Raw genomic sequence first — 112,107 nt, 5'->3', positions numbered from 1 at the left:
CTGGCGGGCCTGGTGGCGGGCGCGGGCGCCCCGGGCCGGGGGCCACGGCTCCCGGGGCTGGCGATCGGGGTGGTGACGGACGTGCGGGAGCCGGGCGGCTCGCAGCGGGGCGCGGTGCGGCTGCGCTTCCCGTGGCTGGACGACACCTATGTGACCGACTGGGTGCGCACGGTCCAGTGGGGCGGGCGGGGCGGCGGCGGGGTGGTGAGCCCGGAGGTGAACGACGAGGTGCTGGTCGGCTTCGAGCAGGGGCTGCTGGACAGCCCGTACGTCATCGGCGGGCTGTACAACGGCGTGGACGCGCCGTCGCCGCACGACGTACCGCTGGTCGACGCGACGAGCGGCCGGGTCAACCGGCGCTCCTTCGTGTCCCGTTCGGGCCATCGTGTGGAGCTGCTGGACGCCCCGGCGCCGGGCCCTTCGGGGCTGCGCCTGGTGACGGGGGACGAGCGGCTGGAGGTCCGGCTGGACGACCGCCGGGACCGGATCGAGCTGACCGTGTACGCGGGCCGGAACCGCCCGGTGAGCTCGGTGCTGCTGGACCGGGACGGCATCACGCTGGACGCCCGTCAGGGGACGGTGAAGGTGTCGGGCCGGGAGGTGGACATCGACGCGACGGCGGGGCTGCGGGTCGGCGGGCGGACGGTCCGGGTGGCCGGCACCGCGGACGTGACCGTGGACGGCGGCCTGCTGGCGGTCCTGAAGGCCCGCCTGATCCGCATCAACTGACGCAGAACCCCGGCCCCTGATCCCCCTTCACCGAGTTCCCGAGGAGTGCCCGATGCCAGCCGCGGCCCGTACCGGCGACCCCACCGACCACGGCGGGCGGATCGCCACGCCGCCGCCCGGCGCCGCCCTGAGCGTGGCGACGGTGCTGATCGGCGGGCTGCCCGCCGCCGTGGTGGGCAGCCTGCACGTCTGCGTGGTCCCTCCGCACGTCGCGCTGGGCCCGGCGAACGTGGTGCTGCCGGACCCGTCCGCACTGGCCACGGGGATGGTCCTGATCGGCGGGCTCCCGGCGGCACGGGCCCGGGACCGCACGGCGTGCGGGGCGATGATCCTGACCGGCGCCATGGACGTGCTGATCGGGGGCGTGTGATGGGCGAGCGGTTCATCGGGCGCGGCTGGGGCTTCCCGATGCGGGTCGGGCCCACCGGCGGGATCGTGATGGTCGAGCGGGAGCGGGAGCTGGAGGAGGCGATCCGGCTGATCCTGGGCACCGCGCCCGGAGAGCGCCCGATGCGGCCGGAATTCGGCTGCGGCATCCACGAGTACGTGTTCGCGCCCGGCGACGGCGACACCGCGGGGCGGGTCGCGCAGCGGGTGCGCGAGGCGCTGGAGCGGTGGGAGCCGCGGATCGTGGTGGACGAGGTGGTCGTGGTCTTCGACTCCGTCGACGCGGGCACCCTGTACATCGACGTGCGCTACACCGTCCGGAGCACCAACGACCCGCGCAATCTGGTCTTTCCCTTCTACACGATCCCCTCCGAGGAGGGGACCGGGAATACGGTCGGCGACTGATGGCCCTGCCTTCCCCCAATCTGGACGACCGCCGTTTCCAGCAGCTCGTCGACGAGGCGAAGCGGTACGTGCAGCAGCGTGCGCCGGAGTGGACGGACCACAACGTGTCCGATCCCGGCGTGACCCTGATCGAGACGTTCGCCTATCTCGTGGACCAGCTCCTGTACCGGCTGAACCGGGTCCCGGACAAGAACTACCTGGCCTTTCTGGACCTGTTGGGCATCCGGCTGTTCCCGCCGTCGGCGGCCGTCGCGGAGGTGGACTTCTGGCTGTCGGCGCCGCAGCCCGACACGGTGACGCTGCCGGCGGGCACCGAGGTGACGACGGTGGCGGGCGGCGCGGACGAGACGGGCGACGAGGGGGTGGTGTTCGCGACGGTCGAGCGGCTGCGGATCGTGCCGGCGGAGCTGACGCGGCTGGTGACCGCGCCCCGGGGAGGCGCGCAGACGGACGTGACCGGGGCGCTCGCGGAGGGGCGGGACGTGCCGTGCTTCCAGGCGGCGCCGGAGCCGGGCGACGCGCTGCTGTTCGGGCTGCCGACGGCGGTGCCGCGCTGCGTCGTGGCGGTGCGCCTGGACAGCCGGGTGCGGGGCGTCGGCGTCGATCCGCGCCAGCCGCCGCTGGTGTGGGAGGCGTGGGACGGGGCGGGCTGGCGGCGCTGCGAGACGGGCGCGGACGGCACGGGCGGGCTGAACCGGCCGGGCGAGGTGATCGTGTACGTACCGGCCGGGCACACGGCGTCGGTGGTCGCGGGCACCCGCGCGGGCTGGCTGCGCTGCCGGGTGACGGAGGCGGAGCCGGGCCAGCCGTTCTACTCGGAGTCGCCGACCGTGCGGGAGGCGGCCGTGTTCACCGTCGGGGGCACGATGACGGTGGAGCACGCGGAGACGGTGACCGACGTGCCGCTGGGCACCTCGGAGGGGGTGGCGGGGCAGAGCTTCCGGCTGGGCCGGCCGCCGGTGCTGCTCGACGGGGAGCCGCCGGTGGTGGAGGTGTCCTCGCCGGAGGGCTGGGAGCGGTGGGAGCCGGTGGAGCACTTCGGGCGCTCGGGTCCGGCGGACCGGCATGTGCGGATCGACGCGACGCTGGGCGAGTTCACGTTCCCGCCGGTGCTGCGCGAGCCGGACGGCACGTTACGGGCCCGGGGAGCCGTGCCGCCGAAGGGCGCGCGGATCCGGGTGGCCCGCTACCGGACCGGCGGCGGTCCGGCGGGCAACGTGGCGCGGGGCGCGATCTCGGTGCTGCGCAGCTCGGTGCCGTACGTGACACGGGTGGTGAACCGGGAGGCGGCGCGCGGCGGGGTGGCCGGGGAGACGCTGGACAACGCGCGGCTGCGCGCCCCGGAGGCGCTGCGGACGCAGGAGCGGGCGGTGACCGCGGAGGACCACGAGATCGTCGCGCGGCAGGCGGCGCCCTCGGTGCGGCGGGTGCGCTGCCTGCCGGCGGGGGGCGGGCCGGGCGCGGTCCGGGTGCTGGTGGTGCCGGACGCGGTGCCGGACGAGGAGGACCGGCTGCGGTTCGAGCAGCTGATCCCGTCGGAGCAGACGCTGCGCACGATCACCGCCGCGCTCGACGAGCGTCGCCTGATCGGCACGCGGCTGGTCGTGGAGCCGCCGTTCTACCAGGGCGTGACGGTCGTGGCGCGGCTGTCGGCGCCGCCGGACGCGGTGGACCGGGTGCGGGAGGCGGCGCTCGCCGCGCTGTTCCGGCACCTGGATCCGCTGGGCGGCGGCCCGGACGGCACGGGGTGGCCGTTCGGGCGGCCGGTGCAGTACGGGGAGGTGTTCGGCGTGCTGCAACGGGCGGTCGGGGACGTGCTGGTGGAGGAGATCCGGCTGTTCGCCGCCGACCCGGTGACCGGGCGGCGCGGCGCCCCGGTGGACCGGATCGACCTGGACGCGGGCGCGCTGGTGTTCTCGTACCGGCACCAGGTCGTCGTGACGGCACGGACCGAGGAGGGGTCCGCGTGAGCCGGGCGGCGGTCCCGGGGCTGCCGAGCCGCTACCCGATCGGGGGCCGGCTGCCCGCGCTGTACGCGGAGGACGACTTCGCGCAGCGGTTCACGGCGGGCCTGGACACGGTGCTGGCGCCGGTGTTCGCGACCCTGGACAACCTGCCCGCCTACTTCGACCCGAGGCTGGCCCCGGAGGACTTCCTGGCCTGGCTGGCGACCTGGGTGGGCGGCGCGGACGACCCGCGCCGGCCACGGGAGCGGCGGCGCGAGGCGGTGGCGCGCGCGGTGGAGCTGCACCGCCGCCGCGGCACCCGGCGGGGCCTGGTGGACGCGCTGCGGCTGGTCCTCGGCGTCGGTGCGGAGGTCCACGGCGACGGCGGGGCGGCCTGGTCCACCACCCCGGGCGCCGAACTGCCGCCGCCCCCGGCGGACGAGGTCCTGGTCCGGGTGTGGCCGCTGCGCGAGCCGGCGGTGGACGCGGAGGTGGTCCGGGCGCTGGTCCGCACCCTGTGCCCGGTGCACACGGTCTGCCGGGTGGAGGTCCTGCCGGGCCCGCCGTCCGGCGAAGGGGGCGGGGACGGTGCGTGAATGCCCGGCGTGCGGAACGCCGAACGGGGAGACGGACGACTTCTGCGGCAACTGCGGCGCGTACCTGGACTGGCCGGACCGCACGCCCGCGCCCGGGCCCACGCCCCGGTCCGGGCCCCGCCAGGAGCCCGCGTCCGAACCCGGCACGAGCCCCGAGGAACCCACCGCACCCCAGCAGGCACCGGCACCAAGCCCGCCCACCCTCACACCCCCGCTCCCTCCCCCTCCCCCTCCTGCCTCTCCCTCCCCCTCCCCTTCCCCCGTGCAGCCGGCGAGGGCGGCGGTGGCGCGCCCGCGGGTGCGGGCGGTCCCGGCGGAGGAGGAGACGCCCGGGTCGCCCTGCCCGGCGTGCGGCACCCGCAACGCACCGGACCGCCGCTTCTGCCGCCGTTGCGCGGCCCGTCTGGACCCGCCCGTCGCGGCGCCGCCGCTGCCGTGGTGGCGTACGGTCTGGCCGTTCCGGCGCCGGGTCCGGGCGGGCTCGGGGCGGGCCGTGCGGCTCCTGGTGGTCCTGGCCGTGCTGCTGGCCCTGTGCGCGGCGGCGCTGTTCCTCCTCCCGGCGGGCCGCCGGGTGGTGGAGGACACGCGGGACAAGCTGAGCAAGGCGAAGGCGGTGACACCGTCGCTCGTACGGGCGAGCGGCGAGCTGGCCGGGCACCCGGCGGGCGACACGACGGACGGCCTCAGCAACCGCTACTGGGGCGCGCCGGGCGCGGGCGCCTCGGTGACGTACACGTTCGCCAGGCCCTTCCGGCTGGTGGACGTGATCATCACCAACGGGGCCTCGCAGGACCCGGAGGCGTACGCGGCGCAGGGGCGGGCCCTGCGGATCACGATGGAGGTGACGACGAAGGAGAACACCACGACGCGCACCACCCTCTCCCTCAGCGACAAGCCGGGATCGCAGACCTTCGCGACGGGCATCAGCGACGTGACGAAGGTCCGGCTGGTCCTGGGCGAGCCGGCGGGGCTGTCCCGGGGCCGCCATCTGGCCCTGGCGGAGGTGGAGTTCTTCCAGCGAAGCTCCTGAGAAGACCCGCGCCCGCGCGGCCGAGCTGCGAGGATCGTGATCAGCGACTTGTCTGTTCACGAGGAGGCGTCAGTGAGGATGTTGATCAACGTTCCGGAGACCGTGGTCGCGGACGCGCTGCGCGGGATCGCGGCGGCGCACCCCGATCTGAACGTCGACGTGGAGAACCGGGTGGTGGTGCGCCGGGACGCGCCGGTGGCCGGGAAGGTGGCGCTGGTCTCGGGCGGGGGCTCGGGACACGAGCCCCTGCACGCCGGGTTCGTGGGGCCGGGGATGCTCGCGGCGGCGTGCCCCGGGGAGGTGTTCACCTCGCCGGTGCCGGACCAGATGGTGCGGGCGGCGGCCGCGGTGGACAGCGGCGCGGGGGTGCTGTTCGTCGTGAAGAACTACACCGGGGACGTGCTGAACTTCGAGATGGCCGCCGAGCTGGCCGAGGACGAGGGCGTGCGGGTCGGGAAGGTCCTCGTCGACGACGACGTGGCCGTGACCGACAGCCTGTACACGGCGGGGCGGCGGGGCACGGGGGCGACGCTCTTCGTGGAGAAGATCGCCGGCGCGGCGGCCGAGGAGGGCGCGCCGCTGGAGCGGGTCGAGGCGATCGGGCGGCGGGTGAACGACCGGTCCCGGAGCTTCGGGGTGGCGCTCAGCGCGTGTACGACCCCGGCGAAGGGCTCGCCGACCTTCGACCTGCCGGACGGCGAGCTGGAGCTCGGCGTCGGCATCCACGGGGAGCCGGGACGCGAGCGGCGCCCCATGATGACCTCGGGGGAGATCGCGGACTACGCCGTGAACGCGGTCCTGGACGACCTCCGCCCCAAGGGCCCGGTGCTGGCGCTGGTGAACGGGATGGGCGCGACGCCGCTCCTGGAGCTGTACGGGTTCAACGCGGAGGTGCGGCGGGTGCTCGGGGAGCGCGGTGTGGCGGTGGCCCGCACGCTCGTCGGCAACTACGTGACGTCGCTGGACATGGCGGGCTGTTCGGTGACGCTGTGCGAGGCGGACGAGGAGCTGCTGCGCCTGTGGGACGCGCCGGTGCAGACGCCCGCGCTGCGCTGGGGCCGGTGAGCGGCGTGGGCGAACCGACGTACGACGCCGCGTTCTTCCGCTCCTGGCTGGAGCGGACGGCGGCGGCGGTGGACGAGCAGGCCGACCGCCTGACCGAACTGGACTCGGCGATCGGCGACGCGGACCACGGGGCCAATCTCAAGCGGGGCTTCACGGCGGTGGCGGCGGCCCTGGGTGCGGAGGAGGCGCCGACCCCCGGCTCGCTCCTCGGCTCGGCGGGGCGCCGCCTCATCTCGACGGTGGGCGGCGCGTCGGGCCCCCTCTACGGCACCCTGCTGCGCCGGACGGGCAAGGCGCTCGGCGAGGCTCCCGAGGTCTCCCGGAAGGAGCTGGCCGAGGCGCTGGCGACGGGCGTGGCCGCGGTGGCGCAGCTGGGCGGGGCGCGGGTGGGCGACAAGACGATGCTGGACGCGCTGGTCCCGGCGGCCGAGGCGCTGGGCACCTCGTTCGAGGCGGCGCGGGAGGCGGCGGAGGCGGGCGCGCTGGCGACCGTACCGCTCCAGGCGCGCAAGGGCAGGGCCAGTTACCTGGGCGAACGCTCGATCGGCCACCAGGACCCGGGGGCGACCTCGGCGGCACTCCTCATCACGGCACTCGCGGAGGCGGCGGCATGACGGACAAGCGCGTGGGCATCGTCCTGGTCTCGCACAGCGCGGCCGTGGCCACGGCCGTGGCGGACCTCGCGCGGGGCCTGGCGGGCGGCGGGGACACGTCGCCGGTCCTGCCGGCGGGCGGCACCCCGGACGGCGGCCTGGGCACCAGCGCGGACCTGGTCACGCAGGCCGCGAGGGCGGCGGACGCCGGCGCCGGGGTGGCCGTACTGGTGGACCTGGGCAGCGCGGTCCTCACCGTGAAGGCCCTGCTGGCCGAGGGCGACGAGCTCCCGGAGGGCACCCGGCTGGTGGACGCCCCGTTCGTCGAGGGCGCCGTCGCCGCCCTGGTGACGGCGAGCGCGGGGGGCGACCTGGACGCGGTGACGTCGGCGGCGCGGGAGGCGTACACGTACCGCAAGGACTGAGCGGGCCGGAGAGGACGGCCCCCGCCCCACCCACGAGCACCCACCCACCTGTGGTGTGCCCCACATCCCCCGCCCACCCTTATGCAACTAGTTGCACAAGCCTCCGCGGGTCGTCTACAACAGTCCGTGACGACCCCGCGCGAGGAGGCGCCCCCATGGCCCCGACCACCCCGTACCCGCACCTGCTGAGCCCGCTGGACCTCGGTTTCACCACGCTCCCCAACCGGGTGCTCATGGGCTCCATGCACGTGGGCCTGGAAGAGGCCGAGCACGGCTTCGAGCGGATGGCCGCGTTCTACGCGGAGCGCGCCCGGGGCGGTGTGGGCCTCATCGTCACCGGCGGCATCGCCCCGAACGACGCCGGCCGCCCCTGGGACGGCGGCGCCAAGCTGACGACCGCCGAGGAGGTGACCGAGCACCGCCTGATCACCGAGGCGGTGCACGAGGCCGGCGGCCGGATCGCGATGCAGATCCTCCACTTCGGCCGCTACGCCTACCACCCCGCCCTCGTCGCCCCGAGCCCGGTCAAGGCCCCGATCAGCCCCTTCGCGCCGAACGAGCTGTCGGACGCCGAGGTCGAGCAGACCGTCGAGGACTACGTGCGCTGCGCGGAGCTCGCCAAGGAGGCCGGCTACGACGGCGTCGAGGTCATGGGCTCCGAGGGCTATCTGATCAACGAGTTCATCGCGAGCGCGACCAACCACCGCACCGACCGCTGGGGCGGCTCGTACGAGAACCGGGTCCGCTTCCCGCTGGAGATCGTGCGCCGCATCCGCGAGCGCGTGGGCACGGACTTCATCCTGATCTACCGCCTGTCCATGCTGGACCTGGTCCCCGGCGGCTCGACCCTCGACGAGGTGACGGCCCTCGCGAAGGAGATCGAGGCGGCCGGCGCCACGATCATCAACACCGGCATCGGCTGGCACGAGGCCCGGATCCCCACGATCGCGACCTCCGTCCCGCGCGGCGCGTACACGTGGGTGACGAAGCGGCTCATGGGCTCGGTGTCGATCCCGCTCGTCACCAGCAACCGCATCAACACGCCCGAGGTCGCCGAACGTCTCCTCGCCGAGGGCCGGGCCGACATGGTGTCGATGGCGCGCCCGTTCCTGGCCGACCCGGACTTCGTGGCGAAGGCCGCGGCGGACCGTGCCGAGACGATCAACACCTGCATCGGCTGCAACCAGGCCTGCCTGGACCACACCTTCAGCCTGAAGATCACCTCGTGTCTGGTGAACCCGCGCGCCTGCCACGAGACGGAGCTGGTCCTCTCCCCCACCCGCCGCGCCAAGAGCGTCGCGGTCGTCGGCGCGGGCCCGGCGGGCCTGGCCTGCGCGGTGTCGGCGGCGGAGCGCGGGCACGCGGTCACGCTGTTCGACGCGGCGGCGGAGATCGGCGGCCAGCTGAACGTCGCCAAGCGCGTCCCCGGCAAGGAGGAGTTCGAGGAGACCCTCCGCTACTTCCGCGTCCAGCTCGCCGAGCGGGGCGTGGAGGTGCGCCTGGACACGCTGGTGTCGGCGGACGACCTGGCGGAGTACGACGAGGTCGTCGTGGCCACCGGCGTGACCCCCCGCACCCCGGAGATCGAGGGCGTCGACCACCCGAGCGTGGTCGGCTACCTGGACGTCCTGCGGCACGGCGCGCCGGTCGGCGAGCGGGTGGCGATCCTGGGCGCCGGCGGCATCGGCTTCGACGTGGCGGAGTTCCTGACCGACGGCGGCGAGGGCGCGAGCCAGGACCCGGAGACGTACTTCCGGCAGTGGGGCGTGGACACGGCGTACGCGTCGCGGGGCGGCCTGCGCGCCCCCGAGCGCCCCCGGCCGCCGCGCCAGGTGCACCTGCTCCAGCGCAAGACGACGAAGGTCGGGGCGGGCCTCGGCAAGACGACGGGCTGGATCCACCGCACAGAGCTGAAGCACCGCGGCGTGACGATGGTGGCGGGCGTGTCGTACGAGCGGATCGACGACGCGGGCCTGCACGTGACGATCGACGGCGAGGCGAAGGTGCTGCCCGTCGACACGGTGGTCCTGTGCACGGGCCAGGAGCCTCGGCGCGGTCTGTACGAGGAGCTGGTCGCGGCGGGCCGTACGGCGCACCTGATCGGCGGGGCGGACGTGGCGGCGGAGCTGGACGCCAAGCAGGCGATCGACCAGGGCACGAGGCTCGCCGCCACCCTGTGAGCGGGGCCCGGCGGCCCGGTGGCCGGCGGCCCTCGCGCGGGCGGCGACCGGCAGTCGGGCGGCCGGGCGGGCGCCTGCCCGGCCGCCGGGCCGAATCTAGGATGCGGGGCATGTCCCTCCCGCACGCGATCCTGACGGCGCTGCTCGAAAAGCCCTCCTCGGGCCTCGAACTGACGCGCCGCTTCGACCGGTCGATCGGCTACTTCTGGTCGGCCACCCACCAGCAGATCTACCGCGAACTGGGCAGGCTGGAGCAGGCGGGGCACATCCGCGCCCTGCCCGCCGAGGTCCCCGCGCGGGGCCAGAAGAAGGAGTACGAGGTGCTGCCGGCGGGCCGTGAGGAGCTCGCCGGCTGGGTGGACACACCGGAGGACCCGAAGCCGACGCGCTCGGCGCTGCTGCTGCGGATGCGGGCGGCGGCCGTGGTCGGCGGCCGGGACCTGCGGGCGGAGCTGGAACGCCATCTCGCCCTGCACCGAGGACAGTTGGCGGAGTATCTGGAGATCGAGGCCCGGGACTTCCCGCCGGAGCGGAGGGCGGCGGAGCCGGACCGGCTGCGGCACCTGGTGCTGCGGGGCGGGATCGACCTGGAACGCTTCTGGATCCAGTGGCTGAACGAGGCACTGACGGAACTCCCGCGCTGAAGGACCGCCACCCACCCCCTCCCCCGCTCCCGCTCCCCACCTCAGCTCACCTCATCCCACCCCACCCCACCCCCGCACGGTGGATACTGGTCCCTCCCGGACGGGACCGGCACATCCACTCACGCGAAAGGGCGAGAATGGCAAAGGAGTTGGGGCGCCGCGGGACACGTCACGCGGTCGTCATCGGGGGAAGTCTCGCGGGCCTGCTCGCCGCGAGGGTGCTGAGCGAACACGCCGAGCGGGTCACGGTGGTCGAGCGCGACCGCTACCCGGAGGGCCAGGAGGCACGGCCCGGCGTCCCGCAGGGCCGGCACCTCCACGTGCTGATCGAGGGCGGCCAGCGGGCGCTCGACGAACTGTTGCCGGGCTTCATGCGCGAACTGGCGGATCTGGGCGCGCCCAAGGTGGGCGTGCCGCAGGACATGATCCAGTGGCAGAACGGGCAGTGGTACCGCCGCACGGACGCGACGGCGCACTTCTACACCGGCCCGCGCCCGCAGTTGGAGTGGCTGGTGCGGCAGCGGGTCGCCGCCGACCCTCGGATCGAGATCGTCGAGGGCACCGAGACGGTCGGCCTCCTCGGGGACGCCGCGCGGGTGCGGGGCGTCCTGGTGCGGGAGCGCGGCGCTGGCGCGGACCGGGAGCAGCGGGCGCTGGAGGCGGATCTCGTGGTGGACGCCTCGGGCCGTTCGACGCGGGCGCCGGCCTGGCTCGAAGCCCTCGGCGCGGAGGCTCCGGTGGAGGAGAGGCTGGACACGGGCCTGGCGTACGGCACCAGGCTCTACCGCTCGCCGGCCGCGGACCCGTCCACGGACGCCCTGGGCTACTACATGGTGCCGGGCCCGCGTCAGGTGCACGGCGGAGTGGTGCTGCCGCTGGGCGACGGCCGGCACGTGGTGACGCTGTCGGGGCTGCGGGACGACGTGCCGTCGACGGAGGAGGGCCTGTTCGAGAAGTTCGCGGCGAAGCTGCCGCATCCGGTGGTGAGCGAGTGGCTGGCGAAGGCGGAGCCGCTGACGCCGGTGTTCGGTGCCCGCAAGACGGACAACGTGCGGCGCCGCTACGACCGTCCGGGGCGCCGCCCGGCCGGTTTCCTGTCGACGGGTGACGCGCTGTGCGCCTTCAATCCGATCTACGGGCAGGGCATGGCGGTCGCGGCGCTGTCGGCGCTGGCGCTGCGCGCGGCTCTCGGCGATCCGCGGCGCACGCCGACGACGCTGCGGGTGCAGCGGGCGCTGTTCGAGGCGTCCCGGCAGGCGTGGGACATCTCGGCGGGGGCCGACAAGAAGATGCCGGGGGCGACGGGCGACGCGCTGCGCCCGAAGGCGGCGGACCGGCTGACCGGCTGGTACCTGCGCCGGGTGCAGGAGCGGGCGGCGGGCGACCCGGTGGTGGGCACCCCGTTCCGGGAGGCGCTGACACTGACGGCTCCGCTGACGGTCCTGTTCAAGCCGTCGGTGGCACGCGCGGTGCTGTTCCGCCCGGTGCCGGAGACCCCCCAGGGCCCGCCGCTGCTGCGCGGGGAGCCTTAGGGAGCCCTGAGGAGTCCGTCGTCTCCGGCGAGCCCGCCCTACGCGGCCGGGCCCGCCGTAGTCGGTTGACGGCGCGGGGGGGCGACCACGATCGCCTCCCCGCGCCCTCACATCACGCCGCGAACGTCAGACGCAGCGTCCTTCCATCCAGTTGGTGAGGCCCGGCGTCCAGGAGGTGGCCAGACGGGTCACGTCGGCGTCCAGCGCCCGCTGCCACGAGGCGTAGTTGCCGGAGGCCGGCGGGGGCGGCTCCTGCCAGTCGACGACGTCGTACCAGTCGGGGAGGTCGTTGAGGGCCGCGGAGAGGCCCGCCGCGGTGACCCGGCTCCGGAGCACCGGATCCAGCTCCGCGTCATGCGTGTAGATCATGATCTCCTGGGACCCGATGCGCTTGGCGATCGGGGCGAGCACCTCGTTCCACGCCGCCTCCCGGATCGACGTGTCACCGCTGAGGAGCAGGTCTCTCGTCTCCTTCTTCACCTCCACCAGCACGGCCATGTCCAGGGCCTTGGCGCTGCCGAGCCACTCGTCGAACGTGTACACGGTCTCCCCGGCGTAGGGGCCGTGCTCGATGGTGCGTCCCTTGAGCGGATTCGGCCCGCTCGCCCACGTGAGGTCCGCGATGGAATCGGACGCCCCGGTCAGCCCGTAGGTGGTTCTGTTGTGCCACATGACGGCCTGCGTGCCGTTCTTGGTCAGCCGCAGATCGGCCTCGACGCCGCGCGCGCCCCAGCTTTTCTCCTGGGCGAGGCCCCGGGGGTGGTTCGCCGCGCGGATCTGGTCCTCTCGCCACCGCGTCACGTCCGCGGGCCACCCGCCGTGCCCGAACACCGTGGGGCAGTAGGGCAGCAGGGTGGGGCTGGTGTATCCCTCCATCATGTGGACCTGGCCGAAGGTCCAGTTGCCGGGCTCGGACTCCCAGCTGTGCAAGGGACCATTGAGGTGGCCGTCGGACTTGGCGGTGAAGGTGATCGTCTTCACCCGTCCGTCGGTGTAGCCGTAGAGGGTCGCCAGGTCGTCGCGGCCGTCCCCGTTGAAGTCACCGGTGACGATCTTCATGCGCGAGCGATCGTACGAGCCCGCCGCGAGGTTCAGCATCTCCCGCTGGGTGCCGGGCGGGGCGAACGCGCCGTCCGTCCCGAGACGGAAGCGGACCACGGCGTCGTGCCCGTCCGCGTAGTCGTACCAGGCGCCCAGTTCGTCACGCCCGTCACCGTCGAAGTCACCCGCGTGCAGACTCGTCTGCCGGAACGCCCAGCCCGTGGACTCCCAGCCGTGTACGGGCTCGGCGAAGCCGCCGTCGGTCCGCCCGGCCCAGTACATCAGCTTCACGCGGCCGTCCCGGTACCCGTACAGCGCCGCGAGGTCGTCGCGGCCGTCACCGTTGAAGTCGCCGGTGGCGAACTTCATGCGGTTGACGTACCAGCCGTCTGCGGCGGCCCGTTGGAAGGAGGAGAAGTGCGCGCCGAATCCGCCGTCCGGGCGGGCGAGCATCGTGAAGAGCTTGTCGCTGCCGTCTCCGTAGGCGTACCAGACGGCGACGTCGTCACGGCCGTCCCCGTTGAAGTCGCCGGACTGGGCGGTCATCGCGTCGAAGTTCCAGTTGCCCGGCGCCGCGGTCCAGGAGTGGAGCGGGGTCTGGAACGTGCCGTCGCCTCGGCCGAGCCAGGTCAGCAGGGTGACCCGGCCGTCCTCGTAGCCGTAGAAGGCCGCGAGGTCACCCACCCCGTCACCGTTGAAGTCGCCGGTGAGGCGCTTCATGTTCTCGACCCAGTAGTGGCCGGCGGGGGCCTCCCAGCCCACGCCGGGCGCGGCGAAGGCTCCGTCGGAACCGGCGAGGAAGGTCCGTACGGCGTCCTTCCCGTTCGCGTAGTCGTACCAGGCGGTCAGATCGCTGCGGCCGTCACCGTTGTAGTCGTGACGGGCTCCGCGGCCGGCGGCCCGGACAGCGGCGCCCGGTGCGGCTGCCTGGAGGGCCGGGGCGGCCGCAGTGCTGCCGGATGCCGGCGGCGTCCCCGCCTCGACCGACTCCGCCGGTCGCACAGGTGCCGCGGTGGCGGTGCCGGCGCCCGCCGACAGACCGAGCAGAGCGAAGCACAGCGCGGCAGAGCCCACCGCTATGGAAGGTCTCCTCATCCAGCTCTTCACATCCCTTGCCGTGGTGACGAGAAAAACGCACCCTCGGCGGGGTGCCTGGGGAGCGGACCACACACCGGCCGAATCACCCATCTCGCCACAGGCATGACAAAGGGATGATCGACGCCCTCGCGGCCGTCGATCATTAGATCACTGAAGATCGTTGGAGCTGCCGGAATTCTTCGCGGCCCCGAGGGCTTCAGCACTGCTCCGACGCGCTCCACTCCGTCTTGTGGCCGAATCCCCGGCTGTTGTCGATGAGCCGGAGCCAGCTCGGCCGGATCACCCAGTGGTCGGCGCGGGACAGGGCGCGGGCGAGGCGGCCGGCCGTGGCGACGAAGGGGTAGCGGCGCGCGTACGCGGCGCGCGCCTCCGCCAGGTCCTCGCCGCTCGCCCGCTCGCACAGGCCGCGGCCCTGGACGCCGGCGAGCGAGGGCCACGCCTGTCCGTCCTGGTGCGCGGTGAAGGCGACCCGCGCCTCCGGCGCCTGCCCGGCGAGGGCGACGCCGTGGCGGGTGGAGCGGGCGGTGAGGAAGACGAGGCCGCCCCGGTCGGTGACGGCGTAGAGCACGGCGCAGGCTCCCGGCCCGTCCTCGTCGGTGTAGGCGAGCGACAGGGTCGTGTGGGCGGCCAGCGCCTCGCGCAGCCGGTCGGAATGGCGCATGGGAAAGCTCCCGGATCAGACGCGTACGGTTCGGGAATCCCACCGTACGACGAATTCGGCACCGCGCGATCCACCTCCCCCACGGACCAACGTCCCACCGATACCGGGACCTTTGTCGTTTGACATTCCCCCCGGCCCGACCGGAGAGTGGGAGCAGGACATGTGACTGGTCAGGCAGGCAGGATCCGAGCACTTCACACGAAGGCAATTCGTGTGCGGAGCCCGGGTCCTTTTTTGTTGCCCGAAAAGGAGGTACGACATGGACGCGAACAGGAGCGCGGAGGCGATCCTCGAAGCGGTCGGCGGCGCCGGGAACGTCGCCGGGCTGCAGCATTGCTCGACGCGGCTGCGCTTCGCCCTGGTCGACGACGGGGCGGCGGACAAGGAGAGGCTGCGGGCGGCTCCGGGCGTGCTGGAGGTCGTGATGGGCCCGCCGCAGACCCAGGCGATCATCGGCAGCCAGGTGATCGAGGTCTACAACGCGCTGAACCGGCTGCTCGGCGGCGCCCCGTCCGGCGAGACGGCGGCACCGCAGGTCAAGCAGGCGTGGACGTGGAAGCGGGCCGGCAACACGCTGATGGACTTCGTGGTCAGCGTCTTCACCCCGGTGGTGCCCGCGATCGCCGGCGCCGGTGTGCTGAAGTCGCTGCTGATCCTCGTCTCGACGCTGGGCTGGGTCTCCGAGACCAGCCCGAGCTATCTGGTGCTGCTGGCGATCCCGAACGCGGTCTTCGCCTTCCTCCCCCTCTTCGTCGCCTACACCACGGCGAAGAAGCTGAGCGTGAATATTCCGCTGGCGGTCGCGGTCGTCGGAGTCCTGCTCTATCCGGGATTCACGGCACTTCTCCAGCAGGAGGGCGGAATATCCCTCTTCGGAATGACCGTGAAGAGCATCAGCTATGACTCGCAGGTGTTCTCGGCCATTCTCTCGGTCCTCTTCCTCGCGGTGGTCGAGCGTTTCTTCAACAGGATCACCCCGGGACCGATCCGGGTGTTCTTCGTCCCGATGATGTGCTTCTTCATCGTCGTCCCGGCGACCGTCCTCTTCCTGGGCCCGCTCGGCTACAACATGGGCACCGTGCTGACGTCCGGGATGCTGTGGCTGCACTCCACGCTCGGCTGGGTCGCGGTCGCGCTGCTCGCCGCCGCGCTGCCGTTCGTGATCGCGGTGGGGATGCACAAGGCGTTCCTTCCGCCGACGCTGAACACGATGGGCGCCACCGGCGCCGAGCTGCTCTACCTGCCCGCCTCGCTCGCCCACAACATGGCCGAGGCCGGCGCCACCTTCGCCGTCGCCCTGCGGACGAAGCGGACGGACCTGCGCGCCACGTCCTTCTCGTCCGGTGTCTCGGCCCTGTTCGGCATCACCGAGCCGGCGCTCTACGGCGTGACGCTGCAGAACCGGCGGGCGCTCCTCTCGGTCGTCGCCGGCGCCTTCGCCGGAGGCACGTACGTGGGCATCACCCACGTGTCCGCGCACGCCGTCGTCGGTCCGGGCCTCGCCTCGATGTCGATGTTCGTGAACAGCGCGACCCCGCACAACATCCTGCACGCCGTCATCGGCCTGCTGGTCGCCTTCGCCGCCGCGTTCCTCGTCGCCGCCGTGACCTGGAAGGACGCGGGCGGCACGCCCGCCGGCGACGAAGGGAAGGCCCCGGACACCGCCGGGACCACGGAGGCCGAGGAGGCCACGGAGGCCGCAGAGGCCGGCGCCGGGGCCGCCGACACCGTCCCGGCCCGCGGCGCCCTCCTCATCGCCCCCGTCACCGGCACCGCGATCGCGCTGAGCGAGGTCCCCGACCCCGTGTTCAGCGGCGGCGTCCTCGGCGAGGGACTCGCCGTCGAGCCCTCCTCGGGCCGCTTCCTCGCCCCGGTCGGCGGCACCGTCACCTCCCTGCTCCCCTCGAAGCACGCGGTCGGCATCACCACCGAGGACGGGGCCGAGGTCCTGATCCACGTCGGGATCGACACCGTGAAGCTGAACGGCGAGCACTTCACCGCGCACATCGCCCAGGGCGACCGCGTCACGGCCGGCCAGCCGCTCCTGGACGTGGACCTGGACGGCGTCCGCGCCGCCGGGTACGCGCTCACCACCCCCGTCATCGTCCTCAACACCGGGGCGTACACGGTCGCCGACCTGGCCACCGGGCCGGTCGAGGCCGGTGCCCCCCTCGCCCTCATCCGTGAGAAGGAGCTCGCTCATGTCACTGCCTGACGGTTTCCTCTGGGGCGGCGCACTCGCCGCCAACCAGGTCGAAGGCGCCTGGAAGGAAGGCGGTCGCGGCCCCGCCGTCTCCGACGTCGCCGCCTACAAGCCCCACCTCGACCCCACCGAGTACGCCGCGTTCCACACCTGGACCAAGGAGGGCGTGGAGAAGGCGATCGCCGACCCCGACGACGCGGCCTACCCCAAGCGGCGCGGGATCGACTTCTACCACCGCTACCCCGAGGACCTGGCGCTCTTCGCGGAGATGGGCTTCAAGACCCTGCGGGTGTCGATCGCCTGGACCCGGCTCTTCCCGACCGGCGAGGAACAGGAGCCGAACGAGGAGGGCGTCGCCCACTACACGGCGATGTTCCGGGAGATGCGCCGCCTGGGCATCGAGCCGCTGGTCACGCTCTCGCACTACGACCCGCCGCTGCACCTGGCGCTGAAGAACAACTGCTGGGTCGAGCGCTCGACGATCGCGCTGTTCGAGCGGTTCGCGAAGGTGTGCTTCGAGCGCTTCGGGCCGTACGTGAAGCTGTGGCTGACGTTCAACGAGATCGACGGCATCCTCCGCCACCCGTTCACGTCCGGCGGCATCATCCCGGAGACGCTCACCGGCATGAGCGAGGAGCAGGCCTGCTACACGGCGCTGCACCACCAGTTCGTGGCGGGCGCCTCCGTGACCCGGATGCTGCGCGAGCTGGTCCCCGACGCGCGCATGGGCTGCATGCTGACGATGCTGACGACGTACCCGAACACCTGTCACCCCGAGGACGTGGCCGCCACCCAGCTCAAGGAGCGGATGCTGTACCTGTGCACGGACGTGCAGGCCGGCGGCGGCTATCCGCGCCTCGCGCTCAAGGCCCTCGAACGGCGGGGCGTCACGATCCCCTTCGAGGACGGCGACACGGAGCTGCTGGCCGCGCACCCTGCGGACTTCGTCTCCTTCTCGTACTACATGTCGATGACGGAGTCCGTACGGCCCGACGCCGAGCGCACGCCCGGCAACACGGTCCTCGGCGTGAAGAACCCGTTCCTCCCGTCCAGCGAGTGGGGCTGGCAGATCGACCCGGTGGGGCTGCGGATCTCCCTCATCGACCTGTACGACCGGTACGGCAAGCCGCTGTTCATCGTCGAGAACGGGCTCGGGATGCGGGACGAGCTCACCGAGGACGGCCGGGTCCACGACTCCTACCGGATCGACTACTTCCGGGCGCACTTCGCGGAGATGATCCGGGCCGTCGACGAGGGCGTGGAGCTGATGGGCTACACGAGCTGGGCCCCGATCGACCTGATCAGCGCGTCCACCTCGCAGATGTCGAAGCGGTACGGATTCGTCTACGTCGACCAGAATGACCTCGGCGAGGGCACCGGCCGCCGCATCCGCAAGGATTCCTTCGACTGGTACCGGAAGGTCATCGCCACCAACGGCGCCGACCTCAGCTGACCCGACGCCCCACACCGTCCGCTCGCCGACGGCCAGAACCACGAGGGAGTGCACCGTGCCACCCGACCCGGTCTACACGATCAAGAAGGTGCTCAACTCCAGCGTGGTCCTGGCCGTCGACGCGCTGGGCGTGGAGCGCGTCCTGCTCGGCAAGGGCATCGGCTACGGGCACAAGCCGGGCGAGGCCGTCCCGCCGGACGCCGCCGACCAGGTCTTCGTCGGGCTCGGCGACGCCGACCGGCAGGGGCTGCTGGAGCTCCTGTCGGCGATCCCGGCCGACTATCTGGAACTGACCCGTGAGGTCGTGGCGCTCGCCGCCGACGCCGGACTCGACCTCGACCCGCACGTCTACCTCGCCCTGACCGACCACCTCCACTTCGCCGTCGTCCGGTCCCGGCAGGGGATGCGGGTGGTGAACCGCTTCTCCTGGGAGATGCGGACGCTCTATCCGCGCCAGTGGGCGATCGGCCTGCGCACGGTGGCGCTGCTGCGTGAGCGCCTGGGCGCCGAGCTGCCCGAGGACGAGGCGGCGAACGTGGCCTTCCACCTGGTGAACGCGGACTCGTCCGCCGGGCACGCCGACCCGATGCAGGTCGTCTCCTTCATCAGCTCCGTGCTCCAGATCGTCACCCACACCACCGCCGCCCACTTCGAGCAGGACGACCTCAACCGCTCCCGTTTCGTCTCGCACCTCCAGTACTTCGCCGAGCGCCTCTTCTCCGGGCGGCTCCTGACCAGCCCCGACGACTTCCTCCACCAGCAGCTCGCCGCGCGCTACCCGCGCGCGATGGGCGCGGCGGACCGGGTGGCGAAGTACGTGGAACAGACGTACGGGGTGACGCTGCCGAAGGAGGAGGTCGCGTACGTCGCCCTGCACGTGGCCCGGGTCGCCCCGGAGTAGCCGGAGCGGCCCCGCACCGGCCCCCGGCCCTCACACCCCCGGGGCCGCCGTGACCACCCCGGCCGCGATGCCGGCGCTGAGCGCCGCGTAGTCGTCGGCGTTCTGGGCCGCGTAGCGCAGGGCGAAGTCGGCGATGCCCCGGTCGAAGACGTCGGAGGAGCCGAGGTACGCGGCGATGGCGACGCGGTCGCCGGAGCGGGCGTGGGCGCGGGCGAGGGCCCGCCCGCACAGCCGCGCGTACTGGCGGAGCACGGCCGGGGACATGGTCTCGACCTCGGCGGAGCCCTTCATGTCGCGCAACTGGCGCCAGTAGAAGTGACGTTGCTCGGGCCCGGTCATCCAGCCGAGGAAGATGTCGCTGGCGGCCTGGGTGAGGCGCTGTCCGCAGACGACCCGGCGGCCCTGGTGGGTGAAGACGCTGGGGACGAGGTACTGCTCCAGGACCGAGGGCCCGGCCTCCTTGATCTGGAGGAAGAGCGGGTCGGTGTCGTCGCGGCCCTCCAGGAGGAGGATGAAGCAGCGGGTGCCGACGCTGCCGACGCCGACGACCTTGCGGGCGGTGTCGACGTAGCGGAAGCGGTCGAGGAGCATCCGGCGCTCCTCGGAGAGCGAGCTGCGGTAGTCGCTGAAGATCTTCCCGATGGTGACCCGGTCGACGTCGGTGACGCGTTCGAGCAGCGGCGGGTCCTCGACGATGTGCCGCCCGGTCTCGTCCTTCCGGGTGAGTTTGCCGAAGGCCTGGAGGCTGGTGCGGCGGCGGGCGTGGGCGAGCCGCTGCTCCAGGCGCTTGCGGTCGGCGGCACGGCTGACGAGGGAGGCGACGTCCTCGGCGGAGATCCGCTCGTACCAGACGTCGAGTTCGCCGAGCCCGGCGAGGCGGCGCATGGCGGCGCGGTAACCCTCGGCGGAGACCTGGGCGGCGCGGTGGGCCTTGGCCTTGGTGGTGCCGTTCTGGAGGGCGGCGACGGCGATGGAGGCGGCGAGCCGCTTCACGTCCCACTCGAAGGGGCCGGGCAGCGTCTCGTCGAAGTCGTTCACGTCGAAGAGGAGCGTCCGTTCGGGTGAGGCGAACACGCCGAAGTTCAGCAGGTGGGCGTCGCCGCAGAGCTGGACGGTGAGTCCGGTGTGGCGCTGGGCGGCGAGGTCGGCGGCCATGACGGCGGCGGCGCCGCGCAGGAAGGCGAAGGGGGAGACGGCCATGCGGCCGTAGCGGATCGGGACGAGTTCGGGGACCCGGTCGAGGGACTGGCGTTCCAGGACGCCCAGCGGGTCGGGACGCTGCGAGGAGGGTATCCAGCGGCCGTGCGAGGAGCGGGGGACGCGCTTGCGCGCGGCCCGGCCTCTCTCGGCCCGTTCGGAGGGTGTCGTCATCCGGCCTCACCCGCTTCTTCCAGCGTCGCTGCCTCCGCTGTTCCGTTGCGATCCATTACAAATCGGGACACCCGATTCGGCCACTCTCGGCGAACGGACTTCCAGAATGGTTTAGACCAATGATAGGAATTGCTCACCCACGCGGTTCGCACGCTCACGCCGAGCAATCGTCGAACCATGCATGACAGAGAGGGTCCGTGACATGGCCGAGCCCGTTTCCGAGCCCGGAGCGAGGGCGGCGCTGCCGCTCTACCTCCGGGTCGCCGCAGTACTTCGGGACGACCTCATCCAGCGCCGCATCGCCCCCGGCAGCCGGCTGCCGTCCGAACGCCACCTCGCCCACCGCTTCCACGTCAACCGGCAGACGGTGCGCGGCGCGCTCCAGCTGCTGCGGGACGAGCGGCTCGTGGTCACCGACCGGCGGGGCACCTTCGCCGCCTCGGCGGACCACGAGCAGCGGGGGCCGGGCCCGACGGCCCCGCGGCGCTCCTTCCCCGGGGGCCCCCGGGCGGCCGACGCGCTGGTGCGCGCCGCGCTGTCCTGGGAGGCACCGCCGGGGGCGCTCGCCGCGCGGCTTTCGCTGGCGCCCGGGGAGCCGACGCTGGTGCACCGGCACGCGGTGCTGACCCCTTCGGGGGTCTCGCTCCAGCGGTCGGTGTCCTGGTTCTCCCGCCCCGCGCTCCTGGAGATCCCGCAGCTGGCCCGCTACCGGCGCGGCGCCGAGCACTCTCGGCAGCGGCCCGACCTGCGGCTGCTCTACCACTGGATGCACCACGCGGGGCTGCGCACCACGCACCGGGAGTCGGTCGGGGTGCCGCAGGACACCGCCGGCCACCCGGCGGACCGCATGTCCGCCGGGGCGGCACGGCTGAGCGTCCACCGGGTGGTGAGCGACCAGCACGGGCACGCGCTGGAGGTCACCGACATCGACGTGGCGGCCCGGACGGGCTCCTGGACCTACGAGTTCAGCGGCTGACACCCGGCCGGCGGGGCCCGTCCACCCCGCCCGCCCGGCAGCCCGGCCGCACCCGTCCGTGGCCCGTCCCGCCAGGCCCCGTCAGACGATGCCCTCCGCGATCTCCGCCTCCTCGCGGGCGTTGCCGTAGGCCGCGGGGGTCCCGTACGAGCGGCGGGCGACGTACCACCAGACGCTGGCGAGCACGAGCACCACGGCCAGCGCGATGACCGCGTAGTTCATGCTGTCGACGGTCACCGGCGACTTCTGCGGCAGGCAGAAGAGCACGGTCACGCCGGCCACCCAGACCACCGCGATCCAGCCGATCGGCTTGCTCCACCGGCCCAGGTTCCACGGGCCGGGGACGAAGTCGCGCCCCTTGCGCAGCCGCAGGTAGATCGGGATGGCGTAGGCGGGCGTGATGCCGATGACGTTGATGGCGGTGACCGCCCCGTACGCGGTGGCGGAGTACAGCGACGGCAGGGCGAGGACCGCCGCGACCGCGACGGACAGCCAGACGGCCGGCACCGGGGTCTGGGTGCGGCTGCTGACCCGGCGCCAGAGCGCGGAGCCCGGCAGCGCGTTGTCGCGGCTGAAGGCGAAGACCATGCGGCTGGCGGCGGCGACCTCCGCGTTGCCGCAGAAGAGCTGGGCGACGATCACCACGAGCAGCAGCGCCTTGGCGCCGCCTTCGCCGAGCGCGTCAAGCAGAATCTGGGCGGGCGGCACGCCGGTCGCGCTGTTCTGGGTGCCCACGTAGTCCTGGATGGCGAAGGTCAGCCCGGCGAGCAGGGCGAAACCGGCGATCCAGGAGGCCCAGATGGCGCGGACGATTCCCTTGGCGGCGGTCACCGAGGCGTTCGCGGTCTCCTCCGAGAGGTGGGCGGAGGCGTCGTAGCCGGAGAAGGTGTACTGCGCGAGGAGCAGCCCGATCGCGGCGACGTAGAGCGGGTTGGCCCAGCCGGTGTCGTTCACGAACTCGGTGAAGACGAAGGTGGCGGACTGGTGGTGGTCGGGCACGATCGCCAGCGCGCCGACGATGAGGGCGACGCCGCCGAGGTGCCACCAGACGCTGATCGAGTTGAGCACGCTGACCAGGCGGACGCCGTAGAGGTTGAGCACGGCGTGGACCAGCAGGATCACCAGGAAGATCAGGAAGGTGGAGCCGGCGGTGGGGGCGATGCCCCACTGGAGGTTCAGGAAGGCGCCGGTGAACAGGGCGGCGCCGTAGTCGATGCCCGCGATGGCGCCGAGCAGACCGAGCAGATTCAGCCAGCCGGTGTACCAGCCCCAGCGGCGTCCGCCGAGCCGGTCCGCCATGTAGTAGAGCGCCCCGGAGGTGGGGTAGGCGCTGGTGACCTCGGCGAGGGCGAGACCGACGCACAGCACGAAGAGCCCGACACCAGCCCAGCCCCACAGCATGACGGCGGGGCCGCCGGTGCCGAGGCCGAAGCCGTACAGGGTCATGCAGCCGGAGAGCACGGAGATGACCGAGAAGCTGATGGCGAAGTTGCCGAAGCCGCCCATCCGGCGGGCGAGGACCGGCTGGTAGCCGAGCTCTCTGAGCCTCGCCTCCTCGGCGTCCTGCGCCGGTGGCGGCTTGCGTATCGCGTCGGTGGGGGCGGTGCGGGACATGCGTTCCTCCGGGGACGGGACGTACGGGGGTGTTGGTGGGGGGGGAGACGCGCGGCGGCCGGTCAGGCGCCCGGCCGGGACTCCGGGGCGCCGAGGCAGCGGGCCCTGGCCCGCAGGAAGACCTCCTCGGCGGGCCCGCGTTCGTCGGGGACGGGCGTGCGGTACGCCCAGGGCTGCGGGGTCCAGTACGGGCCGAGCGCCTCGAACACCCGGGCCCCGTCGGCGAACTTGAGCGCGCCGTACAGGGCATGGGCCAGGTGGTTGAGGTCGAGCAGGCTGGCCTCCTCGGTGGCGCTGAAGAGGAACCAGGTGTCCATGGCCCGGCGGGCGTCGCGGACCGCGTCCTCGGCGACCCAGTGCAGGTCGAGGGCGCGCTCGTGGCCGCGGTCGCGCCGGTAGCGCTCGACGCGCACGTACAGCGGGAGGGCGTGCAGCGCGGAGCCGACGGGGGCGGAGGAGGAGGCCCACTGGGCGTAGTTGACGGCCTCGGAGAGCGGTCCGGGCCGCCGGGCGTAGACGAACTGGAGCATCCGGTGGTGCGCCTCCCGGTTGTACGGGTCGCGCTTCTCGGCCTCGGCGAGCAGTCCCCAGGGGCCGGGCGGCAGCATGGGCGCGGGCGGCGGGAGCCGGTGCTCGGCCATGCTCTGCCGGGTGTCGAGCAGGGAGAGGGCGAGCCGGCCGACCCAGGGCACCGGGTCGGCGGGGGCCCGCTCGACGGCCTCCCGGCAGGCGGTCCAGGCCTCCTGCCAGAGCTCGCGGGTCCGGGCGTGGGCGGCGCGGTGGGCGCGGACGGCGCGCTCGACGGCGACGCGGGAGTGCATGACGGCGGCGGCGATGGAGTCGGGCTGCTCGGCGCGCCAGGCGGCGACGACGTCGGTGCCGGCGGCGACGGCGGCGAGGACCTGGGTGCGGCGGGTCCAGCCCGGCCAGCCGGCGGTCTCGTCGAGGAGCCGGGCCATGGCCACCCAGCGGCCGGTGCGCAGGTCCTGGACGGCACCCCGTAAGGCGTGGTCGTGGCCCGCCGGGTGGTAGACGGGCCGGAAGCCCTGTGCGGCCATCAGGGGGCCGTACGGGGGGTGGGGGACGCCGGGTGGCGGGTGGGAGACATCATTCCTCGGTGAGGTGGGTGGAGGGGCTGGTCGGTCCCCTTGGCCATCCCGGCCGTTGATCGGCGATCACTATAGAGGTCGCTGGACGTGACCGGTCCACTTTCATCTGTGACCGTAACTATCAAGCCAGCGACTGAATTTGACTTTATGTCAGTGGTGTTTCGGAAACTGACGGGCTCTCCCCGTACGTCTTGACGGGGCGTCCCCGCTGCATCAGGCTGACCGGTTCCACGATCAAGGATCCCCACCCACCGCACAGCAGCAGGGAGTCGCGCGCATGACGGGCCCGGTACTCGCCGTCGACCAGGGCACGTCGGGCACCAAGGCGCTCGTCGTCTGCCCCGAACGCGGGGTGATCGGGACCGGCTTCGCCCCCGTGCACCCCCGCGCCCTGCCCGGCGGCCTGGTCGAGGTGGACCCCCGTGAGCTGTACGCCTCCGTCGTCGCGGCCGGCCGCACGGCGCTCGCCGAGGCCGGCGCGCCCGTCGTCGCGGTGGGCCTCGCCAACCAGGGCGAGACCGTCCTCGCCTGGGACCCGGCCACCGGGGAACCGCTCACCGACGCCCTCGTCTGGCAGGACCGCAGAGCCGCCGCACTCTGCTCCGAACTCGCCGCGCACGAACCGGAGTTGAAACGTATCACCGGCCTGCCGCTCGATCCCTACTTCGCCGCGCCCAAGATGGCCTGGATCCGCCGCAGCCTCACCGGGGCCGGAGTGGTCACCACGAGCGACTCCTGGCTCGCGCACCGGCTCACGGGCGCCTTCGTCACCGACACGGCCACCGCGGGGCGCACCGGGCTGCTCGACCTGGACACCGCCGCCTGGTCCGGGGCCGCGCTCGACACCTACGGCCTCGGCGGGGAACGTCTGCCGCGCGTGGTGGACTGCGACACGCCGGTCGGCACCACCACCGCCTTCGGACCACCGCTCCCGCTGACCGGGCTCCTCGTCGACCAGCAGGCGGCCCTGCTCGCCCAGCACGTCACCGAGCCCGGCACCGCCAAATGCACGTACGGCACGGGGGCGTTCCTGCTCGCCCAGACCGGCGGCGCGCCGCGCCGGGGCGACTCCGGCCTGGTGTCCTGCGTCGCCTGGCGGCTGCGCGGGCGCACCAGCTACTGCCTGGACGGGCAGGTCTTCACGGCCGCCTCCGCCGTCCGCTGGCTCACCGGGCTCGGCGTGATCACGGGAGCCGCCGACCTCGACCCCGTCGGCGGCTCGGTGCCCGACACGGGCGGCGTCACCTTCGTCCCCGCGCTCGCCGGACTCGCCGCCCCCTGGTGGCGCGGCGAGGTGCGCGGCTCGCTCACCGGACTCGGCCTCGACACCGGCCCCGGGCACCTGGTCCGGGCGCTGTGCGAGGGGATCGCGGCGCAGGTGGTGGAGCTCGCCGGGGCCGCGGCGGCCGACCTCGGCGCCCCGCTGACCGCGCTGCGGGTGGACGGCGGGCTGACCCGCTCGGCGCTGCTGATGCAGACGCAGGCCGACCTGCTCCAGCGGCCCGTCGAGGTCTCCGCGCTCCCCGACGCCACGGCGCTCGGCGTGGCGGCGGTCGCCCGCCTCGGCCACTCCCCCGGACTCGCCGTCCACGAGGCCGTACCGGAATGGAAGCCGTCCGCCGTGTACGAGCCCCGCATCCCGCCCGCCGAGGCGGCGGAGCGCCTGGCCCGCTTCCGCACCGCCGTGGACGGGCTGCTCGCGGGCGGGGCCGCGCGGGGCACGGCCCCCGGAGCGCCCCTCGGGGTGACCGCCCCGTGAGCGTCACCCGTCGCGGGGCCCTGCCGGACAGCGCGGCGCCGGGCGGCGCGTACGACGTCGCCGTCGTCGGCGCGGGGGTGGTCGGCTGCGCGATCGCGCGGGAGCTGGCCAGGTACCCCTCCCTGCGGGTCGCGCTCGTGGAGGCCGCCGGGGACGTCGGCGAGGGCAGCTCCAAGGCGAACACGGCCATCCTGCACACCGGCTTCGACGCCGTCCCGGGCTCCCTGGAGGCCCGGCTGGTCCGCGAGGGCTCCCGTCTCCTGGCCGCGTACGCCCGGGAGACCGGCATCCCGGTCGAGCCCGTCGGCGCGCTGCTGGTCGCCTGGGACGAGGAGCAGTCCGCCGCGCTCCCCGGGCTCGCCGCCAAGGCCGCGCGCAACGGGCACCACGGCACCCGGCTCGTCGGCGCCGCCGAACTCCGCGCGCTCGAACCCCACCTGGGCCCCGGGGCGCTCGGCGCGCTCGCGGTGCCCGGCGAGTCGGTCGTCTGCCCCTGGACCACGCCGCTCGCCTACGCCACCCAGGCCGTGCGCTCCGGGGCCGACCTGCACCTGGACTGCCCGGTCGAGAAGGTGCGGCCCGGCGGCCCCGGGGCGCCGCACCGGCTGATCACCCGGCGCGGCGTCCTGCGCGCCCGCTACCTGGTCAACGCCTGCGGCCTGTACGCCGACGCGTTCGACGCGCTGGTCGGGCGGTACGACTTCACCGTCACCCCTCGGCGCGGACAGCTCCTCGTCTTCGACAAGTTCGCGCGCGGGCTCCTCCGGCACATCCTGCTGCCGGTGCCCGGCGCCCTCGGCAAGGGCGTGCTCATCGCCCCGACCGTGTACGGCAACGTGATGCTCGGCCCGACCGCCGAGGACCTGGACGACAAGACCGCGACCGGCTCCACGGCGGAGGGCCTCGCCGGACTGCGCGCCCAGGGGCGGCGGATCCTGCCCGCGCTGCTGGACGAGGAGGTCACCGCCGTCTACGCGGGGCTGCGGGCCGCCACCGGCGCCGAGGACTACCGGATCGCCGCCCACCCGGAGCTGCGCTACGTCACCGTGGGCGGGATCCGCTCCACCGGGCTCACCGCCTCCCTCGCCCTCGGCCGGCACACCGTGGAGCTCCTCGCCGGCGCGGGCCTGGACCTCGGGCCCGAACGGCCCCTCGCCCCGGTGGCGATGCCGAACCTGGGCGAGGCGTTCCCCCGCCCGTACCGGGACGCCGCGCGCATCGCCCGCGACCCCGCGTACGGCGAGATCGTCTGCCACTGCGAGCGGGTCACCCGGGGCGAGATCCGCGACGCGCTCGCCTCGCCCGTGCCGCCCGCCTCGCTCGACGGACTGCGGCGCAGGACCCGTGCGCGCGGCGGCCGCTGCCAGGGCTTCTCGTGCGGGGCCGCCGTACGGGCGCTGTTCGAGGAGGGCACGGCGTGACGGACGCGGCATCGGCATCGGCATCGGCATCGGCATCGGCATCGGCATCGGCATCGGCGGCACTGGACCGTACGGTGGACGTCCTCGTCGTGGGCGGCGGCCCGGCCGGACTGGCCGCGGCGGCCCGGCTCGCCGCCGGGGGCGCGGGCCGCGTCGAGGTCCTGGAGCGGGAACCGGTCGCGGGCGGCGTGCCGCGCCACTGCGCGCGCGGCGGCTTCGGGCCGTTCACCGGCCCCGGGTACGCCCGGCGGGCGGTGCGCGCCGCCGTACGGGCCGGGGCCGCCGTCAGGACCGGGGTGAGCGCGACGGACTGGGCCGGTCCGCTGACCCTGGAGGTCACGGCGCCGACCGGCCTCGAACGGATCACCGCGCGGGCGGTGGTCCTCGCCACCGGCGCGCGCGAACGCCCGCGCAGCGCCCGCCTGGTGCCGGGCAGCCGGCCGGCGGGGGTGTTCAGCACCGGCGAGCTCCAGCAGTCCGTCGAGCTGTTCGGGCTGCGCCGGGAGCGGATCGGACGGCGGGCCGTCGTCGTCGGCTCCGAGCCGGTCGCCCGGCACGCCGTGCGGACCCTGCGGCGGGCCGGGGTGAGCGTGGTGGCCGTCGTCGCGGACCGCCCGCGCGGGCCGCGCCTGCCGCCGCCGGTGCTGCGCGGGGCGACCGTGGTCGAACTGGTGGGCCGGGGGCGCCTCTCGGGCGTCGTGGTGCGGGCCGCCGACGGGCGCACCGCGCTGCTGCGCTGCGACACGGTCGTCTTCACCGGCGACTGGCTCCCCGACCACGAACTGGCCCGTTCCGGCGGTGTCCCGCTCGACCCGGCCACCCGGGGCCCGGCCGTCGACGCCGCCTTCCGCACGCCGGTGCCGGACGTCTTCGCGGTGGGCAACCTGCTGCGCGGGGTGGAACCGGCGGTGGTGGCGGCCGCCGAGGGCCGCGCGGTCGCCGCCGCCGTCCTCGACCGGCTCGCGGGCGCGCCCTGGCCGGGCCCCGGGGTCGCGCTCGTCCCGGCGGGCGGCGTGCGCTGGGCCTCCCCCGGCCGCCTCACCGGAGCCCCGGCCCCCGCCGTCGCCGTGCCGCTGCTGCTGCGCCCGGCCGAGCGCCTGTTCCGGCCGCTGCTGACGGTGGTCCAGGACGACCGGGTGCTGTACGAGGGGCGGCTGGCGGGGCCGGTGGACCCGCACCGTTCGGTGCGCCCGCCCACCGGCTGGACGGCGGACGTGGACCCGGCCGGCGGCCCGGTGCTGCTGCGGCTCGACAGGCCGTAGCCCCGCGCGGGACGCCGCCGTCACCCCGCGCGGGATACCGCCGGGGCGCCGAATCCGCCACACTGGGCGCTATGTCCGACAAGCGCAGTGCCGGTCTCCTCCTCTACCGCAGGACCCCCGACGGCGGTACGGAGGTGCTCATCGGCCATATGGGCGGCCCGTTCTGGGCCGGGCGGTCCACGGGCGCGTGGTCGATCCCGAAGGGCGAGTACGGGCCCGAGGAACCGCCCCTGGACGCCGCGCACCGCGAGTTCGAGGAGGAGCTGGGGCTCCGGGCGCCGGACGGGGAGCGGGTGCCGCTCGGCGAGTCCCGGCAGGCGAACGGAAAGACCGTCGTGGCGTGGGCCGTCGAGGCCGACCTGGACCCGGAGCGCGTGGTGCCGGGCACGTTCACCATGGAGTGGCCGCGCGGCTCGGGCACGGTGCGGGAGTTCCCCGAGATCGACCGGGTCGGCTGGTTCGCCCCCGAGGCGGCGGCGCCGCTGCTGGTGACCGGTCAGCAGGCCTTCCTGGAGCGGCTGGCGGAGCACCTCGGCGGGCCAGGGGCCTGATTGTCAGACCCGTGAGAGAGGGTGGTGGGACGACCGCCGCATCTCGAGAGGGAGCCCGACATGACGACGATCACCGGCCGTGAGCGCGCCGCCGCCCAGGCGTACCTGCGCCTGCTCGAATCCACCCAGGCGGTCCTCGCCGATCCGCGCCTCGAACCGTTCGCGGCGGCGATGCTGACGCATCCGATGGCCGAGGCGGACGAGGCGCTGCGCGCGGCGGGCTTCACGGGGAACGAGGCGGAGCTGCTCCATCTGGTGGCGGCCCTGCGGGCGTCCCCCGCCGTGGAGCGGGGCAGGCCCGTGTGACCCGGCGGGGCCGGGGCCCCGTCCGGGCCCCGGCCCCGCCGGGTCTCAGCGTCCGCGCGCGTCGCCCCGCCGCTCGGTCCGGCCCTGCGGCTCCGGTGCGTCACCGGGGGCGGCGGACGCGGGGGCGTCCGCCGGGTCCTGACGGCCGGGGCGGCGGCCGAGGAGCTCGGCGAGGCCTCGGCGGGTGGCGGCGACCACCACGCGGTCGCCGGGGCCGAGGAGGTCGCCGGGCGGGAGCTGCCAGACCAGACCGTAGCCGGAGCGGTGCGCGGGCACGCCCGCCGCGCCGCGCGCGATGACCCGCCAGGACCCGGGCCGGAAGGCCTCGGCGACCGTGCGGCCCTCCAGGAGGGGGTGGTCGGTGACGTCGAGCGCGGCGAAGAGCAGCACCCGGCGCTCCACGGGGATCGCACCCAGGACCTGGCGCCCCATCATCGCCCCGGCGAAGGCCGGCGCCGACAGGTGGGAGACGCTGCGGCTGCGGGTGAGGGCGTCGGGGTGGGCGGCGCGCAGGGTGCGGTAGACGGCGGTGGCGAAGTCGTCGTCGTAGAGGCGCAGCGCGACCCGGAGTCCGGGGCTGATCGAGCGGGCGTGCAGGGCCGCCTCCAGGTTGGTGATGTCCACGCTGGTCAGGGCGAGCAGGGCGCGGGCCCGGTGGATGCGGGCGGCCTCCAGGACGCCCTCCTCGGTGACGTCGCCGATGACGGTCGGGACCCGCAGCCGGCGGGCCAGCGCGAGGCCGCGGGCCTCCGGGTCGGCCTCCACGCAGACCACCGGGATGTCCATCCGGCGCAGCCGGGCGAGGACCCGGGTGCCGACCTTGCCGAGGCCGAGCAGGACCACATGGCCGGAGAGGCCGCGGGGCGGGCGGCGCAGGGCGGTGGCGGAGCGGAAGGTACCGAGGGCTTCGAGGAGGGCGGCGACGAGGACGGGCAGCAGGAGCAGGCCGACGAATCCGGCGAGGATCTGGAGCAGCTGACGGCTGGTCGGCTCGCCGACGGCGGGGTCGCCGATGGCGAAGACGTCGAGCAGGGTGAGATAGGCGGCGTGCAGGGGGTGGTCGCCGGTGGCGAAGGTGGAGGCGAGGGCGAGGGCGAGGACGGCGGCGGCGACCCCCGCGAGGGACCAGCGCAGCCGCCGGGAGAAGAGCGAGCCGACCGGCAGGGTGGAGCCGCCGAACCAGCCGGTGGCCTGGGCGGGGCCCTCGTAGCTGACGGCCTCCAGGGCGACGATGCCGCGCCCGGTGGCGGCGGCGACGGCGGCGGCGTCGGGCAGCAGCCTCGGTCCCTGGTCGCCGCTGCACTCGGAGCCCTCGCTGCCGGCCGGGTCGCTGGCCGTCGCGGACAGCAGCGCCAGGGTGCACAGGCCGGGGTCGGCGACCTCGCCGGGCGCGGGCGGCGGGCGGTCCACGGCGTGCAGCAGCAGTCCGCCGGCCTGGACGACCTTCTTGCTCCCGGCGATGGCGGTGGCCGCCAGGGCGGGGGCGGCGGTGTCGGCGTCGGAGAGCACGGTGGTCGCCGCGTCGAGCTTCTCGGGGTCGAGGCCGGGTTCGGAGACGGCGGCGGCCTGGTCGAGGAGGGTGGCGAGGTGCTGTCCGAACTTGCGGTTGTAGAGCCGGATGACCAGGCGGAGCCTCGGGTTGAGGCGGCGGGCGGCGAGGGCGGCGCGAATGTTGCGCTCGTCGTCCTCGTGGACGAGGGCGAGCGCGGCGGCGCGCCGGACGCCCGCGTCAAGCAGGGCCTGGTCGTCGGCCTCGGCGGTCTCCACGACCCGGATCGGCCGGGGCGCCCCGGCGCCGCGCTGGTCACCGGCGGAGCCGGGGCCGCCCGAGCCGGGGCCGCCGGAGCCCCCGGTGCCGCCCGTGGAGCGGGTGACGGCGGCCGTGACCCGGCCGAAGAGGGCCGCGGCCCGCCCGGTGCGGGCGGCGGCGGGGCGGCTCGGGGCGTCGCCGGGCGCGGGGACGAGCAGGGTGACGCGCTCCCCGTACATCTCGTGCAGCTCCGCCGCGAGGCGGTGGGCCAGCACGTCGTCGCCGCAGACGATCATGTGCTCGGCGGGGGCGGCGTCGTCGGAGCCCGGCGGGGCAACGGGCCTGCTCTGGTTCGGGAATGAGGACACGTCACCAGGATGCCCTCCGCCTCGGACAGCCGGCCGTTCGCCCGTGCGGAGCAGTGTGCCGGGTGCCCGCCGACGGCGACGCGCCCACCCTCCGGCAGAGCCGCTACGCCGGTCGGCGCACTTCGCCCTGCGGGCTCCGCGCGCCCTTCCTAGGGTGGCTGAATGATCGTCACGCCAGCTGTCCGTCATGCCACCGCCGGTGCCGCGGTGCTGCTGCTCGTCCTGCCGGCCGCCACGGCCTCGGCGGCCGCCCCTGCCGCCGCCGGGACCCCCGCCGCCGCCCGCACGGCCCTCGGGGCGTCGGCGGCCGAGCCGATGCCCCCGGCACGGTCCTTCGTCGATCCGGCCCGGCTCGACCGTTCCGGTACGCAGGTGCAGCCGTTGCGGGGCGCGCCGGGGCTGCCGTCCGTGTCGGCGCTGTCGTGGGTGGTGGCGGACGCGGCCACCGGCGAGGTGCTGGCGGCCCGGGACGCGCACCGGCCGCTGCCGCCCGCGAGCACGCTGAAGACCCTGTTCGCGCTGACCGCGCTGCCCCGGCACGAGGCCGCCGAGCGGCACACGGTCAGCGACGAGGAGCTGACCGGCATCGGCGAGGGGAGCAGCCTCGTCGGGGTGAAGGAGGGATACACGTACAAGGTGTCGGACCTGTGGAACGGCGTCTTCCTCAGTTCCGGCAACGACGCGGTGCACGTCCTGGCGGCGATGAGCGGCGGCTGGGACGCGATGTCCCGCCTGATGCAGGAGAAGGCGCGGGCGCTGGGCGCGCGGGACACGCACGTGGTGTCGCCGGACGGCTACGACGCGCCGGGGCAGGTCTCCTCCGCGTACGACCTGGCGGTGTTCGGGCGGGCGGGGCTCCAGGACCCGCAGTTCACCCGCTACTGCTCGACGCGGTACGCGGACTTCCCGGCCGGCGGCTGGTCCTTCGGCATCGCCAACACGAACCGGCTGCTGACCGGCGCCGACGGGGTGGCCCGCTACCCGGGGCTCATCGGGATCAAGAACGGCTACACCAGCAACGCGGGCAACACGCTGGTGGTCGGGGCCCGGCGCGGGGCGCGCACGCTGGTCGTGTCGGTGATGAACCCACAGGGCGGCGGCGGTTTCGCGGTGTACGAGGAGGCCCGGGAGCTGCTCGACTGGGGCTTCGACGCGGCGGGCCGGGTGCAGCCGGTGGGCTCCCTGCTGCCCGCGAAGGCGCCGCGCGAGACGGTGCGGCGGGCCGTGCACACCACCGCGCGGGACGCCCTCCAGGCGGGCCCGGAGGCGCGGGAGGAGCCGCGCGGGGAGGCGGCTCCCTCGGGCCGGACCGCCGGGCTCCCGCTGGCCCTGGTCGGCTCGGCGCTGGGGGCGGCCCTGTCACTGTGGCTGTGGCGCCGGTTCGGGGCGCGCGGGAACTGAGCCCCGGACGAGGCGAGGCGCCAGGGCGGCGAGGACCGAGACGCCCGCGGCGAGCGTCAGGGTGCCGGTGAGGGAGCGGGGGGCGAGCGGTCCGGCGACCGCCGCCCCCACGGCGAAGCCGGTGATCTTCAGGCTGGCTCCGGTGGTGAAGATCTGGCCGCGCAGCCGGGCCGGCGCCTCCCGGTGGCGGATCGCGAACAGGGCGGTGAGCTGCGGACCTTCGCTGAATCCGGCGAGGAGCGCGGCGGCGACCAGGAGCCCGGGACGGCCCCCGGCGGCCAGGGCCGTCGCCGCCGCCTGGACGAGCGCCCCGGCCCGCAGCAGCGCGTCCGGGGCGAGCAGGGCGGGGAAGCGGGCCAGTACGGCGTTGGCCGCCAAGGCGGCGACGGCGGTGCAGGAGAGCAGCAGGGCCCCGCGCCCGGCCGCGCCGAGGACGCGCTCGCCGAGCAGCGGCAGGCACGCGGTGAGCATGCCCTGGGCCGCGCAGGACACCGCCGAGGCGAGCGTCGCCCCGGCCAGCGCGGGACGCCCGGCGATGGTCCGGACGCCCGTGGCGACCTCGCCGAGGACCGAGCGGGCCGCCGCGGCGGGTCCCCGCGCGGGCGGTTCCGGCGTCCCGCGCGGGCGGGCGGGCAGGGTCCACGCGGCGGGCAGGGCCGCCGCGATGAGCGCCAGGGAGACGACCACCGCCGCCGGGGCACCGAGGGTCTCCGCCACGCCGCCCGCCAGCGCCGGCCCGGCGAGGCTCGCCGCGCTGAACGTCAGGGCGTCCAGGGCGTTCGCCCGGGGCAGCCGGGCGGGCGGCAGGACGCGCGGGAGCTGGGAGGTCCACCCGCCCGACAGGGCCGGTCCGAGCAGCCCGGTCAGGACCGCGAAGGCGAGGGTGACGCCGAACGGCAGCCGGTCCAGTCCCGCGAGGACCGTGCCCAGCCCCGTCGCGTACAGGGCGAGGGCCACCGCCAGCAGGCGCCCGGGCCGGCCGGCCCGGTCGAGGAGCGCGCCGAGCACCGGCCCGCCGGCCGCGGCGGCGACGGTGACGCCCGCGAGCAGCGCCGCCGCCCGGCCCGCGGACCCGGACAGCGCGAACGCCGCCAGCATCAGCGCGGGCCCCGCCATCTCGTCGCCCGCGCGGGCCGCGACGGCGCCGGTGAGGTACCGGCCGAGTGAGTAGGGCTTCTTCACCGGCAGGACGGTACGGAGGTAACTCAAAACTGCGCAAGATGCGTTACAGTCCCGGCGTGTCTCCAGCCCAGCCGCCCGCCTGCACGGCCCCCGGCGCCCACCCCGCCCCCGGCCTCGACCCGCGCCCCCGCTCCGCCCCCTCCCCCGACGACCGCTCCGCCCGCCTCTCCGTGCTGACGGCGGCCCAGCGGACCGCCGCCCTGCTCAACGCCCTCGCGGGACCCCGGCCCGACCCGGCGGAGGTCGCCGGGGTCCTCCTCGCCCACGGCGAGAGGGGGCCGCTCGCCCTCACCGCGCGGGACGTCGACGGGCTGCGGGCGGCGGCCGGGCTGCTGCGGCCGGTGTTCGCCGCCGGGGACGTCGACGAGGCCGCGGCCCTGCTCAACGAGCTGCTGCGGGAGCACACCGGGCCGCTGCGGCTCACGTCCCACGGCGGCGGCTCGCCCTGGCACCCGCACCTCGACCCGGATGACGACTCCCCCTGGGACGGCTGGTTCCTCGCCTCGTCGTGCATGGCCCTGGCCGTCCTCGTCTGGGACCGGCAGCGCCCGCCCGGCGGGATCTGCGCCTCGGCCTCCTGCGAGAACGTCTTCCTCGCCCAGGGCAGCGGCCCTGAGCGGCGCTACTGCTCCCGCCGGTGCGCCACCCGCGAGCGGGTCGCCGCCCACCGCCGGGCCCGCTCCGGGCCGCGCCCGGGCACCCCGGCGTAGGGCGGGGCGGCTCAGCGGTCCGGCTCGTCCGGACGGGGCCGTTCGTCGCCCGTCAGGTGCCGGTGCGACCAGCGCAGCAGCAGACGCAGCCCGCACAGCAGGGTGGCCGCCCACGTCGCGGCGAAGGCCCAGATGAGGGGCGGCGACTCGGTGGCGACGGCGGCCGCGAAGAGGCCGAGGGCGGCGACGGCGAGCAGGGCGGTGGCGCCTCCGCTCAGGCGGCGGCCGAGCCGGGCGGGCCGGTCCCCGGCCAGCTCCCGCTCGATCTCGGCCAGGACGCGCCGCTCCTGGGGCGTGAGCCGTGTCTCGTCCATCGCCGGACACCTCCGGGCGGGCGCGGGTCACGGGCCGACAGGCCCGGCCGTCCGCGCGCCCTACCCGGCGCCTACCCCGCCCGCCCGCGCCGAACCGTCCCCGGGCGTCAGGACCGGGGCGGCGGGGCGGGGCCCGGCCAGGTAGTGCTCGGCGGCGTGGACCGCCTCGGGGGCGCCGCGCACCCCCATGAGGACGCAGAGGGTGTAGGCAGTGTCCTCCAAGCGCCGGCGGACCACGGCGTCGCCCGGCCTGACCAGGCTCGCGCGCTCCTGGGCGCGGTAGCTCCGCAGCAGCCGGTCGATGGTGGTGCGGTCGGGGAGCAGCATCCGTCCTCCTGGTTCGGCCGTGACCCCCCGGCCCCACCATCGTGGGGCCCGGCGCTCACCGACGCGACCCGCGGCGCGACGGTGCGTGACCGGGCCGGGGCCGGATCGGGGCCTGGCGAGGCGCCGTCGCGGGGACCTCGGTCGGGCGCCGGGGACGCGCGGGGGCGCCCCCGGAGCGGTGTGCCGGGTGATCCGGCGGGACCGTCAGCCCCAGTCGACGATCCGCATGGCCGCGCCGGCCGCCTCCCGGCCTCGACAGTGGGCGCGGTGGTGGGCGAGGACGGCCTCGATGTCCAGGTGGCGGCCGAACGCGGGCTGGGCGGCCAGCCGTTGGGCGTAGGCCCAGAGGGCGGGGTGGTCGGCGACGCGCTCCATGGCGGCGGCGTCGAGGTGCCAGCGGTGGACGGTGTCGAGCTGGACGAGGGTGACCCAGACGGTGACGTCGGCGGCGGTGGGCGCGTCGCCGAGGACGTACGGGGTACGGGCGAGCCGCCGTTCGAGGGAGCCGAGCGCGGCGAAGAGGACGGTGAGCGGATCGCGGTGGGCGGCCTGGTCGTCGAGTCCGAGTTCGCCGGCGCGCTGGGCGGCGGCGTGGACGCTGCGCGCGCACAGGTCGGCGACGGCGCCGATCTCGTCCTGGCGGCCTTCGGGGAGGAGTTCGGGTCCGTCGCCCCGGAAGCGGAGGGCGAGGTCGCGCAGGATGTCGGGGACGTGGGTGGAGACGATCCGGCCGGTCCACGCGTCGCTGAGGACGGGTGCGGCGGCGGGTCCGGCGTACTGGTGGGCGCTGGCCTCGTACAGCGGGCGCAGGGCGGCGTAGCCGCCGTCGGCGGTGTCGGGCGTGGCGGGCAGGACGGTCAGCGGGAGCGCCTCGTCGAGGCCGAGCAGGCTGTGGGTGACGGCGAGGCCCAGACAGCCGGGGTCGGCGGGGGCGAGGTGGAGGCGGTAGCGGCGCGGGACGGCGTAGTGGCCGCTGCGCACGTCGCGCCCGATCCGGCCGCGGAAGGCGGGGGCGGCGGTGGCGGGGACGATCGAGGGGACGACGGAGGGGAGGCCCTCGGGCCGGACCACGGCGGGGGCGGGTGCGGTGGTGCGGGTGACACGGGTGACGGACATGCTTCTCCCTGGGGTGCTCGGTGCTGGGTCGCGGGGCGCACGACGGCGTCGGCGCGCGCCGGAGGCAGCAGAGATACGGGTGAGGAGTGCGGGTGCGGACGCGGGTGGGGGCGGGCTCCGCGGGGCGCGGAGCGGTGACCGGTGCGGGCCGCGGTGGGGGCGGGACCGGAGGGCCGGGCGGGGGCGGGGCTGGGGCCGTTCCGCCGTACGGGCGCTACGCCGCGCTGCACACCCGCTGCAGGTCGATGTGGCGGCGCGAGGTGAGCGGCAGGGAGCGCGGCAGGCGGAGGAGGTGCGCCCTGTCCGCCGCGTCCGTGGCTCCCATGGTTCCCTACCTGTTCGCTCGGTTTCCCGTTCACGAGTGTGGGATCGTCCACGCCCCCCGTCAAGGGTGCGGAATAATGCGCGTATGCGCATTTCAGCCAGGGCCGATTACGCGGTGCGGGCCGCCCTCCAGCTCGCCGCGGCCCAGGACACCGGGCCGCTGAAGGCCGAGGCCATCGCCGACTGCCAGGGGATCTCCCACAAGTTCCTGGAGGGCATCCTCGGCGACATGCGCAAGGGCGGCCTGGTGCAGAGCCAGCGCGGCGGCAACGGCGGCTACTGGCTGGCGAAGCCCGCCGCGGAGATCTCGGTCGCCGATGTGATCCGCTGCGTGGAGGGCCCGCTGGTCTCGGTGCGCGGGGTGCGCCCGCCGGAGCTCACGTACACCGGTCCGGCCGAGTCGCTGCTGACGCTGTGGGTGGCGCTGCGGGCGAACGTGCGGAACGTGCTCGACGGGGTGTCGCTGGCGGAGCTGGCCTCGGCGAAGCTGCCGCCCGATGTCGTGGCGCTGGCCGAGGACCCGGACGCCTGGACCAATCCGTAACCGTCCGACGGCATCCGTCTCCGCTGGTCGGGAGCGTCCCGTACCACCTTTCAAGATGTCATTGTCCGTCATGCGGACGCCTCTTGGGGCTCGGGGCACCCCTCTGCCACTATCCCTACTATTCCAGTGGGGATACTAGGGATCATGTGAGGTGACGTGAGAACGCCGAAGAAGTCCGCGATACGGCCCACCTCCGCGCCGGCCGACCGCCCGGCCGACGACGAGATCTGGCCCCGCGTCACCAGGGAGCTCGCCGACGACCTCGCCGTCGACGCCCTGTCCCGGGACCGCGCGGGCAAGGCCCCCTTCGACGAGGTGGCCCGGCTCCAGGAGGCCGGACTGCCCGCCCTGCTCACCGCGCCGGGACCGAGCGGCCGGGGCGCCGACTGGCGGTCCGCCTGCGGGGTGATCCGGGAGATCTCCGCCGCCGACGGCTCGATCGGCGAACTCCTCGCCCACCACTGCGTGCTGTCCTGGACCTCGCGGTTCCTCGGCCCCGCCGCCGGGCCGCTCGACCTCGACACCCGCACCGCCGAGGAGCGCTGGCTGCTCGCCGGCGCGGTGGAGCCGCCCCGCGCCGACACGGCGCCCGCCGCGCTCACCCTGACCCCGGCCGGCGGCGGCGCCTACGTCCTCGACGGGCGGCGCGCCTACGCCTCCGCCGTCACCGTCGCCGACCGGCTGGTCGTGGGCGCCCGCTGTACGGAGACGGGCGACCTGCTGGTCGTCCTGGTCGACCCCGCCCACCCGGCCGTCTTCACCGACGCGGGCCCCGAGCGGGTCGGCCAGCGCCTCGCGGGCGCCGGCACGGTCACCTTCGACCAGGTCCCGGTCACGGCGGCACAGGTGCTCGGCGCGCTCCCCCAGGACGAGCACGCCGTCGCCCCGTACTCGACCCTGGCGCCGCTCGCCCTGCGGCTGCTCCTCGTCCAGGTCGGGCTCGGGATCGCCGAGGGCGCGCTCGCCGAGGCCCGCGACATCAGCCGCGCCACCCAGGCGGCGCCGCCGCCCGTCGCCCGGGGCCGGGCCGCGTTCGCGGCGGACTTCCCGGCCGGGCGCGCGGGAGACCTCGCCCTCGCCCGCCCGGCCGGACGCGCGGGCGGCCGGACCTCGGCCGCCCTCCCGGTCCCGGGACTCACCGGCTACCTCGACGGCGGCCCCGGCGACGACCCGTACCTCCTCCTCGCCTACGGGGAGCTGGCGACGGCCGCGCACGCCGCCGCCGCGGTGGTCGAACGGGCCACCGACGCCCTCGCCCACGGCCTGGCCGAGGAACGCGCCCTCGGTGTCGAGGACCTCGCCGACATCGCCGTGCTGGTCGCGGCGGCGGAGACGGTCACCAACCGGGCCGCCGTCGACATCACCACCCGCATCCTGGAACTGGTCGACCCGGCGACCGCGGCCCGCCCGCACGCCGCCGGCCAGGGCTTCGACCGCTTCTGGCGCAACGTCCGGGCCCTCACCGCCCCGGTCTCCCCGGACCACCGCCTCCGCGACATCGGCGACCACTACCTCAACGGCACCCACGCCCGCCTCACCCTGCTGGCCTAAGGGGCGGCGGAACGGTTCCGCCCGGGCCGGATCGCACCGGGCGCCCCGGCCGTGATCCGCGCGGGAAGGGTCTTAGGCTCGGCCTACCGGCACGGCCGGCGCGCGCGGCCCCATCAGGGCCGGTCGGCACGTCGGCCAGGGACCAACGGCCCTCTTCCGGGGCGGCCGATGGGCCCAAGCTGGAGACACGAGGGCCGGCGTCCCGGCCGGCCCCACGCCGAGCCGACGGAGGCAGCCTGATGAGTCGTGAGATCGTCGCGGGAGTGGACGGTTCCCCCGAGAGCCTGGCCGCGGCGGACTGGGCCGCGCGGGAGGCGGAGCACCGGGAGCTGCCGCTCCGGATCGTCCACGCCTGGCGCTGGGAACCGCTCGACCTGCCGCTCCTCCAGGACCCGGCCACCCAGCAGCAGGCGGCGCAGGACGTGCTCCGCGAGGCCGAGGCCAGAGTCCGCGAACGCCACCCGGGCCTTCCGCTCACCGCGCGGATCGTCGGCGACACCCCGGTCGCGGCGCTGCTCGACACCGCGCTGGACGCCGATCTCCTCGTCATCGGCTCGCGCGGATACGGCGCCGTCACCGGCTATCTCCTCGGCTCGTACGGGCAGCAGATCATCGCCGCCGCCCGGTGCCCCGTCGTCGCGGTCCGCTCCCGCGACGGCGCCTCGGCCGAGCCGCCCGCCGGAGAGGTGCTGGTCGGCCAGCAGGGCAGCCCCGAGGACAGCGCGCCCGCGCTGCGCTTCGCCTTCGAGACCGCCGCCGCGCGCGGGGCGGGCGTCCGGGCCGTGCGGGCCTGGAGCCTGCCGCCGCTCCTCGCGTACAGCCCGAGCTCGCTCGCCCTCGCCGACGAGGCCGGCGGTCTCGTCCCGTACGAGGAGAAGGCGCTGCGCGAGGCGCTCGCCCCGTGGCGGCAGCGGTACCCGGACGTCCCGGTGACCGAGCACGTCGAGCTGGGCAGCGCCGGCCAGGTGCTGCTGTCCGGTGCGGGCTCCGCCCAGCTGCTCGTCGTCGGACGGCGGGCCAGGCGCGGGGCGCTCGGCTCCCGGATCGGCTCCGTGGCGCACGCGGCGCTGCACCTCGCGCCCTGCCCCGTCGCAGTGGTCCCGCACGAGGTTGACGCACAGGATTGACGAAGGAGTGTCGCGCTGTCCGGGGCCGGAAAGTGATAGGCCCGTCGCCCCGGTGGCTCTCCCAGCGCCGGACCGTCCGGCGGCCTCGAACAGAGAGCGGAGTCCATGCAGCACGACCCGTACGACGCAGCCGCCGCCGGTCCCCGTCCCGGCCCGCCGCCCGGCCGGCGCGCCCGAGGCCGGCACCGCAGGGAGTCCGGCGGCCCCCGCCGGAACCGGGGGGACCGCCAGGGCCGCGCGGACCTCGGCGGCGGACCCCCGTTCCGCGGGGCCGTGACGGCGGCGGGGGTGCTGGCGGCCACGCTGACGGTCGCCGCCGGGGTGTACCTGGCGGCGCTCGGCACCCCGGCCGGGGCCGACACCACTCCGGAGGCGACGGCCGCCACGGCGTCGCTGCCGGTGGCCACGGTGCCGTCCGGGACGACCGCCGCGGCCCCGGCGGTCGCGGAATCCTCCCCCGGCTCAGGGGCCGCCCCGCCCGTGACGCGGGGGGCGACGAGGTCGGCCGCGCAGTACATCGACCAGGTCCTCTCGCTCGCCAACTCCGAGCGCCGCAAGGCCGGCTGTGACCCGCTGCGCTCCGACGGCAAACTGCGGAAGGCGGCGCAGCGGCACGCCGACGACATGTCCGACCGCGACTACTACGCCCACAACAGCCCCGAGGGCCGCACTCCCGGCGACCGGATCACGGCCGCCGGCTACGACTGGTCGACCTGGGGCGAGAACATCTTCCGCGGCCCGCACACGGCGGCGGAGGCGGTCCAGGGCTGGATGAAGAGCGAGGGCCACCGCAAGAACATCCTCAACTGCGCGTTCAAGGAGGTCGGCGTGGGGGTGAGCCTCGCGGACAACGGCCCTTGGTGGGTCCAGGACTTCGCCTCCCCGTAAGAGCCCGACACGCCCGCCCCGCCCAGTCCCGTCCGCCCCGCCCCACCCCGCGCCTCAGCCCAGGGGCGCGGCGAGCTCCTGCACCCAGAGCGTGCCCTCCGGCCCGCGCACCGCGGCGACGCCGGTGTCCCGGTAGGAGCAGTCGAGCATGTTGCGGCGGTGCGGCGGGTCGCCCATCCAGTCGGCCACGACGGCCGCCGGGTCGGCCTGCCCCCGGGCCAGGTTCTCGGCCCAGGCGCTCCAGGAGTAACCGGCGCTCGCGAAGCGCTTCCCGGCGTCCGTGCCCTCGGGGCTGGTGTGCCCGTAGTAGCCGCGCGCGACCATGTCCCGGCCGTAGGCGCGGGCGACGGCGGAGAGCTTCGGGTCGCTCCGCAGCGGGGCGCAACCGGCCTCGGCCCGATGCGCGTTGACCAGCTCGTTGACCCGCTCCTCCAGGCTCGGCCGCGGCGCCGCGCTCCGGCTGGGGCTCGGCGTCGGGCGGGGCGAAGGGGGCGGCGTGGTCGGGGCGGGCGTGACGGCCGGGGGCGCGGGGGCGGGCGGCGACACGGGCCCGCGCGACTCGACGCGCGCTTCCGGCGCGCCCGGTACGAGCAGGAGCCCGCCGCCGGCCAGGACGGCGACCGCGACCCCGAGGGCCCACCCCCGCCGCCCGGCACCTCCGGGCCGCGCCCGGTGGGAGGCCGCGGGGCGGGCGGACGGGACGGGGCCGGTGGGGGCGTGCCCCGCAGGAGCCTCCCCGGCCGGAGCATGTCCCGCAGGAGCGTTCCCGGCCGGAGCGTGCCCCGCAGCAGCCTCCCCGGCAGGAGCGTGCTCGGCCAGAGCCTGCTCGGCCGGAGCCTGTCCAGCCGGAGCGTGCCCGGCCGGCCCCTGTCCCTCCCACCCCACCGACTCCAGCCCCCCGGCCCCGGCTTCAGTCCCGGTCCCGGTCCCGCCCCCGCCCGCCGCCCAGGCGAGGAGCGGGGGGACGAGGCCGAAGCCGACCAGGAGGCCCTCCGCCGGGGCGAGGCCGCGGCGGGTGGGGGCGCAGCGGGCGCAGGTGTCCAGGTGACGGGCGAGGCGCTTGCGCCAGAGCGGGGAGGGGTGGCCGTCCCAGCCCTCGGTGGTCTCGCCGAGCTCCGGGCACGGCGGTACGGCCGCCAGCGCGCGGACCACGCCTCGGCCGGTCTCCAGCCGGGCCTTCATCCGCTGGACCCGGACGGCGGCGTGCCGGGCGGGCACGCCGAGGGCGGCGGCGAGTTCCGCGCGGGTGAGTTCGCCGGCGGCCTCCAGCCACCACAGGGACAGCAGTTCCCGGTCGTCCTCGTCGAGCCAGCGGGTCGCCTCGGCGACCTCGCGGCGCTGGCCGGTGAGGCCGAGGCGGAGGATGGCGAGCTCGGTGAAGTCGCCGGCCGGGTCGGCGAGGGTGGCGGCCCCGTCGAGGCCGGTGAGCGGGGCCTGCCGGAGCTCGCGCCAGCGGTGCCGGACGCGGTTCATGGCGATGGCGACGAGCCAGGAGCGGAAGCGCTCCGGATCGCGCAGGCCCGGCAGGCCGTCGAGGGCGCGGACCATCGTGTCCTGGACGACGTCGTCCACGTCGGCGTGCCCGTCGAGGGCGCGGCCGACGATGTTGTAGACGAGCGGGAGGTAGGCGCGGACGAGCTCGTCGCCGGCGCGCGCGTCACCGGTCCGCGCCGCCTCGACCAGCTCGGCGGTGCGGTGCTCGACGCTGTCCATGTGCGGTGCTCCCTCGTGCCCGGTGACGGTGCCCGCCCGGTGCGGGTCGTCGTCGGGAGACCCAGGGGAGCCTCCGGGACAACACTTTTTCCTTGGGGTTCCCGGGGTGGGTGCCGGGTGGCCGCCGCTACCCGGAGAGGTGCGGCAAGGTGGGCACGGTCGCCCCGCCCCCTTCCCGTACGGCCGCGACGACCGCGTCGTGCAGGTCGCGGCTCTCCTCCTCCGACCCGCAGGGGACCGGACTGCCCGACATGGTGAACCAGTCGGATGCGCCGCTGTACTGCACGGCCACACGTGCCTCTGTGTCGATGTACGTGGTGTGCACGGTCAGGTCGCCCGTGAGCACGCCCGCCTCGACGGTCAGCACCCCGCCACGCCCGGTGTAGACACCGGCGGTCGTCCATGATGCCCAGCTCATCCATCCAGACTCACACCCGAACGGCGGATGCGCCACCGACGCGACCGCCCCGGCCGGAACGATGTCCGGCCGGGGCGGCACCTGGCCCGTGAGAGCCCGCGGAGGGGTCCTCGCCGGGTCAGGCGAGGGTGGCGACGGCCTCGTTGAAGGTGGCCGACGGGCGCATCACGGCGGCGGCCTTGGCCGGGTCGGGCTGGTAGTAGCCGCCGATCTCGGCCGGGGCGCCCTGGACCGCGATGAGCTCCTCGACGATCTTCCGCTCGTTCGCGGTGAGCGTCTCGGCCAGCGGCGCGAAGGCCTTGGCGAGCTCGGCGTCCTCGGTCTGGCCGGCCAGCTCCTGGGCCCAGTACAGGGCGAGGTAGAAGTGGCTGCCGCGGTTGTCGATGCCGCCGACGCGACGGGTCGGCGACTTGTCCTCGTTGAGGAAGGTGCCGGTGGCGCGGTCGAGGGTGTCGGCCAGGATCTGGGCGCGGGCGTTGCCCGTGGTGGTGGAGAGGTGCTCGAAGGAGGCGGCCAGGGCGAAGAACTCGCCGAGGCTGTCCCAGCGGAGGTAGTTCTCCTTGACGAGCTGCTGGACGTGCTTCGGGGCGGAGCCGCCGGCGCCCGTCTCGAACAGGCCGCCGCCCGCCATCAGCGGGACCACGGAGAGCATCTTGGCGCTGGTGCCCAGCTCCAGGATCGGGAAGAGGTCGGTCAGGTAGTCGCGCAGGACGTTGCCGGTGACCGAGATGGTGTCCTCGCCGCGGCGGATGCGCTCCAGGGAGAACTTCGTGGCCTCGACCGGGGACAGGACCTTGATCTCCAGGCCCTCGGTGTCGTGCTCCGGCAGGTAGGCGTCGACCTTGGCGATGAGCTGCGCGTCGTGGGCGCGGGTCTCGTCCAGCCAGAAGACGGCCGGGGAGCCGGTGGCCCGGGCGCGGGTGACGGCCAGCTTGACCCAGTCCTGGATGGGCAGGTCCTTGGTCTGGCAGGCGCGGAAGATGTCGCCCTCGGCGACCTCCTGCTCCAGGACCGTGGCGCCCGAGGCGTCGACGAGGCGGACGGTGCCGGCCTCGGCGATCTCGAAGGTCTTGTCGTGGGAGCCGTACTCCTCGGCCTTCTGCGCCATAAGGCCGACGTTCGGGACGGAGCCCATGGTCGACGGGTCGAAGGCGCCGTGGGCGCGGCAGTCCTCGATCACGGCCTGGTAGACGCCGGAGTAGGAGCTGTCCGGGAGAACGGCGAGGGTGTCGGCCTCCTGGCCGTCCGGGCCCCACATGTGGCCGGAGGTGCGGATCATGGCCGGCATGGAGGCGTCGACGATGACGTCGGACGGCACGTGCAGGTTGGTGATGCCCTTGTCGGAGTCGACCATGGCGAGGGCGGGGCCCTCGGCGAGCTCGGCGTCGAAGGAGGCCTTGATCTCGTCGCCGAGGCCGTGCGGGATGGCGGCGAGGCCGTTGAGCACGGTGCCGAGGCCGTCGTTGGCGGACAGGCCGGCGCCCGCGAGCACCTCGCCGTACTTGGCGAAGGTGTTCGGGAAGAAGGCGCGCACGACGTGGCCGAAGACGATCGGGTCGGAGACCTTCATCATCGTGGCCTTGAGGTGCACGGAGAACAGGACGTCCTCGGCCTTGGCGCGGGCGACCTGCTCGGAGAGGAAGGTGCGCAGGGCGGCGACGCGCATGACGGAGGCGTCGACGACCTCGCCGGCCAGGACCGGGACGGACTCGCGGAGCACGGTGACGGTGCCGTCGGCGGCGACGTGCTCGATGCGCAGGGCACCGGCCTCGGTGAGGGTGACGGACTTCTCGGTGGAGCGGAAGTCGTTCTCGCCCATGGTCGCGACGTTGGTCTTGGACTCGGGGGTCCAGGCGCCCATGCGGTGAGGGTGGGTCTTGGCGTAGTTCTTCACGGCGCCGGGCGCGCGGCGGTCCGAGTTGCCCTCGCGCAGGACCGGGTTGACGGCGCTGCCCTTGATCTTGTCGTAGCGGGCGCGGACGTCCTTGTCCTCGTCGCTCTGCGGGTCGTCCGGGTAGTCCGGGAGGGCGTAGCCCTGCGCCTGGAGCTCCGCGACGGCGGCCTTGAGCTGCGGGATCGAGGCCGAGACGTTCGGCAGCTTGATGATGTTGGCCTCGGGCGTCTTGGCGAGCTCACCGAGCTCCGCGAGGGCGTCCGCGATGCGCTGGCCCTCTTCGAGGCGCTCGGGGAAGCTGGCGATGATGCGCCCGGCCAGGGAGATGTCACGCGTCTCGACGTTGATCCCGGCCGTCGAGGCGTACGCCTGGATGACGGGCAGGAACGAGTACGTCGCCAGGGCGGGCGCCTCGTCAGTGTGCGTGTAGATGATGGTCGAGTCAGTCACCGGGTGTGCTCCGCTCCACGTCTGCGTCTGCGAGATTGCTCGACATCAAGATATCTCGTGATCGGGCTCCTCGGGAAAGGGGTCCTCGGTAACCGGATGCGCGAGCCGGTACGGGGCCGGGCCCGGGTCGAGGTCGACGCGCCGCAGCAGTCCGAGCAGGACGGCGGCGACGGCGGCGCCGGTCCCCGCGGCGAGGGCCTGGCCGCAGCGGTGCGCGAGCCTCGGCAGGTCGGCGGGGACCGGGCCCGTACCGGGCAGGGAGGAGCCCAGCAGGTACGCCCCGGCGGCGAGGCCCGCGACGGCGGCCAGGACGAGCGGCACGGACACCAGGAGCCGCTGCGGGGGCATCCGGCGCCGGGGGGCGGGGCGGATCCTGCCCTTGCGGGCGAGGAGGGCGACGGCCGCTGCGAAGGCGGCGAGGACGAGCAGGTCGGCGGCGATCACGTCGCCGGGGCGGTGCCGGCCGGAGGCGATGCCGTACGCGCCGAGGGCGACGGCCCACAGGCTCGCGAGGCCGACGACGGGGGTGCGCAGGCGGTGCGGCACGACGAGCAGGAAGCCGAGGGCGGTGCCGGCGGCGAGCACGGGGACGCTGCCGGGGAAGCCGCTGGCGACGGCCGCGCCGGACGCGTCGACCAGGTGCGGGCGGGGCGCGTACCGCTGGAGGAGCTCGGCGGCGACGAGGGCGGCGGCGACGGTGCCGAGGGCGGCGACGGTGAGCGCGTACCGCCTGCGCAGGGCGCCGATGCCGGCGAGCAGGAGCACGGCGAGGACCAGGGAGAGCGTGCCGAGGCCGCGGAGCGAGGGATGCTCGCGCAGGAACTGGGCGACGGCGGGGTCGGCGAGCCGCCCGGCGAGCGCGGCGTCCCCCCAGCGCCGGCCGGTCGCGGTGAGCACGAGTCCGGCGTAGGCGACGGTGAGCAGGAGGACGGCGGCGAGGCAGGTGCGCCGCATCCGTATGCGTATGCGGGCGCTGAACGATCCGGCGGCCTCGGCGGCGACGGCGGCGTACCACCAGGTGTCACCGGCCGTCGCGACGCTCCGCGGGGAGCCGCCGGTACGGGGCCTGTCGAAGGGTGCCATGCCTCGATTCGACCCCGGAGCGGCCGGGACCGCCCGCTGGAGGCACCCGAACGACACGCGTCAGGGCGTGCGCTTCGCCGTCTGGGCGACGATCGAGAGGGCCAGGCCCGTGATCAGCATGCCCATGCCGAGGAGCGAGCCCGCCTGCCGTACGGCTTCGCCGCCGAGCAGCAGCGTGCCGCCCTGGACGAGGAAGGCCACGCCCAGCAGGACCTGCCCCCAGCCCTGCACGGCGGGGCGCCGCACCCAGCGGTACTGGAAGGGGAGCAGCCATCCGGTCCGGATGGCCGCGATGCCGCCGGCGAGTGAGGCCAGCCCCACCACGACGATCACCACGCCAAGGAACGTACCCATGGGCGACCCCCCGGTCCCGCGCGTATCGAATGTCAGTGTGATCATGCCACGGCGCTCCGGCGCGCGGATACGCGCCGGAGCGCTGAATTCACGCCGGGGCGGCGGGAGTCGGCAGCCGGGAGAGCCGGGCCGGGTCAGCGGGCGAGTTCGGCCATGGCGCCCCAGCCCTGCTGCGGGACCTCGACGTTGATGATCTCGGGAGTGGCGGCGATGGCTCCGGCCATGGTCTCCAGGCCGGCCTTGAAGTGGGCGGACTGGACGTGGGCCGCGCCCGCCTCGGCGTCGGCGAAGGCCTCCAGGAGGACGTACTGGTGCGGGTCGTCGACGCTGCGGGACCAGTCGAAGAAGAGGTTCCCGGGCTCCTCGCGGGTGGCGCGGGTGAAGTCGGCGACGAGGTCGAGCCAGGTGTCGGCGAACTCGGGGCGGGCGGTGAACCGTACGGCGATGAAGATCATGCCTCCACCGTGCGCCGCCGGACCGCGCGGGGCCAGCGGGGCGGCCCGGGATTCCGGCAGGGCCGGAAAGCGGACGACCGGGGGCGCGGGGTGACTACGGGGCGGGCGCGCGGTGGCTACGGGGCGGGCGGCAGTGCGGCGGCGAAGAGCGGGACCGCGCGGGCGAGGGCGGCCCGGACGGCACCGTGCCGCTGCCGGAAGCCTTCGGTGGGCAGCGAGACGGAGAGGGCGTGGACGAGGCCGGGGCCCTCGCCGGGTCCACGGCCGGGCCCGTCACCGGTCGGGTGGCCGGGCAGGACGGTGGCCAGGCAGGTGTACGCGGGGTCCGCCTCCCCCACGGAGACGGCGAAGCCGCGCTCGCGCACCCGGGCCAGCTCGGCCTCGAAGCGCTCGGGGCTGGTGATCGTGCGCTCGGTGAAGCGGGCCATGCCGTGGGCGGCCAGGTAGCGGCGGCGCTGGGCGGCGGGCAGCGCGGCCAGCAGGGCCTTGCCGTGCGCGGTGGCGTGGGCGCGGGCCTCGGCGCCCGGGACGAAGGGGTGGTCGGTGTCGGTCACGGGCGCGGTGGTGTCGACGACGGTGATCCGGCCGTCCCGGTAGGCGGTGAAGTAGGCCTCGGCCCCCGCCGTGCGGCGCAGCAGCCCGAGGAGCTCGCCGATGCCGCCGCCGAGCCCGTGGTGCCGCTGGTAGGCGCGGTGGAGGGCGGGGACCCGGGGCCCGGGCGCGTACCCCTCGGGGGTGCGCACGAGGTGGCCGCGGTCGAGCAGCGGACCGGCGAGGTGGTAGACGGTCGACAGGGCGCAGCCGAGGGTGCGGGCGAGGGCCTTCGCGGGGACGGGCCGGTCGGCGTCGGCTACGGCGTCGAGCAGCGCGAGGGCACGGTCGACGGACTGGGGTCCGGGCGGGGACGGGGACACCGCTCCACCCTAGGGCCTGTCCTGCGGGTCAGGCTCGGACAGGTCCTGGAGGGTCGCCGGGGTGCGGACGGTTCCCGGATCGGGGGGTGAGATGAGGCTCATGGCCCGAAAGGACCGATTCCGCGTACGGTGTACTGATACCCCTGACTCCTTACCGCACCGGGAGGGTGTGTGCGCCGCTCCACGACCGACCACGCCGCCGCGGGCCCCTCGGGGCGCCGCGGCCACATACGTAAGGCGGCGCTCGCGACCGGCGCGGTCGCGGCCGTCGCCGGAGGGCTGTACGTGACGGGCCTCGTCACCGCCGGGGACGACATATCCGCCGGCACCCGGGTCGACGGGGTGGACATCGGCGGGCTGAGCCGGGCCGAAGCCGCGGCGCGGCTGACCTCGGCCGCTCCCGCCTCCTGGCAGGCACCGATCAAGGTCCGCATCGGCGACACGGACGCGACGGTGGACCCGGCGTCGGCGGGGCTCACCGTGGACGCCGCGGCGACGGCGGAGAAGGCGGCGAACCCGTCGAAGGACCCGGTGACGGTGATCGGCCGCCTCTTCTCCTCCTCGGAGCGCGAGATCGAGCCGGTGATCGCCTTCGACGGTACGAAGGCGGGGGCGGCGATCGCCGAGACGGCCAAGGAGCACGACCGGACGGTCCGCGAGGGCGCCGTGGCGTTCAAGGACGGCAAGGCGGTGGCGACCCAGCCGCGCGTGGGACGCGCGCTGGACACGACGGCCGCGGTGGACGCCCTGCGCGGGGCCTACCCGGCACCGGCGGGCGCGGCGGCGGTGGTCCTGCCGGTGACCGAGACGCGGCCGAAGGTGTCGGCGGCGGAGGTCGCGCGCTTCATGAAGGACGTGGCCTCTCCGGCGGTGTCGGGTCCGGTGACGCTGACCTCGGGCGACAAGCGGCTCGCGATACCGGCGGCCACCCTGGGCGACCACCTCAAGGTGAAGGCGTCGGACGGGCGCCTGTCGGCCTCGCTGGACTCGGCGTCCCTCATGCGCGACCCCGATGTGGCCCGGCCGCTGGACAGCTTCGCGGGCGCCCCGGTCGAGGCCCGGCTGGGCGTCCGGGACGGCAAGGTCGTCGTCGAGCGCGACGGGCGCCCGGGCCGCGAGGTGACGGCCGAGGCGCTGGGCAAGGCGGTGGAGCCGCTGCTGGCCAAGGAGGGCGCGGCGGCGCGTACGGCCCCGGTGGAGACGAAGGTGACCCAGCCGGAGCTGACGGCGGCGTCGCTGCCGAAGCTGGGCATCACGGAGCAGATGTCGACGTTCACGGTGAACTTCCCGACCGCCCCGTACCGGACGGTCAACATCGGGCGGGCGGCCGAGCTGATCAACGGCTCGGTGGTGCGGCCGGGCGAGGTGTGGAGCTTCAACCGCACGGTCGGCGAGCGCACGAAGGCGAACGGCTTCGTGGACGGCACGATGATCATGGACGGGCAGTACCAGAAGGCCCCGGGCGGCGGCGTGTCGGCGGTGGCGACGACGATGTACAACGCCCTGTTCTTCGCCGGTGTGCAGCCGGTGGAGCACGGCGCGCACTCGTTCTACATCGAGCGCTATCCGGCGGGCCGGGAGGCCACGGTGGCCTGGGGCTCGCTGGACCTGAAGTTCCGCAACGACTCGGGCAAGCCGATCTACATCAAGGCGGGCGCGACGGACAAGTCGGTGACGATCAGCTTCCTGGGCACGAAGAAGTACGACTCGGTGGAGGCGGTCGCGGGCCCGCGCACCAACGTCAAGCCGCCGGCCGAGCGCAAGGACCCGAGCGCGAAGTGCGAGGTCCAGGACCCGCTGGAGGGCTTCGACATCAAGGTGGACCGGGTCTTCAAGAACGGCGGCACCGAGGTGAAGCGCCAGACGTTCACGACGCATTACACGCCGCGGGACAAGGTGACGTGCGTGGGCGAGAAGACCGAGAAGCCGTCGTGAGCCGACTTGACCGGCTGACCGACTTGACCGGCTGACCGGCTCCACGCAGAGTGCCCCCTCCCGTCCCGGGAGGGGGCACTCTGCGTCTGTCCGGCCGTCACCGACCGTCAGCCGTCACGGCGCGCACCCCCGGGAACACCGGCGGCACCAACCGTCCCCGCTCCCCGCTCAAGGTCACCCCCGTCCTCGTCCGCGTCCCCGTTCCCGTCCCCATCGATCTGGGCGAGATCCCGGTGCCGGGTCTCGCGGGCGCAGCCGACGGCGAGGACCGTGAGGAGGGCGGCGGCGATCACGTAGAGCGCGATCGGGGTGGAGCTGTCGTAGTCGGCGAGGAGGGCGGTGGCGATGAGCGGGGCGGGGGCGCCGGCGGCGACGGAGGAGAACTGGGCACCTATGGAGGCGCCGGAGTAGCGCATCCGGGTCGCGAACATCTCGGAGAAGAAGGCGGCCTGGGGCGCGTACATGGCGCCGTGGAGGACGAGTCCCCCGGTCACGGCGAGCAGCAGGCTGCCGAAGGTCCCCTGGTCGATGAGGGCGAAGAAGGGGAACATCCAGAGCCCGACGCCGACCGCGCCGACGAGGTAGACCGGGCGTCGGCCGACGCGGTCGGAGAGGGCGCCCCAGAGCGGGATGACGGCGAAGTGGACGGCGGAGCCGATGAGGACGGCGTTGAGGGCGGTCTGCTTGGAGAGCCCGACCTGGGTGGTGGCGTAGACGAGGATGAACGCGGTGATGACGTAGTAGCTGATGTTCTCGGCCATCCGGGCGCCCATGGCGATGAGCACGTCACGCCAGTGGTGCCGGAGGACGGCGACGAGGGGCATCCGCTCGGCCCGCCCGGCGGCGTCGGCCTCGCGCTGCTCGGCGGCGTCGAGGGCGGCCTTGAAGACGGGCGACTCGTCGACGGAGAGCCGGATCCAGAGCCCGACGATGACGAGCACGCCGGAGAGCAGGAACGGCACCCGCCAGCCCCAGGACAGGAAGGCGGAGTCGGAGAGCAGCGCGGTCAGCGCGGACAGCACGCCGGTGGCGAGCAACTGCCCGGCCGGCGCGCCGGTTTGCGGCCAGGAGGCCCAGAACCCACGCCGCCGGGCGTCCCCGTGCTCGGACACGAGCAGCACGGCCCCGCCCCACTCGCCGCCGAGGGCGAAGCCTTGGACCAGCCGCAGGGCGGTGAGCAGCACGGGCGCGGCGGACCCGACGACGGCGTGCGTGGGCAGCAGCCCGATGGCGAACGTGGCCCCGCCCATCAGCAGCAGACTGAGCACGAGCAGCTTCTTCCGCCCGAGCCGGTCACCGTAGTGCCCGAACACGAGCGCCCCGAGCGGCCGGGCGGCGAACCCGACGGCGTACGTGAGGAAGGACAGCAGCGTCCCGACGAGCGGGTCGGACTCGGGGAAGAACAGCTTGTTGAACACGAGCGCGGCGGCCGACCCGTAGAGAAAGAAGTCGTACCACTCGATGGTGGTCCCGATGAGGGACGCGGCGACGATGCGCTTGAGGGAACCGGGGGGCGTGGGGGCGTGAGTTGCGGCGGCCATGTGCACCACTTCCGAGCGGGTGACGGGGACTGTCGGGTACCGCCACACCGTAGGAATCCGCAGGTCAGCGGCGTATGTGGCGGGACACCATAGTTCCGCCCGCCGCGATGCGCGGCGGCACCATGCCCACCCCTCCGGGCCCCGCAGGTCTCCACCGGACGGCGCTTGGAGGGGCCCGGCAGGGTGACGCCCCAGGGTTGTGTCTGGCCCGCTGTATTCGACAACGGTCCCGCCTGCGGTGACTCCTGGTCGCACCCGCAGTCGATGGCTTCCAGCAGCGTGCGGCGGCCGACCAGGGAAGCCAGGTCCTCGACCTGTCAGGCCGCGGGCTTCGGGCCCCAGGTGCCGTCGAGTTCGACTTCGGCAGCTGCGGCGATGCGGTCGCGGGAGGCCAGCAGACGCGTGCGCAGGTCGGGCAGGTCCACGCCCACCAGGGCGCCGTCGCGCTTGACGACACGTCCGGCGGCCAGGACGGTGTTCACCAGGCCGGGGTGGCCCTGGCTGACGATGGATCCGGCGGAGTCGGTGACGCGCGACACCGTTGAACGGGCGGTCAACCGCCTGAAGCGGTTCCGGGCGGTCGCCACGCGCTACGACAAGCCCCTCAACCGTTTCCCCCGCCCCTTCCCCTCCCCGGCTTATGACATCTGTCATGCGATAGTGAGGCCCGCCGACACTGCCGCGCCCCCGCCCCCGTAGGCCAGCATCGACGCCATGACAACGACAACGGCGGCCACCCGCACCTCGGTGGTCGGGTTCCACCAGGTGACCAAGACCTACGGGAGCGTGAAGGCTGTGGACAGCCTCTCGCTCCAGCTGTATCCGGGAGAGACAGTGGCGCTCCTCGGCCCGAACGGGGCCGGCAAGTCCACCACGCTCGACCTGCTCCTCGGCCTCAAGCAGCCCGACGGCGGCAGGGTCGAGGTCTTCGGTTCCACCCCCCGCGAGGCCATCACGGCCGGCCGGGTCGGCGCGATGCTGCAGTCGGGCGGCCTGATGGAGGACGTGACGGTCGCCGAGCTGGTCGGTCTCGCCCGCGCGCTGCACCCGAAGCCGTACAAAGCCACCGACGTCATGGCCCGCGCCGGGATCTCCCAGATCGCCGACCGCAAGGTCAACAAGCTCTCCGGCGGCCAGGCCCAGCGCGTCCGCTTCGCGCTCGCCACCGCGGGCGACAGCGACCTGATCATCCTGGACGAGCCGACCACCGGCATGGACGTGACCGCCCGCCAGGCGTTCTGGGCGACCATGCGCGAACAGGCCGACCAGGGCCGGACCGTCCTCTTCGCCACCCACTACCTCGAAGAGGCCGACGCCATCGCCGACCGGGTGCTCGTACTGCACCGCGGACGGCTGCTCGCCGACGGCACCGCCGCCGAGATCAAGGCGAAGGCGGGCGCCCGCCGGGTCGCCTTCGACCTGGACGGCACGATCGACGAGGCGGCCCTGCGGGGCCTGCCCTCCCTGACCTCGATCGATGTCTCCGGCCAGACCATCCGCATCCAGTCGGCCGACGCCGACGCCACCGTGCACGCCCTGTACGGCCTCGGTGTCTATCCCCGCAATCTCGAAGTCGCCGGGCTCGGCCTGGAGCAGGCGTTCGTCGCCATCACGGAGGCCGAAGAGGCCAAGGAGGACCTCGCGTCGTGAACAGTCTGATCAAGCTCGAACTGGCGCGTGCCCTGCGCAACAAGAAGTTCCTGTTCTTCTCGGTGCTCTACCCGTCGATGATCTACCTGATCTTCGCGAGCGCGTCGGGCACCGGCGACAGGGTCGAGGGCACCAACCTGACCGTCGCCTCGTACCTGATGGTCTCGATGGCCTCCTTCGGCGCCCTGACGGCCGTCCTGATGGGCAACGGCGAGCGCATCGCCAAGGAACGTGAGAGCGGCTGGGTGCGACAGCTGCGGCTCACCCCGCTGCCGGGGCGCGGCTACGTCCTCGCGAAGACGGCCAGCGCGGCCGTGGTCAGCCTGCCGTCCATCATCGTCGTGTTCGTGGTCGCGGCCGTCGTGAACCACGTGCGCCTGGACGCGTGGCAGTGGGTCGCCCTCGTGGGCGTCATCTGGGCGGGCAGCCTGGTCTTCGCCGCGCTCGGCGTCGCCATCGGCTACCTCGCATCGGGCGACACCGTCCGCCCCATCTCGATGATCGTCTACTTCGGGCTGTCGATCCTCGGCGGCCTGTGGATGCCGTCGACCAGCTTCGCCCCGTTCCTGCAGGACATCGCGAAGTGGCTGCCCACACACGCGTACGCTGCGCTGGGACGGTCGGTCGAGCAGAGCCAGGCGCCGAGCGTCGCTGACGTCGCCATCCTCGTTGCGTACTTCGTCCTCTTCGCAGGCGGCGCGGCCTGGCTGTACCGGAAGGACACGCTGAAGGCGTGAGCGTGATGAAGAAGGACCCGCTGTCCCCGTCTGCCCCGTCCGGGAAGGACAGCCGGGGGCCGCTGATCCCCCTGGGGCAGTCCCCCCACAACCAGCGTGAACCCATCCTGCGCAAAGCGGCGTGGTTCGGGGTCTGGCTGGTCTTCCTCAGCTCCCCGATCCACGACCTCCTCTCCGGAGAGCACACCGCGGCAGGCGCCGCGGCAGGCTGGGCCGGACTGGCGCTCTTCGTCGGGGGTTACCTCGCCCTGATCTTTCGCGACATGGGCAAGCCGGCCGGACCCAGGTACGTCGGCGTGCTGATCCCCGTCCTGGGGACGTTGGCGGTCGTGCTGACCCTCACCCTCGGCCCACCCTGGCTCGCTCTGTTCTGCTACGTCTCCGTCGCCTGCGGCGCCGCCCTGCCGCTGCGGGCGGCCCTGTGGGGGGTGCCGGTCACCGGGGCTGTCATGACCCTGGCCGGTCTGTCCGTCGACGCCGAGGTGGAGGACGTCCTCAACCTCCTCATCGTGGTTGTCCTCATCGGATTCGCCATGACCGGCGTGAGCCAGCTGATCCGCACCACCATCGAACTGCGCCGGGCCCGCGCCACCGTCGCACAGCTCGCCGCCAACGAGGAGCGGCTGCGACTCGCCCGCGACCTGCACGACCTGCTCGGCCACTCGCTGTCCCTCATCACGCTCAAGAGCGAGCTGGCCGGCCGGCTGCTCCCCGGCCACCCCGACAAGGCGGCCCAGCAGGTCGCGGACATCGAGGAGGTCAGCCGCCAGGCCATGGTGGACGTCCGCGAGGCCGTCACTGGCTACCGCCGTCCCCGGCTCGCCGCCGAACTCGCCGGAGCCCAGGTCGCACTGACGGCGGCCGGGATCGTCGCCGAGATCCCCGTCGACCCCGACCTCACCGGGGTCCCCGAAGAGGGCAGGTCCGCCGTGGCCTGGGCGCTGCGCGAGGCGATCACCAACGTCGTACGGCACAGCGGCGCGCAGAAGGTCACCGTCGAGGTGCTGCGGCGGCACACCCTGGACGGGCCCGTGTTCGAGCTCACCGTGGAGGACAACGGGTCCGGCGCCCCGGGCGCCGGCTCCGGCAACGGCCTGACCGGTCTGGCCGAGCGCCTGGAGAAGGCCGGAGGTGTCCTGGAGGTGGGCCGGGTCAGGCATGGTTTTCGGCTGGTCGCCCGCGTACCGGTGCATCCGACGGACACGTAGGATCCGGGGCATGAGCAGCACGATCAAGATCCTTCTCGCGGAGGACCAGTCCATGGTCCGTGAGGCCCTGGCCGCCCTGCTCGGACTGGAGGACGACATCGAGGTCGTCGCCCAGGTCTCGCGCGGCGACCAGGTGGTCGCGGCAGCGCGGCAGCACGCCGTGGACGTCGCCCTGCTGGACATCGAGATGCCGGGCTGCACCGGCATCGAGGCGGCCGCCCTGCTGCACCGGGAACTGCCCGCGGTGAAGCTGGTCGTCCTCACCACCTTCGGCCGGCCCGGCTATCTGCGCAGCGCCATGGAGGCGGGCGCCGATGCCTTCCTGGTCAAGGACGCGCCCGCCGCGCGACTTGCCGAGGCCGTGCGGAAGGTACTCGCCGGGGAACAGGTCATCGACCCCGCCCTCGCGGCGGCGGCCCTCGCCGAGGGCGCGAACCCTCTCACCAACCGAGAGCGCCAGGTGCTGCGCGCCGCGGCCGACGGCTCCACCAACGCCGAACTGGCCTCCGCCCTCCACCTGTCCCAGGGCACGGTGCGCAACTACCTCTCCACCGCCATCCAGAAACTCGCGGTGCGCAACCGCGCCGAGGCGGTGAGCACGGCCCGGGAGAAAGGCTGGCTGTGAGCCCCGGCGCGTCCTCAAGGCACTTCGCGCGGGCTGGTCAGCGCCGACTGCGGCGTCGCTCATCCGGAACCTTTTGATATCCGCCCCTGCAAGCAACGCGCGCGGCCCGGCACATCCGGCGTGGTGGCCCCGCTGGACCACAGACCGGCGGCCGCCGGTGGGCGACGTACTCGTCGCGGACCTCGAAGCCCTCGACGCGGAGCCGGCCCGGCGGCGTCCATGGAGCGGGTGCCGAACAGCACTGGGGCGCTGAGGCCCAGGCGGAGCGCGGCGATCTGGTCTCATCCGAACTGGTCCAGCGCGGCGGCAGGCCTGCCTGTGAGCCGCAGTGCACCCGGGACGGCAGTCGTGAGATCCCGCACCGACTACCAGCCGGTGACGCGGACCCGGAGTTCGTAGTGGGCGCACGCGCTGGTTGCCACGGCCTGTTCAGCCGTCACAGAGATCGCCCGGGCGGCCCTCCCCGCCCTGGTGCGCCGCCTCGGGCACCGACAACATGTCGCTGCCCGAGGCGCCTCTTCGCCGCGGCCGAGCATCACCAGGGCCTTGTGCCGGTACTCCGCGGCCGCGCTCTCGGCGGTCACGAACGCGTTGTGCCCGGCGACGTCGTCGACGATGTCCGGGCCGGCTGCCTCCGTTCGCGGGACTCTCGTCCCGCCCGTGTGCGATTCGGGGATTTCGGCCGGGCCGCACGGGTCTTTCGGCCCCAGGGAGGTGTGAAGAGCGGACATAGGTTTGTTGCTGGCCCCATTCGCTCAGCCCGTCATCGGGCCGAAGGGGCCCCATATCCAGGAGCTGACAGGGCATGGAGGGGCGTGCTGTGCAGCACGAGCAACAGGCTCGGGCGGGCCTTTCGAACAGGTCCGTACCCGAGACGTTCGGCGGCGCCGCGGGCGCGTTGATCAGGGCCGGCGAGTTCTTCACCAAGGGCGAGGTCTCGGAGGACCTGCGGACGGTGACCCGTACCGGCGGGCGCGTGGGAGAAGCGTTCTACCGGGACCGGTGGAGCCACGACAAGGTCGTGTACTCCACGCACGGCGTGAACTGCACGGGTTCCTGCCGGTGGAAGGTGTACGTCAAGGACGGGATCATCACCTGGGAGACGCAGTCCACGGACTACCCGTCGACCGGACCGGACCGTCCCGAGTACGAGCCCCGGGGCTGCCCGCGCGGCGCCTCCTTCTCCTGGTACAGCTACTCGCCCACACGGGTCCGCCACCCGTACGTGCGCGGCGAGCTGCTGAAGGCGTACCGCGAGGCGAAGCGGCGCACCGGCGACCCGGTGCTGGCCTGGGCCGACGTACAGGCGGACCCGGAGCGCCGGCGCGCCTACCAGCGGGCCCGCGGCAAGGGCGGTCTGGTGCGGGCGAGCTGGGAGGAGGCGACGGAGATCGTCGCCGCCGCGCACGTGCACACCATCAAGGAGCACGGCCCGGACCGGGTGGCGGGCTTCTCCCCGATCCCGGCCATGTCGATGGCCTCGCACGCGGCGGGCGCGCGCTTCCACTCCCTCATCGGCGCTCCGATGCTGTCGTTCTACGACTGGTACGCGGACCTGCCGGTGGCCTCCCCGCAGGTGTTCGGCGACCAGACGGACGTCCCGGAGTCGGGTGACTGGTGGGACGCGGCCTATCTGATGATGTGGGGCTCGAACGTCCCGGTCACCCGGACGCCCGACGCGCACTGGATGGCCGAGGCCCGCTACCGGGGCCAGAAAGTCGTCACCGTCTCCCCTGACTTCGCGGACAACACCAAGTTCGCCGACGAGTGGATGCACCCGCACCCGGGCACCGACGGCGCGCTGGCGCTGGCCATGGGGCACGTCATCCTCAAGGAGTTCTTCGTCGACAGGGTGACCCCGTTCTTCCGTGACTACGTGCGCCGGTACACCGACCTGCCGTTCCTGGTGTCGCTCACCCAGACGGCCGGCGGCGAGCTGGTGCCCGGCAAGTTCGTGACCGCGGCCGACCTGGGGCAGGACGTCGAGAACGCCCGCTGGAAGACGGTCCTGCTGGACGAGGTGACCGGCGAGCCGGTGGTGCCGAACGGGACCCTGGGCCACCGGTGGGGCAAGAACGAGACCCCGGAGTGGAACCTGGACCTCGGGGACGTGGTGCCGCGCCTTTCGCTGCACGCCGAGGGCGGCGAGTCCGCCGAGATCACCCTGCCCCGGTTCGAGGACGACGAGGCGGGCACGGTCCGCCGGGGCGTGCCGGTGACCCGGGTCGGCGACCGGCTGGTGACCACCGTTCTGGACCTGATGCTGGCCCAGTACGGCGTGGCCCGCGAGGGCCTGCCGGGTGAGTGGCCGGCCTCCTACGAGGACGCCTCGCAGCCCGGCACGCCGGGCTGGCAGGAGTCCCTGACCTCGGTGCCGGCCGCGCAGGTGGTGCGGGTGGCCCGCGAGTTCGCGGAGACCGCCGAGAAGTCGAACGGCCGCTGCATGATCCTGATGGGCGCCGGCACGAACCACTGGTTCCACTCCGAGACGATCTACCGGGCCTTCCTGGCGCTGCTCACGCTCACCGGCTGCCAGGGCCGCAACGGCGGCGGCTGGGGCCACTACGTGGGCCAGGAGAAGTGCCGTCCGGTGACCGGCTGGGCCACGCTGGCCGCCGCCTCCGACTGGTCGCGTCCGCCGCGGCAGATGATCGGCGCCGCCTGGTTCTACCTCCACACCGACCAGTGGCGCTACGACACCCTGCCCGCCGACGCGCTGGCCTCGCCGCTGGGCACCGGCCGGTTCGAGGGCATGACGGGCGCGGACTGCCTGGCCGCGTCGGCGCGGATGGGCTGGATGCCGTCCTACCCGACCTTCGACCGCAACCCCCTCGACCTGACCTCGGGCGAGGACCCGGTGGCGGAGGCGGTGGCCGAGCTGAAGGCGGGCACACTGGGCTTCGCCGGCGAGGACCCGGACGCCCCGCGCAACTGGCCCCGCGTGCTCAACGTCTGGCGCGCCAACCTGCTGGGCTCCTCCTCGAAGGGCAACGAGTACTTCCTCAAGCACCTGTTGGGCACGCACTCGAACCTGCCCGACGACGGTCCGCGCTGTACGCCGAAGGACGTCACCTGGGTCGAGGAGGACGTCGAGGGCAAGCTCGACCTGCTCATGACCATGGACTTCCGGATGACGTCCACGACGCTCCTGTCGGACGTGGTCTTCCCGGCGGCCACCTGGTACGAGAAGCACGACCTGTCCTCGACGGACATGCACCCGTTCCTGCACGCCTTCACCCCGGCGGTGGACCCGCCGTGGCAGGCCCGCTCGGACTACGACGCCTTCCTCGGCATCGCCCGCCGCTTCGGCGACCTCGCCGAAGAACACCTGGGCGTCCGCAAGGACCTGGTGGCGACGGCCCTCCAGCACGACACCCCCGGCGGCGAGATGGCGCAGCCCGGCGGCGTGGCCCTGGACTGGTCGAAGGGCGAGTGCGAGCCGGTGCCCGGCCGCACCATGTACAACCTGACGGTCGTGGAGCGCGACTACGGCGCCGTCGGCGAGAAGTTCGCCGCGCTCGGCCCGCTCGTCGACAAGCTGGGCGTGACGACGAAGGCGATCACCTTCGACGTCCGCGAGGAGGTCGCCTACCTGGGCGCCAAGAACGGCCTGGTGCGCGAGGGCGTCGCGGCCGGCCGGCCCCGGCTGGACGACGCCCGGCACGCCTGCGAGGCGATCCTGTCGCTGTCCGGCACCTCCAACGGCCGGCTGGCGACCCAGGGCTTCGAGACCCTGGAGAAGAAGGTCGGCACGGAGCTGGCGCACCTGGCCGCCGAGGCCGAGGGCAAGCGGATCACGTTCGCCGACACGCAGGCCCGCCCGGTGCCGGTGATCACCTCGCCGGAATGGTCGGGCAGCGAGTCCGGCGGGCGTCGCTACAGCGCGTTCACCGTCAACACCGAGCACCTGAAGCCCTGGCACACCCTCACCGGCCGCCAGCACTTCTTCCTCGATCACGACTGGCTTCACGAGGTCGGCGAGTCGATGCCGGTCTACAAGCCGCCGCTGGACATGCACAAGCTGTACGGGGAGCCGAAGCTCGGCGTCGTCGACGAGAAGACGGTCGCCGTGCGCTATCTGACCCCGCACAACAAGTGGGCGATCCACAGCCAGTACCAGGACAACCTGTACATGATGACGCTGGGCCGCGGCGGTCAGACGGTGTGGATGTCCCCGCAGGACGCCGAGGCCATCGGCGTCGAGGACAACGACTGGATTGAGGCCGTCAACCGCAACGGTGTCATCACCGCACGGGCGATCGTCTCCCACAAGATGCCCGCCGGAACGGTGTACATGAACCACGCGCAGGAGCGCACGGTGGGCGTCCCGAAGACCGAGAAGACGGGGCGGCGCGGCGGCATCCACAACTCGCTCACCCGCGTGATGCTCAAGCCCACCCACCTGGTGGGCGGGTACGCCCAGCTCACCTGGGCGTTCAACTACCTCGGCCCGACCGGCAACCAGCGCGACGAGGTGACCGTGATCCGTCGACGTTCGCAGAAGGTGGAGTTCTAGTCCTATGCGCGTGATGGCTCAGATCGCCATGGTGATGAACCTCGACAAGTGCATCGGGTGTCACACCTGTTCGGTCACCTGCAAGCAGGCGTGGACCAACCGGCGCGGCACCGAGTACGTGTGGTTCAACAACGTCGAGACCCTCCCCGGCCAGGGATACCCGCGCCGCTGGGAGGACCAGGAGAAGTGGAAGGGCGGCTGGGAGCGGACCCGTTCCGGCAAACTGCGCCTGAAGGCCGGCGGCCGGCTGAGGAAGCTGGGCACGCTCTTCGCCAACCCGCATCTGCCGGAGATCGACGACTACTACCAGCCGTGGACCTACGAGTACAAGAACCTCACCGAGGCCCCGGCGGGGACCGACCTGCCGGTGGCGCGGCCGGTCTCGCAGGTCACCAACGAGCCCATCGACAAGATCGAGTGGGGCCCGAACTGGGACGACAACCTGGGTGGCGCGCCCGCCCACGCCGTCAAGGACCCGATCGTGGAGAAGATCCGCGACCAGGTCGGCGCGAAGGTCCGCATGGAGTTCGAGCAGAGCTTCATGTTCTACCTGCCACGCCTGTGCGAGCACTGCCTGAACCCGGCGTGCGTCTCCTCCTGTCCCTCCGGCGCCATGTACAAGCGCGCCGAGGACGGCATCGTCCTGGTCGACCAGGACGAGTGCCGTGGCTGGCGGATGTGCGTCACCGGCTGCCCGTACAAGAAGGTCTACTTCAACCACTCCACCGGCAAGGCCGAGAAGTGCACGCTGTGCTTCCCGCGCATCGAGATCGGGATGCCGACGGTCTGCTCCGAGACCTGCGTGGGCCGGATGCGCTACCTGGGCGTGATGCTCTACGACGCCGACATGGTGACCGAGGCGGCGGCCGTCGAGGACGAGCACGACCTCTACCCGGCGCAGGTCGAGTGCTTCCTCGACCCGCACGACCCGGCGGTGGCGGCGGCGGCCAAGGCCGCGGGCATCACCGATGAGTGGCTGGACGCGGCCCGGCGCTCCCCGGTCTACGACCTGATCGCCACCTACCAGGTCGCCCTGCCGCTGCACCCGGAGTACCGGACCATGCCGATGGTCTGGTACGTGCCGCCGCTCTCCCCGGTGGTGGACGCCGTCGCGGCCACCGGCCGGGACGGCGAGGAGGCCGGCAACCTGTTCGGCGCCATCGACGCCCTGCGCATCCCGGTCGAGTACCTGGCCGAGCTGCTGACCGCGGGGGACACCGTACCGGTGGAGGCCGTGCTGCGGCGGATGGCGGCCATGCGCTCCCACATGCGGCGGATCAACCTGGGCGAGGAGCGGGACCCGGCCATCGCCGAGTCCGTGGGCCTGACCGGCGAGGAGCTGGAAGACATGTTCCGGCTGCTCGCCATCGCCAAGATCGAGGACCGGTTCGTGATCCCGACGGCCGCGCTGGCCGACGCGGAGGCGCTGGCCGACGCGCACCCGATGAGCGGTCCGGACCCGGTCGGCATCCCGTGTCCGGTCGGTGAGGTCGGCGGGGTGCCGAGGACCGCGAAGGTCACCCTCAACCTGGGCCCGACCCGCGTGCGGGACGGCGTGTCGTGACCGGGACCGAAGCCGCGGGCGGCGCGGCGGCCCCGCTCGGGGCCCTGGGCACGGTCCGGCTGGTCGCGGCCCGGCTGCTGGACCACCCGGGCGAGCGGTTCGAGGCCGAGCTGCCGCTGCTGCGGGCCGCCCTGTCCGAGGTCACCGAACCGGACGCGGCCGGGGCCGTCGCGCTGCTGACCGGTTTCCTCGACCACACCACGGCCCTCGACCCGATCGCCCGGGCCGCCGAGTACACGGAGACCTTCGAGACCCGCAACCGCCGCTGCCTCTACCTCACCTGGTGGGTCGACGGCGACACCCGCCGCCGGGGCCTGTCCCTGGTCCGCCTCAAGCGGATCTACCGGGACTTCGGGCTGGAGTACGCGGGCGAGGAGCTGCCCGACTTCCTGCCCGTGGCCCTGGAGTTCGGGGCCCGCGTCCCGGAGGCCGGGACCATGCTGCTCCAGGAGCACCGGGCCGGCCTGGAGCTGCTGCGCCTCGCGCTGGCCGAGATCGGCTCCCCGTACGCGGCCGTGGTGGCGGCGGTGGCCGCCGGACTGCCGGGCGCCTCCCCCGAGACCAAGGCGGAGGCCCGTGAGCTGGCCCGCAGCGGCCCGCCGCAGGAGCTGGTCGGGGCCGGGAACCCGCTGGAGCCCTTCGGCCCCGGCATCGAACGGGCCGACGGCACCGACCTTCCCGAGGACCTGCGGGCCGCGCTCGCGCTCTCCCTCTCGGCCGACCGGGACGGGCCCGGCGCGGGCACCCCGTACGCCCCGCCGGAGCGGTACGGCGCCGCGCACCCGGACGCCGCGGCCGACGCGGCCCGCCGGATGGGCACGGCGGCCCCCGCCGACCTCCCCTGGCCCACGCTCCCGCCCCGCACCACCACCGGAAGGCTGCCGGCATGACCGATCTGCTCCTGTGGGGTGTGCTGCCCTATGTCTCCGTCGCCCTGCTGATCGCGGGCACCGCGTGGCGGGCCCGGCACGACCGGTTCGGGCTGACCACACACTCCTCGCAGCTCCACGAGTCGCGGCTGTTGCGGATCGGCTCGCCGCTGTTCCACTTCGGGATGCTGTTCGTGGTCCTCGGACACGTGGTGGGCCTGCTCGTACCGAAGGGCTGGACCGAGGCGGTCGGCCTCAGCGATCACGCCTACCACCTGCTGGCCGTCTCCACCGGCTCGGTCGCGGGCGCCGCGGCCGTCGTCGGGATCGGCATCCTGGTGTGGCGCCGGTTCACCCACGCCGCCGTCCGCAAGGCGACCCTCAAGAGCGACCACCTGATGTACACGGTGCTGCTCGGGGCGATGGCGCTGGGTCTGCTGGCCACCGTGCTGAACTCGGCGGGCGCGATGGGCGACTTCGACTACCGCGAGGGCATCTCCCCGTGGTTCCGCAGCCTGTTCGCGCTCTCCCCGGACTACGCGCTGATGGCGGGCGCCCCGCTCGCGTTCAAGCTGCACGTCCTCTTCGGCTTCACGCTCTTCGCGCTGATCCCGTACTCGCGGCTGGTGCACATGTTCGCCGTACCGTTCAGGTACCTGTTCCGCCCGTACGTGGTGTACCGCTCGCGCACGACGCGTCGGCTCACCAGCCGTGAGGACACGAAGCCGGGCTGGGAGCGGGTGCCGTGAGCCCCGCCCGCACTGCGGCGGGGCTTGGCCGGTGCTCAAGTACCGCAACGGTGCCTACCGTGACGGTTGTCGAACTTCGCTCGTCGGGCTGTCCATGGGTGGGGACATATCCGAGGTCGACGCTCGCCGCCGGCCGGCCGGGGTGGAGGCGGTGAAGCCGTAGCGGCCGAGCAGTTGAGGTTCGCGTGCTTGAGCGGGGAGAGCCGGGCGATGTCCTCGTACGTCGACAGCGGCTCGCCGTGGCTCATGAACAGGTAGCGGATCCCCTGTGAACCCGGTCAGCCCGCACGCCCCCGGTGACCACCGGCGATGAAGCGCGGTAGTTACGCCGGGTCCGCTGAGCCTCGTCTGTCCTCAACATGGACGACATGAAGCTCGGTACCGTCCCGATGGCGCTTGGAACGTCCGAACAGCCCGACAGCGATCTGCGACTGGTCCTGAGGCTCATCGGGGCCGACATAGGTAAGGACGTCGTGGTGATGCCCGGTGACGACCCATCCCTCGACGTCCTCGGGGTCGATCACCCCGAAGTCTCCTGCCGAAGATCCGGCCTGCACCGGGCCGAACTTCTCCAGGAGGTCGGTTGCCTGTTCAGCGAGCTCCCCTTCCGGAGCGGTCAGCACGACACACGTGCCATGCTCGAACAGCACCCAGGACTTGCGCGGGTCGGCGAGAAGCCGCTGCCAGACGTCTATCAGTATCTCGGTGTCCACGTCGGTCATCATGCCGCAGAGCACCGACACAGCGTGACGATTTGCCTGCGGCTACGGCGAATGCGCGACACCTGAACATGCGGGCCTACCAGTCGCCAGGTCGTCCGAGGCCTGCGGGTTCAGGGGAACCGGAGTCCGTTCAGCGGGGAGGCTTTGCGAGGCCGGTGTCTCGGAGTCCTCGCAGCCTCCCTGGGTGCGCGGCGGGTTCTGGTGTGCGACGGCGTCCTGCCAGCGGGCCCTCTCCGTCTGGAGCCGGGTGCCGTCGGCGTCGGTCGCGAACCAGAGCTGGCCGTCGTACCCGGGCCAGTCCTGTACGCCGATCACGTACCGGTGGCCGGGGAGCAGCGGCTGCTGGTGCGGCACGGTGGCCTGGTAGGTGCCGCCGGTGGCGACGTTCACGGCCTGTTCGACGGTCAGGGCGTCAGCTTGTTCCACTCGCCGCTCGCGAACTTCCGTCCGTCGTCGTACTTCGTGGCCTCGGTCCACCGGATCTCGCCCTCGTCAAGGCCGATGCCGCCGCGGCCATCGCCGCCTGCACCCACGACCTCGCACCAGACGCCGTGCCCGCCCCTCTCGCGCTCGCGGAACCGCGCGCGGCCGGGGCGTTCAGCCCGCATCCCCGTACGGAGCGGGGGCGGCGCCGCACGCTCGGCCCCGGCGTGAGCGGCACCGACGGGCCGGGCGCCGCTGACGTTTCCTCCTGAGTGCCGGTGGCGGCCGAGCACGGTACGGAGCAAGGCCGTGTGGAGGGCGATCGAGGGGATGGCGCTGGACGCCTGGGTGACGGCGGCGCCGGCGACCACGGTGAAGGCCCGGCCTCGCGCCGATACGAGCGCGGGTGAGGCGGCGAGCTCCCGGGCGGTCGCCTCCAGGTGCTCCTTCGCGGCGCCGATGGTGCCCTGCCGGTACACGGGGGCGGTGACCTCGGAGCCCACGTACGTCAGGGCGACCGTGGTGAACCCGGGGGCGACCAGGCCCCGCTCGGCCAGGGCCGCGACCCACAGGCCCCAGTCCGCGCCGCCCATCACCGCGACGGTGGCCTGCTTCTCCTCCTCAGCGCCCGCCTCCAGCCGGACGCGGGAAACCGCCGGCTCGGGGCCGGAGAAGGGCTGAATGCCGACCACCACCTCCCGCACATCGAACGCGCCTCCCGCGAACGAGGCCCGATCCGCTCCGTCCACCAGGACCCGGCACATCTCGAACGCCGGATCGGTCCGCCCATCCCTCACACCACACCCCCGCCATCGAATCCCCAGGGATTCCATCGTGCCTTGCCCGCCCGTCCCCGCCGGTCGGCTGCCGGCCATCCAGAGGCATGCCGACACGGCTCCGGCGGCGGCGTGACCCAAGCGGGCGCGGGTTCGACCGAGGGCGGCTTCGAGGCGGTGGAACTTGTCGTCACGGTCGTCGAGGGTGAGGTGGCGGGTGGTGTGCTCGGCGGGGCGTAGGTGTTCCGCGCGCGAGGACAGGGGGCGGACGCGGGCTCGCAGCGGTGTACGCCCGCCCGGATTCGACCGCTGATCAACGACCAGCTCAGGGGCGGAGACATTCGCCCTGCGGATCGAAGCAGACGAGGCCGCGCTTGCGGGCCAGCTCAGCGATGTATTCGGACACTTCCTCGGCCTAGGCAGTTCCGCCAACGCAAGCAGGTCCGCACGCGGATCTCCGCTCATGATCCGTAAGAGAAAGCTCCCCTGCCTCTTCTTCGGAATCAGCCGTGCGGACCGGTCGGCAGGCCGGGCCCCGATCTCACGTGCCGCGCCAGGACAAGAGTCGCAACGGGTACCAGAGCTGCGCCGAGGGTGAACAAAAGAGCGCCCCCGATCGCTCCGGCCACAGCTGTCGGTCCTGCGAGCACACATCGGCCGTCCGCGTCGCACCGCGCCTTGTAGGAGCTCCCCGTCGTCAGACTGTGCGCACCGATCGAGCTCACCCGGCCGGTGACGGCCATACGCCCGTCGGTGGAGGCGAACCTGCCCGTGCAGACGGTGCTCGCCCCGCCCCGACCAGCTTCGACCTTGCAGGCCATGGTGACGAACCGTCCCGAATCTCCGCCATAACCCATACCGACCCCGACGGCATCCCACGCATGCACGGTCGCTGGCACCGCGAACACCATGACAAACGCCCCGCTCAAGACGACCAGTACCCGCGCCGCCCACGATCCTGCCCTCGTCAACTCCCCCTCAGCCACGTGGCCCAGACTCACACGGCAGGCGGACCGTCGTCATTGCCAGGCACCGGCAATGACGAGGCGTGTTCCGTGCAAGTTGAGCGTGTGTTCTGGCCCGTCATCGTAGAAGGGCGGGTGGGGGCGCCGCAGCTCTGGCCTGCGCGCGAGCCGGGCGTTGCGTGGTCGGACGCGGAATCCGGAGGTGGTCCCCATGCGAGCGACGACGAGTCGGCGCGGATGACCGACTACCCGAACGGCTGCTCTCCCAGCGGACTTGTCGGCCCTGGCCCTTGGGGGTGCAGCGACGATCCTGCACGGCGGCCAGACGTGAAGAGACCGATGAGGGCCACCGCTACGACGATGAAGCGGCGGCGGTACCGCCTAAGCCCGCTGGGCCGAAAGAGGCCGACCACTCTGTGCGACAACAACCTTGGGAGCCGGAGGCCCCCAGATGCCCCAGGCAACCGGGGGCGTGGGCGCGGGATGCGCGTCCAGACGACCCGTCCGCCCCGATACCAGCGACCTCCGCCGCATGATTCCGCCGTCCTCTCCCCCACGTCCGCGCCCCGCGCCGCTCATAGCGAGGCCCGCCGGGCGAGGTCGCGTACGTGTGCGGGCGTGGTGGTCTGCGCGCTGAGGGCGCGGGCGTCGGAGAAGGCGGCGGACGCGAGCCGGGCGAGCGAGTCCCCCGGGTGCACCTGGACGAACAGGCGGGCGCCCCTCTCGTAGAGGACGCTGGTGGCCTCGTGCCAGCGCACGGGGTGGGTGAGGGAGCGGATCAGATCCTCCCGCACGGCCCCGGCGGTGCGCAGGGTGCGTCCGCCCACGTTCCCGGCGAAGGGGACGGTGGGGCGGTGGACGGTCGTGTCGGTGAGGAAGGCGGCGAGTTCACGTTCGGGCCCGGCCATCAGGGGGCAGTGCGCGGGCACGGACACGGCGAGGTGCTTGGCCTTCGTGGCGCCTCGCTCCATGGCGAGGGCGAGCGCGCGCGTGACGGCGGGGGTGGCGCCGGAGACAGTGATCTGGCGGGGGGCGTTGACGTTCGTCGCGTAGAGCGGTTCGGCCCGGGTGGCGCAGGTGGCGGCGATGTCGCGTACGACGGCTTCAGTGAGGCCGAGTACGACGCCCATGCCGTGACCGGTGGGGTAGGCCCGTTCCATGGCGGTGCCGCGTACGCGGACCGCGCGGGCGGCGTCGGGCAGAGACAGGGCGCCACAGGCCACGGCGGCGGCGTAGGCGCCGATGGAGTGGCCCGCGACGTACTCGGGGTGCAGGCCGACGTCGGCGAGGGTGTGGAAGGCGGCGGTGGAGGCGGCGAAGAGGGCGAGTTGGGTGGCGGCGTTGGAGCGGAGGGCGTCGGCGGTGTCGAGGGCGCGTACGTCGCTGCCGAGGGCGGTGGAGATGGTGTCGAGGGTGCGGGCGACGGCCGGGTGGTCGGGCAGGTCGCGCAGCATGCCGGGGCGCTGTTCGCCCTGTCCCGGGAAGAGCAGGACGGTGTTCACGCGGAGGGCTCCTCGGGGGTGCGGGGCGCGGGGGCCCAGGGGTCGGTGACCAGGTGCGGGCCGTGGTCGGTGCGCAGCAGGACGCGGGGTTCGGCGCGGGCGTGTTCGGCGGCGGCGACGCCTCCGTACGGTGTCTGGAACTGGGCGTCCACCCGGACCGGCAGCCCGGCCAGGAGGTCGAGCAGGCGGGCGGCGTCGGCGGGCGGGACGGGGTCGGGGGTATCGATGATCAGGTCGAGGTCGCTGGTGGGTGAGGCGGCGGGGACACCGGTGGCGAGTTCGAAGCCGACGCTGCCGCCCGGCCCCCAGGCGCGTACCCAGGGCGGGGGCGCGCATCGGGCGAGGGCGCGCAGGGCGTGGAAGACGGGCAGGTCGCGGGGGGCGTCGCGGTGCAGGAGGGCGTACGGGGTGAGCACGCGCCGGACGGCGGCGCGGGGGACGGTCGCCGGCCAACGAGCGGAGCGGGTGGTCCCACGGACGCCCACCGGCAGGCGCCCGGCGGATGTCACGTCCCGGCGTACGACGACCCAGGGCGCGCGGTCCAGGGCGGTCCACAGGGCCGCGTGGGCGGCGGGGGCGGCGGGGGCGGCGGGGGCGGCGGGGGCGCCAGGGGCAGTGGGGGTGCTTGTGGGGGTGACGGTGTCGGGGTCGGTGAGGTGGAGGAGGTCGTGCGGGCGCGGCCCGGCGCCGCGACCGGTTCCGGTTCTGGTCCCGGTGTCGGGAACGGGGTCGGGGCCGGTGGCAGGGGTCGGCGCCGGGCCGCGTCGGCAGGCCATGTCAGTCGTCCCAGCCGGCGGCGAGTCGGCGGCGGACCTCCAGGGAGGCGGCCCTGCTCGTCCGTGCCTCGGGCGAGGTGAGGCGGGCGGAAAGATCGCGTGGGCCCGAGCGGGCGTCGGCGACGGCCTCCGCGAGCGCGACGAGCACGGCCGGGGTGTCGCTGTCGCCGGGCAGCAGCCGGTGCAGCGCCCCGAGGGTGGCGAAGGACGCGCCGTCGTAGGCGGTGGCCGGTACCTTCTTCGCCGCCTCGTCCAGTGCGGCTATGGTGCGGCGGGTGATGCGTGCCGTGGCCTGCTTGCTCATCACCTGGACCTGGACGGCGTCGTCGTCGAGGGCGATGATCCGGTTGGCCTGGAGCCCGTGGGCGAGGAAGGCGCCGGAGATGGCGTTGCCGACGACGAGCGTGACGACGGGGTGCCCGGCGAGTCGGGCGGTGGCGTAGGCGTCGACGGCGGCCGCGAGGGCCTGGTGGATGCCGGCGAGTTCTTCGCGGTAGCCGTAGGCCTGGCTGGGGACGTCGACGACGGCGATCAGGGGCCGTTTGGCCTCGGCGGGCAGGTCGGCGTCGGCGGTGAGGGCCGCGCGGATCAGCGCGGCGAGGTGCCAGCCCTCTTCGAGCCCGACCTCGCCGCCGCGGGCGCGGGGGAAGCGGCCTTCGGGATCGACCACGACGGCGAGGAACTGTGCGGTGGAACCGCCGAGTTCGGCGGTGGCCGACAGGACGGAACCGATGGGGCCCGTGGCGCCGGTGCTGCCGGTGAGGCGCTCGAACCAGTCGCGTCCTCGGGAGGGGGGACAGGACGTGGGAGGGGTCGGCGTGGTCACTTGCGTACTCCGTTCATCAGATCGCGCATCTGCCGGGGGGTGGGCTTGGCGGTGGCGTCGAAGGCGGCGAGCAGGGCGAGGGCGCCTTCGACGTCCGCGCTGCGGGGCGTCCCCGACTGGCGGGCGGTGAAGATCGCCCGTACCGACGCGCGCAGCATCTGTACGTCGTCGTCGGCCAGGGTGTCGGCGAGGTGTACGGCGACGCGCTGCTCGCCGCCCGCCATGGCCCAGATGGCGGCGCGGTCCTTGGAGTCGAGTTCGTCGACGCCCGCCTCCTGCTCGATGACCTCGGGCCCGTTGAGGGAGAGCCTCCCCTGCCGGGTCATCACGAGGTGGGAGCAGAGTCCGGCGGCGATGCCCATGCCGCCGTAGCAGCCGACCATGCCGGCGATGACGCCGACGACCGGGGTGTGGCGGCGTAGGCGGACGATCGCGGCGTGGATGTCGGCGATGGCGAGCAGGCCGAGGTTGGCTTCCTGGAGGCGGATGCCGCCGGTCTCCAGGAGGATGACGGGGCGGATGGGGCGGCCGTTCTCGCAGTCCTGGGCGGCGAGTTCGAGCGCTCCGGCGAGTTTGGCGCCGCAGACCTCGCCGATCCCGCCGCCTTGGAACCTGCCGTCGAGGGCGAGGACGAGGGCGCGTTCGCCGTCGATGGTGCCGCGCGCCACGACGGCGCCGTCGTCGGCCTGGGGGACGATGCCCTGGGGTGCGAGGTGGGGGGATTCGAGGCGGTCGAAGGGGTCGATCAGTTCGCGGAACGTGCCCTCGTCGAGGAGGGCGCGGGCGCGGGCGCGGGCGGACAGCTCGGTGAACGCGTCGGGCAGGCTGACGGCGGCGGTGGCAGACGTCTCGGGGGTGTCGTGGATGGTGTTCACTTGGCGGCCTCCACCGCTTGGGCGAGACGCAGGGCGACCGTGCCGGGGGTCGCGCCGAAGTCGTTGATCTGAAGGGTCGCGGCCATCTCGGTGCGTGAGAAGAAGCGTTCCAGCACGGAGTGCCAGGTGGTGTCGAAGCCGTCGACACTGGTCCGCAGGTCGATGGTGACGCCGCTGTCGGCGGGTTCGACGAGGATCTCCAGGTCGCCGGAGCCGACGACGCCGACATGGGCGCGGCGGGCGGCGGGTGTTGTCGCGGGAAAGGTGTATATGCGCTGCTGCATCGTCAACTCCTGTGATCGGCTGCGGTGGCGAGGGGCGCGAGGAAGAGTCCGTGGGCGTGGAGGGAGTCGAGGGAGTCGAGGGCGTCGAGGGCGTGGTGGGAGTCGAGGGCATCGAGGTAGAGGGCGGCGGCGAGCAGATCCGCTGAGCCGCCGGGCGACAGCTTGTGCGCGGTGAGTTCGTCGCTCAGACGCAGGAGCGCGGCCCGGCCGGCCGGGGTGGCGCTGCCACCCGAGTCCAGTACGTCGCGGGCGCCTCGCTGGGCTCGTAGGAGCCCTTCGGGGCCGCCACGGTGCAGGAGGCAGGTGTCGTCCAGGGACTCGACGACGGAGAGCAGCGCGTCCAGCCGCGCGGACGTCTCGTCGGCTCCCTGCGCACGGGCGTCGCGCAGGGCGCGCTGGGCCAGCCGTACGTGGGGGAACCCGGCGGCGGCTTCGGCCCGTGCGCCGCCCGCCCGGTGGCGCAGCGCGGCGAGTCGGCCGTGGGAGGGGCCGGCGGCGGGCGCGGCGGGGTCGGGGTGGGCGGCGATGAGCGCGGCGGTCGCGCAGGGGTCGCTCGCACCGAGCGCCGCGGCGCCGGTGAGCAGTCCGAGCGCCCAGATGGCGCCGCGGTGGGTGTTGACGCCGCCGGTGACGGCCAGCATGGCGCGCTCGGCGCGGCGTCCGATGCGGGCGAGTTCGCCGCGCAGGGCCGGTGAGGGTTCCCGGATGCGTACGGCGGCGTGGGCCATGGCGCTGAACCCGTCGCGCAGGCTCCGGGCGGAGGCGAGGAGCAGGCCGAGGTCCATGTCGTGGTGGGCGCCGGGGCCGCGCCGGTCGACCAGGCCGGGCTTGGGGGTGAGCTCGGCTTCGGCGCACAGGGCGTCGACGGCGAGGCCCGCGAGGGTGTCGGGTGGGGCGGTGAGGGTGCGGGGCACGGCGGGATCACCAGCTCCGGAAGCGGGCGGGCGGGTTGTACAGGCCGCCGGACCAGGTCACCAGATCCTCCACGGAGCGGGCGGCGAGCAGGGAGCGCTTGGCGTCGGCGGGGTTGACCTTGAGGTCGCCGGGCAGGGCGATGAGGCCGTCACGGCGCAGGCGCTCCTCACGGGCGATGTCGTGGGCGCCCGCGATGGGGCTGACCCCGGCGATGGCGGCGAGTGCTTCGCGGCGCTCCTGTAGGTCGCGGGCCTTGTAGAGGTAGGCGATGCCTTCTTCGGTGATGACGTGGGTGACGTCGTCCCCGTAGATCATGACGGGGGCGACGGGCAGTTGGGCGCTGCGGCCGACGTCGACGGCGTCGAGCGATTCGACGAGCTTCGGCACGCCGCCCTTGGCGAACGTCTCGACGATCTGGACGACGAGCTTGCGTCCGCGTTCGATGCCGTCGTGCCCGTGGGCGAGATCCAGCCAAGCGGGGCTGGCGTGGCGTCGCCCGCGGGCGTCGGCGCCCATGTTGGGTGCGCCGCCGAAGCCGGAGAGCCTGCCGTGGGTGACGGTGGAGGAGTTGGCGTCGCGGTCGATCTGGAGGGAGGCGCCGATGAACATGTCGGCGGCGTAGTGTCCGGCGGCCTGCGCGATCAGGCGGTTGGAGCGGAGGTAACCGTCGGGGCCGGTGGCGAAGATGTCGGGCCTGGCCTTGCAGTACTCCTCCATGCCGACCTCGCCGCCGAACGCGGAGATCGACTCGACCCAGCCGGACTCGATGGCGGGGATGAGCGTGGGATGCGGGTTGAGGACCCAGTTCTTGGCGATCTTCCCGCGCAGGCCGAGGGAGTGCGCGTAGGTGGGGAGCAGCAGCTCGATCGCGGCGGTGTCGAAGCCGACGCCGTGGTTGAGCGAGGTGACCTGGTGGCGCTCGTAGACGCCGCGGATCGCCATCATCGCCATGAGGATCTGCACCTCGGTGATGTGCCGGGGGTCGCGGGTGAACAGCGGCTCGATCTGGTACGGGCGGTCGGCGACGATGACGTAGTCGATCCAGCCCCCGGGGATGTCGACGCGCGGCAACTGGTCCTCGTTGTCGACCAGTTCGTTGACCTGTGCGATAACGATGCCGTCACGGAAGGCGGTGGCCTCGACGATCGCCGGGGTGTCCTCGGTGTTGGGGCCGGTGTAGAGGTTGCCGGCGCGGTCGGCGCTGTTGGCGGCGACGAGCGCGATGTCGGGGATGAGGTCGACGAAGAAGCGCCCGTACAGCTCCAGGTAGGTGTGGATGGCGCCGATCTCCAGCTTGCCGTCGGCGAGCAGTTGCGCGACGCGGGTGGACTGCGTACCGGCGTAGGAGAAGTCGGTCTTGGAGGCGATGCCGTCCTCGAACAGGTCGAGTTGTTCGGGGCGGGAGAAGGAGGAGATCAGCAGGTGCAGGTCGTGGACGCGCTCGGGGTCGACGGCGGCCAGGGACCGGGAGAGGAAGTCGGCCTGTTTCTGGTTGTCGCCTTCCAGGACGACCTTGTCGCCGGGGTTGATGAGGGCTTCGAGGGCTTCGACGGCGCGGTCGGTGCCGATGACCTTGCCGGATGCGAGGTGGGCGGAGCGGGCCAGCCGCGCGGCCTTGACCTTGCGGCGGGTGTCCCATGCGGTGGGCTGTGTCATGAGAGGGGCTTTCTCTCGTACGTGGGAAGGGGCTGGAGGGAAGAAGGGGAAGGGGGCGGCGGGTGCGTCGTGGGGGGCGGGGTCTTGGGCGGTGGGCCGTCAGGCGTGCTGCGGGAGCAGGGCGATGACGACCGAGAGGGAGACGATCCCGAGGACGGTGGACAACAGCAGCGTGGAGCCCGCGACCGTGGGCCGCTTGCCGAACCCCGCGCCGAAGACCAGTCCGAAGAAGCCGGAGGGGATCGCGGTGAGGAGGATCGCTTCGGTGGTGTGGACGCTGTCCATGCCGAACAGCAGGCACAGGCCCCAGGCGAACAGCGGCATCAGCGCGTTCTTGAAGACGACTCCCCAGGCGACGTTGGCATCGAAGGTCACCTTCTGCGCCGACAGCATCAGCCCGGTCAGGAACAGTGCGGCGCCCGCGCCCGCGGTGCCTATCGGGGTGAGGGTCGTGCCCACCAGTTCGGGCAGGCGCACCCCGCACAGCACCAGGACGAAGGCCAGCATCGGCGCCCAGAAGATCGGCTTGCGCACGGACTTGCCGAGCGCGGTGACGAAGCGGCCGAGCGCCGAACCCTGGGCGTCGGGGCCGAGCTTGTCGTCCTCAAGGAGCGCGAGGGTGAGCGGGGAGACCGTCATGGAGCCGAGGGCGATGCTGAGGGCCACGGCGATGGCTCCCTCGCCGCCGACGACCGCCCCGGCCAGCGGCAGTCCGATGGAGGCGTAGTTCGGCAGGGCGACCGTCAGGGCCTGCACCGCCGCCGTGCTCTTGTCGAGCTTGAAGACCTTCGTCTGGAGCACCAGCGTCACGGCGTAGACCACGAGCATCGCGATCACGAGGACGGCGATCAGGAGGCCGTGCGAGGTGATGTCCGTTCTGTCCTTGGAGGAGATCGAGACGAAGAGCGACGCGGGGATGGCGAAGAACATGACCAGGTGGTTGAGGGAGGAGATGTTCTTGTTGTCGATGAATCCGCGCCACCCCGCGCCGTAGCCGAGGGCCAGCGCGAAGAAGACGGGAAGGAGCGCCGAAGCGATGTGGTTGGCCATGGCGACCACCATTCGCCTGGTCCTTGTTTTCCACTAATATGCATATCCAAGCCTTTTGCTCATATTGACGTATACATCCGCTTCAACCTGCGGTTTCGTCACCGGACAGGAACGTGGCCTGTGACCCAGAACACCCCGTCGGGCGGGGCCTCTCCAGCGCCGTCGCCCGACGCGCTCCAGGAGCACGGAGAGCTGGCGGCGCTCCTGGCTCCCTACCTCGCCCAGTTCGCCGCCGTAGCCCGCGAGCAGCACCTCACGCGCGCCGCCGAGGCCCTGCGGGTGAGCCAGCCGACCCTCTCGCGGACCATCGGCCGCATCGAGACCCGCCTGGGCGTCCCCCTCTTCCTGCACGTCGGCCGGGGCGTGCGCCTGACACCCCAGGGCCGGCAACTGCTGGAGCGGGCCGAACAGGCCCTGACCGCCCTGGATCTGGCCCAGCGCGAACTGGCCGCCGACGCCGACCCCGAGCACGGGGTGATCCATCTCGCTCACCTCAAGTCGCTCGGCCCCCGGATGGTCCCGGCCCTGCTGGCCGCCTACCGAACCGCGCATCCGAACGTACGTTTCCGGCTCACCGAGGCTTCCTCTCCGCGCATGATCGAACTGCTGCGCGCGGGCGAGGCCGATCTCTGCCTGATCTCGCCGCCGCCCGACGCCGCCGAGATCGCTTACGCGCCGCTGCAGACGCAGGAGGTGCGGCTCGTCGTCCCCGCCTCCCACCGGTGGGCCGGCCGGTGCCGGGTCCGGCTCGCGGAAGCGTGCGGCGAGGACTTCGTGGCCATGGCCGGCGAGTACGGGACCCGCCAGATCGCCGATCTGCTCTGCCGAGGCGCGGGCTTCACGCCGCGCATCGTCATCGAGACCGACTCCACGGACACCGTCCAGGGCCTGGTCGCCGAGGGCCTGGGCATCGCCCTGCTGCCGTACGACGGTGTCCCCCACCACGGCACTGTCGACGTTCCCCTCGCCGCCGACCCCGGGGGCGAGGACCCGGCGGCGCGTCGGTTGTGCGTGGCGTGGTCGTCCCACGCGACCCACTCGGCGGCGGTCGCCCTCTTCCGCGACCACCTGCGGCGCCTGCCGTGGACGGCGGGCGGCCTGACGGCGCGGCCGTGAGCGGGCGGCGGGTGACCGGGGCCGTCGGATGTGCGTGCCGCCGGAGGTCCGGGCGGCGGGAGGCGCGGACGGGGTGAGGTCCGGGCGGGCAGGGGCCGGGGCGGCGTCGGTCTTGGTCCGGCCCCGCCTCGTGGGCGTTCAGGCGGCCACGGCCGGCCCCTGCTCCCCGGCCTCGTCACCCGTCTCCATCGCGGCGGCCTTGGCCCGCGCCGGTATGGCGGGCGTCTCGGCACGCGCCGGGGTCCCGGGTCGTGCGGGCTCCTGCGGCCGGCGCCGGTCCTTGCGCAGCAGCAGGACGGTCGCGCCGAGTGAGAGCAGGCACAGGACCAGGAACACCACACTGGTCCAGTTGACGGCGGTGGCCATCGCCTCGCGTGCGGCGTGGAGCACGTCGGCGGGCACCTTCCCGTCGCCCGCGATCGCGCCGCGGGCCTGCTCCACGGTCGCGCCCTGGAGGTGTCCGCGCATCCGCGCGGCGAACACACCGCCCAGGATGAGGGCGACCGCGGCGGGGGCCATCGAGTACAGGGCCTCGTCCAGCATGGCCTTGGCGCCGGAGATCGCCCCGGCCTGCTCGGGCCGGCTGCCGGTCATGACCACGGTGGTCTGTGTGACCTGCATGAACGCGATACCGATGTTGACCACGAAGATGGACGCCACGATGACGGCCATCGGCGAGGACGCCTTCATGAAGAGGTAGCCGAGGATACCCACGGCCATGACCACATGCCCGTAGATCATCACCGTACGGGCGCCGCGCTGCCGGGCCAGACGGCCCGCGACCGACGAGGAGAGGAACGGGCCCATGGCCGCCGCCGTGGCGATGACGCCGACGCTCCCCGCGCCCAGCCCCTTGGCCTGGGTGATGTAGTACATGCTCATCAGCATCAGGCCGCTGATGACGAAGTTGAACATCATCCCGCCGATCATGCCCGCGGTGAAGGCGCCGGACTTGAACAGCCGCAGATCCAGGGCGGGGTCGGGGTGGCGCAGCTCGTACACGACGAAGGCGGCGAACAGGAGGAGACCGCCGACGAGACAGGTGCCGACCAGCGGGGTGAACCCGTCGGTCAGCTTGGAGAAGCCGTAGACGATGCCGAGCAGCGAGATCGCGGCCAGCACGATCCCGGCGACATCGACCTTGCGGTGGGCCCGTTCGCCCTCCTTGACGAAGCGGAGCGTGAGCGGGATCAGGACCAGCGCGATCACCGGGGTCAGGCACATGCCGACCCGCCAGTCGGTGGTTTCGGTGAGCCAGCCCGACAACAGCGGGGTGGTGGCGAAAAGCAGGAACGCCGCCGTGTACGTCATGCCGAAGCCCCTGGCGAGCTGGTCCTGGGGTACGACCGCGCGGACCAGGGCCAGCGACAGGCCCATCAGCAGGGCGTAGCAGATGCCGGTGAGTGCGCGGGCGATCACGAAGACGGCGCCGTTGGGGGCGGCGACCGCGAGCAGACCGAAGATCGCGGTGCCCAACAGGCCCCACACGTAGAGCCGTCGACGCCCGAAGATGTCCCCGAGGCTGCCGGCGCCGAGGATCGCGGCGGAGAGGGTGAGGGTCGTGATGGAGGCGGTGAACGCCGCCATGCCATTGGACATGCCGAGGCCCGACGAGATGGAGCCGAGGTTGTCGGACAGCAGCGCGGGGTCGGCGATGGACAGACCGAGCCCGAGGCCCGTGGTGATGACGCCGGCCCTGACCTTGATATCGAGTCGTCCTGCCGCAACTGGGGGTGTAGCCGCCATGGTTCGTTCCTGAAGATCGACGATCGCTCAGACGGGTGACTGCCTGGGCGTGTGGTTGACCCTGAGATCGTCCGGCTCTTCCTGATACGCCACAAACAAGCCATGGGGATAGCATCTATCTCATTATTTCCTCAATGCTCATACATTGGTTTGAGGTGGGTCGATGAAGCAGAAGGTTCAGTTCGACCGGCGGCGCCTGGAGTGCTTCGTCGCCGTGGCCGAGGAGGGACATTTCACCTACGCCGCCGATGTCCTCCGGTTGTCGCAGTCCCGGGTCTCTTCCGCCGTACGCTCCCTTGAGGAGTCTGTCGCGGGACGACTGTTCGACCGGACCTCCCGCCGGGTCGAACTGACCGACGCGGGGCGCGCGTTGCTTCCGGTGGCCCGGCAGATCCTCGCCGACATGGACCGCGCCGAGGAGGCTCTCGGCGCGGTCAACGGCGTGCTGAGCGGGACCCTGCGGGTGGGCACGATCCAGTCGTTGGCGCCGCTGGACCTGTTCACCGCGCTGCACCGGTTCGCCATCGAACATCCCGACGTACGCATCAGCCTGTCGCAGGGGTCGAGCACCCGGCTCCTGCAGGAACTGCGCAACCACCGCCTGGATCTGGCCCTGGTGACCTGGCCCGGGCCCGTCTGCGACGGAGTCACCCTGCATCCGGTCCGGCGCGAGCGGCTCCTCCTCGCGGTGGGCGCGGGCCACCGGCTCGCGAGCGCGCGGGAGCCGGTGCGGCTGAGCGCGCTGCACGCCGAGCGGTTCATCGACTACCCCGCGCACTGGGGGCTGTCCCAGTGGATCGACCGCTCGTACCGGCAAGCGGGGCTCACCGGCAGGTCCTCCCTGGTGGTCGACGACGTACTGGCCGGGCTGCGGCTGGTGGCCCAGGGCACCGGCGTCTCCGTCGTCCCGCCGCTCCCCCAGGGGCAGACGGCGTCTCCGGTACCCGGGGTCCGGCTGGTGGAGTTCGCGGACCCGGCGCCCTGGTGGGAGATGCAGATAGCCGTTCCCGGTGAAGGGCCCACGGGCCCGGCCGGAGTGTCCTTCCTGCGGAGCCTGGTGGCCGAGGCGGCTCCTGGGCAGGAACAGGCGGCCGTGACAGGAGCCGCGGGGCACACGTCGCGGACAACCGCGCCGGGCGCCGCCGTGCGGCGGTCAGCGGCATGAATCTCCGATTCGGATAGAACCGTTCCACGATCGCTGTTGGTCTGTTCGCGGTGAAGGATTCCACGATGTCCGGGACGGGGGGCTTCTCGGCACCGCATTCCCGCGGTGCCGAGAAGCCCCCGTCCACCGTCAACCGCCGCCGGGCCACGGGCTCGGCACCACACGATGGGAACAGGCCATGAACACGTCCCGGACGGACGACGAGCTGGTCTTCAGGCCGGCGACCGAACTCGTGGAACTCATGACGAGCCGGCAGGTGTCGGCCCGAGAGGTCCTGGACGCGCACCTCGCGCAGATCGACAAGGTCAACCCGCACGTCAACGCGATCGTCACCTCCACCCCCGAGCGGGCCATCGAACTCGCCGCGCAGGCCGACCGCTCCATCGCACACGGCGTAGCCCTCGGCCCGCTGCACGGGCTGCCCGCCGCGCACAAGGACCTCGCCGAGACTGCGGGCATCCGCACCGTCATGGGCTCACCGCTCTTCAAGGACAACGTGCCGACGCGCAACACGCTGGTCGTCCAACGCATGCTGGACGCCGGTGCGGTGACGGTCGGCAAGACCAACACCCCCGAGTTCGGGACCGGTTCACAGACCTTCAACGAGGTCTTCGGCGCGACCCGCAACCCCTACGACCTCACCCGCACCTGCGGAGGCTCCTCCGGTGGCGCGGCCGTCGCCCTCGCCACCGGCATGGCGCCGATCTGCGACGGCTCGGACATGGCCGGCTCCCTGCGCAACCCGGCCTCCTACTGCAACGTCGTCGGCATGCGCCCCTCCATCGGCCGCGTGCCGGTCTGGCCGGTGCCGATGAACCACTTCACGCTCGGCGCGTACGGGGCCATGGGCCGCACCGTCGCGGATGTGGCTCTCCAAATGCGGGTCATCGCCCGGCCCGACTCGCGCGCCGCCATCGGCATCGCGGAGGAGGACTTCAGCGCCCCTCTCCTGCTCGATCAGATCGGCACCCCGGTCGCCTGGTCCGACACGCTCGACGGCCTCGACGTCGACCCGCGCATCACGGCGGCCCTCGCCCCGGCCAAGCAGGTCCTGCGCGACCTCGGGTGCGCCGTGAAGGAGCGGGAGCCCGACTTCAGCGGGGCGGACGAGTCGTTCTCCATCCTGCGCGCGGCCTTCTACCGGCAGGCGTACGGCACCCTGTACCAGGAACGCCCGGGTGACATCGGGCCGTCCACCACGTGGGAGATCCAGCGCGGCCTTGAACTGACCGTCGACGACCTCGGTCGCGCGGAGGTGCTGCGCAGCCAGGTCTACGACCGGATGCACGCCTTCCTGACCCGGTACCGGTTCCTGCTGGCGCCGGTCACGCAACTGCCGCCCTTCGACGTCGACGAGCCGTGGCCGAAGGAGATCGCGGGTGTGGAGCAGACGTACTACCGGCAGTGGATGCGGATCTGCTCCCGCGTGACCCTCGCCGGACTGCCCGCGCTGTCCCTGCCGTTCGGGTTCACCCCCGAGGGCCTTCCGGTCGGGTTGCAGGTCATCGGCCGGCAGGGCGACGACCTGGGTGTCCTGCGGCTGGCGGCGTCCATCGAGGCCGCCACCGGAGCGTGGTACCGCCGCCCGGCCCTCCTCGGCGGCCCCTCCACGTCCTGACCCTCGCCTCCCCTGTGCCTGTAGGGCGGCCGTCTCCCCGACGACCGCCCTACAGGCACAGACGCATACGTACGGGCAGTACCGCAGCCACTCTTGACGAGCCGTCATACCTGGTGTGCGGAAGACCTGGTCGGGGACGTGGGCGGCCGGTGAAGCCCTCCCCCACGACCGCCGCCGGAACAGCCCTCGCACCGGAAGGGGCGCCCGACTCCGGTCACTGGACAAAGGAGCCCGGTGAGGCGGGAGCGGGCGCGGGCAAGCCGCCCGGCGGGACGGAGCGGGTGCGCGCGGGTGCGCCGGAGACAGGCTTCCGCCCGCCCCGGCGCACTCGCCGCGAGCACCCTCACCGCGCTCGGACGTACGCTCCGTCCGGGGCGTCCGGGTGGCTCGGTGCTGCGGCCCGGCCCCCGCCGGAGGACTCCGGGGCGACAGGTGTCAGCCTGCGCTGGAGGGTTTCGAGGGCCCCGACGAGCCGCAGGCTCAGAGCGTAGGCGCGGGCATGCGCGGCACCGTCCGGGGCGGACGGGGCGGCGAGCGCGGTCAGTCCGCTGCGGGAGGCACACGCGTCGAACGCGGCACGCAGCGTGCCGGGTTCGAGGGGCCGGTCCATCGCGAAGTCCTCGGTGAACCGGGACAGGTGGCCGTGGAGCAGCGCGGCGACCTCGGCGGCCTCGGGGACCGCGTCGGCGTCGGTCGCGGGCAGGTGGTGGTACAGCACCGAGGAGCAGCGGGCCACCTCGTGCACGGCCTGCTGGACAGCGGCGAGTTCGCCGTGGCTCCAGCGGGAGCGGTGCGCGCGCGGCTCGTGGGCGAGGCTCACGGTCGCAGCCTCCAGGCGTTCCCGGGCCTGCCGGGCCTGCTGGCGCAACGCGTCGATCTCGGCGTGGTCCACCGCGCCGGCCTCGGTCAGCGCGCCGACGAGGGCGGGCAGGAGGCGGGACTGCACGGCGAGCCAGCCGCCGATCAGGTGCTCAAGGCGCCGGTGGTGGTAGGTGGGCACCAGGACGAAGACCACGAGACCGAGCAGCGCGCCGACGACCGTGTCGGCGGGGCGCCCCCAGGAGATCAGCTCGGGGGCCGTGCCCAGGCGGGTGACGAGGAAGACGATCCACGCCGTGATGAAGAAGTTGAGCACCAGCTGTCCGGAGCGCAGGGTCAGAAAGACGCAGGCCGTCAGCACGACGGTGGCGATTTCCAGGGCCCTCGGGTTCCAGCCTTGCGGCAGCAGCACGGCCCAGGCGGCGAGACCGCCGACGACGGACCCGATGGGCCGGGCCCAACCGCGGGCGAAGGTGTGCCCGAAGTCGGGGAAGAGGACGAGCATGGTGGTCAGGGCGGCCCAGAAGCCGTGCTCGGGAAGGCCGTAGCCGCCGAAGTCGCCGAGGGCACGGCCCAGCGCCTCGCCCGCGGTGGTGCCGATGGCCAGGCGCAGCGCATGGCGGAACAGGGGCGCGTCGGGGCGAAGTTCGGCGCGCAGACGCCGCAGCGCCGAGCGGGTCGCGCTCTGGACGGGGAAGTCGTCGAGCGCGCCGTCGAGACCTTCGGCACCACGGTCGTCGAGCCAGTGGTCGACGAGGCGTTCGGCCTCCAGGACACGGGGGCGCAGCGCGTCCGCGCCGGGACCGCGCCAGGAGGCGAGGCGGTCGCGCGAGGCGGCCCGGGGCCCCGGGACGTCCAGGCGGCCGGTGCGGAGGGTGACGGCGAGGGAGGCGAGTACGTCGGCGAGGTCGTCGCCCGGCAGCCCTTCGCCGGGGCTGACGGCGTGCAGGGCCCGGCGGATGCCCTCCGCCTCGCCCAGAAGCGCGTAGAGCGGCGCGGCGGCCGGGCGGGAGAATCGCGGCAGCAGATCGAGGGCGGCGCGGGCGGTGGTGAACGGCGCCGAGGTGAGGTCGGGGGCGTGAGAGGCGCCCCGGGCCTGCGCGGCGAGGGCGTCGTAGAGGGCGGCGAGAGCCTTGCGCTGGGCGGGGTGGCGGCGTCCGTACGGCGGCAGGAGCTGGACGACGACCACGATGGCGGCTCCGACGGCCATCCACCCGACCATGACGAGCCCGGAGCCGACACCGGGTGAGAGGTCGGCGGTGAGCATGAGGCCGATGGCGACGAGGCAGGCGCGGATCCCGGGGGCGACACCCAGAGCGCGCCAGAGGCCGACCCCGTAGGACACGACCGCCAGGACGATCAGGAAGTACCAGCCGACCGGCTGGAGGAAGACGCCGACCAGTGTCGCGAGGCTGAAGCCCGCGCCGAGCGCGAGGGCGTTGACCGCGCGGTGGCGTATGGGGGCGAGCAGCGTGCCGATACCGACGATGAACGTGCCCACCTCCATCATCGCCCACGCGAGCGGGTCATCCAGGAGGGCTCCGACGACGGAGGCCGCCACGACGGCGACGAGCGCTCGCGCGATGGCGACGCGGTCGGAGAACACACGCTCCGTGCGCAGAGCGGCGGTGAGGCTCCGTCGCAGCGCACCTGCCCAGCCCATTACATCGTTCATGTAGATGTATTCTACACCTAATTTCTTGGGGGTGAGTCGCTCGCGACGTCCTTACCGCCAGGCGGGCGGGCCCGCCCGCGGTCACGCGACTACTCCACGCTGTCGCCGAGGAGCGGGCAGACCCGTCTCGGTGGGCTGCGCCCTGGGCGCCCTCGCCCCCTCGCACGACCTCTGCCCGATCGGCTGCTGCCCCCGCTGCCCCGCGCGCGCGGAGCGCGCCGCCGCGGCCGGCGCCGACAGCCCGTACGCCTGAGGAGCGCGCGGGTGCCCCGAGGGCGCTCAGTGCGGGCGCTCCGGGGCACCGGGCAAGGGTGCCAGGGCGTTCACGGTCTTGAGGTGCTCGACGGCGGCCTCGTCGACGCTCTCGGCCCGCCCGAATCCCGCCACTCCGACGGCCACGACGACGCGGTCCAGGCGTCCGAGGGATCGGGCCGCCCACGGCGCCAGGGCCGCGCAGCCGTCGAGGTCGTAAGCGTCGAAGACGCGCCGGGGGCAGTCGCCGGGCAGCCTGGACCGGTCGGCGAGCCGCTGCGCGTTCCGGCCGGCCAGGGCGACCGACGCGCCCTGCCTGTCCGCGGTTCCGCCCGCCGCCCGGGGCCGTCTCCGTACGGATCGGCTCCGCGCGGACGGACAGGTACCGAAGCACCATTTGTGATGCTTCGATGCCTTTTCTCGCCGCGAGAGCGCCCGGATGCACTTCCCCGGCCGTCAACGAGCCGTTCACCCGTCCGGCGGCGGAGTGAGCCGGCGGCCGGCTGACGGGGGGCCGTCATGCCCGCCCCGGCCGGCCGGGTGCATCCGATCCGGGGGCCCGGCCGGAAACCCAGGACGACCGGTGCCGGCGCGCGGACCGGCCGGAGGCGGCCCCGCCTCCGCACGCACCTGCCCGCACCGCTCCCGCACCCCACGGTGGTGACCATGCACGACACCGATCCCGGCATCACCACGGGTGCCCTGGCCCGGCGTCTCGGCGTCTCCCCGACCACCGTGCGGTCCTGGGACCGGCGGTACGGGATCGGCCCGGCCGGTCGCGGAGACGGACGCCACCGGCGGTGGAGCCCCGCGGACGTGGCCATGCTGGAGGAGATGTGCCGTCTCACCGCCTCCGGCGTCCCGCCGGCCGAGGCCGCCCGGGCCGCCCGGCGCGAGCGAACCGCACCGGACTCGCCGGAGGCACCCGAGGTGGGCGCCGCCGCTCCGGGCCGGGCTGACGTCACCGCGCTCGCCGCGCCCTCCGAGACGACCGGGCCGGAAGCCGGACCAGGACCCGTGCCGGAACACGCGCCGCGACCGGCTGCGCCCTCCCGGCGGTCGGCGGCCGGCAGCGGACTGCCGCTGGGCGACGTCCGGCAGGAGTGCCGGGGGCTGGCCCGCGCCGCCGTCCGGCTGGACGCGCCCGCCATGGAAGAGCTGCTCCGGGCGGCGCTGGCGGAACACGGCCTGGTCACCTGCTGGGAGGAGATCATGGCGCCGACGCTGCGTGCGCTGGGCCGGAAGTGGGAGTCCTCGGACGACCGTTACGTCGAGGTGGAGCACCTGCTGTCCTGGCACGTCTCCACGGCGCTGCGACGGGCCGCCGTCTCCGGACCGGCGGCCACCTCCCGGGCGACTCCGGTCCTGCTGACCTGCGTCCCCGCGGAGCAGCACACGCTGCCCCTGGAGGCGCTCGCCGCGGCTCTGGCCGAACGCGGTCTGCCGGCCAGGATGTTCGGCGCGGCCGTGCCCGCCGACGCCCTTGAGGCGGCGGTCAGGCGCTCGGGTCCCGCCGCCGTCGTCCTGTGGTCCCAGTCCCGGTCCACCGCCGACCCCGCCTTGGCCCAGCGGATCGCGCGGACGGCGTTCGGGATCCGGGGAGCGTCCACCTCTCCCCTGGTCCTCCTCGCGGGCCCCGGCTGGCTCGGCCGCCCGCCCGCGTCCGGCACGGCGCGCCCCGCCGGTCTGCGCGAGGCCCTCACCCTGATCTCACGGTTGTACGGGGAGGGCGGGGGCGAGGAGGAGGATGCCGGCCGGGCGGAGCGGGGGCACGGGGCCGCCGGGCCCTTCGGGACCGGCGGCTGACGCCGTCCCCGGCCGGCTCAGGGGCGGGGCGCGCCCGTCGTGCCCGGCCGGAGCGGACGGGGCGGCAGGGGGACGAAGCCGCTCGTGCGGGCCCGGTACTCCGCGTATCCCGGCCGGTCCCGCATGTGGGCCTCCAGGAGCCGCTTGCCGCTGCCCCAGATGAGGAGGCCGCTCATGACCAGCGGGGAGACCAGGGTGAGCAGGGCGGTCTGCCAGTCGGCGCAGGCCGTCAGGTACAGGCCCCACCACACCAGGAAGTCACCGAAGTAGTTCGGGTGGCGGGTCCAGCTCCACAGCCCCCGGTCCATGACGCGCCCCCGGTTGGCCGGGTCGGCCTTGAAGCGGGCGAGCTGGTGGTCCCCCACCGCCTCGCAGGCGAGTCCGGCCGCCCAGACGGCGAGCCCGAGGTACAGGGTCGCGTCCGGCGGCCGGGGCGTCAGGACCGCGAACTGGACGGGCAGCGAGACCAGCCAGACGAGGGCGCCCTGGAGCAGGTACACCTTGCCCAGGGCGTACAGGGCGGGGTTGCCCCGGGCGCGGGCGAGCATGCGCGCGTACCGGGGGTCCTCCCCGTGGCCGCGCCCCCGGCGGGCGATGTGGGCGGCGAGCCGCAGTCCCCAGACGGCGGTCGCGAGCGCGACGAGGCCCCGCCGCACGTCGTCGCCGTGACCGTCCGCGAGGAACCAGGACACCGCCGCGACGGCCGCGAAGGCGATGCCCCAGGCGACGTCCACGATCCGGTGCAGCCGGCGGGCGGTGCCGACGGCGAAGGCCACCAGCATGACGGCGAGGGCGGCGGCGGCGGAGGCGGCGAGGACGGAGCCGAGCGCCGTGGTGTCGACGGGGCTCACGGCGTCTCCCCGTACCGGCTCGCCGGGGAGGAGTCCGTCGCGCCCGTGCCGTCGGCGGTGAGCCGGAGCTGGCGGACGTCGAGGTAGTGGGAGCGGAAGCCGGCTTCGGACCAGGCGAGGTAGAACTCCCACATGCGGCGGAAGACGTGGTCGAAGCCGAGGGCGTCGACGGCGGCCTCCTCGTGCCGGAAGCGGGCGCGCCACTGGCGGAGGGTCTCCGCGTAGTGGCCGCCGAACCCGGTGTCGTGAGTGATGCGCAGTCCGGCGGCGGCGGACTCGCGGGCGAGGGCCTCGGGCGAGGGGATGAGGCCGCCGGGGAAGACGTACTTGCTGATCCAGGTGTGGGTGCGGGCGGTCGCGAGCATCCGCTCGTGCGGCATCGTGATGGCCTGGAGCGCGACCCGGCCGCCGGGGGCGAGGAGGCGGCGGAGCGCGGCGAAGTAGTCGGGCCAGAACTCGGCGCCGACGGCCTCGATCATCTCCACGCTGACGACGGCGTCGTACCGGCCGCGTACGGCGCGGTAGTCGAGCAGTTCGACGGTGACGCGGTCGGCGAAGCCGGCCCGGGCGACGCGGTCTCGCGCGAGGGCGAGCTGTTCCTCGGAGAGGGTGACGGTGCGGACGCGGGCGCCACGGGCGGCGGCGCGGATCGCGAGTTCGCCCCAGCCGGTGCCGATCTCCAGGAGCTCGGTGCCCGGGCCGGTCTCCGCCAGGTCGAGGAGCCGGTCGATCTTGCGGTGCTGGGCGGCGGTGAAGGCCGCGTCGGAGAGGATCCCGGGGGCGCCGGGGAGGGGGTCGAAGACGGCCGACGAGTAGCTGAGTCCGGGGTCGAGGAAGAGCGCGAACAGCTCGTTGGAGAGGTCGTAGTGACGGCGGATGTTCTCGCGGGAGCCGTCGGGGGTGTTGAGGTCGGCGCCCGGCCTGCGCCGCACCCACGCGCCCCGGAAGCGGTGCAGCGGAGCGGGAACGAGCTCGTCGACGTGACCGGCGAGGACGGTGAGGACATCCACGAGGTCGTCGGCGTCCCACTCGCCGGCCATGTACGACTCGCCGAAGCCGATCAGCCCATCGGCGGCGATCCGCCGGTGGAAGGCCCCGGGGTCGTGGAGCGTGAGCGTCGGTACGGCGTCGGCCTCGCCGTACCGCGCCACCGGGACGGCGGTCGCGCCGGGCGTCGCTATCCGCAGGGGCAGCCGGGTGAACGCGCGTCCGATGATGAGGCGTGCCACGGCGGTGCGGACGGCGGAGGCGTGCGGGGCGCGGGCGACGTCCGGCCAGCGGTCCGGGTCGGCCTCGACACGGCCCCCGTGGACGTCGTGGGTGGCGGGCGGTGGAGAGGAGAGGGTCACGGGGTGCCTTCCTGCGGGGTGGGAGTGGTGCGGGGCCGGACGCGGAGGCCCTTGAGGTAGAGGTGGACGCCGTGGCGGCGGATGCCGAGGGACACGGCCGCGGTCGACCAGGGGTGACGGAGCGCGGCCGCCAGGAGGCCCCGGGGACCGGCGGGCCGCCGGGTGCCGCGGACGGTGGCGGTCAGGGGGCGGCTGCCGTCGGTGTGGCGGAGCTGCACGGTGAGGTCGAGGCGGTCGCCGGGGAGCGGCAGCCGCATCCGGTAGGTGCCCGCGACGTCCAGGAACGGCGAGACGTAGAAGTCCTTGGGCGTCTCGGCGCGGCCACGCTCGTCGGTGCGCAGCAGGTACGTGTGCCGTCCGCCGTACGTGTTGTGCACCTCGGCGACGACGCAGACGGGCCGGCCCGCCCGGTCGTGGCACCAGTAGAGGGTGAGGGGGTTGAAGACGTGTCCGAGGACCCGCGCGTGGGCGAGCATCAGGACCCGGCCGTCCGCGTCGTGGACACCGTGCTCGGCCAGGCGGGCGTCGAGCCCGGCCCGGAGCGAAGGGGCGTCGCCGTCGAAGTGGTCGGCCGGGTCGAAGCGGGCCAGCGGCCGGAGCGGACGCGGCAGCAGCGGCAGGTCGTCGAGGTCGACCAGCCACATGTAGGTGCGGTGCCGGAGGCTGTGCCGCAGCGGGGTGACGCGGGTGTGCGCGATCTCCGTCTCGTACAGGGCCGGCACGGAGAGCGGTATCGGGGCGGCCGTCCTCATGTCCGGGCTCCCAGGTGACGGGCTGCCTCGACGCCCGAGCGGCAGCCGTCCTCGTGGAAGCCCCAGCCGTGGTACGCGCCGGCGTAGGCGGTGACGGGCGTGCGCAAGGTCGGCAGGAGCCGTTGGGCGGCCACCGACTCCGGGGTGTAGACGGGGTGTTCGTACGTCATGCGGGCCAGCACCGTCGTGGGGTCGACGCGGTCGCCGGGATTGAGGGTGACGACGTGCGGTTCGCGGGTGCCGAGCCGCTGGAGCCGGTTCATGTCGTAGCTGACCTGTACGGAGCCCGGGCGCGCGGCGCAGGACGGCAGGAGGTAGTTCCAGGAGGCGCGGGCGTGGGGCGAGCGCGGCAGCAGGCTCGTGTCGCGGTGCAGGACGGTCGGATTGCGGGAGTACGTGAACGCGCCGAGGACCCGTCGTTCCCGCTCGGTGGGGTCGGCGAGCAGCCGCAGGGCCTGGTCGGGATGGACCGCCAGCACCACGGCGGCGTGTTCGGCGGACGCGCCGTCGGCGGTGACGACCGTGGCGCGGCCGTCTCCCCGGACCACGGCGCGTACCGCGGTGTCGATCCGCACGGAGGGGATCGACTTGGCGAGTCGTTCCACGTAGGAGGCGGATCCTCCGGTGACGGTCCGCCACCGCGGGGATCCGGTCACGGACAGGAGCCCGTGGTGGTCGAGGAAGCGGAAGAGGTACACGGCCGGGTAGCGCAGCGCCGTGTCGGGGGCGCAGGACCAGACGGCGGAGACGAGGGGGATCGCGAAGTGGCTGACGAAGTGGGCGGAGAAACGGTGGGCGCGGAGGAATCCGCCGAAGGTGAGGGTCATGTCGTCGGCGGCGAGCAGGCCGCGGGCGGCGCGGTGGAACCGGGGCACGTGGGCGAGGGTCAGCAGGTGCTCGCGCCGCAGGACGTTGCCCCCGCCGAGCAGGCCGCGGAGACCGCGCGCGCCCGCGTACTCCAGTCCGCAGCCGTCGCAGCGCACGGACATGCTCATCTCGGCGTCCTGGGTGGGGACGTCCAGCTCGCGGAAGAGGCGCAGGAGGTGGGGGTAGGTGCGCTCGTTGTGGACGATGAATCCGGTGTCCACGTGGAGCGTGCCGCCCTCGGCGGCGGGCAGTTCATGGGTGTGCGCGTGGCCGCCGAGGCGGTCGTCCGCCTCGTACAGCACCACGTCGCGCGTCCGGGACAGGTAGTGGGCGGCGGTGAGGCCGGCCACCCCCGCCCCCACCACGGCGACGCTGCCTCGTCCGTTCATCGTGTCCCATCCCCTTGTGCGCGCCGCTCCCGTGCGGGGGCGCCGCTGTGTCGTGTGTCGTGCCCGTTCGTCGTGCGGTCGGGCCGTGAAGTGGTTCGGAGCGGGCGGCCGTCCGGACGGGTCGGGCCGCGGGTAGATCCGGGACCGGGTCGGTGCCCGGTCCGGGCGGGTGCCCGACCGGGCGCTTCCGGCGGCGGGCCGCCGGTCGGTCAGCGGCTCAGGCCTGCGCCGGCCAGTTCGAGGCTGCGCCGCATGCGCTGCAGGCCACGGCGGGCGTGGCTCTTGACCGTGCCGAGCGGCATGCCCGTCCGGTCGGCGATCTGCGTCTGGGTCAGGTCCGCGAAGAAGGCGAGTTCCAGGACGTCCCGCTGGACGTGCGGCAGCCGGGACAGCTCCTCGGTCACGACCAGCCGGTCGAGGACCCGCTCGGGCTCGTCGTGCACCGTGCCTTCACGCTCCAGGGACGCACCGAGGCCCGCCGCGATTCCGATGCGGCGGGTGCGGGCGGTCAGGGCGTCGGCGATCTTCCGTCGGGTGATGCCGCTGAGCCAGGCGGGCAGACTGCCCCGTTCGGGGCGGAAGTTGGCCCGGCCGCGCCAGGCGGCGGCGAACACCTGCTGGGTGATGTCCTCCGCCTCCCGGGGGTCGCCGAGGGCGCGGGCCGCGAGGGTCTGCACCAGGCGGCCCCAGCGCCGGTAGGCGATGGCCAGGCAGTGCTCGTCGCCGTCGGCCAGGCCCCGGGCGATCCGGTCATCGGTGGCGGTGTCGTCGACGGTGCCGGTGGCGGTGTCCCGGTGGACGACTTCCGCGGCGGGCGCGGCGGGGGCGGGGGCTCCGGTAGGCCGTGGTGCGGTCATGGCGCTTCCTCCTCCAGGTGGTGGCACGGGCGTCCACCGGGAATACCGCGTGCGCTGCGCGAGCGGCGGGTCCGGGACCTCGATGGCCCCGTGCGCCTCACGTTCCGCCCGGCACCTCCTCGCGCACAACTCGCATCGTTTACGCATCGGAATTCTTGGCATTTCGACGCACACGGGGAACAGCGCCTCACAGGGCGCGTCCCCCGACGAGCTCGCGGCCGGCGGGCCCATCCGGCGGGGCACCCACGCCGGACGAACCCCGAGGAGCTTCCCGCGCGCTCGTCCGGACCCGGCGGGCCCCCCGCCTCCGACCCTCAAAGGCACCTGCGCGACGGCGCCCGGCGGCCCCGGCCGGTCACGCGCCGAGGTCGGGACGGCTCGTCGGCCGGGCGTCGGAGCGGTTCATCGGCTTCTCCGAGGTGACCGCCTTCCGGCTCGGTGGGCCCGCCGACCGGCTCGGCACCGCGACCAGCGCTCACGTCCCCGCGTCCGGCAGGGCCCTGGCCCGGCTGCGGAAGCCCGCGGGTGTCTCGTCGGTCCGTTGGCGGAAGAAGCGGGAGAACACCGTCGCCGAGGGGAAGCCGAGGCGCTCGCCGATGGCCGCGGTGAGTAGTTCGGTGTGCAGGAGAAGCCGTTTGGCTTCCAGTACGAGCCGGTCGTCGATGAATGCCTTCGCTCCGCGTCCGACCGCCGCGTTGCTGGCCCGGGTCAGCGTGCGCACGCTGTAGCCGAGTTCGGCGGCGAACTGCTCGACCTGGTGCAGGCGCGTGAAGTCGCGCTCCACGGCCTGCTGGAAGCGGCGGAAGGTGTCGTCCCCCGCCGTGCGGCGGCGGTGACCGCCCGGAAGGTGGCTGAGACGGAGGACGAGGACGGCCAGCAGGTGACGGACCACCTCGATGTGCGCGTCGAGGGGAAGGTTCCGCAGGTCCTGGTACTCGCGCTCCAGGAGGTCCAGGGTCTGGGCGACGGGCTCACGCAGGCCGGACGGGGGCGTGAGCGGCAGCCGCCATGCCCTCCGGTCCAGTCGGGCCGAGGCGACCGTGGCGCTGTCCAGGAAGCTCGGCTGAAAGAGGATCACCGACGCGCACGCGGCGTCGACGCCCTCACCACAGCCGTCGCCCCGGAGCCGCAGGACCTGCCCCGGCCGCACCCACAGCCAGGAGCCGGCGTCCATGAGGCACTCGGTCAGGTCCACCTCGCAGTCGAGGACACCGGAACGCACCGTGATCAACAGATGGAACCCGGGCCGCACCACCGCACCGGCCGGCCGGCCGAGCCGTTCGACCCGCCTCCGCCACCCCGCGAGGTCGGTGACCTCGACACCCGGCGGACCGCCCGGAGTCACGGGAAAGGGGAAGTCCGCGATGTCGCCGTCTTGTCCGATTCTGCGCATGGTCTGCCCGAGAGTACCCCCTGGCAGATTGATGGCCGTACCTAGTGTGACCAGTGCAGCATCCCCGAAACCGGCGGGGATCGATCGGACCGGCGGGACCTCGTCATGACCGAAAAACACCAGATCGCCGAGCAGGCGGCCCACGCCGCTCACCTGGGGACGCCGCGCCTGCGCGTCGCCGTGGGCATGACGGGTGCGACAGGCGCCGTCCTCGGCCTGAGGCTGCTGGAACGCCTGTCGGAAGACTCCGGCGTCGAGACGCACCTGGTCCTCAGCCGTTGGGCGCGCGCCACCATCGAGCTGGAGACCGGCCGGTCGGCACGCGATGTGGCCGAACTCGCCGACGTCGTACACCACCCCGAGGACCAGGGCGCTCCGCTCTCCTCCGGGTCCTTCCGTACCGACGCCATGGTGATCGTTCCCTGCAGCATGAAGACCCTGGCAGGCATTCGCGCCGGCTACGCCGAGGGACTCGTGCAACGCGCGGCCGACGTCACGCTGAAGGAGCACCGGACGCTGGTGCTGGTGCCCCGGGAGACCCCGCTCAGCGAGATCCACCTGGAGAACATGCTCGCCCTCGCGCGCATGGGGGTCCGCATCGTTCCGCCGATGCCGGCCTTCTACAACCACCCGCGCGACGTCGACGACATCGTCGAGCACATCGTCTCCCGGATCCTCGACCAACTCGGCCTCCAGGCGCCCTTCGCGCGCCGCTGGAGCGGCATGCGGGCCGCACGCACCGCCTGACGCCCCCCACCACCACACACACGAACCCCGCCGCCCGTGAGCGGCGGAAGAAAGCGAACCGGCATCATGAACCAGTCCGACCCCGCCCTGGACTTCCGCGCCTTCCTCACCCGGCTCCTCGCGGACGAGGACGCCGTGGCCATCGCCCAGACCGTCGACCCGCACCTGGAGGTCGGCGCGATCACGCGCCGCGCCTACGAGACACAGGCCCCCGCCCCCCTCTTCACCGCCCTCAGCGGAACCTCGCCGGGCTTCCGTATCCTCGGCGCACCCGCCGGGCTGAACCGCGACCCCCGCACCCGGTACGGCCGACTCGCCGCCCACCTGGGCCTGCCCCGTACCGCGGACCCGCGCACGATCCTGGAACACCTGGTAGCCGCCATGAGCGCCCCGCCTCTGGCACCGGTCGTCGTCCCCGACGGCCCCTGCCAGCAGAACGTCCGCACCGGACAGGCCGTCGACCTGGAGACGCTCCCGGTGCCCCTCCTGCACCAGGAGGACGGCGGACGCTACCTCGGCACCTACGGCTTCCACATCGTACGGAGCCCGGACGGCGCCTGGACCAGCTGGTCGGTCGCCCGCACGATGCTGCACGACCGTCAGACCCTTGTCGGCCCGGCCATGCCCCAGCAGCACATCGGCATGATTCGCGAGATGTGGCGGCGGCGCGGCGAGCGCACCCCCTGGGCCATGGTGCTGGGCGCCCCGCCCGCCGCCCTGGCCGCGGCCGGGATGCCGCTGCCGGGCGGTGTCAGCGAGGACGGCTACGTCGGAGCCCTCACCGGAAGCCCCGTCGAGGTCGTGCGCGCCCGCACCAACGACCTGCTCGTCCCGGCCCACTCCGAGATCGTCCTGGAGGGGTACATCGACGACGCCACGGCGCTTGAGGGCCCGATGGGTGAGTACCACGGGTACGCGTTCCCAGAAGGAAAGCAGCAGCCCGTCTTCCGCGTGGAAGCGGTCACCTGGCGCGACGAACCGGTCCTGCCCGTCTGCGTCGCCGGACTCCCGCCCGAGGAGAACCACACCATCTGGGGCACGATGATCTCGGCTTCGGCGCTCGACCTGCTCCGCACCGCCGGTCTGCCGATCGACCTGGCCTGGTGCTCCTACGAAGCCGCCACCTGCTGGATCGTCGTCAGCGTCGACCGGGAGCGGTGGCGGCGGCTCGCGCTCACGCACCGCGAGCTGATCGACCGGGTGGCGGAGGTGCTGTTCGCCTCGCACGTCGGCTGGCTGGTCCCCAAGGTGATCCTGGTGGACGACGACATCGACATCACCGACATCGACCAGGTGGTGTGGGCGATGGCCACCCGCTGCCACCCGGAAACAGGCCACCACTCCTTCCCCGACGCGCCGGGCATCCCGATGGTCCCGTACCTCACCCCGGACGAGGTCCGCGCGGGGAAGGGCGGCAAGTCCCTCACCGACTGCCTCCTCCCCCACGACTTCCGCGGCACCACCGCGTCCTTCCGCGGCTCCTACCCGCCGGCCCTCCAGCGACACGTCCTCGACAACTGGACCCGCTACGGCTACCGCCACGACTGAGAGTCCCGTACGTAGGGATGGGGGGCCGCGGTCCGCGACGTCGACCTCGTCGAGCGGCGCGGACCAGCGACGGCGCCGGAGCCCAGACCCCTCCCCACGGTGGTGCGCCCGAGGAGGGCCCGCGCGGCGCGATCCCGGGGACCCGCGTCCCCGACCTCGCCGAGCTACGCACCGCCGGTGCCCGCGTGAGCCGTCCCGGTCCGTGGCGAGGGCTTGGGGGCTACCGCTCGTCCCCGGCCGCGGAGAGCTCCCTCGCCTTCGCGGCGGCCCGCTCCGACTTCTCGTTGGCCCGGTCGTGGTGGTGCAGCAGGTACGTGCGGAGGATCTTCGCGCACTCCTTCTCGGAGTCGTAGGCCGCGTCATCGACCAGGGCGAAGTCCCTGGCGATCTCCTTGATCCCGTCTTCCCGCGTTTCGTAGACCGGATGCCACTTGGTCGGGAAGAGGCTCTGGAGGAGCTTCAGCTGAGGGACCTCCTGGAGGGCGAGGACGCTCTCGGGGTCGTGCGCCCTGAGGAAGATGTGGACGGGGTGGTCCACGGCCTGCTGTACGAACTCCCTGGACAGGACGTTCCACATCGGGGTCTTGAGCGTCCATACCGACGTCACGGAAAGGCTGTGGATCACGCTCCCGATACGGGTGGATTCCAGCGGGGAGTGCCCCTTCGTCTCGGCGTAATCACTGATCTCCTTGCCTCCCGACCAGAGGGCCAGCGCCGGCTTGTCGATCGCCAGGTACTCCTTGACGAACTTCCCCAGTTCCTGGAACCACGTGTTCGAGGCCCGGTGGTCACGCTGCTCCTGGCGGTCCGTGGACGTCGCCATGGCCTCGTCGTTCAGCGGACCCTGCTCGGCGACGCCGCCGAGGACAAGCTGCCAGATGATGTCCGCGTCGCCGTCGGGGATGCCCTTCTCCTTCATGGCCGCGCAGAACGCGGACCACTCCGGGTGCCGAGTGGGATGGGCGGCACTCTGCCGCGCCTCCTCCCTGGCCTCGGACTCCTCCTGACGCTGCACCCAGCGCGTGACGGCCGCGTTGCCGGCCGTCCGCTGGAGGGTGGCGAGCACGGCGGGGTGCGGCATCCCCCCGGCGGGGCCCGCCACCCCGACGTCCCGCACCCGCCGCGCCGACACCGCCGCACTCGTCGGTGACCCGGCGGGTCGCTCTGTCGCTCGCACACTCAGTCCTTCGGATCGCCGTACGGCCGACTCAGAACGTAAGCCAGCACCCCGGCCCCCCACGAGGGCCAAAGAGGCAGACCGGAAGGCACCGATGGACGAGAAGCGACCGGCTGAACGGCGGCGTCTCGCAGAATGAGGTTCGCAGTCGTCGCCAACAGATGATGCCGCGTGCGGGTTGGAGTAGTCCGAGGTGGACGTCGGCACGGATCTGGTAGCGGGACGCCCAAGGCGAAGCGGGCGCCCGTGAGGGCGCTCGACGCGGCGGCGGCCTGGGCGGTGACCGCCGGGTGGAGGCGCACGGTCGGGCAGGTGACCAGCGTGGTGCAGGGCAGGTCGGCCGTCCGGGACAGCGCGCCGATCACCGACCACACGAACGCGCTGTCGCCCTGGGCGTCGTTCCACGGGTGGAAGCGGTCGGAGACGGCCTGCCGGGCCCGGCAGGCCTGATCGATCAGCTCTCCGGGAGTGAACTCCTCGCACGACAGGAAGGCGCCGTAGTCGGACCCCTCCGCTGTTCCTCACGCCCGATACCGGGCTCCTGGCGTTTGGCGGACCTGCCTCCCGCGTCGTCCGCGGAGTTCCGCCGCCGCTCCCGCGCGACCTCGTCGGCCTCGGCGGCGGCGGAGCGCTCACGCGGCCCTCCCCCGCCGGGGCCGGGACGGGGACCCGGGGTGGGCTCGCGGGGGTGGCGAACTGTCCGTCGCGGTGTCATCGCACTCGCCCCTCCCCGGCGTCGGCCGCGGCGAAGGGGGGGGTCGCCCAGGTGGGCGAGGAGGTCGGCCGGGTCGTCGTACACGGCGGCGGCGCCGGCTTCGGTGAGGTCTGCGCGCGGAATGCCCCCGCACAGCAGGCCGACGCCCGCCACCCCGGCCCGGCGGGCGGCTTTCATGTCCCAGACGCTGTCGCCGACGAAGACCGCCCGTTCGGCGGGCACGTCGACGAGGGAGAGGGCGTGCACGAGGGGATCGGGGGCGGGTTTGCCGGACTCGACGTCGTCGGCGGTGGCGGTCTCCCGGATGGCGTCGTCGGCGTCCAGGGCGCGGCGCAGCGAAGCCAGTTCGCGGTCCTTGGCCGAGGTGACCAGCACGACCGTCCAGCCGGCGCCGGCCAGCGTGCGCAGCAGTTCGGCGGCGCGCCCGAAGGGTTGCAGCCGTTCGAAGTACGTGCCGTAGAGGCTGTCGTGCGCCGCGCCGAGCCGGGCGGCGTCGGAACGGTCGCGGGACGGGCCGAGTACGTGGTCGACGAGTTCCTCACCCGGCAGTCCGATGGCGTGCTGCACGGCCCGGGTCGGGACACGGTGGCCGTCCTGCCGGAACGCCTCCCACCAGGCGACGACGTGCAGGGGGTTGGTGTCGACGAGGGTTCCGTCGACGTCGAAGAGCGCGGCGCGGTCCATGGGGTGGCCTTCCTCGGGCCCGCCGTGAGGGGCGGGCCCCGGGTCAGTCGGGCGTGGCGGGGCCGGCGGGGAGCAGGCCGGTCGCCCCGGTGATGTCCAGGAGGCGGAGCATCTGGTGGCTGGGCACGGCGAGCCGCAGGGAGCGGCCGGTGCGCCGCGCCCTCTCGGCCGCCGATCCGTGGGCAGTGTGGGGGGGGCTCCTGTGTGGGGTTTCCATGATGCGCACCTTCTCGGTACCAGGCGCCTGCCCCGGGCCCTACGGCCCATGCGTCCGCGCGAGCCCGGTCACGTACCGCGGTGCCTCGCCCACCGTCGGCACCAGCGCACGACCAGAGCCGTGAGCCCGGCCGGGGTCAGCGCCCACGCCCCGGCGAACGCCCAGACCGGGACCGGGCTTCCGGTCCCTGCCGCCGGCACCGTCAGCGCGACGGCACCCGCGAAGAAGACGACGACTCCCAGTGGCAGCAGCCGCGTGGAGGTGACGCGAGGCGCCAGACGCCCGCCCGGCAGAAGCCCCCGTCTCATCGACCGCGAGCGCCGGTCGAGGCGCCTGTCACCGCTGAGCTCCGCCTCGATCCCGGCCAGCGCGTGGCGCTCGCGTGCGGACAGCCCGACCTCGTCCATGGGGGTCGCACCTCCTGTCACCTGTCGTCGGGCGACTGCCCGGCGCGGGTCGGGGCAGTCGCTCGCCGGGGAAGAAGTCGTACGAGGGGTCACGGAGGGAGCGCGTGAGCGTCATGGTCGATTTCCCGGCCTTCAAGGAACAGCTCGACAGTCCGATGTACGTCGTCACCGCGGCGTCTTCCGGGCGGCGGGGCGGCTGCCTGGTGGGGTTCGCCTCACAGTGCTCCATCGACCCGCCCCGGTTCGTCGTGTGGCTGTCCACGGCCAACCACACGTACCGCGTCGCCCGTACGGCGGAGCACCTGACGGTGCACTTGCTGCACCGGGGTGACAGAGCGCTGGCCGAGCTGTTCGGCGGGGAGACGGGCGACCGGACGGACAAGTTCGCCGAGGTGGCCTGGCGGCCCGGAGAGGGCGGTAGTCCCGTCCTGGACGGCCTTTCGACGTGGTTCACGGGCCGGATCGACAGGCGGATCGAGGGCGGCGATCACGTGGGCTTCCTGCTGGTTCCCGTGGCGGCGGCCCCGTCCCGGCCGGATGCCGCCGCGCCGCTGCTGCGGTACGGAGGGCTGCGGGACGTCGATCCGGGGCACCCGGCCTGAGGGGACGGGAACCGCGCGGACGGGACGGCCGGGTGGGCGGCTACGGGCGGCTGGGGCTCGGTGAGCCGCGCTCGCCCAGGCAGCGGGCCGTGCCGACGGGGCCGTCACCTGGTCGTGCCGGGCGGCAGGGTGTGGTCAGGGGACGGGGGCGCGGAAGAAGACCTGGTCGGTGCCGGTGAGCTTGAACAGCTGGTCCAAGTGGCGGGGCAGGCCGCCGACGAGGACGAGCAGGCCGCTGTGGTGGGTACTCAGGAGCACGTTGAGGAAGAGGGAGTCGCCGAAGGTGACTCCGCTCAGGTCGAGCAGGAGGCGAGTGGCGCCGTCGTCGCGGGCGTCGGCGACCGCCTGCTCCAGGCAGGCGACGGAATCCCGGTCGAACTCCCCGTCGGCCTGGAGGCGAGCGGCGCCGTCGCCGCGTACGGGTTCCCTGAAGACCGCGGCGTCGCGAGGGGCGCTGTAGAGGTGGTGGCCGTCGGACGTGGTCGTACGGGTGACCTGATCGGAGTGGTCGTCGAGCGTCATGACGGTCGCTCTCCCTCGGGGACCGGGCGCGGCAGCGGACCGTGATGCCTGGTGCGAGCCGGTATGGCCATAGCGCCACGTTCGCAACGTGACGGGGGCCGCCCCGGCCGACGTCGGCGACCCGAGCCGACACAGGGGTCCCGGCCGTAAGGCGAGCGGAAGGACCAAGCCCCTCGGCTGGGGGAAAACGCGCCCATGTGCGCGTCCGCCCGTCTTCTGGCATTTCCACACTACGCCCCGCCCGGCGGAACAGCCGCTCGCGCGCCCCGGACGCCCCATGGGGCCGTGGTGTGCCCCGACGTCCCGGGTGGAGCGCCTCCAGCCGTCAGCGCCCGTCAAGGGCACGGACGAGGGCCGCCGAGAAGGCGTCGAGGTCGTCCGGCCCGCGGGAGGTGATCAGGGTGTGGGCTCCGGAGGTGTCGACGACGACCTCCCGGTCCACCCAGGCGGCTCCGGCGTTCTCCAGATCCGGGCGCAGCGAGGCGTACGAGGTGAGTTCCCGGCCCATGGCGAGCCCGCTGTCGACGAGGAGCCACGGTCCGTGGCAGATGGCGGCCACGGGTTTGCCGGCCGCGGCGAAGGTCCCGACGAGCTCGCGCGCCGCGGTGTCCGTCCGCAGGCGGTCGGCGTTCAGCGTGCCGCCGGGCACCACCACGGCGTCGTACGCGTCGGCGGAGGCCCGCGCGAGCGTGGTCTCCGGCCGGACGACTGCGCCGGGGTCCCGGTCGGAGACGAGGGTCTGGACTGGTTCGTCCTTCAGAGCGGCGATGTCGACCCGGGCGCCGTGCTCCCTCAACACCGTCACGGGTCTCGTCAGCTCGTCCTGCTCCGTGCCGTAGTTGGTCGTGAGGACCAGCACGTTCCGTCCGTCGAGCGACACAATGTGACTCCTTCCGGCCAGCCCCCTTCTCCGGCGTCTCACCGCACGGGCGGCGCCGCAAACGTCGACGGGCGGACCGGCCCGGATGGACGAGTACGTTCCTCCGGTCCGGGGAAGGCGACCCCCGTCGGGGGTGAAACGGCGGGGATGCCCGCATCGGCCGGATCCCCCGGACAGTTGGCACGGGCATGAGTCCCACTGTGAGCGGTCCGATACTGACCAGCGCCGCGTCGAGGAACGTCGACGGGGCGACCGCGAAGGCCGCGCCCGACGCCGCACCACCGGCGGGCGGACCGTCGCCCGCGCGGCGGCGGGAGACGGTCCCTCCGAGACGCTCGCGCAGGCGCCCCGCCCCGCCGGGCCACGGCAGCCGCGACAGGTTCATCCGGGTCGTCCGGCTCCAGGGTCACGCCGCCGCCGGGCACTTCCTCCACGGCCTCGCCTACGGCACCGGCCTCAGCCTCGCCGGGACGCTGGTCTCCCGCATGTGCGGCCTCTGGTGACACGAACACCTACATTTCGCATGAGACGGTGACAAAACGGGAATCCTTCCCTGAGGACATGCGACTTCCCCCCGCCGAAGGGCGGCCCGCTCATGACCACCGTCCCAGCCCGCACCAGCCCCACCGCGGCCCAGCGCCGCGCGGCGCTGGGCGGGCTCCCGGAGTCCGTCCGGCCGACCGAGGTCTCGACGGACGACGCGCGCACGCTGTCGGTGGCGCTGCTGCGGCGGCTGCGGGAGCTGGACGAGGGCACTCCGGAGTACGCGTACGTCCGCAACACGCTCGTCGAGCTCAATCTCAGCCTGGTCAAGTTCGCCGCACGGCGCTTCCGGAACCGCGCGGAGCCCACCGAGGACATCGTCCAGGTCGGGACGATCGGTTTGATCAAGGCGATCGACCGCTTCGACCCCGACCGCGGCAGCGACTTCTCCGCCTTCGCCCTCCCGACCGTCATCGGCGAGATGAAACGCTTCTTCCGGGACACCAGCTGGGCCGTCCGCGTCCCGCGCCGCCTCCAGGAGCTCCGCATCGACCTGGCGAAGGCCACGGACGCCCTGGAGCAGGACCTGGGCCGCCACCCCACCCGGACCGAACTGGCCCGGCGGCTGCACGTCACCGAGGACGACGTCGCCGAGGGCCAGGTCGCGGCGCACGGCTACACCGCCCGCTCCCTGGACGCCCCCACGAGCGACGACGAGCCCTCGCCCGGCGCGGGCGAGCGGCACCTGGCGGCCTCGGAGCCCTCGTACGAGCTCATCGACTCGCTGGAGTCGCTGCGGCCGCTGATCGCCCGGCTCGACGCCCGCGACCGGCTCATCCTCGAACTCCGCTTCGGCGAGGAGCTCACCCAGGCCGAGATAGGGACCCGGGTGGACCTGTCCCAGATGCAGGTCTCCCGGCTCCTCACCCGGATGCTCGGCGAACTCAGGCAGGGGCTCCTGGAGGACGGCGCCACGGCGGCCGCGACGTCCGGCTGACCTCCAGCCACACCACCTTGCCCACGGCCCCCGCCCCCTTGTCCTCGGCCCCCCAGGCGCCCGCCAGCCGGTCGAGCACCATCAGGCCGTGCCCGCCGGGCATCCCGGGCGACCGGGGCAGCCGGCTCCGCGGATGCTCGGGGCTGCCGTCGGCCACCTCCACCCGCAGCCGCCCCGGCTGGTGGCGCAGCACCAGCTCCTCCGGGCCGCCGGCATGGAGGCAGGCATTGGTGACCACCTCCGACACCAGCAGCAGGACGTCCTCCACCCGCTCCCCCGCCTCCGCCGTCCCCGGCGGGATCCAGCCCCAGTCCGCCAGCGCCTCGGCGGTGAAATCGCGGCAGCGCGCCACCACGCCCCCGGTCCCGTACAGCACGAGCCGGCGGACCTGCTCCCGATGGCCGTCAGCCGTCCCGGCCACGGTCCCCGCCGTCCTCGGGGCCGCCGCCGTCGGCGAGCGCCTCGTCCACCGTTCCGTACACCCGGAAGACCGACCGGGCGCCGGTGATCTCGAAGAGCCGGTCGACCGGCCGGCGCAGCCCCGCGAGGTCCATCCGCCCACCGGCCGCCTCGGCCCGCAGTCGCGCCCTCAGCAGCGCGTTCAGCCCCGAAGAGTCGCAGAAGTCCAGGTCCGCGCAGTCGACGACGATCCGTCCGGACCCGAGGCGCCCCTCCACCGCGTCCCGCAGCGGCGCCACCGTGTCGCGGTCCAGCTCCCCGTCCATCCGTACGACGACGGTGTCCGCGCCCGGCACCGATCGGACCTCCACGGCCAACCGGCCCCGCGGGGGACCGCCCCCTCCGGTCACGGGCTGCTCTCCCCGCATCCGCCCACCTTCCCTTCCCGCTGTCGATTTCAACCCTTTTGATGCTTATATTCCCATTGCTCGCCCCCTCATCCGATGGTTCGGCGCGAGGAAGCCGGGTACCGGCCGGACATGACCAGCCGGATCGCGGACGAGGCGGGCACAGAGAGCCACCGCTACGAGCTGACGGGCGGTTCCGGGACCGTACGGGAGTGCCGTGACCTCACCCGGCGCGCGCTGCGCGCTTGGTTCGGAGCGGCGGGCGGCCCCGGCCACACCGCGGCCGAGGACGCCCTCCTCCTGGTGTCCGAGGTCGTCACCAACGCCCTCGCGCACGGCGGCGCCCCGTACGAACTCCGGCTCGACCACGCCGACGGCCGCCTCTGGGTCCAGGTCGGCGACACGAACCCGGTACGGCCCCGCCCCCACGGGCCGCACCGGGCGGGACGCGCCTCCGGGCACGGGCTCTACCTGCTGGAGCGCCTCGCGGACTCCTGGGGCTGGGTGTCCCGGGGCCGGGGCAAGACGGTCTGGTTCGAGCTGGCCGTGCCGCGGTGGGACGCGCCGGACCAGGGCAGCGGCGGGGGTGGCGGCACCGCCGCCACCGGATCGGCCGCGTCAGCCGCATCGACCGGAAGGAGTGGGCACATCATGCCTCGCGGATCGAGCCCCAAACGGGAACGACAGTACGAGCACATCAAGGAGAGCGCCCTGGACCGGGGCGAGAGCCGGAAGCGGGCCGAGGAGATCGCCGCCCGGACCGTGAACAAGGAACGGGCCCGCGCCGGCGAGTCGAAGACCGCCAGCAAGAGCTCCACGGACGACATGTCCTCCGCGCGCCGCGGCGGCAAGCGCTCGCACAGCGGCGCCGAGGGACCGACGTACGACCAGCTCTACGCCGAGGCCCGGCGCCGCAACCTGCACGGGCGCTCCTCGATGGACAAAGCGGAACTCAAGCGGGCACTGGGCCACTGAACCCCGCTCCGTCCGACGCGCCGCGCCCCCGGATCCACCGGGGGCGCGGCGCGTCGGACGTCCGGGTCGTTGACCCGGTTCACCACCGGTACCAACGGCCGCTGCCGCTCCGCATCAGGAAGCCCAGCAGCCACAGCACGAGGACCGCGATGGCGACGTACCACAGCGCCTGAACCGCGAACCCCGCGCCGAAGAGGACCAGAATCACCAGCAGAACGAGAATCAGGGGAACCATGACGCCACCTCCATGTGCCCTTGGCCCGCCGGGCCCGTCGCGTACGTGGCCACCGGCTCTCCGGCGGGTGCCCCTCCGGCGCCGAATCATGCGCGCCGTGTTCCGGCGGGATCCGCGACGGCCCGGAGGGGTGCCGACACGCGGACCGGGCGGAGGCGGACCGTCCTGGGCGGCTGCCGCGCGGGCGGGCCCTACGAGGTCCTGCCGCCGCCCGAGCGGCTGCCCGTGGGGCGGGCGCACTGTGGCACGTACCGCCTGACGGGCCGCCCCGGTCGAGCGGGAAGGCCCCGGCACGCGGCCACGGGCTGCGCGTGAGGACGGTGTTCCTGGGTACACGCAGGGCGCCGCACCCAGCGGTCACCACAGACCCTTCAGGAGGACACCATGACCATGGTGCAGGAAACGATCAAGGTGGACGCCCCGCTGCGCGAGGTCTACGACCAGTGGACGCAGTTCGAAGAGTTCCCGATCTTCATGGAGGGAGTCGAGGAGGTCCAGCAGGTGGACGACCGTCTCTGTCACTGGCGCACCCGTTTCGCCGGTGTCGTCCGGGAGTTCGACACCGAGATCGTCGACCAGCTCGCCGACGAGCGGATCTCCTGGCGCACGGTCGACGGCGACGTCCGGCAGAAAGGGGTCGTCACCTTCCAGCGCCTCGACGACGCCCACACCCGCGTGAGCCTGGCGATGGACATCGAACCGCAGGGGGTGATCGAGAAGGCCGGAACCGCCCTCGGCATCGTCGAAAGCCGTGTCCAGGGCGATCTGGACCGGTTCAAGCACTTCATCGAGGAACGCGACGCCGCCACCGGCGCCTGGCGCGGCCGGCTGCGCCCCGTCGAGGCCCCGGACCGGGGGACGGGCGAAGCGGCGACGGACCCCCGCGGGGACGCCGGACCGGGCACACCCGCCGCCGGCCCGGCCGCGACGCCGATGCCGCCCGAGCGGCCGGGCCCGTACCCGGGCCCGCTTCCGGACCGCCCGCGGTCCTGACGCCCCTGACCCGCGGCGGTCAGGAGTCCTCGGGGACGTGGATGTCCAGGACGCAGATGTCGTCGCGGTTTCCCGGCCGGAGAGCGGCGAGGGTGCGGGCGAAGGCGTCGCCGCCTTCCTCCCTCAGCACGCGCACGGCGGTCGTGGCCAGTCGCTCCAGGCCCGCCTCGATGTTCTCGCCGGGGTTCTCCACCAGGCCGTCCGTATAGAGGAGAAGGTGGTCCCCCGGCCGCAGGTCGAGCGTCCGCTGCCCGTACGCGGACTCGAACGCGGCGCCGAGCAGGCAGCCTTCGGGCTGCTCCTGGAACTCGGCCGCGCCGTCACGGACCAGGAGCGGCGGCAGGTGCCCGGCGCGCACCCAGGTGAGGCGGCGGTCCGACGGCTCGTAGCGGCCCATGACCATGGTGGCGGTGGCTCCCTCCAGGCCGGCAGCCGTGTGCACGAGGAGCGCGTTCAGCCTGGCCAGGGCGTCACCCAGAGGGGAACCCGTGACCATCATGCCTTTCGTGTAGAAACGCAGCTGGGCCATGGTCCCGACCGCCGGCAGTCCGTGGCCGGCGACGTCGCCGACGACGAACAGCACGCTCCCGTCGGGAAGTTCGATCGCGGAGTACCAGTCTCCGCCGACGTTCATCCCGCTGTCGGCCGGCACGTAGGCGACATCGACGCACAGGCCCGCGAGCTCCAGCGACTGGGCCGGAACGGGCAGCAGCGTGTCCTGGAGCCGCGCGCCCAGCGCGCGTTCGGCCCGCAGCATGCCGCGCTGGACCAGGTTGGCGCGTTCGCTCTCGACCAGGGCGAGTTCGGCGTCGCGCAGGGAGCTGAGGTCCTGGAAGAAGCCGTGGACCTCGACCGGGACGCCGTCCGTGTCGACCCGCGCCTCCGCGACGACCCTCAGGTGGCGTACCCCGTCCGTGGTGGTGACGCGGAGCGGTTCGTCGACGGCGCGGCCGTACGCGGTCAGCCGCTGGATCGCCCCGGCCAGCCTCGGCGCGTCGTCCGCCACCAGGTGCCCGGGCAGTTCCTCCATCCGGATCGGGCCCTCACCGGGATCACGGTCGAAGACGGTGTAGACCTGGTCGGACCAGGTCACCGTGTCCGTGGCCAGGTCCCAGGCCACCCAGCCGAGGTTGCCGAGCCGCTGCAGCTCGGCGAGCCTGCGGGTCTCGCGGGCGTCGGAATCGTGGCGGATCCAGGAGGCCACGAGGCGGTCCCCGAGGCGGGACACCCGTACGGAGTAGACAGGCCGCTCCGGGACTCCGGCACTCACCTCCTCGCGGGTGAAGGGCTCGCTCTCGTAGACCGTCCCGGTGGTCAGCGTCCTCAGGTAGCCGTCCCACAGGGCCGTGCCCGCGACAGCGGGGTACGTCTCCAGAACGCGGCGCCCGACGAGCTCGCCGCCGCGCCGGCCCGCCGCGTCGACGGATTCCGGAGCCGCCGCGTCGATGCGGTAGTCCTCCACCTCGCCCGTCGGCGATCGCAGCGGGGTGAGCAGGACCGCCGGCCCCGGCAGGGTGTCGAAGACGGTCCGTACCGCCTCGGCGTCCTCGTCACCCGCGCCGTCCGGGTGTGCGGCGGCCGGGTCCGCGCGGAGCCGGCCGCCGCACACCCGGACGGCCCGCCGCAGCAGCGTGCGGGTGGCCGGGGCGAACGGCCCGGCCCGGGAGCGGAGGAAGCCCACCACCACCGGGGCGTGACGGCCGGGAACGGGCAGCCACGCGCGGGACGGCCACCGCCCGGGCGGGTCCCCGATCAGCAGGTGGTCGACGGCGTCCGCCTCCGGATCCTCCAGCCAGATCGCCTCCCTGGTGGCGGCCGCCTCCAGGGGCGCGACCCGCCCGAGCGGCGGGATGTGGCTCCACTGCGCGGCCAGGGACGTCTCGACGCCGGCGTGGCCGGCCAGCTCCACGCTGCCGTCGTCGTCGGACCGGAAGATCATGACGGCGTCCACGTCCTCCGGGTCGTTCAGGACCGCCCGCAGCAGAGCCGCGACGTCGTCGGCGGTACGGGCGTCGGCGAGACCGTCCGCGATCCGTGCCAGGCACTCCCTGGCCCCGTCCTCGCCGCCGGCCCCGTCCTCCCGGCGGTCGCGGTGGTCGCGGTGGTCGCGGTGGTCGCGGTGGTCGCGGTGGTCGCGGTGGTCGCGGTGGTCGCGGCGAAGCGGACTCGCCTCGGCAGCCGGCACCGGGCCGGGCGCCTCGGGCACGCCGGGCCCGGCCGCTTCACCCCGGCCGACGCCTCGGCCCTCGCGCGGCCCGGTCCGGCTCAGGGTGATCCAGCACTTCTCCAGGAGCGTCCTGCGGTGCCGCTCGGCCCGGTCGAGCAACAGCCGGTAGGCGGCGTCCGCCGCGACGGTCTCCTGCGCCATCAGCACGCCCTTGGCGCGCTCGACGACGGCCGCCACCGAGGCCACTCCCTCCAGGTCGGCGATCTCGGCCCGCAGCCGGGTGACGACCTCGGCGAGGCGTGGCGCCTCGGACCTCGCGCCGTCGCCGCTCTCGGGACGCCCAGGACTGCCCTCCATACGCACGAGCATGGCACGTCGCGGACACGGTCCGCCTCCCGGCGACGGCCCCTTGTCGGTCACGGTCGCCGGGGAGGCACCCGCTGTGCGTCCCGCTCCCCGCCTGTGCGGTCACCGCTGGGGCCGAAGCGCCGCCAGCCGACCGTGTCGCTCTCGTCGAAGGCATGCGGCCCGGGTTCGCGCCGGCCCGGTCGCCTGCCGCCTGACGCGCGAGGACGGTCGCGTCGGACTCCAGGTCGCCCGCCGCGCGCGTGCCGATGCCGGGCTCCGGCCCCACGTCGCCCGGCGAGATCGGTTCGGCTCAGTCCCGCTCGGCCGCCCCCGGCGAGTCGTCCGCCCGGACCGCCGACAGCGGCTCGGCGATGTCCTCCAGCGAGCGGCGCTCCGCGTTCACCGCGAAGAACGCCGCCACGACGCCCGCCGCGCACATCAGCGCCGCGCCGATCTGGAAGGCCAGCACCGTGTCCCCGGGCACCCCCGACGCGGTGAGGTCGGCGAAGACCAGCGGTCCCGCGATGCCCCCGGCCGCCGTGCCCAGGGCGTAGAAGAAGGCGATCGCCATGGCGCGGGTCTCCATGGGGAAGATCTCGGAGACGGTCAGATAGGCGCTGGAGGCGCCCGTCGAGGCGAAGAACAGCACCACGCACCAGCAGGCCGTGAGCGTGGTCGCGGTGAGCGAGCCCCGGCCGAAGAGCCAGGCCGTGCCGAAGAGCAGCAGGCCGGAGAGCAGGTAGGTGCTGGTGATCATGATGCGCCGGCCGACGGTGTCGAAGAGCCGTCCGAGCAGCAGCGGGCCGAGGAAGTTGCCCGCCGCGATCACCGCGAAGTAGTAGCCGGTGCTGCCGGTGGGGACGTCGAAGAAGGTGATGAGGATGGTGCCGAAGCCGAAGGTGATCGCGTTGTAGAGGAACGCCTGCCCGATGAACAGCGAGAGCCCGAGGACGGCCCGGCGCGGATAGCGGGCGAAGACCGTCCTCGCGATGATGCCGAAGCCGACGCTCTTGCGCTGGTGGATGGTGATCTCACCGGCGGGCGGCGGGAGTTCCGCCCCCTTCTCCGCCTCGATCTCCCGCTCCACCGCGTCGACCAGCTTCTCCGCCGCCTCACCCTGGCCGTGGATGAACTGCCAGCGCGGGCTCTCCGGCACATGTCTGCGCACCAACAGGATCACCAGCCCGAGGACCACGCCCAGAGCGAAGCTGAGCCGCCAGCCGACGTTCGCCGGGAAGATGTCGGTGTCGAGCATGACGATCGACAGCAGGGCGCCGCCGATGGCGCCGAGCCAGTAGCTGCCGTTGATGATCAGGTCGACCCGCCCCCGGTAGAGGGAGGGGATCAGTTCGTCGACGGCCGAGTTGATGGCCGCGTACTCACCGCCGATGCCGAAACCGGTGAGGAAGCGGAAGAGGAAGAACCACCAGGACTCCGTGGACAGCGCGGTGAGCGCCGTGGCCGCCAGATAGACGGCCAGGGTCACCATGAAGAGTCTCCTGCGCCCGTACCGGTCGGTGAGCCACCCGAAGAACAGCGCGCCCGAGCAGGCGCCCGCCACGTACAGCGCGGCGGCGACGCCCGTCACCTGCGCCGCCGTGATGTCGAGCCCGCTGCCGTCCTCGGCGAGCCGGCCCGCGACGTTGCCGACGATGGTGACCTCGAGACCGTCCAGGATCCAGACCGTACCGAGGCCGATGACGATCATCCAGTGCCAGCGGGACCAGGGGAGGCGGTCGAGCCGGGCGGGCACGGCCGTGGTGACCGTACCCATACCCGGCCCGGCACCGGTCCCCGGGGAAGAAGGCGTGGCGCTCATGACTCTCCTCTCCGCCGCCGCGGGCATGCCGCCCGCGGCAGGTCGTCCGTCGACTCATCCGTGACCCCCGCCCCGGCCCGTACCCCGGCCCGCGCGTCGGCTCGCCCGCGGTTCACCCGGGGGCTCATCCGTCGGCGCGGGTGGGCCGGAGCGCGCTCCAGCGGCCCCGCGGGACCAAGCGGCGGCGCCGCTCGTGGCGCTCGCGCACTTGCCGGTCCAGCTCCTCCATCAGCCGCCGCCCCCGGTGCTCGGGGTCGAGCTCGTCGAGGACGCGGTCGAGCTCGGCGAGCAGCGCCCCGTACAGCTGCCAACGGCCCGGCTCGGCGAGAGCGAGAGCGAGGAGCTGCTCGGCGGCGGTGGCGCGGCAGGCCCGCGCCGCCCGCAGCTCGCCCGCCAGCCGGGCCTCCGCCGCCTCGGCATCCGCGCTGGCGGGCGCGGTGACGAGGACGGCGAAGCTGACCAGGGCGTCCGCGGTGTACTGGGCGGTCTCCCGGACGGCGAGGGCGGCTCGCTCCGGCAGCAGCCGCTGCCCTGCCTGGTGTTTGGCCAGGTCGGTGAGGGTGCGGGCGAGCACCCGCAGGACGACGGCACAGATCTCCAGGGTGTCCAGACCGGTCCGCAGCACCACCCGGTGCAGCAGCCCCTCCTTGACCCTCGGGTTGAAGCGCAGGCTGTCCTCGGCGGTCCGCAGCGCGCCGTCGACATCGGCGACGTCGTTGTCGAGCCGCCGGGCCTCGTGGAGCCGGGCAGCGGCCTCCGCCACCGGCGGAGATCCGGTGAACTCCTCCGCCACCTCCAGCAGCAACAGCCTCATCCGCCGGGCCAGGCCGTCGATCGAGTCCCCGGCGGTGTCCACCCACACCGGCGGCGCGAGGACCAGGTTGAACACCATGCCGACGACCGCGCCGATCAACGTCTCCAGAACCCGGTCCCAGGCCGTGTCGGACACCTGCGTCACGCCGAGGACGAGCATCGCACTGATCGCGACCTCGGGCACGAACTCCTCGACCCTGACCAGCCGGCCGACGAGCAGCGACGCGAGGATGACGAGCGCCAGGCTCCACCAGGAGAGGCCCACGACGACGCTGAACGCGATGGCGATCAGCACACCGACCACCACCGAGTTCACCCGGCGGAGGCTGGTGGTGAGCGTGGAGTAGAGCGTCACCTGCACGACGAGCAGCGCGGTCAAGGGCGCGGTGAGCGGCACCGGTTCGCTGCTGAGCCGCAGGGCTACCACATAGCTGAGCGTGGCCGCCGCCGTGGACCGTACGGTCTGTACGGCGAAGGGGTCCCGGCGCAGCCGCGCCAGAAGTCCACCCCCGCCCCTCGTTCCTCCGCGCGCCGCCACCTCTCACCTCGTCCCTTCGGTCATCGTCCGCCAGACGCCGGACGCAAGCGGGCCATCCCCCTCGGGCGACCGCCTGCCCCTTCGGCTCCCCGCTCATGCGCGCATACGCCCGGGCGGCCGATGGATCAGACCGGATCGGCCCGGCCCGGGGACGGTCCGCCGCCGGCGGTCGTCGCGGGCGCCGGCGATCGCCTTCTCCGGGCAGGAGACGCGTTCCGGTGCCGTACGGCGGGGCGGACCGGGTTCAGACTCGGAGGTGAGGCGGAAGGGGCGGTGCCTTGAGCCGGCCTACGAGATCGGCGGCGATGCCTTCGACCACGGCCTGGACGACGGGCGCCTGCACGTGACGGTGGTCGACGCGATGGGGCACGACCTCGCGGCGGGGCTGTCGTCCGCCGTCGCGCCGGCAGGCTGCCGCTCCACCCGCCGTGCGGGCGGCTCCCTGACCGACAAACCGACCGGGTCGACGAGGACCTGTACCGCTGGCCGCCCGGCTGCCTGCTCACCGGCGTCTTCGCGCGTCTGCACCTGGAGAGCGGGCATCTGTCCTGGGTGAACGCCGGCCACCCGCCGCCGCTGCTGATCCGCTCGCACCGCGTCGTCCCCGAGGCACTGCGAGGCCGTGGGGAGCTGCCGTGCGGGCTCGGCCCGGACTACACGACCGCCCGCACCGCGCACGAGGCCCAGCTGGAACCCGGAGACCGCCTCCTGATCCACACCGACGCAGTCACCGAGGCCCGCTCGGCCTCCGGACTGCTCTTCGGCGAAGAGCGGCTCGTCGATCTCGTCACCCGGGCCCTCGCTGCCGGCGAGCCCGCCCCCGAAGCCCTCCGCCGCTTGATCCATCCTGGACCACCACCATGGCCGGTTGCGGGACGACGCCACCATCGTCCTGGTGGAATGCACCCGGAATCCGACAACCCCCGCCCGTGAGTGAGCCGACCGCGGGCGCTGGGAGCAGACCGCTGCCCGGCCACGCCACGGCCGGTCACAGCCCTGCCGAGGTCGCGGCAGTCCGGCTGCTGGTCCGCACGCTTCGACAAGGGTAAAGCAGCAGGTCCCAGCACCGGCGCCATCCGCCACCTCGCCAACGACCGGGGTGTCCCCCTCGACGCCACCACCGACGTCGCCGATCCGGTCGCCCGGCCTGACGGCCGAAGGCCATTCGACAGCGAGCGCGCCGACCTCACGTGACCCCGAGGCCGATATCGCGAGGTAGTCCCGACCGGACGCCGCGAACGCCCCCGACATCGGCCCGTGACCGCCCGGAACGGGCCGATGACCCCAAACACCGTCCAGGAAAAGGAAGTTGCACCACCCTGCCGACTCGTGGAACAGATGACCCCAGCGGACCCGAGCCACATCGGCCCCTACCGCCTCATCGCCCGCCTCGGCGCGGGCGGCATGGGCCTGGTGTACCTGGGGCGCTCCGAGGCCGGGCGGACCGTGGCCGTGAAGGTGGTGCAGGCCGAGTACGCGGGGAACGCCGAATTCCGCAGGCGCTTCGCCCGCGAGGTCGCCGCCGCGCGCCGAGTCGGCGGGGAGTGGACGGCGGCGGTGCTCGACGCCGACCCGGAGGCCGAGGTGCCCTGGGTGGCGACCCAGTACATACCCGGGCCCGATCTGCACACCGTGGTCACCGAGGATTACGGGCCGCTGCCCGAGCACTCGGTGACGGCCCTCGCCAACCGCCTCGCCATCGCCCTGCGGACCGTGCACGACGCCGGCTTGATCCACCGCGATCTCAAGCCCTCCAATGTGCTCGTCACCGTCGACGGCCCCCGGGTCATCGACTTCGGCATCGCCCGGGCGATGGAGAGCTTCGCCGGGGACAGCCTGCACACCCGTACCGGGATGCTGATCGGCTCGGCCGGTTTCATGTCCCCCGAGCAGGTCCGCGGCCGTGAGCTCACGGCGGCCAGCGATGTGTTCTGCCTCGGCGCGGTGCTCGTGTACGCGGCGACCGGACGTCTGCTGTTCGGCGCCGGCGACTCGGGGCTCAACGCCCACCTCTTCCGCGTCGCGGAGGAGGAGCCAGACCTCACCGGCGTCCCGGCGTCGCTGGTGGAACTCGTACGGGCCTGTCTGGACAAGGATCCGGCCCGCCGCCCCACGCCCGAGGAGATCGCCGAGTGGACCGCGACGGACCATCCCGACGAGTGGCTGCCCGGCTCCGTGCTCGCCCAACTCGGTCGTCGTGCGGCCGGATTGCTCGACTTCGCACCCCCGCTGCCCGACGCGCGGCCCGTACCGCCCGCGCCGACGGTTTCGCCCACCCTCCCGCCGCCGTCTGACCCTCGGGCCGCCCTCGCCTACGCGCCGACGGCGGGCGCCGCCCCGTACGCGCCCTACGTCCCGACCGCTCCGTCCACGCCTCCCACCGCGGCCCCGGTCCTCGGGGCCCGGCGGCGCGGGGCGGTGGCGCTGGCCGTCCTGGTGCTGCTTCTGGTGACGGTGGAAGGGAGCGTCGCCGCCAGCGCGCTCGGCGGCCTCCAGGTCAGTCTCGACATCAACGGCCATGCTCTCGACCTCGCGTTCCGCATGTACGTGGTGGGGTTCGCCGCCGCGCTGCCGCTCGCCGGGTATCTCGTCGACCGGATCGGTCTCCGCGTCGCACTGACCGTCGGGCTGTCGGCCGCCCTGTCCGTCACGCTGCTGGAGATCGTGCTGGCGGCCGACGTCCTCAGCGACGGGACCACCACCGGCGGCGTGCTCGCGGCGGCGCGGGGAATCATGGGCTTCGCCGCCGCGCTGCTGACCCCGGGTCCCTTCGTGCTCCTCACCCGGGGAGTTCCCGCCCCTGCGGCCCGACGGTGGGCCTTCGTCGGCTTCGCCGGTGTGGTCGTGGGCGGCTCGGCTGTGGGCAGGCTCGTCACGGGGGTCGTCGAGGAGGACCTGAACTGGCGCGTCGGCCTCTACCTGATGGTCCCCTTCGCCCTCACTCTGCTGGTCATGACGCTCAGTCAGGTCGAGCGTCGGGCCTCGGGCGAGGCCCCGGGCACGCCCTTCGACGCGGCCGGGGTGCTGCTCGGCAGCGCCGGGCTCGGCGCGCTGGCCTACGGATGCTCCGCGCTCGCCCTGTTCGACGACGTGGATCCGGTGGGCACGGTGCTGACGTCGGCCGGACTGCTGCTGTGCGTCGTGTTCGCGCGGCGCCAGCGCACCATGTGGCGGGCCCTCGCGGCCCCAGGCATCCTCGGCGGCCGTCGTCAAGCCGGTACCTTCCTCGCCCTCGGCTTGTTCACCGCCGCGCTCGTCGATCTGACCTGGGTGTCCGCCAATCGGACCTACGTCCACCTCTACCTCGGTCCGACGGAGCAGGGAACCGTGAAGCTCGCCCTGCTCGTCGGCGCCCTCGGGGGTGCGGCAGTGGCCGGACGACGCACGACCGGGGTCGCCGGGACGCGGACCCTGGTCGTCTGGGGCGGACTCCTGCTGGCCTGTGGTTCCGCGCTGCTTCTGATACTGCCGATG

98 protein-coding genes and 4 pseudogenes (2 of these 102 running past the window's edge) are annotated in these 112,107 nt (G+C 73.7%); 51 read left to right on the top strand and 51 right to left on the bottom strand.

From position 1 onward, the window contains the following. From ACZ6J5_RS18760 to ACZ6J5_RS18705, 12 genes are all read left to right on the top strand, one after another. A protein-coding gene (locus tag ACZ6J5_RS18760) for a VgrG-related protein (protein ID WP_469392779.1) crosses the window boundary here: on the top strand, window positions 1-729 show its end. It extends 1,089 nt beyond the left edge of the window; 729 of the gene's 1,818 nt are visible here — the last part of the coding sequence; its start codon lies off the left edge, out of view; it ends in the stop codon at window positions 727-729. Window positions 730-781: 52 nt separating this feature from the next. Beyond that, window positions 782-1,099 carry a PAAR domain-containing protein gene (locus tag ACZ6J5_RS18755; RefSeq protein ID WP_469392777.1) on the top strand — a complete coding sequence of 106 codons (318 nt, stop codon included), beginning with the start codon at window positions 782-784 and terminating at the stop codon, window positions 1,097-1,099. After that, the gene (locus tag ACZ6J5_RS18750; RefSeq protein ID WP_469392775.1) at window positions 1,099-1,521 is read left to right on the top strand and encodes a GPW/gp25 family protein; all 423 of its coding nucleotides are present in this window, start codon (window positions 1,099-1,101) and stop codon (window positions 1,519-1,521) included. The genes ACZ6J5_RS18755 and ACZ6J5_RS18750 overlap by 1 nt, the downstream gene beginning before the upstream one ends. Next, window positions 1,521-3,491: a putative baseplate assembly protein gene (locus ACZ6J5_RS18745; RefSeq protein WP_469392773.1), complete on the top strand. Its 1,971-nt coding sequence runs from the start codon at window positions 1,521-1,523 to the stop codon at window positions 3,489-3,491. The genes ACZ6J5_RS18750 and ACZ6J5_RS18745 overlap by 1 nt, the downstream gene beginning before the upstream one ends. Further along, on the top strand, window positions 3,488-4,063 hold the full coding sequence (locus ACZ6J5_RS18740) for a phage tail protein (protein WP_469392771.1): 576 nt from the start codon (window positions 3,488-3,490) through the stop codon (window positions 4,061-4,063). Before ACZ6J5_RS18745 ends, ACZ6J5_RS18740 begins: the two co-directional genes overlap by 4 nt. A 262-nt stretch (window positions 4,064-4,325) precedes the next feature. Next, entirely contained in the window at window positions 4,326-5,093 is a 768-nt protein-coding gene (locus ACZ6J5_RS18735) for an NADase-type glycan-binding domain-containing protein (RefSeq protein ID WP_469392769.1), read from the top strand. A gap of 72 nt (window positions 5,094-5,165) precedes the next feature. After that, a complete protein-coding gene (gene dhaK / locus ACZ6J5_RS18730) occupies window positions 5,166-6,158 on the top strand; it encodes a dihydroxyacetone kinase subunit DhaK (RefSeq protein ID WP_469392767.1) in 993 nt (330 codons plus the stop codon). Window positions 6,159-6,163: 5 nt separating this feature from the next. Beyond that, the gene (gene dhaL / locus ACZ6J5_RS18725; RefSeq protein WP_469392765.1) at window positions 6,164-6,772 is read left to right on the top strand and encodes a dihydroxyacetone kinase subunit DhaL; all 609 of its coding nucleotides are present in this window, start codon (window positions 6,164-6,166) and stop codon (window positions 6,770-6,772) included. Further along, complete coding sequence (locus ACZ6J5_RS18720) at window positions 6,769-7,176, top strand: PTS-dependent dihydroxyacetone kinase phosphotransferase subunit DhaM (protein WP_469392763.1); 408 nt, start codon at window positions 6,769-6,771, stop codon at window positions 7,174-7,176. The genes dhaL and ACZ6J5_RS18720 overlap by 4 nt, the downstream gene beginning before the upstream one ends. 155 nt (window positions 7,177-7,331) lie before the next feature. After that, entirely contained in the window at window positions 7,332-9,356 is a 2,025-nt protein-coding gene (locus ACZ6J5_RS18715) for an oxidoreductase (protein ID WP_469392761.1), read from the top strand. Between the two features lie 110 nt (window positions 9,357-9,466). Continuing rightward, window positions 9,467-10,000: a PadR family transcriptional regulator gene (locus tag ACZ6J5_RS18710; RefSeq protein WP_469392759.1), complete on the top strand. Its 534-nt coding sequence runs from the start codon at window positions 9,467-9,469 to the stop codon at window positions 9,998-10,000. Between the two features lie 137 nt (window positions 10,001-10,137). Continuing rightward, window positions 10,138-11,532, top strand: a complete 1,395-nt coding sequence (locus tag ACZ6J5_RS18705; RefSeq protein ID WP_469392756.1) for an FAD-dependent oxidoreductase — start codon at window positions 10,138-10,140, stop codon at window positions 11,530-11,532. Between the two features lie 126 nt (window positions 11,533-11,658). Here the strand turns inward: ACZ6J5_RS18705 and ACZ6J5_RS18700 are convergent, their stop codons facing one another. Both ACZ6J5_RS18700 and ACZ6J5_RS18695 read right to left on the bottom strand, forming a co-directional pair. Beyond that, window positions 11,659-13,647, bottom strand: coding sequence for an FG-GAP-like repeat-containing protein (locus ACZ6J5_RS18700; RefSeq protein WP_469392754.1), 1,989 nt, complete (start codon window positions 13,645-13,647; stop codon window positions 11,659-11,661). 220 nt (window positions 13,648-13,867) lie between these two features. After that, complete coding sequence (locus ACZ6J5_RS18695) at window positions 13,868-14,332, bottom strand: pyridoxamine 5'-phosphate oxidase (protein WP_469392752.1); 465 nt, start codon at window positions 14,330-14,332, stop codon at window positions 13,868-13,870. A 259-nt stretch (window positions 14,333-14,591) separates the two neighbouring features. On the opposite strand from ACZ6J5_RS18695, the gene ACZ6J5_RS18690 reads away from it, so the two are divergent. Genes ACZ6J5_RS18690 through ACZ6J5_RS18680 form a run of 3 tightly spaced genes read left to right on the top strand, consistent with a single transcriptional unit; the run spans window position 14,592 to window position 18,889 of the window. Then, window positions 14,592-16,547, top strand: coding sequence for a beta-glucoside-specific PTS transporter subunit IIABC (locus ACZ6J5_RS18690; protein ID WP_469392750.1), 1,956 nt, complete (start codon window positions 14,592-14,594; stop codon window positions 16,545-16,547). Beyond that, window positions 16,534-17,988, top strand: coding sequence for a glycoside hydrolase family 1 protein (locus ACZ6J5_RS18685; RefSeq protein ID WP_469392749.1), 1,455 nt, complete (start codon window positions 16,534-16,536; stop codon window positions 17,986-17,988). The genes ACZ6J5_RS18690 and ACZ6J5_RS18685 overlap by 14 nt, the downstream gene beginning before the upstream one ends. Before the next feature lie 55 nt (window positions 17,989-18,043). Further along, complete coding sequence (locus tag ACZ6J5_RS18680) at window positions 18,044-18,889, top strand: PRD domain-containing protein (RefSeq protein WP_469392747.1); 846 nt, start codon at window positions 18,044-18,046, stop codon at window positions 18,887-18,889. Window positions 18,890-18,919: 30 nt separating this feature from the next. On the opposite strand, the gene ACZ6J5_RS18675 is transcribed toward ACZ6J5_RS18680, so the two are convergent. After that, window positions 18,920-20,260, bottom strand: a complete 1,341-nt coding sequence (locus tag ACZ6J5_RS18675) for a DUF2252 domain-containing protein (protein ID WP_469392745.1) — start codon at window positions 20,258-20,260, stop codon at window positions 18,920-18,922. A gap of 202 nt (window positions 20,261-20,462) precedes the next feature. Between ACZ6J5_RS18675 and ACZ6J5_RS18670 the strand changes: the two genes are divergently transcribed. Further along, window positions 20,463-21,236 carry a GntR family transcriptional regulator gene (locus ACZ6J5_RS18670; RefSeq protein ID WP_469392743.1) on the top strand — a complete coding sequence of 258 codons (774 nt, stop codon included), beginning with the start codon at window positions 20,463-20,465 and terminating at the stop codon, window positions 21,234-21,236. A gap of 81 nt (window positions 21,237-21,317) precedes the next feature. Here ACZ6J5_RS18670 and ACZ6J5_RS18665 read toward each other — a convergent pair whose 3' ends face one another. Continuing rightward, entirely contained in the window at window positions 21,318-22,850 is a 1,533-nt protein-coding gene (locus ACZ6J5_RS18665; protein WP_469392741.1) for an amino acid permease, read from the bottom strand. Window positions 22,851-22,912: 62 nt separating this feature from the next. Further along, window positions 22,913-23,908, bottom strand: a complete 996-nt coding sequence (locus ACZ6J5_RS18660; RefSeq protein WP_469392739.1) for a hypothetical protein — start codon at window positions 23,906-23,908, stop codon at window positions 22,913-22,915. A gap of 328 nt (window positions 23,909-24,236) precedes the next feature. Here ACZ6J5_RS18660 and ACZ6J5_RS18655 point away from each other — a divergent pair, with 328 nt between their 5' ends. From ACZ6J5_RS18655 to ACZ6J5_RS18635, 5 genes are all read left to right on the top strand, one after another. After that, window positions 24,237-25,718, top strand: coding sequence for an FGGY family carbohydrate kinase (locus ACZ6J5_RS18655; RefSeq protein WP_469392737.1), 1,482 nt, complete (start codon window positions 24,237-24,239; stop codon window positions 25,716-25,718). Further along, window positions 25,715-27,139: an FAD-dependent oxidoreductase gene (locus tag ACZ6J5_RS18650; RefSeq protein WP_469392735.1), complete on the top strand. Its 1,425-nt coding sequence runs from the start codon at window positions 25,715-25,717 to the stop codon at window positions 27,137-27,139. The genes ACZ6J5_RS18655 and ACZ6J5_RS18650 overlap by 4 nt, the downstream gene beginning before the upstream one ends. Window positions 27,140-27,201: 62 nt before the next feature. Then, the gene (locus tag ACZ6J5_RS18645; protein ID WP_469392881.1) at window positions 27,202-28,401 is read left to right on the top strand and encodes an FAD-dependent oxidoreductase; all 1,200 of its coding nucleotides are present in this window, start codon (window positions 27,202-27,204) and stop codon (window positions 28,399-28,401) included. A gap of 71 nt (window positions 28,402-28,472) precedes the next feature. Continuing rightward, on the top strand, window positions 28,473-28,952 hold the full coding sequence (locus ACZ6J5_RS18640; protein WP_469392734.1) for an NUDIX hydrolase: 480 nt from the start codon (window positions 28,473-28,475) through the stop codon (window positions 28,950-28,952). Between the two features lie 60 nt (window positions 28,953-29,012). Further along, window positions 29,013-29,258, top strand: coding sequence for a hypothetical protein (locus ACZ6J5_RS18635; protein WP_469392732.1), 246 nt, complete (start codon window positions 29,013-29,015; stop codon window positions 29,256-29,258). Between the two features lie 45 nt (window positions 29,259-29,303). Here ACZ6J5_RS18635 and ACZ6J5_RS18630 read toward each other — a convergent pair whose 3' ends face one another. Continuing rightward, a complete protein-coding gene (locus tag ACZ6J5_RS18630) occupies window positions 29,304-31,304 on the bottom strand; it encodes an NAD-binding protein (RefSeq protein ID WP_469392879.1) in 2,001 nt (666 codons plus the stop codon). A gap of 234 nt (window positions 31,305-31,538) precedes the next feature. Between ACZ6J5_RS18630 and ACZ6J5_RS18625 the strand changes: the two genes are divergently transcribed. After that, window positions 31,539-32,777: a D-alanyl-D-alanine carboxypeptidase family protein gene (locus ACZ6J5_RS18625; protein ID WP_469392730.1), complete on the top strand. Its 1,239-nt coding sequence runs from the start codon at window positions 31,539-31,541 to the stop codon at window positions 32,775-32,777. On the opposite strand, the gene ACZ6J5_RS18620 is transcribed toward ACZ6J5_RS18625, so the two are convergent. Beyond that, on the bottom strand, window positions 32,736-33,959 hold the full coding sequence (locus ACZ6J5_RS18620; RefSeq protein WP_469392728.1) for an MFS transporter: 1,224 nt from the start codon (window positions 33,957-33,959) through the stop codon (window positions 32,736-32,738). The two genes, ACZ6J5_RS18625 and ACZ6J5_RS18620, sit on opposite strands and share 42 nt — an antisense overlap. Window positions 33,960-34,129: 170 nt before the next feature. Between ACZ6J5_RS18620 and ACZ6J5_RS18615 the strand changes: the two genes are divergently transcribed. Continuing rightward, complete coding sequence (locus tag ACZ6J5_RS18615; RefSeq protein WP_469392878.1) at window positions 34,130-34,669, top strand: CGNR zinc finger domain-containing protein; 540 nt, start codon at window positions 34,130-34,132, stop codon at window positions 34,667-34,669. An 11-nt stretch (window positions 34,670-34,680) separates the two neighbouring features. Here ACZ6J5_RS18615 and ACZ6J5_RS18610 read toward each other — a convergent pair whose 3' ends face one another. The 3 genes from ACZ6J5_RS18610 to ACZ6J5_RS18600 form a co-directional block, all read right to left on the bottom strand. Beyond that, entirely contained in the window at window positions 34,681-34,983 is a 303-nt protein-coding gene (locus ACZ6J5_RS18610; protein WP_469392726.1) for a DUF3040 domain-containing protein, read from the bottom strand. Window positions 34,984-35,043: 60 nt separating this feature from the next. Next, window positions 35,044-35,310, bottom strand: a complete 267-nt coding sequence (locus ACZ6J5_RS18605) for a DUF5133 domain-containing protein (RefSeq protein ID WP_469392724.1) — start codon at window positions 35,308-35,310, stop codon at window positions 35,044-35,046. Between the two features lie 204 nt (window positions 35,311-35,514). Continuing rightward, window positions 35,515-36,426, bottom strand: coding sequence for a glutathione S-transferase C-terminal domain-containing protein (locus ACZ6J5_RS18600; protein WP_469392722.1), 912 nt, complete (start codon window positions 36,424-36,426; stop codon window positions 35,515-35,517). Window positions 36,427-36,835: 409 nt separating this feature from the next. On the opposite strand from ACZ6J5_RS18600, the gene ACZ6J5_RS18595 reads away from it, so the two are divergent. The 4 genes from ACZ6J5_RS18595 to ACZ6J5_RS18580 all read left to right on the top strand — a co-directional run bounded on the left by ACZ6J5_RS18595 (window position 36,836) and on the right by ACZ6J5_RS18580 (window position 40,860). Further along, window positions 36,836-37,294: an RrF2 family transcriptional regulator gene (locus ACZ6J5_RS18595; RefSeq protein WP_469392720.1), complete on the top strand. Its 459-nt coding sequence runs from the start codon at window positions 36,836-36,838 to the stop codon at window positions 37,292-37,294. A gap of 156 nt (window positions 37,295-37,450) precedes the next feature. Beyond that, window positions 37,451-38,845 (top strand): acyl-CoA dehydrogenase family protein, encoded by a 1,395-nt coding sequence (locus tag ACZ6J5_RS18590; protein WP_469392718.1) that lies wholly within the window; start codon window positions 37,451-37,453, stop codon window positions 38,843-38,845. 239 nt (window positions 38,846-39,084) lie between these two features. Then, window positions 39,085-39,972 (top strand): universal stress protein, encoded by an 888-nt coding sequence (locus ACZ6J5_RS18585; protein ID WP_469392716.1) that lies wholly within the window; start codon window positions 39,085-39,087, stop codon window positions 39,970-39,972. A gap of 105 nt (window positions 39,973-40,077) precedes the next feature. Next, window positions 40,078-40,860, top strand: a complete 783-nt coding sequence (locus ACZ6J5_RS18580) for a CAP domain-containing protein (protein ID WP_469392714.1) — start codon at window positions 40,078-40,080, stop codon at window positions 40,858-40,860. 54 nt (window positions 40,861-40,914) lie between these two features. Here the strand turns inward: ACZ6J5_RS18580 and ACZ6J5_RS18575 are convergent, their stop codons facing one another. The 7 genes from ACZ6J5_RS18575 to ACZ6J5_RS18545 all read right to left on the bottom strand — a co-directional run bounded on the left by ACZ6J5_RS18575 (window position 40,915) and on the right by ACZ6J5_RS18545 (window position 48,141). Then, the gene (locus tag ACZ6J5_RS18575) at window positions 40,915-42,573 is read right to left on the bottom strand and encodes a sigma-70 family RNA polymerase sigma factor (protein WP_469392712.1); all 1,659 of its coding nucleotides are present in this window, start codon (window positions 42,571-42,573) and stop codon (window positions 40,915-40,917) included. 127 nt (window positions 42,574-42,700) lie between these two features. Continuing rightward, window positions 42,701-42,991, bottom strand: coding sequence for a hypothetical protein (locus tag ACZ6J5_RS18570; RefSeq protein ID WP_469392710.1), 291 nt, complete (start codon window positions 42,989-42,991; stop codon window positions 42,701-42,703). A gap of 118 nt (window positions 42,992-43,109) precedes the next feature. Further along, on the bottom strand, window positions 43,110-45,335 hold the full coding sequence (locus tag ACZ6J5_RS18565) for an NADP-dependent isocitrate dehydrogenase (protein WP_469392708.1): 2,226 nt from the start codon (window positions 45,333-45,335) through the stop codon (window positions 43,110-43,112). 45 nt (window positions 45,336-45,380) lie between these two features. Then, window positions 45,381-46,418 (bottom strand): phosphatase PAP2 family protein, encoded by a 1,038-nt coding sequence (locus tag ACZ6J5_RS18560; RefSeq protein WP_469392707.1) that lies wholly within the window; start codon window positions 46,416-46,418, stop codon window positions 45,381-45,383. Window positions 46,419-46,478: 60 nt separating this feature from the next. Continuing rightward, complete coding sequence (locus ACZ6J5_RS18555) at window positions 46,479-46,772, bottom strand: hypothetical protein (protein WP_469392705.1); 294 nt, start codon at window positions 46,770-46,772, stop codon at window positions 46,479-46,481. Window positions 46,773-46,906: 134 nt separating this feature from the next. After that, window positions 46,907-47,227, bottom strand: coding sequence for a putative quinol monooxygenase (locus ACZ6J5_RS18550; protein WP_469392703.1), 321 nt, complete (start codon window positions 47,225-47,227; stop codon window positions 46,907-46,909). Window positions 47,228-47,343: 116 nt separating this feature from the next. Further along, window positions 47,344-48,141 carry an IclR family transcriptional regulator gene (locus ACZ6J5_RS18545; RefSeq protein ID WP_469392701.1) on the bottom strand — a complete coding sequence of 266 codons (798 nt, stop codon included), beginning with the start codon at window positions 48,139-48,141 and terminating at the stop codon, window positions 47,344-47,346. A gap of 171 nt (window positions 48,142-48,312) precedes the next feature. Between ACZ6J5_RS18545 and ACZ6J5_RS18540 the strand changes: the two genes are divergently transcribed. Further along, window positions 48,313-50,076: a VanW family protein gene (locus ACZ6J5_RS18540; RefSeq protein WP_469392699.1), complete on the top strand. Its 1,764-nt coding sequence runs from the start codon at window positions 48,313-48,315 to the stop codon at window positions 50,074-50,076. Between the two features lie 107 nt (window positions 50,077-50,183). Here the strand turns inward: ACZ6J5_RS18540 and ACZ6J5_RS18535 are convergent, their stop codons facing one another. Next, window positions 50,184-51,617 (bottom strand): MFS transporter, encoded by a 1,434-nt coding sequence (locus ACZ6J5_RS18535; protein WP_469392697.1) that lies wholly within the window; start codon window positions 51,615-51,617, stop codon window positions 50,184-50,186. Window positions 51,618-51,934: 317 nt separating this feature from the next. Further along, a complete protein-coding gene (locus tag ACZ6J5_RS18530; RefSeq protein ID WP_469392695.1) occupies window positions 51,935-52,156 on the bottom strand; it encodes a hypothetical protein in 222 nt (73 codons plus the stop codon). Window positions 52,157-52,409: 253 nt separating this feature from the next. Here ACZ6J5_RS18530 and ACZ6J5_RS18525 point away from each other — a divergent pair. The 8 genes and pseudogenes from ACZ6J5_RS18525 to narI all read left to right on the top strand — a co-directional run. Further along, window positions 52,410-53,267: pseudogene (locus ACZ6J5_RS18525) on the top strand (ABC transporter ATP-binding protein); the annotation flags it as partial. Then, window positions 53,264-54,004, top strand: coding sequence for an ABC transporter permease (locus ACZ6J5_RS18520; RefSeq protein ID WP_469392693.1), 741 nt, complete (start codon window positions 53,264-53,266; stop codon window positions 54,002-54,004). The pseudogene ACZ6J5_RS18525 and the gene ACZ6J5_RS18520, both read left to right, overlap by 4 nt. 5 nt (window positions 54,005-54,009) lie before the next feature. Further along, window positions 54,010-55,212 carry a sensor histidine kinase gene (locus ACZ6J5_RS18515; protein ID WP_469392876.1) on the top strand — a complete coding sequence of 401 codons (1,203 nt, stop codon included), beginning with the start codon at window positions 54,010-54,012 and terminating at the stop codon, window positions 55,210-55,212. A gap of 10 nt (window positions 55,213-55,222) precedes the next feature. Then, window positions 55,223-55,837, top strand: coding sequence for a response regulator (locus ACZ6J5_RS18510; protein WP_469392691.1), 615 nt, complete (start codon window positions 55,223-55,225; stop codon window positions 55,835-55,837). Between the two features lie 901 nt (window positions 55,838-56,738). After that, window positions 56,739-60,353: a nitrate reductase subunit alpha gene (locus ACZ6J5_RS18505; RefSeq protein ID WP_469392874.1), complete on the top strand. Its 3,615-nt coding sequence runs from the start codon at window positions 56,739-56,741 to the stop codon at window positions 60,351-60,353. Between the two features lie 4 nt (window positions 60,354-60,357). Beyond that, window positions 60,358-61,917: a nitrate reductase subunit beta gene (narH, locus tag ACZ6J5_RS18500; RefSeq protein ID WP_469392689.1), complete on the top strand. Its 1,560-nt coding sequence runs from the start codon at window positions 60,358-60,360 to the stop codon at window positions 61,915-61,917. Continuing rightward, window positions 61,914-62,807 (top strand): nitrate reductase molybdenum cofactor assembly chaperone, encoded by an 894-nt coding sequence (narJ, locus tag ACZ6J5_RS18495; RefSeq protein WP_469392687.1) that lies wholly within the window; start codon window positions 61,914-61,916, stop codon window positions 62,805-62,807. Before narH ends, narJ begins: the two co-directional genes overlap by 4 nt. After that, window positions 62,804-63,535, top strand: coding sequence for a respiratory nitrate reductase subunit gamma (narI, locus tag ACZ6J5_RS18490; RefSeq protein WP_469392685.1), 732 nt, complete (start codon window positions 62,804-62,806; stop codon window positions 63,533-63,535). The genes narJ and narI overlap by 4 nt, the downstream gene beginning before the upstream one ends. Before the next feature lie 323 nt (window positions 63,536-63,858). On the opposite strand, the gene ACZ6J5_RS18485 is transcribed toward narI, so the two are convergent. The 11 genes from ACZ6J5_RS18485 to ACZ6J5_RS18435 all read right to left on the bottom strand — a co-directional run bounded on the left by ACZ6J5_RS18485 (window position 63,859) and on the right by ACZ6J5_RS18435 (window position 74,317). Beyond that, window positions 63,859-64,260 carry a hypothetical protein gene (locus ACZ6J5_RS18485; RefSeq protein ID WP_469392872.1) on the bottom strand — a complete coding sequence of 134 codons (402 nt, stop codon included), beginning with the start codon at window positions 64,258-64,260 and terminating at the stop codon, window positions 63,859-63,861. Between the two features lie 39 nt (window positions 64,261-64,299). After that, the gene (locus ACZ6J5_RS18480) at window positions 64,300-64,683 is read right to left on the bottom strand and encodes a hypothetical protein (protein WP_469392684.1); all 384 of its coding nucleotides are present in this window, start codon (window positions 64,681-64,683) and stop codon (window positions 64,300-64,302) included. Beyond that, window positions 64,662-65,375, bottom strand: coding sequence for a hypothetical protein (locus ACZ6J5_RS18475; RefSeq protein WP_469392683.1), 714 nt, complete (start codon window positions 65,373-65,375; stop codon window positions 64,662-64,664). The genes ACZ6J5_RS18480 and ACZ6J5_RS18475 overlap by 22 nt, the downstream gene beginning before the upstream one ends. A 1,621-nt stretch (window positions 65,376-66,996) precedes the next feature. Continuing rightward, window positions 66,997-67,923 (bottom strand): ACP S-malonyltransferase, encoded by a 927-nt coding sequence (locus tag ACZ6J5_RS18470; RefSeq protein WP_469392681.1) that lies wholly within the window; start codon window positions 67,921-67,923, stop codon window positions 66,997-66,999. Next, entirely contained in the window at window positions 67,920-68,699 is a 780-nt protein-coding gene (locus tag ACZ6J5_RS18465) for a malonate decarboxylase holo-ACP synthase (RefSeq protein WP_469392679.1), read from the bottom strand. The genes ACZ6J5_RS18470 and ACZ6J5_RS18465 overlap by 4 nt, the downstream gene beginning before the upstream one ends. A 1-nt stretch (window position 68,700) precedes the next feature. Further along, the gene (mdcE, locus tag ACZ6J5_RS18460; RefSeq protein WP_469392677.1) at window positions 68,701-69,525 is read right to left on the bottom strand and encodes a biotin-independent malonate decarboxylase subunit gamma; all 825 of its coding nucleotides are present in this window, start codon (window positions 69,523-69,525) and stop codon (window positions 68,701-68,703) included. Then, entirely contained in the window at window positions 69,522-70,400 is an 879-nt protein-coding gene (locus ACZ6J5_RS18455; RefSeq protein WP_469392675.1) for a biotin-independent malonate decarboxylase subunit beta, read from the bottom strand. Before ACZ6J5_RS18455 ends, mdcE begins: the two co-directional genes overlap by 4 nt. Next, entirely contained in the window at window positions 70,397-70,684 is a 288-nt protein-coding gene (locus ACZ6J5_RS18450) for a malonate decarboxylase subunit delta (RefSeq protein WP_469392673.1), read from the bottom strand. The genes ACZ6J5_RS18455 and ACZ6J5_RS18450 overlap by 4 nt, the downstream gene beginning before the upstream one ends. A gap of 2 nt (window positions 70,685-70,686) precedes the next feature. Continuing rightward, on the bottom strand, window positions 70,687-71,598 hold the full coding sequence (locus ACZ6J5_RS18445) for a triphosphoribosyl-dephospho-CoA synthase (protein ID WP_469392671.1): 912 nt from the start codon (window positions 71,596-71,598) through the stop codon (window positions 70,687-70,689). A gap of 7 nt (window positions 71,599-71,605) precedes the next feature. Then, window positions 71,606-73,255 carry a malonate decarboxylase subunit alpha gene (mdcA, locus tag ACZ6J5_RS18440; RefSeq protein ID WP_469392669.1) on the bottom strand — a complete coding sequence of 550 codons (1,650 nt, stop codon included), beginning with the start codon at window positions 73,253-73,255 and terminating at the stop codon, window positions 71,606-71,608. A 99-nt stretch (window positions 73,256-73,354) separates the two neighbouring features. After that, window positions 73,355-74,317: an AEC family transporter gene (locus ACZ6J5_RS18435; protein WP_469392667.1), complete on the bottom strand. Its 963-nt coding sequence runs from the start codon at window positions 74,315-74,317 to the stop codon at window positions 73,355-73,357. A 108-nt stretch (window positions 74,318-74,425) separates the two neighbouring features. On the opposite strand from ACZ6J5_RS18435, the gene ACZ6J5_RS18430 reads away from it, so the two are divergent. After that, window positions 74,426-75,421, top strand: coding sequence for a LysR family transcriptional regulator (locus tag ACZ6J5_RS18430; protein WP_469392665.1), 996 nt, complete (start codon window positions 74,426-74,428; stop codon window positions 75,419-75,421). A 138-nt stretch (window positions 75,422-75,559) separates the two neighbouring features. On the opposite strand, the gene ACZ6J5_RS18425 is transcribed toward ACZ6J5_RS18430, so the two are convergent. Then, window positions 75,560-77,167 (bottom strand): MFS transporter, encoded by a 1,608-nt coding sequence (locus tag ACZ6J5_RS18425; protein ID WP_469392663.1) that lies wholly within the window; start codon window positions 77,165-77,167, stop codon window positions 75,560-75,562. A gap of 163 nt (window positions 77,168-77,330) precedes the next feature. Between ACZ6J5_RS18425 and ACZ6J5_RS18420 the strand changes: the two genes are divergently transcribed. Beyond that, window positions 77,331-78,332, top strand: coding sequence for a LysR family transcriptional regulator (locus ACZ6J5_RS18420; RefSeq protein WP_469392660.1), 1,002 nt, complete (start codon window positions 77,331-77,333; stop codon window positions 78,330-78,332). 178 nt (window positions 78,333-78,510) lie between these two features. After that, window positions 78,511-79,950: an amidase gene (locus ACZ6J5_RS18415; protein ID WP_469392658.1), complete on the top strand. Its 1,440-nt coding sequence runs from the start codon at window positions 78,511-78,513 to the stop codon at window positions 79,948-79,950. A gap of 343 nt (window positions 79,951-80,293) precedes the next feature. Here the strand turns inward: ACZ6J5_RS18415 and ACZ6J5_RS18410 are convergent, their stop codons facing one another. Beyond that, window positions 80,294-82,444, bottom strand: a complete 2,151-nt coding sequence (locus ACZ6J5_RS18410; protein WP_469392656.1) for an FUSC family protein — start codon at window positions 82,442-82,444, stop codon at window positions 80,294-80,296. 130 nt (window positions 82,445-82,574) lie between these two features. Here ACZ6J5_RS18410 and ACZ6J5_RS18405 point away from each other — a divergent pair, with 130 nt between their 5' ends. After that, window positions 82,575-82,697: a hypothetical protein gene (locus tag ACZ6J5_RS18405; RefSeq protein WP_469392889.1), complete on the top strand. Its 123-nt coding sequence runs from the start codon at window positions 82,575-82,577 to the stop codon at window positions 82,695-82,697. A gap of 665 nt (window positions 82,698-83,362) precedes the next feature. After that, the gene (locus ACZ6J5_RS18400; RefSeq protein WP_469392654.1) at window positions 83,363-84,502 is read left to right on the top strand and encodes a MerR family transcriptional regulator; all 1,140 of its coding nucleotides are present in this window, start codon (window positions 83,363-83,365) and stop codon (window positions 84,500-84,502) included. Window positions 84,503-84,519: 17 nt separating this feature from the next. On the opposite strand, the gene ACZ6J5_RS18395 is transcribed toward ACZ6J5_RS18400, so the two are convergent. The 6 genes from ACZ6J5_RS18395 to ACZ6J5_RS18370 form a co-directional block, all read right to left on the bottom strand. After that, on the bottom strand, window positions 84,520-85,353 hold the full coding sequence (locus tag ACZ6J5_RS18395) for a DUF1295 domain-containing protein (protein ID WP_469392652.1): 834 nt from the start codon (window positions 85,351-85,353) through the stop codon (window positions 84,520-84,522). Further along, the gene (locus ACZ6J5_RS18390) at window positions 85,350-86,702 is read right to left on the bottom strand and encodes a class I SAM-dependent methyltransferase (protein WP_469392650.1); all 1,353 of its coding nucleotides are present in this window, start codon (window positions 86,700-86,702) and stop codon (window positions 85,350-85,352) included. The genes ACZ6J5_RS18395 and ACZ6J5_RS18390 overlap by 4 nt, the downstream gene beginning before the upstream one ends. Continuing rightward, window positions 86,699-87,454, bottom strand: coding sequence for a DUF1365 domain-containing protein (locus tag ACZ6J5_RS18385; protein ID WP_469392648.1), 756 nt, complete (start codon window positions 87,452-87,454; stop codon window positions 86,699-86,701). The genes ACZ6J5_RS18390 and ACZ6J5_RS18385 overlap by 4 nt, the downstream gene beginning before the upstream one ends. Further along, window positions 87,451-88,710 (bottom strand): NAD(P)/FAD-dependent oxidoreductase, encoded by a 1,260-nt coding sequence (locus ACZ6J5_RS18380; RefSeq protein WP_469392647.1) that lies wholly within the window; start codon window positions 88,708-88,710, stop codon window positions 87,451-87,453. Before ACZ6J5_RS18380 ends, ACZ6J5_RS18385 begins: the two co-directional genes overlap by 4 nt. Before the next feature lie 209 nt (window positions 88,711-88,919). Continuing rightward, complete coding sequence (locus ACZ6J5_RS18375) at window positions 88,920-89,567, bottom strand: sigma-70 family RNA polymerase sigma factor (protein ID WP_469392645.1); 648 nt, start codon at window positions 89,565-89,567, stop codon at window positions 88,920-88,922. Window positions 89,568-90,042: 475 nt separating this feature from the next. After that, complete coding sequence (locus ACZ6J5_RS18370) at window positions 90,043-90,960, bottom strand: helix-turn-helix transcriptional regulator (RefSeq protein ID WP_469392643.1); 918 nt, start codon at window positions 90,958-90,960, stop codon at window positions 90,043-90,045. A gap of 168 nt (window positions 90,961-91,128) precedes the next feature. On the opposite strand from ACZ6J5_RS18370, the gene ACZ6J5_RS18365 reads away from it, so the two are divergent. Next, the gene (locus tag ACZ6J5_RS18365; RefSeq protein ID WP_469392870.1) at window positions 91,129-91,707 is read left to right on the top strand and encodes a non-oxidative hydroxyarylic acid decarboxylases subunit B; all 579 of its coding nucleotides are present in this window, start codon (window positions 91,129-91,131) and stop codon (window positions 91,705-91,707) included. A 66-nt stretch (window positions 91,708-91,773) separates the two neighbouring features. Further along, window positions 91,774-93,255 carry a UbiD family decarboxylase gene (locus ACZ6J5_RS18360; RefSeq protein ID WP_469392641.1) on the top strand — a complete coding sequence of 494 codons (1,482 nt, stop codon included), beginning with the start codon at window positions 91,774-91,776 and terminating at the stop codon, window positions 93,253-93,255. 220 nt (window positions 93,256-93,475) lie between these two features. Here the strand turns inward: ACZ6J5_RS18360 and ACZ6J5_RS18355 are convergent, their stop codons facing one another. The 5 genes and pseudogenes from ACZ6J5_RS18355 to ACZ6J5_RS18335 all read right to left on the bottom strand — a co-directional run bounded on the left by ACZ6J5_RS18355 (window position 93,476) and on the right by ACZ6J5_RS18335 (window position 96,455). Next, the gene (locus ACZ6J5_RS18355; RefSeq protein ID WP_469392639.1) at window positions 93,476-94,432 is read right to left on the bottom strand and encodes a hypothetical protein; all 957 of its coding nucleotides are present in this window, start codon (window positions 94,430-94,432) and stop codon (window positions 93,476-93,478) included. 221 nt (window positions 94,433-94,653) lie between these two features. Beyond that, window positions 94,654-94,920 (bottom strand): annotated as a pseudogene (locus ACZ6J5_RS18350) (LLM class F420-dependent oxidoreductase); the annotation flags it as partial. Between the two features lie 260 nt (window positions 94,921-95,180). After that, a pseudogene (locus ACZ6J5_RS18345) lies at window positions 95,181-95,831 on the bottom strand (HAD family hydrolase); the annotation flags it as partial. 43 nt (window positions 95,832-95,874) lie between these two features. After that, on the bottom strand, window positions 95,875-96,048 hold the full coding sequence (locus ACZ6J5_RS18340; protein ID WP_469392637.1) for an STAS domain-containing protein: 174 nt from the start codon (window positions 96,046-96,048) through the stop codon (window positions 95,875-95,877). A gap of 68 nt (window positions 96,049-96,116) precedes the next feature. Continuing rightward, window positions 96,117-96,455, bottom strand: coding sequence for a DUF3040 domain-containing protein (locus ACZ6J5_RS18335; RefSeq protein WP_469392635.1), 339 nt, complete (start codon window positions 96,453-96,455; stop codon window positions 96,117-96,119). A 113-nt stretch (window positions 96,456-96,568) separates the two neighbouring features. Between ACZ6J5_RS18335 and ACZ6J5_RS18330 the strand changes: the two genes are divergently transcribed. Beyond that, complete coding sequence (locus ACZ6J5_RS18330; protein WP_469392868.1) at window positions 96,569-97,057, top strand: flavin reductase family protein; 489 nt, start codon at window positions 96,569-96,571, stop codon at window positions 97,055-97,057. A gap of 135 nt (window positions 97,058-97,192) precedes the next feature. Here the strand turns inward: ACZ6J5_RS18330 and ACZ6J5_RS18325 are convergent, their stop codons facing one another. Further along, window positions 97,193-97,579 (bottom strand): STAS domain-containing protein, encoded by a 387-nt coding sequence (locus ACZ6J5_RS18325; protein WP_469392633.1) that lies wholly within the window; start codon window positions 97,577-97,579, stop codon window positions 97,193-97,195. Between the two features lie 325 nt (window positions 97,580-97,904). Then, window positions 97,905-98,459, bottom strand: coding sequence for a type 1 glutamine amidotransferase domain-containing protein (locus tag ACZ6J5_RS18320; protein WP_469392632.1), 555 nt, complete (start codon window positions 98,457-98,459; stop codon window positions 97,905-97,907). A gap of 188 nt (window positions 98,460-98,647) precedes the next feature. Between ACZ6J5_RS18320 and ACZ6J5_RS18315 the strand changes: the two genes are divergently transcribed. Together ACZ6J5_RS18315 and ACZ6J5_RS18310 are read left to right on the top strand one after the other, a co-directional pair. Further along, a complete protein-coding gene (locus ACZ6J5_RS18315; RefSeq protein WP_469392630.1) occupies window positions 98,648-98,962 on the top strand; it encodes a hypothetical protein in 315 nt (104 codons plus the stop codon). A gap of 92 nt (window positions 98,963-99,054) precedes the next feature. Continuing rightward, window positions 99,055-99,939 (top strand): SigB/SigF/SigG family RNA polymerase sigma factor, encoded by an 885-nt coding sequence (locus ACZ6J5_RS18310; RefSeq protein WP_469392628.1) that lies wholly within the window; start codon window positions 99,055-99,057, stop codon window positions 99,937-99,939. Here ACZ6J5_RS18310 and ACZ6J5_RS18305 read toward each other — a convergent pair. Together ACZ6J5_RS18305 and ACZ6J5_RS18300 are read right to left on the bottom strand one after the other, a co-directional pair. Next, the gene (locus ACZ6J5_RS18305; protein WP_469392626.1) at window positions 99,887-100,360 is read right to left on the bottom strand and encodes an ATP-binding protein; all 474 of its coding nucleotides are present in this window, start codon (window positions 100,358-100,360) and stop codon (window positions 99,887-99,889) included. The two genes, ACZ6J5_RS18310 and ACZ6J5_RS18305, sit on opposite strands and share 53 nt — an antisense overlap. Continuing rightward, the gene (locus ACZ6J5_RS18300) at window positions 100,344-100,766 is read right to left on the bottom strand and encodes an STAS domain-containing protein (RefSeq protein WP_469392625.1); all 423 of its coding nucleotides are present in this window, start codon (window positions 100,764-100,766) and stop codon (window positions 100,344-100,346) included. Before ACZ6J5_RS18300 ends, ACZ6J5_RS18305 begins: the two co-directional genes overlap by 17 nt. Before the next feature lie 75 nt (window positions 100,767-100,841). Between ACZ6J5_RS18300 and ACZ6J5_RS18295 the strand changes: the two are divergent. Then, window positions 100,842-101,282 (top strand): annotated as a pseudogene (locus ACZ6J5_RS18295) (ATP-binding protein); the annotation flags it as partial. A gap of 114 nt (window positions 101,283-101,396) precedes the next feature. Then, the gene (locus tag ACZ6J5_RS18290; protein ID WP_469392867.1) at window positions 101,397-101,720 is read left to right on the top strand and encodes a plasmid stabilization protein; all 324 of its coding nucleotides are present in this window, start codon (window positions 101,397-101,399) and stop codon (window positions 101,718-101,720) included. Window positions 101,721-101,799: 79 nt separating this feature from the next. Here ACZ6J5_RS18290 and ACZ6J5_RS18285 read toward each other — a convergent pair whose 3' ends face one another. Then, window positions 101,800-101,955 carry a hydrophobic protein gene (locus tag ACZ6J5_RS18285; protein WP_469392623.1) on the bottom strand — a complete coding sequence of 52 codons (156 nt, stop codon included), beginning with the start codon at window positions 101,953-101,955 and terminating at the stop codon, window positions 101,800-101,802. Window positions 101,956-102,339: 384 nt separating this feature from the next. Here ACZ6J5_RS18285 and ACZ6J5_RS18280 point away from each other — a divergent pair, with 384 nt between their 5' ends. Then, complete coding sequence (locus tag ACZ6J5_RS18280) at window positions 102,340-102,948, top strand: SRPBCC family protein (protein WP_469392621.1); 609 nt, start codon at window positions 102,340-102,342, stop codon at window positions 102,946-102,948. Window positions 102,949-102,967: 19 nt separating this feature from the next. On the opposite strand, the gene ACZ6J5_RS18275 is transcribed toward ACZ6J5_RS18280, so the two are convergent. From ACZ6J5_RS18275 to ACZ6J5_RS18265, 3 genes are all read right to left on the bottom strand, one after another. Further along, window positions 102,968-105,472: a SpoIIE family protein phosphatase gene (locus ACZ6J5_RS18275; protein WP_469392619.1), complete on the bottom strand. Its 2,505-nt coding sequence runs from the start codon at window positions 105,470-105,472 to the stop codon at window positions 102,968-102,970. A 301-nt stretch (window positions 105,473-105,773) separates the two neighbouring features. Then, window positions 105,774-107,282 (bottom strand): MFS transporter, encoded by a 1,509-nt coding sequence (locus ACZ6J5_RS18270; protein WP_469392617.1) that lies wholly within the window; start codon window positions 107,280-107,282, stop codon window positions 105,774-105,776. A gap of 124 nt (window positions 107,283-107,406) precedes the next feature. Continuing rightward, window positions 107,407-108,594, bottom strand: a complete 1,188-nt coding sequence (locus ACZ6J5_RS18265; RefSeq protein ID WP_469392865.1) for an FUSC family protein — start codon at window positions 108,592-108,594, stop codon at window positions 107,407-107,409. Window positions 108,595-109,044: 450 nt separating this feature from the next. Here ACZ6J5_RS18265 and ACZ6J5_RS18260 point away from each other — a divergent pair, with 450 nt between their 5' ends. Continuing rightward, window positions 109,045-109,566, top strand: coding sequence for a PP2C family protein-serine/threonine phosphatase (locus ACZ6J5_RS18260; protein ID WP_469392863.1), 522 nt, complete (start codon window positions 109,045-109,047; stop codon window positions 109,564-109,566). Window positions 109,567-109,971: 405 nt separating this feature from the next. After that, window positions 109,972-112,107: the 5' portion of an MFS transporter gene (locus ACZ6J5_RS18255; protein ID WP_469392861.1), read on the top strand. 285 nt of this gene lie beyond the right edge of the window; the window shows 2,136 of its 2,421 coding nt (coding positions 1-2,136); the start codon lies at window positions 109,972-109,974; its stop codon lies off the right edge, out of view.

The organism is Streptomyces sp. NPDC042100 (genome assembly GCF_055582325.1).
Note: the sequence above shows the minus strand (reverse complement) of the source record. Positions and strands in the feature narration are given on the sequence as shown.

What these genes read in the sequence shown, in the direction of transcription:
- ACZ6J5_RS18635 (WP_469392732.1), top strand. Translation starts at nt 29,013, where the DNA reads ATGACGACGATCACCGGCCGTGAGCGCGCCGCCGCCCAGGCGTACCTG.
- ACZ6J5_RS18385 (WP_469392648.1), bottom strand. Translation starts at nt 87,454, where the DNA reads ATGAGGACGGCCGCCCCGATACCGCTCTCCGTGCCGGCCCTGTACGAG.
- ACZ6J5_RS18375 (WP_469392645.1), bottom strand. Translation starts at nt 89,567, where the DNA reads ATGACCGCACCACGGCCTACCGGAGCCCCCGCCCCCGCCGCGCCCGCC.
- mdcA (WP_469392669.1), bottom strand. Translation starts at nt 73,255, where the DNA reads ATGACACAGCCCACCGCATGGGACACCCGCCGCAAGGTCAAGGCCGCG.
- ACZ6J5_RS18335 (WP_469392635.1), bottom strand. Translation starts at nt 96,455, where the DNA reads ATGGACGAGGTCGGGCTGTCCGCACGCGAGCGCCACGCGCTGGCCGGG.
- ACZ6J5_RS18610 (WP_469392726.1), bottom strand. Translation starts at nt 34,983, where the DNA reads ATGGACGAGACACGGCTCACGCCCCAGGAGCGGCGCGTCCTGGCCGAG.
- ACZ6J5_RS18695 (WP_469392752.1), bottom strand. Translation starts at nt 14,332, where the DNA reads ATGCGCCATTCCGACCGGCTGCGCGAGGCGCTGGCCGCCCACACGACC.
- ACZ6J5_RS18625 (WP_469392730.1), top strand. Translation starts at nt 31,539, where the DNA reads ATGATCGTCACGCCAGCTGTCCGTCATGCCACCGCCGGTGCCGCGGTG.
- ACZ6J5_RS18485 (WP_469392872.1), bottom strand. Translation starts at nt 64,260, where the DNA reads ATGATGACCGACGTGGACACCGAGATACTGATAGACGTCTGGCAGCGG.
- ACZ6J5_RS18315 (WP_469392630.1), top strand. Translation starts at nt 98,648, where the DNA reads ATGAGTCCCACTGTGAGCGGTCCGATACTGACCAGCGCCGCGTCGAGG.
- ACZ6J5_RS18400 (WP_469392654.1), top strand. Translation starts at nt 83,363, where the DNA reads ATGCACGACACCGATCCCGGCATCACCACGGGTGCCCTGGCCCGGCGT.
- ACZ6J5_RS18410 (WP_469392656.1), bottom strand. Translation starts at nt 82,444, where the DNA reads ATGAACGATGTAATGGGCTGGGCAGGTGCGCTGCGACGGAGCCTCACC.
- ACZ6J5_RS18380 (WP_469392647.1), bottom strand. Translation starts at nt 88,710, where the DNA reads ATGAACGGACGAGGCAGCGTCGCCGTGGTGGGGGCGGGGGTGGCCGGC.
- ACZ6J5_RS18310 (WP_469392628.1), top strand. Translation starts at nt 99,055, where the DNA reads ATGACCACCGTCCCAGCCCGCACCAGCCCCACCGCGGCCCAGCGCCGC.
- ACZ6J5_RS18605 (WP_469392724.1), bottom strand. Translation starts at nt 35,310, where the DNA reads ATGCTGCTCCCCGACCGCACCACCATCGACCGGCTGCTGCGGAGCTAC.
- ACZ6J5_RS18425 (WP_469392663.1), bottom strand. Translation starts at nt 77,167, where the DNA reads ATGGCGGCTACACCCCCAGTTGCGGCAGGACGACTCGATATCAAGGTC.
- ACZ6J5_RS18715 (WP_469392761.1), top strand. Translation starts at nt 7,332, where the DNA reads ATGGCCCCGACCACCCCGTACCCGCACCTGCTGAGCCCGCTGGACCTC.
- ACZ6J5_RS18290 (WP_469392867.1), top strand. Translation starts at nt 101,397, where the DNA reads ATGCCTCGCGGATCGAGCCCCAAACGGGAACGACAGTACGAGCACATC.
- ACZ6J5_RS18325 (WP_469392633.1), bottom strand. Translation starts at nt 97,579, where the DNA reads ATGACGCTCGACGACCACTCCGATCAGGTCACCCGTACGACCACGTCC.
- ACZ6J5_RS18630 (WP_469392879.1), bottom strand. Translation starts at nt 31,304, where the DNA reads ATGATCGTCTGCGGCGACGACGTGCTGGCCCACCGCCTCGCGGCGGAG.
- ACZ6J5_RS18370 (WP_469392643.1), bottom strand. Translation starts at nt 90,960, where the DNA reads ATGCGCAGAATCGGACAAGACGGCGACATCGCGGACTTCCCCTTTCCC.
- ACZ6J5_RS18570 (WP_469392710.1), bottom strand. Translation starts at nt 42,991, where the DNA reads ATGAGCTGGGCATCATGGACGACCGCCGGTGTCTACACCGGGCGTGGC.
- ACZ6J5_RS18595 (WP_469392720.1), top strand. Translation starts at nt 36,836, where the DNA reads ATGCGCATTTCAGCCAGGGCCGATTACGCGGTGCGGGCCGCCCTCCAG.
- ACZ6J5_RS18300 (WP_469392625.1), bottom strand. Translation starts at nt 100,766, where the DNA reads ATGCGGGGAGAGCAGCCCGTGACCGGAGGGGGCGGTCCCCCGCGGGGC.
- ACZ6J5_RS18580 (WP_469392714.1), top strand. Translation starts at nt 40,078, where the DNA reads ATGCAGCACGACCCGTACGACGCAGCCGCCGCCGGTCCCCGTCCCGGC.
- ACZ6J5_RS18705 (WP_469392756.1), top strand. Translation starts at nt 10,138, where the DNA reads ATGGCAAAGGAGTTGGGGCGCCGCGGGACACGTCACGCGGTCGTCATC.
- ACZ6J5_RS18285 (WP_469392623.1), bottom strand. Translation starts at nt 101,955, where the DNA reads ATGGTTCCCCTGATTCTCGTTCTGCTGGTGATTCTGGTCCTCTTCGGC.
- ACZ6J5_RS18685 (WP_469392749.1), top strand. Translation starts at nt 16,534, where the DNA reads ATGTCACTGCCTGACGGTTTCCTCTGGGGCGGCGCACTCGCCGCCAAC.
- ACZ6J5_RS18330 (WP_469392868.1), top strand. Translation starts at nt 96,569, where the DNA reads ATGGTCGATTTCCCGGCCTTCAAGGAACAGCTCGACAGTCCGATGTAC.
- ACZ6J5_RS18575 (WP_469392712.1), bottom strand. Translation starts at nt 42,573, where the DNA reads ATGGACAGCGTCGAGCACCGCACCGCCGAGCTGGTCGAGGCGGCGCGG.
- ACZ6J5_RS18270 (WP_469392617.1), bottom strand. Translation starts at nt 107,282, where the DNA reads ATGAGCGCCACGCCTTCTTCCCCGGGGACCGGTGCCGGGCCGGGTATG.
- ACZ6J5_RS18600 (WP_469392722.1), bottom strand. Translation starts at nt 36,426, where the DNA reads ATGTCCGTCACCCGTGTCACCCGCACCACCGCACCCGCCCCCGCCGTG.
- narH (WP_469392689.1), top strand. Translation starts at nt 60,358, where the DNA reads ATGCGCGTGATGGCTCAGATCGCCATGGTGATGAACCTCGACAAGTGC.
- ACZ6J5_RS18720 (WP_469392763.1), top strand. Translation starts at nt 6,769, where the DNA reads ATGACGGACAAGCGCGTGGGCATCGTCCTGGTCTCGCACAGCGCGGCC.
- ACZ6J5_RS18690 (WP_469392750.1), top strand. Translation starts at nt 14,592, where the DNA reads ATGGACGCGAACAGGAGCGCGGAGGCGATCCTCGAAGCGGTCGGCGGC.
- ACZ6J5_RS18280 (WP_469392621.1), top strand. Translation starts at nt 102,340, where the DNA reads ATGACCATGGTGCAGGAAACGATCAAGGTGGACGCCCCGCTGCGCGAG.
- ACZ6J5_RS18710 (WP_469392759.1), top strand. Translation starts at nt 9,467, where the DNA reads ATGTCCCTCCCGCACGCGATCCTGACGGCGCTGCTCGAAAAGCCCTCC.
- ACZ6J5_RS18665 (WP_469392741.1), bottom strand. Translation starts at nt 22,850, where the DNA reads ATGTCCCGCACCGCCCCCACCGACGCGATACGCAAGCCGCCACCGGCG.
- ACZ6J5_RS18465 (WP_469392679.1), bottom strand. Translation starts at nt 68,699, where the DNA reads ATGGCCTGCCGACGCGGCCCGGCGCCGACCCCTGCCACCGGCCCCGAC.
- narI (WP_469392685.1), top strand. Translation starts at nt 62,804, where the DNA reads ATGACCGATCTGCTCCTGTGGGGTGTGCTGCCCTATGTCTCCGTCGCC.
- ACZ6J5_RS18745 (WP_469392773.1), top strand. Translation starts at nt 1,521, where the DNA reads ATGGCCCTGCCTTCCCCCAATCTGGACGACCGCCGTTTCCAGCAGCTC.
- ACZ6J5_RS18755 (WP_469392777.1), top strand. Translation starts at nt 782, where the DNA reads ATGCCAGCCGCGGCCCGTACCGGCGACCCCACCGACCACGGCGGGCGG.
- ACZ6J5_RS18660 (WP_469392739.1), bottom strand. Translation starts at nt 23,908, where the DNA reads ATGGCCGCACAGGGCTTCCGGCCCGTCTACCACCCGGCGGGCCACGAC.
- ACZ6J5_RS18560 (WP_469392707.1), bottom strand. Translation starts at nt 46,418, where the DNA reads ATGGCACCCTTCGACAGGCCCCGTACCGGCGGCTCCCCGCGGAGCGTC.
- ACZ6J5_RS18535 (WP_469392697.1), bottom strand. Translation starts at nt 51,617, where the DNA reads ATGGCCGCCGCAACTCACGCCCCCACGCCCCCCGGTTCCCTCAAGCGC.
- ACZ6J5_RS18420 (WP_469392660.1), top strand. Translation starts at nt 77,331, where the DNA reads ATGAAGCAGAAGGTTCAGTTCGACCGGCGGCGCCTGGAGTGCTTCGTC.
- ACZ6J5_RS18550 (WP_469392703.1), bottom strand. Translation starts at nt 47,227, where the DNA reads ATGATCTTCATCGCCGTACGGTTCACCGCCCGCCCCGAGTTCGCCGAC.
- ACZ6J5_RS18510 (WP_469392691.1), top strand. Translation starts at nt 55,223, where the DNA reads ATGAGCAGCACGATCAAGATCCTTCTCGCGGAGGACCAGTCCATGGTC.
- ACZ6J5_RS18450 (WP_469392673.1), bottom strand. Translation starts at nt 70,684, where the DNA reads ATGCAGCAGCGCATATACACCTTTCCCGCGACAACACCCGCCGCCCGC.
- ACZ6J5_RS18415 (WP_469392658.1), top strand. Translation starts at nt 78,511, where the DNA reads ATGAACACGTCCCGGACGGACGACGAGCTGGTCTTCAGGCCGGCGACC.
- ACZ6J5_RS18640 (WP_469392734.1), top strand. Translation starts at nt 28,473, where the DNA reads ATGTCCGACAAGCGCAGTGCCGGTCTCCTCCTCTACCGCAGGACCCCC.
- ACZ6J5_RS18585 (WP_469392716.1), top strand. Translation starts at nt 39,085, where the DNA reads ATGAGTCGTGAGATCGTCGCGGGAGTGGACGGTTCCCCCGAGAGCCTG.
- ACZ6J5_RS18555 (WP_469392705.1), bottom strand. Translation starts at nt 46,772, where the DNA reads ATGGGTACGTTCCTTGGCGTGGTGATCGTCGTGGTGGGGCTGGCCTCA.
- ACZ6J5_RS18515 (WP_469392876.1), top strand. Translation starts at nt 54,010, where the DNA reads ATGAAGAAGGACCCGCTGTCCCCGTCTGCCCCGTCCGGGAAGGACAGC.
- ACZ6J5_RS18435 (WP_469392667.1), bottom strand. Translation starts at nt 74,317, where the DNA reads ATGGTGGTCGCCATGGCCAACCACATCGCTTCGGCGCTCCTTCCCGTC.
- ACZ6J5_RS18675 (WP_469392745.1), bottom strand. Translation starts at nt 20,260, where the DNA reads ATGACGACACCCTCCGAACGGGCCGAGAGAGGCCGGGCCGCGCGCAAG.
- ACZ6J5_RS18275 (WP_469392619.1), bottom strand. Translation starts at nt 105,472, where the DNA reads ATGGAGGGCAGTCCTGGGCGTCCCGAGAGCGGCGACGGCGCGAGGTCC.
- ACZ6J5_RS18360 (WP_469392641.1), top strand. Translation starts at nt 91,774, where the DNA reads ATGAACCAGTCCGACCCCGCCCTGGACTTCCGCGCCTTCCTCACCCGG.
- ACZ6J5_RS18655 (WP_469392737.1), top strand. Translation starts at nt 24,237, where the DNA reads ATGACGGGCCCGGTACTCGCCGTCGACCAGGGCACGTCGGGCACCAAG.
- ACZ6J5_RS18670 (WP_469392743.1), top strand. Translation starts at nt 20,463, where the DNA reads ATGGCCGAGCCCGTTTCCGAGCCCGGAGCGAGGGCGGCGCTGCCGCTC.
- ACZ6J5_RS18340 (WP_469392637.1), bottom strand. Translation starts at nt 96,048, where the DNA reads ATGGAAACCCCACACAGGAGCCCCCCCCACACTGCCCACGGATCGGCG.
- ACZ6J5_RS18750 (WP_469392775.1), top strand. Translation starts at nt 1,099, where the DNA reads ATGGGCGAGCGGTTCATCGGGCGCGGCTGGGGCTTCCCGATGCGGGTC.